95 protein-coding genes and 1 tRNA gene (2 of these 96 cut by a window edge) are annotated in these 115,343 nt (G+C 67.1%); 47 read left to right on the top strand and 49 right to left on the bottom strand.

All coding sequences use genetic code 11. The features are described 5' to 3' along the window. Positions 1-1,120 carry the 3' portion of a dicarboxylate/amino acid:cation symporter gene (locus ACIGJD_RS06325; protein ID WP_483688784.1) on the top strand. It extends 326 nt beyond the left edge of the window, so only the last 1,120 of its 1,446 coding nucleotides appear in the window; the start codon falls outside the window, past its left edge; the stop codon is at positions 1,118-1,120. Positions 1,121-1,201: 81 nt separating this feature from the next. Here ACIGJD_RS06325 and ACIGJD_RS06320 read toward each other — a convergent pair whose 3' ends face one another. Then, complete coding sequence (locus tag ACIGJD_RS06320; RefSeq protein WP_483688783.1) at positions 1,202-1,765, bottom strand: hypothetical protein; 564 nt, start codon at positions 1,763-1,765, stop codon at positions 1,202-1,204. A 193-nt stretch (positions 1,766-1,958) separates the two neighbouring features. Here ACIGJD_RS06320 and ACIGJD_RS06315 point away from each other — a divergent pair, with 193 nt between their 5' ends. The 6 genes from ACIGJD_RS06315 (at position 1,959) to ACIGJD_RS06290 (ending at position 9,012) form a co-directional block, all read left to right on the top strand. Beyond that, positions 1,959-2,636, top strand: coding sequence for a TetR/AcrR family transcriptional regulator (locus ACIGJD_RS06315; protein ID WP_483688782.1), 678 nt, complete (start codon positions 1,959-1,961; stop codon positions 2,634-2,636). Positions 2,637-2,654: 18 nt separating this feature from the next. After that, positions 2,655-5,177, top strand: a complete 2,523-nt coding sequence (locus tag ACIGJD_RS06310) for an MMPL family transporter (protein ID WP_483688781.1) — start codon at positions 2,655-2,657, stop codon at positions 5,175-5,177. A gap of 9 nt (positions 5,178-5,186) precedes the next feature. Next, a complete protein-coding gene (locus ACIGJD_RS06305) occupies positions 5,187-5,831 on the top strand; it encodes a Maf family protein (RefSeq protein WP_483688780.1) in 645 nt (214 codons plus the stop codon). Positions 5,832-5,961: 130 nt separating this feature from the next. Then, positions 5,962-7,773, top strand: coding sequence for an acetyl/propionyl/methylcrotonyl-CoA carboxylase subunit alpha (locus ACIGJD_RS06300; RefSeq protein ID WP_483688779.1), 1,812 nt, complete (start codon positions 5,962-5,964; stop codon positions 7,771-7,773). A gap of 17 nt (positions 7,774-7,790) precedes the next feature. Next, the gene (locus tag ACIGJD_RS06295; RefSeq protein ID WP_483688778.1) at positions 7,791-8,228 is read left to right on the top strand and encodes a YybH family protein; all 438 of its coding nucleotides are present in this window, start codon (positions 7,791-7,793) and stop codon (positions 8,226-8,228) included. Positions 8,229-8,280: 52 nt separating this feature from the next. Further along, entirely contained in the window at positions 8,281-9,012 is a 732-nt protein-coding gene (locus ACIGJD_RS06290) for a glutamine amidotransferase (protein ID WP_483688777.1), read from the top strand. A gap of 148 nt (positions 9,013-9,160) precedes the next feature. Here the strand turns inward: ACIGJD_RS06290 and ACIGJD_RS06285 are convergent, their stop codons facing one another. After that, the gene (locus ACIGJD_RS06285; protein WP_483688776.1) at positions 9,161-10,570 is read right to left on the bottom strand and encodes an MFS transporter; all 1,410 of its coding nucleotides are present in this window, start codon (positions 10,568-10,570) and stop codon (positions 9,161-9,163) included. Positions 10,571-10,848: 278 nt separating this feature from the next. On the opposite strand from ACIGJD_RS06285, the gene ACIGJD_RS06280 reads away from it, so the two are divergent. From ACIGJD_RS06280 to ACIGJD_RS06265, 4 genes are all read left to right on the top strand, one after another. Next, complete coding sequence (locus ACIGJD_RS06280) at positions 10,849-12,261, top strand: MFS transporter (protein WP_483688775.1); 1,413 nt, start codon at positions 10,849-10,851, stop codon at positions 12,259-12,261. A 1-nt stretch (position 12,262) separates the two neighbouring features. Next, on the top strand, positions 12,263-14,464 hold the full coding sequence (locus ACIGJD_RS06275) for a molybdopterin oxidoreductase family protein (RefSeq protein ID WP_483688774.1): 2,202 nt from the start codon (positions 12,263-12,265) through the stop codon (positions 14,462-14,464). Next, a complete protein-coding gene (locus ACIGJD_RS06270; RefSeq protein ID WP_483688773.1) occupies positions 14,461-16,017 on the top strand; it encodes an FAD-dependent oxidoreductase in 1,557 nt (518 codons plus the stop codon). Before ACIGJD_RS06275 ends, ACIGJD_RS06270 begins: the two co-directional genes overlap by 4 nt. Positions 16,018-16,218: 201 nt before the next feature. After that, complete coding sequence (locus ACIGJD_RS06265; RefSeq protein WP_483688772.1) at positions 16,219-17,676, top strand: aldehyde dehydrogenase family protein; 1,458 nt, start codon at positions 16,219-16,221, stop codon at positions 17,674-17,676. A 54-nt stretch (positions 17,677-17,730) separates the two neighbouring features. Here the strand turns inward: ACIGJD_RS06265 and ACIGJD_RS06260 are convergent, their stop codons facing one another. Next, positions 17,731-17,979: a hypothetical protein gene (locus ACIGJD_RS06260; RefSeq protein ID WP_483688771.1), complete on the bottom strand. Its 249-nt coding sequence runs from the start codon at positions 17,977-17,979 to the stop codon at positions 17,731-17,733. A gap of 126 nt (positions 17,980-18,105) precedes the next feature. Then, a complete protein-coding gene (locus ACIGJD_RS06255) occupies positions 18,106-19,521 on the bottom strand; it encodes an NAD(P)H-quinone dehydrogenase (RefSeq protein WP_483688770.1) in 1,416 nt (471 codons plus the stop codon). Positions 19,522-19,624: 103 nt separating this feature from the next. Here ACIGJD_RS06255 and ACIGJD_RS06250 point away from each other — a divergent pair, with 103 nt between their 5' ends. Continuing rightward, the gene (locus ACIGJD_RS06250; RefSeq protein ID WP_142130615.1) at positions 19,625-20,443 is read left to right on the top strand and encodes a purine-nucleoside phosphorylase; all 819 of its coding nucleotides are present in this window, start codon (positions 19,625-19,627) and stop codon (positions 20,441-20,443) included. 58 nt (positions 20,444-20,501) lie between these two features. Beyond that, a complete protein-coding gene (locus ACIGJD_RS06245; RefSeq protein WP_483688769.1) occupies positions 20,502-22,253 on the top strand; it encodes a phospho-sugar mutase in 1,752 nt (583 codons plus the stop codon). A gap of 72 nt (positions 22,254-22,325) precedes the next feature. Here the strand turns inward: ACIGJD_RS06245 and nirD are convergent, their stop codons facing one another. Then, a complete protein-coding gene (gene nirD, locus ACIGJD_RS06240; RefSeq protein WP_483688768.1) occupies positions 22,326-22,706 on the bottom strand; it encodes a nitrite reductase small subunit NirD in 381 nt (126 codons plus the stop codon). 259 nt (positions 22,707-22,965) lie between these two features. Here nirD and nirB point away from each other — a divergent pair, with 259 nt between their 5' ends. The 6 genes from nirB (at position 22,966) to ACIGJD_RS06210 (ending at position 30,045) form a co-directional block, all read left to right on the top strand. Further along, positions 22,966-25,608 (top strand): nitrite reductase large subunit NirB, encoded by a 2,643-nt coding sequence (gene nirB, locus ACIGJD_RS06235; RefSeq protein ID WP_483688767.1) that lies wholly within the window; start codon positions 22,966-22,968, stop codon positions 25,606-25,608. A gap of 2 nt (positions 25,609-25,610) precedes the next feature. Then, entirely contained in the window at positions 25,611-26,642 is a 1,032-nt protein-coding gene (gene cobA / locus ACIGJD_RS06230; protein WP_483688766.1) for a uroporphyrinogen-III C-methyltransferase, read from the top strand. A 14-nt stretch (positions 26,643-26,656) separates the two neighbouring features. Beyond that, positions 26,657-27,805 carry a uroporphyrinogen-III synthase gene (locus ACIGJD_RS06225; protein WP_483688765.1) on the top strand — a complete coding sequence of 383 codons (1,149 nt, stop codon included), beginning with the start codon at positions 26,657-26,659 and terminating at the stop codon, positions 27,803-27,805. 215 nt (positions 27,806-28,020) lie between these two features. Next, positions 28,021-28,890: an FAD-dependent oxidoreductase gene (locus ACIGJD_RS06220; protein ID WP_483688764.1), complete on the top strand. Its 870-nt coding sequence runs from the start codon at positions 28,021-28,023 to the stop codon at positions 28,888-28,890. Between the two features lie 118 nt (positions 28,891-29,008). After that, the gene (gene deoC / locus ACIGJD_RS06215; protein WP_483688763.1) at positions 29,009-29,728 is read left to right on the top strand and encodes a deoxyribose-phosphate aldolase; all 720 of its coding nucleotides are present in this window, start codon (positions 29,009-29,011) and stop codon (positions 29,726-29,728) included. Between the two features lie 53 nt (positions 29,729-29,781). Next, the gene (locus ACIGJD_RS06210) at positions 29,782-30,045 is read left to right on the top strand and encodes a hypothetical protein (RefSeq protein WP_286402907.1); all 264 of its coding nucleotides are present in this window, start codon (positions 29,782-29,784) and stop codon (positions 30,043-30,045) included. Positions 30,046-30,126: 81 nt separating this feature from the next. Here the strand turns inward: ACIGJD_RS06210 and ACIGJD_RS06205 are convergent, their stop codons facing one another. Together ACIGJD_RS06205 and mfd are read right to left on the bottom strand one after the other, a co-directional pair. Further along, entirely contained in the window at positions 30,127-30,939 is an 813-nt protein-coding gene (locus ACIGJD_RS06205; protein WP_483688762.1) for a metal-dependent hydrolase, read from the bottom strand. A 6-nt stretch (positions 30,940-30,945) separates the two neighbouring features. Continuing rightward, positions 30,946-34,671: a transcription-repair coupling factor gene (gene mfd, locus ACIGJD_RS06200; RefSeq protein ID WP_483688761.1), complete on the bottom strand. Its 3,726-nt coding sequence runs from the start codon at positions 34,669-34,671 to the stop codon at positions 30,946-30,948. A 237-nt stretch (positions 34,672-34,908) separates the two neighbouring features. Between mfd and ACIGJD_RS06195 the strand changes: the two genes are divergently transcribed. From ACIGJD_RS06195 to ACIGJD_RS06185, 3 genes are read left to right on the top strand one after another with little or no spacing between them, the layout of a single operon-like run. Continuing rightward, positions 34,909-36,429 (top strand): SDR family oxidoreductase, encoded by a 1,521-nt coding sequence (locus ACIGJD_RS06195; RefSeq protein ID WP_483688760.1) that lies wholly within the window; start codon positions 34,909-34,911, stop codon positions 36,427-36,429. 43 nt (positions 36,430-36,472) lie between these two features. Next, positions 36,473-36,970, top strand: a complete 498-nt coding sequence (locus tag ACIGJD_RS06190; RefSeq protein WP_142130626.1) for a DUF2505 domain-containing protein — start codon at positions 36,473-36,475, stop codon at positions 36,968-36,970. Between the two features lie 3 nt (positions 36,971-36,973). Further along, positions 36,974-37,195 carry an SCO4848 family membrane protein gene (locus ACIGJD_RS06185; protein WP_142130627.1) on the top strand — a complete coding sequence of 74 codons (222 nt, stop codon included), beginning with the start codon at positions 36,974-36,976 and terminating at the stop codon, positions 37,193-37,195. 74 nt (positions 37,196-37,269) lie between these two features. On the opposite strand, the gene sufU is transcribed toward ACIGJD_RS06185, so the two are convergent. From sufU to ACIGJD_RS06140, 9 genes are all read right to left on the bottom strand, one after another. Continuing rightward, positions 37,270-37,719, bottom strand: coding sequence for a Fe-S cluster assembly sulfur transfer protein SufU (sufU, locus tag ACIGJD_RS06180; RefSeq protein ID WP_142130628.1), 450 nt, complete (start codon positions 37,717-37,719; stop codon positions 37,270-37,272). A gap of 23 nt (positions 37,720-37,742) precedes the next feature. Further along, positions 37,743-39,068, bottom strand: a complete 1,326-nt coding sequence (locus ACIGJD_RS06175) for a SufS family cysteine desulfurase (RefSeq protein ID WP_483688759.1) — start codon at positions 39,066-39,068, stop codon at positions 37,743-37,745. A gap of 492 nt (positions 39,069-39,560) precedes the next feature. Further along, positions 39,561-42,155 (bottom strand): LuxR C-terminal-related transcriptional regulator, encoded by a 2,595-nt coding sequence (locus ACIGJD_RS06170; RefSeq protein ID WP_483688758.1) that lies wholly within the window; start codon positions 42,153-42,155, stop codon positions 39,561-39,563. Positions 42,156-42,207: 52 nt separating this feature from the next. Then, a complete protein-coding gene (locus ACIGJD_RS06165) occupies positions 42,208-44,943 on the bottom strand; it encodes a helix-turn-helix transcriptional regulator (protein ID WP_483688757.1) in 2,736 nt (911 codons plus the stop codon). Between the two features lie 109 nt (positions 44,944-45,052). Then, positions 45,053-45,658, bottom strand: a complete 606-nt coding sequence (gene pth / locus ACIGJD_RS06160) for an aminoacyl-tRNA hydrolase (protein WP_483688756.1) — start codon at positions 45,656-45,658, stop codon at positions 45,053-45,055. 137 nt (positions 45,659-45,795) lie between these two features. Continuing rightward, positions 45,796-46,416, bottom strand: a complete 621-nt coding sequence (locus ACIGJD_RS06155; RefSeq protein WP_483688755.1) for a 50S ribosomal protein L25/general stress protein Ctc — start codon at positions 46,414-46,416, stop codon at positions 45,796-45,798. Positions 46,417-46,715: 299 nt separating this feature from the next. Continuing rightward, positions 46,716-47,696 (bottom strand): ribose-phosphate diphosphokinase, encoded by a 981-nt coding sequence (locus ACIGJD_RS06150; RefSeq protein WP_159632494.1) that lies wholly within the window; start codon positions 47,694-47,696, stop codon positions 46,716-46,718. A gap of 2 nt (positions 47,697-47,698) precedes the next feature. Next, positions 47,699-49,177, bottom strand: a complete 1,479-nt coding sequence (glmU, locus tag ACIGJD_RS06145) for a bifunctional UDP-N-acetylglucosamine diphosphorylase/glucosamine-1-phosphate N-acetyltransferase GlmU (RefSeq protein WP_483688754.1) — start codon at positions 49,175-49,177, stop codon at positions 47,699-47,701. Positions 49,178-49,280: 103 nt separating this feature from the next. After that, positions 49,281-49,352, bottom strand: a tRNA-Gln gene (locus tag ACIGJD_RS06140). Between the two features lie 134 nt (positions 49,353-49,486). Between ACIGJD_RS06140 and ACIGJD_RS06135 the strand changes: the two genes are divergently transcribed. Further along, positions 49,487-50,113 carry a TetR/AcrR family transcriptional regulator gene (locus ACIGJD_RS06135; protein ID WP_483688753.1) on the top strand — a complete coding sequence of 209 codons (627 nt, stop codon included), beginning with the start codon at positions 49,487-49,489 and terminating at the stop codon, positions 50,111-50,113. A 108-nt stretch (positions 50,114-50,221) separates the two neighbouring features. Here ACIGJD_RS06135 and ACIGJD_RS06130 read toward each other — a convergent pair whose 3' ends face one another. The 5 genes from ACIGJD_RS06130 to ACIGJD_RS06110 all read right to left on the bottom strand — a co-directional run bounded on the left by ACIGJD_RS06130 (position 50,222) and on the right by ACIGJD_RS06110 (position 56,403). Further along, positions 50,222-52,054, bottom strand: a complete 1,833-nt coding sequence (locus ACIGJD_RS06130) for an ABC-F family ATP-binding cassette domain-containing protein (RefSeq protein ID WP_483688752.1) — start codon at positions 52,052-52,054, stop codon at positions 50,222-50,224. 33 nt (positions 52,055-52,087) lie between these two features. After that, positions 52,088-53,065, bottom strand: a complete 978-nt coding sequence (locus ACIGJD_RS06125; protein ID WP_483688751.1) for a 4-(cytidine 5'-diphospho)-2-C-methyl-D-erythritol kinase — start codon at positions 53,063-53,065, stop codon at positions 52,088-52,090. Next, the gene (gene rsmA, locus ACIGJD_RS06120; protein WP_483688750.1) at positions 53,062-53,934 is read right to left on the bottom strand and encodes a 16S rRNA (adenine(1518)-N(6)/adenine(1519)-N(6))-dimethyltransferase RsmA; all 873 of its coding nucleotides are present in this window, start codon (positions 53,932-53,934) and stop codon (positions 53,062-53,064) included. Before rsmA ends, ACIGJD_RS06125 begins: the two co-directional genes overlap by 4 nt. 109 nt (positions 53,935-54,043) lie before the next feature. Then, positions 54,044-55,240 (bottom strand): ubiquitin-like domain-containing protein, encoded by a 1,197-nt coding sequence (locus tag ACIGJD_RS06115; protein ID WP_483688749.1) that lies wholly within the window; start codon positions 55,238-55,240, stop codon positions 54,044-54,046. Positions 55,241-55,497: 257 nt separating this feature from the next. Beyond that, positions 55,498-56,403 (bottom strand): TatD family hydrolase, encoded by a 906-nt coding sequence (locus tag ACIGJD_RS06110; protein WP_483688748.1) that lies wholly within the window; start codon positions 56,401-56,403, stop codon positions 55,498-55,500. Positions 56,404-56,566: 163 nt separating this feature from the next. Between ACIGJD_RS06110 and ACIGJD_RS06105 the strand changes: the two genes are divergently transcribed. The 3 genes from ACIGJD_RS06105 to ACIGJD_RS06095 are packed head-to-tail and all read left to right on the top strand — an operon-like array spanning position 56,567 to position 61,710. Further along, the gene (locus ACIGJD_RS06105) at positions 56,567-57,664 is read left to right on the top strand and encodes an AAA family ATPase (protein WP_483688747.1); all 1,098 of its coding nucleotides are present in this window, start codon (positions 56,567-56,569) and stop codon (positions 57,662-57,664) included. A 9-nt stretch (positions 57,665-57,673) separates the two neighbouring features. Further along, positions 57,674-59,140 (top strand): DUF58 domain-containing protein, encoded by a 1,467-nt coding sequence (locus ACIGJD_RS06100; protein ID WP_483688746.1) that lies wholly within the window; start codon positions 57,674-57,676, stop codon positions 59,138-59,140. Continuing rightward, complete coding sequence (locus ACIGJD_RS06095) at positions 59,137-61,710, top strand: transglutaminase TgpA family protein (RefSeq protein WP_483688745.1); 2,574 nt, start codon at positions 59,137-59,139, stop codon at positions 61,708-61,710. Before ACIGJD_RS06100 ends, ACIGJD_RS06095 begins: the two co-directional genes overlap by 4 nt. A 73-nt stretch (positions 61,711-61,783) precedes the next feature. Here the strand turns inward: ACIGJD_RS06095 and ACIGJD_RS06090 are convergent, their stop codons facing one another. Together ACIGJD_RS06090 and rsmI are read right to left on the bottom strand one after the other, a co-directional pair. Next, positions 61,784-63,283, bottom strand: a complete 1,500-nt coding sequence (locus ACIGJD_RS06090; RefSeq protein ID WP_483688744.1) for an NAD-dependent succinate-semialdehyde dehydrogenase — start codon at positions 63,281-63,283, stop codon at positions 61,784-61,786. Positions 63,284-63,464: 181 nt separating this feature from the next. Continuing rightward, positions 63,465-64,340 carry a 16S rRNA (cytidine(1402)-2'-O)-methyltransferase gene (gene rsmI, locus ACIGJD_RS06085; RefSeq protein WP_483688743.1) on the bottom strand — a complete coding sequence of 292 codons (876 nt, stop codon included), beginning with the start codon at positions 64,338-64,340 and terminating at the stop codon, positions 63,465-63,467. Between the two features lie 45 nt (positions 64,341-64,385). Between rsmI and ACIGJD_RS06080 the strand changes: the two genes are divergently transcribed. Together ACIGJD_RS06080 and ACIGJD_RS06075 are read left to right on the top strand one after the other, a co-directional pair. Further along, positions 64,386-66,113 (top strand): dolichyl-phosphate-mannose--protein mannosyltransferase, encoded by a 1,728-nt coding sequence (locus ACIGJD_RS06080; protein ID WP_483688742.1) that lies wholly within the window; start codon positions 64,386-64,388, stop codon positions 66,111-66,113. Positions 66,114-66,180: 67 nt separating this feature from the next. Next, entirely contained in the window at positions 66,181-68,010 is a 1,830-nt protein-coding gene (locus ACIGJD_RS06075) for an AMP-dependent synthetase/ligase (protein WP_483688741.1), read from the top strand. Here ACIGJD_RS06075 and ACIGJD_RS06070 read toward each other — a convergent pair. Next, positions 68,001-69,356: a TIGR01906 family membrane protein gene (locus ACIGJD_RS06070; RefSeq protein ID WP_483688740.1), complete on the bottom strand. Its 1,356-nt coding sequence runs from the start codon at positions 69,354-69,356 to the stop codon at positions 68,001-68,003. The two genes, ACIGJD_RS06075 and ACIGJD_RS06070, sit on opposite strands and share 10 nt — an antisense overlap. A 124-nt stretch (positions 69,357-69,480) precedes the next feature. Then, the gene (locus tag ACIGJD_RS06065) at positions 69,481-70,473 is read right to left on the bottom strand and encodes a stage II sporulation protein M (RefSeq protein WP_483688739.1); all 993 of its coding nucleotides are present in this window, start codon (positions 70,471-70,473) and stop codon (positions 69,481-69,483) included. Positions 70,474-70,552: 79 nt separating this feature from the next. Between ACIGJD_RS06065 and ACIGJD_RS06060 the strand changes: the two genes are divergently transcribed. Further along, on the top strand, positions 70,553-71,353 hold the full coding sequence (locus tag ACIGJD_RS06060; protein ID WP_483688738.1) for an RDD family protein: 801 nt from the start codon (positions 70,553-70,555) through the stop codon (positions 71,351-71,353). A gap of 2 nt (positions 71,354-71,355) precedes the next feature. On the opposite strand, the gene ACIGJD_RS06055 is transcribed toward ACIGJD_RS06060, so the two are convergent. From ACIGJD_RS06055 to ACIGJD_RS06040, 4 genes are all read right to left on the bottom strand, one after another. After that, positions 71,356-72,594 (bottom strand): L,D-transpeptidase, encoded by a 1,239-nt coding sequence (locus ACIGJD_RS06055; RefSeq protein WP_483688737.1) that lies wholly within the window; start codon positions 72,592-72,594, stop codon positions 71,356-71,358. Between the two features lie 65 nt (positions 72,595-72,659). Beyond that, on the bottom strand, positions 72,660-74,126 hold the full coding sequence (gene ahcY, locus ACIGJD_RS06050) for an adenosylhomocysteinase (RefSeq protein ID WP_483688736.1): 1,467 nt from the start codon (positions 74,124-74,126) through the stop codon (positions 72,660-72,662). A gap of 90 nt (positions 74,127-74,216) precedes the next feature. Continuing rightward, positions 74,217-74,444: a Trm112 family protein gene (locus ACIGJD_RS06045; RefSeq protein WP_483688735.1), complete on the bottom strand. Its 228-nt coding sequence runs from the start codon at positions 74,442-74,444 to the stop codon at positions 74,217-74,219. Positions 74,445-74,523: 79 nt separating this feature from the next. Next, on the bottom strand, positions 74,524-74,910 hold the full coding sequence (locus ACIGJD_RS06040; RefSeq protein WP_483688734.1) for a DUF3499 domain-containing protein: 387 nt from the start codon (positions 74,908-74,910) through the stop codon (positions 74,524-74,526). Positions 74,911-75,029: 119 nt separating this feature from the next. Here ACIGJD_RS06040 and ACIGJD_RS06035 point away from each other — a divergent pair, with 119 nt between their 5' ends. After that, positions 75,030-75,542, top strand: a complete 513-nt coding sequence (locus ACIGJD_RS06035) for a metallopeptidase family protein (RefSeq protein WP_483688733.1) — start codon at positions 75,030-75,032, stop codon at positions 75,540-75,542. A 9-nt stretch (positions 75,543-75,551) separates the two neighbouring features. On the opposite strand, the gene ACIGJD_RS06030 is transcribed toward ACIGJD_RS06035, so the two are convergent. The 3 genes from ACIGJD_RS06030 to ACIGJD_RS06020 are packed head-to-tail and all read right to left on the bottom strand — an operon-like array spanning position 75,552 to position 81,188. After that, positions 75,552-77,258 carry a DUF5719 family protein gene (locus ACIGJD_RS06030; protein ID WP_483688732.1) on the bottom strand — a complete coding sequence of 569 codons (1,707 nt, stop codon included), beginning with the start codon at positions 77,256-77,258 and terminating at the stop codon, positions 75,552-75,554. Beyond that, positions 77,251-80,625: a glycosyltransferase family 2 protein gene (locus ACIGJD_RS06025; protein ID WP_483689438.1), complete on the bottom strand. Its 3,375-nt coding sequence runs from the start codon at positions 80,623-80,625 to the stop codon at positions 77,251-77,253. Before ACIGJD_RS06025 ends, ACIGJD_RS06030 begins: the two co-directional genes overlap by 8 nt. A 29-nt stretch (positions 80,626-80,654) precedes the next feature. Beyond that, the gene (locus tag ACIGJD_RS06020; RefSeq protein ID WP_142130657.1) at positions 80,655-81,188 is read right to left on the bottom strand and encodes a WhiB family transcriptional regulator; all 534 of its coding nucleotides are present in this window, start codon (positions 81,186-81,188) and stop codon (positions 80,655-80,657) included. 390 nt (positions 81,189-81,578) lie between these two features. Here ACIGJD_RS06020 and ACIGJD_RS06015 point away from each other — a divergent pair, with 390 nt between their 5' ends. Beyond that, positions 81,579-82,280, top strand: a complete 702-nt coding sequence (locus tag ACIGJD_RS06015; RefSeq protein ID WP_483688731.1) for a TIGR03089 family protein — start codon at positions 81,579-81,581, stop codon at positions 82,278-82,280. A 13-nt stretch (positions 82,281-82,293) separates the two neighbouring features. On the opposite strand, the gene ACIGJD_RS06010 is transcribed toward ACIGJD_RS06015, so the two are convergent. Continuing rightward, positions 82,294-82,854, bottom strand: coding sequence for a GtrA family protein (locus ACIGJD_RS06010; RefSeq protein ID WP_483688730.1), 561 nt, complete (start codon positions 82,852-82,854; stop codon positions 82,294-82,296). 223 nt (positions 82,855-83,077) lie between these two features. On the opposite strand from ACIGJD_RS06010, the gene ACIGJD_RS06005 reads away from it, so the two are divergent. The 4 genes from ACIGJD_RS06005 to manA are packed head-to-tail and all read left to right on the top strand — an operon-like array spanning position 83,078 to position 87,760. Then, a complete protein-coding gene (locus ACIGJD_RS06005) occupies positions 83,078-84,226 on the top strand; it encodes a 5-(carboxyamino)imidazole ribonucleotide synthase (protein ID WP_235009524.1) in 1,149 nt (382 codons plus the stop codon). Continuing rightward, entirely contained in the window at positions 84,223-84,804 is a 582-nt protein-coding gene (purE, locus tag ACIGJD_RS06000) for a 5-(carboxyamino)imidazole ribonucleotide mutase (RefSeq protein ID WP_142130661.1), read from the top strand. Before ACIGJD_RS06005 ends, purE begins: the two co-directional genes overlap by 4 nt. A 10-nt stretch (positions 84,805-84,814) precedes the next feature. After that, positions 84,815-86,464, top strand: a complete 1,650-nt coding sequence (locus ACIGJD_RS05995) for an LCP family protein (protein ID WP_483688729.1) — start codon at positions 84,815-84,817, stop codon at positions 86,462-86,464. 51 nt (positions 86,465-86,515) lie between these two features. Further along, entirely contained in the window at positions 86,516-87,760 is a 1,245-nt protein-coding gene (gene manA / locus ACIGJD_RS05990) for a mannose-6-phosphate isomerase, class I (protein WP_483688728.1), read from the top strand. A gap of 70 nt (positions 87,761-87,830) precedes the next feature. Here manA and ACIGJD_RS05985 read toward each other — a convergent pair whose 3' ends face one another. Both ACIGJD_RS05985 and glpX read right to left on the bottom strand, forming a co-directional pair. Beyond that, positions 87,831-88,886: a lipid II:glycine glycyltransferase FemX gene (locus ACIGJD_RS05985; protein ID WP_483688727.1), complete on the bottom strand. Its 1,056-nt coding sequence runs from the start codon at positions 88,884-88,886 to the stop codon at positions 87,831-87,833. A gap of 85 nt (positions 88,887-88,971) precedes the next feature. Continuing rightward, positions 88,972-89,994, bottom strand: a complete 1,023-nt coding sequence (gene glpX, locus ACIGJD_RS05980) for a class II fructose-bisphosphatase (RefSeq protein ID WP_200830737.1) — start codon at positions 89,992-89,994, stop codon at positions 88,972-88,974. 225 nt (positions 89,995-90,219) lie between these two features. On the opposite strand from glpX, the gene ACIGJD_RS05975 reads away from it, so the two are divergent. The 5 genes from ACIGJD_RS05975 (at position 90,220) to ACIGJD_RS05955 (ending at position 95,532) form a co-directional block, all read left to right on the top strand. Continuing rightward, positions 90,220-90,900 (top strand): DUF4245 domain-containing protein, encoded by a 681-nt coding sequence (locus tag ACIGJD_RS05975; protein WP_483689437.1) that lies wholly within the window; start codon positions 90,220-90,222, stop codon positions 90,898-90,900. A gap of 10 nt (positions 90,901-90,910) precedes the next feature. Next, positions 90,911-91,525: a carbonic anhydrase gene (locus ACIGJD_RS05970; RefSeq protein WP_142130667.1), complete on the top strand. Its 615-nt coding sequence runs from the start codon at positions 90,911-90,913 to the stop codon at positions 91,523-91,525. 87 nt (positions 91,526-91,612) lie between these two features. Then, on the top strand, positions 91,613-93,040 hold the full coding sequence (locus ACIGJD_RS05965) for a class II fumarate hydratase (RefSeq protein ID WP_483688726.1): 1,428 nt from the start codon (positions 91,613-91,615) through the stop codon (positions 93,038-93,040). A gap of 135 nt (positions 93,041-93,175) precedes the next feature. Further along, positions 93,176-93,850, top strand: coding sequence for a TetR/AcrR family transcriptional regulator (locus ACIGJD_RS05960; RefSeq protein WP_483688725.1), 675 nt, complete (start codon positions 93,176-93,178; stop codon positions 93,848-93,850). Then, positions 93,847-95,532, top strand: coding sequence for an MDR family MFS transporter (locus ACIGJD_RS05955; RefSeq protein WP_483688724.1), 1,686 nt, complete (start codon positions 93,847-93,849; stop codon positions 95,530-95,532). The genes ACIGJD_RS05960 and ACIGJD_RS05955 overlap by 4 nt, the downstream gene beginning before the upstream one ends. Positions 95,533-95,686: 154 nt before the next feature. On the opposite strand, the gene ACIGJD_RS05950 is transcribed toward ACIGJD_RS05955, so the two are convergent. Then, positions 95,687-96,157 carry an NUDIX hydrolase gene (locus tag ACIGJD_RS05950; RefSeq protein ID WP_286402824.1) on the bottom strand — a complete coding sequence of 157 codons (471 nt, stop codon included), beginning with the start codon at positions 96,155-96,157 and terminating at the stop codon, positions 95,687-95,689. 43 nt (positions 96,158-96,200) lie between these two features. Further along, on the bottom strand, positions 96,201-96,740 hold the full coding sequence (locus ACIGJD_RS05945) for a prepilin peptidase (protein ID WP_483688723.1): 540 nt from the start codon (positions 96,738-96,740) through the stop codon (positions 96,201-96,203). A gap of 60 nt (positions 96,741-96,800) precedes the next feature. Here ACIGJD_RS05945 and ACIGJD_RS05940 point away from each other — a divergent pair, with 60 nt between their 5' ends. Together ACIGJD_RS05940 and ACIGJD_RS05935 are read left to right on the top strand one after the other, a co-directional pair. Beyond that, complete coding sequence (locus ACIGJD_RS05940; protein ID WP_483688722.1) at positions 96,801-97,595, top strand: hypothetical protein; 795 nt, start codon at positions 96,801-96,803, stop codon at positions 97,593-97,595. A 42-nt stretch (positions 97,596-97,637) separates the two neighbouring features. Further along, complete coding sequence (locus ACIGJD_RS05935; protein ID WP_483688721.1) at positions 97,638-98,285, top strand: GNAT family N-acetyltransferase; 648 nt, start codon at positions 97,638-97,640, stop codon at positions 98,283-98,285. 228 nt (positions 98,286-98,513) lie between these two features. Here ACIGJD_RS05935 and phoH2 read toward each other — a convergent pair whose 3' ends face one another. Continuing rightward, positions 98,514-99,932, bottom strand: coding sequence for an RNA 5'-3' helicase PhoH2 (phoH2, locus tag ACIGJD_RS05930; RefSeq protein WP_483688720.1), 1,419 nt, complete (start codon positions 99,930-99,932; stop codon positions 98,514-98,516). A 239-nt stretch (positions 99,933-100,171) separates the two neighbouring features. Further along, positions 100,172-100,933, bottom strand: a complete 762-nt coding sequence (locus ACIGJD_RS05925; protein ID WP_272910836.1) for an isoprenyl transferase — start codon at positions 100,931-100,933, stop codon at positions 100,172-100,174. 148 nt (positions 100,934-101,081) lie between these two features. Between ACIGJD_RS05925 and trhA the strand changes: the two genes are divergently transcribed. Further along, complete coding sequence (gene trhA, locus ACIGJD_RS05920; RefSeq protein ID WP_483688719.1) at positions 101,082-101,825, top strand: PAQR family membrane homeostasis protein TrhA; 744 nt, start codon at positions 101,082-101,084, stop codon at positions 101,823-101,825. A gap of 25 nt (positions 101,826-101,850) precedes the next feature. Here the strand turns inward: trhA and ACIGJD_RS05915 are convergent, their stop codons facing one another. After that, the gene (locus ACIGJD_RS05915; RefSeq protein ID WP_483688718.1) at positions 101,851-102,204 is read right to left on the bottom strand and encodes a hypothetical protein; all 354 of its coding nucleotides are present in this window, start codon (positions 102,202-102,204) and stop codon (positions 101,851-101,853) included. A 94-nt stretch (positions 102,205-102,298) separates the two neighbouring features. Then, on the bottom strand, positions 102,299-103,204 hold the full coding sequence (gene mca / locus ACIGJD_RS05910; protein ID WP_483688717.1) for a mycothiol conjugate amidase Mca: 906 nt from the start codon (positions 103,202-103,204) through the stop codon (positions 102,299-102,301). 127 nt (positions 103,205-103,331) lie between these two features. Between mca and ACIGJD_RS05905 the strand changes: the two genes are divergently transcribed. Together ACIGJD_RS05905 and greA are read left to right on the top strand one after the other, a co-directional pair. Then, entirely contained in the window at positions 103,332-103,790 is a 459-nt protein-coding gene (locus tag ACIGJD_RS05905; protein WP_142130678.1) for a DUF4307 domain-containing protein, read from the top strand. Positions 103,791-103,941: 151 nt separating this feature from the next. Continuing rightward, positions 103,942-104,436 carry a transcription elongation factor GreA gene (gene greA, locus ACIGJD_RS05900; protein ID WP_483688716.1) on the top strand — a complete coding sequence of 165 codons (495 nt, stop codon included), beginning with the start codon at positions 103,942-103,944 and terminating at the stop codon, positions 104,434-104,436. A 138-nt stretch (positions 104,437-104,574) separates the two neighbouring features. On the opposite strand, the gene ACIGJD_RS05895 is transcribed toward greA, so the two are convergent. From ACIGJD_RS05895 to ACIGJD_RS05880, 4 genes are all read right to left on the bottom strand, one after another. Further along, complete coding sequence (locus tag ACIGJD_RS05895) at positions 104,575-105,204, bottom strand: rhomboid family intramembrane serine protease (RefSeq protein WP_483688715.1); 630 nt, start codon at positions 105,202-105,204, stop codon at positions 104,575-104,577. An 8-nt stretch (positions 105,205-105,212) separates the two neighbouring features. After that, complete coding sequence (ilvA, locus tag ACIGJD_RS05890) at positions 105,213-106,451, bottom strand: threonine ammonia-lyase (RefSeq protein WP_142130681.1); 1,239 nt, start codon at positions 106,449-106,451, stop codon at positions 105,213-105,215. A 3-nt stretch (positions 106,452-106,454) separates the two neighbouring features. Further along, positions 106,455-107,798 (bottom strand): AI-2E family transporter, encoded by a 1,344-nt coding sequence (locus tag ACIGJD_RS05885; protein ID WP_483688714.1) that lies wholly within the window; start codon positions 107,796-107,798, stop codon positions 106,455-106,457. A 66-nt stretch (positions 107,799-107,864) separates the two neighbouring features. Next, positions 107,865-108,830 (bottom strand): aldose 1-epimerase family protein, encoded by a 966-nt coding sequence (locus ACIGJD_RS05880; RefSeq protein WP_483688713.1) that lies wholly within the window; start codon positions 108,828-108,830, stop codon positions 107,865-107,867. A 102-nt stretch (positions 108,831-108,932) separates the two neighbouring features. Here ACIGJD_RS05880 and galT point away from each other — a divergent pair, with 102 nt between their 5' ends. Next, positions 108,933-110,090, top strand: coding sequence for a galactose-1-phosphate uridylyltransferase (gene galT / locus ACIGJD_RS05875; RefSeq protein ID WP_483688712.1), 1,158 nt, complete (start codon positions 108,933-108,935; stop codon positions 110,088-110,090). 2 nt (positions 110,091-110,092) lie between these two features. Next, positions 110,093-111,274, top strand: a complete 1,182-nt coding sequence (gene galK, locus ACIGJD_RS05870) for a galactokinase (RefSeq protein ID WP_483689436.1) — start codon at positions 110,093-110,095, stop codon at positions 111,272-111,274. A gap of 99 nt (positions 111,275-111,373) precedes the next feature. On the opposite strand, the gene ACIGJD_RS05865 is transcribed toward galK, so the two are convergent. From ACIGJD_RS05865 to ACIGJD_RS05850, 4 genes are all read right to left on the bottom strand, one after another. Further along, positions 111,374-112,303 carry a Bax inhibitor-1/YccA family membrane protein gene (locus tag ACIGJD_RS05865; protein ID WP_483688711.1) on the bottom strand — a complete coding sequence of 310 codons (930 nt, stop codon included), beginning with the start codon at positions 112,301-112,303 and terminating at the stop codon, positions 111,374-111,376. A gap of 146 nt (positions 112,304-112,449) precedes the next feature. Then, entirely contained in the window at positions 112,450-113,163 is a 714-nt protein-coding gene (locus ACIGJD_RS05860) for an ABC transporter ATP-binding protein (protein ID WP_142130685.1), read from the bottom strand. Continuing rightward, positions 113,150-114,121, bottom strand: coding sequence for an ABC transporter ATP-binding protein (locus ACIGJD_RS05855; protein WP_483688710.1), 972 nt, complete (start codon positions 114,119-114,121; stop codon positions 113,150-113,152). Before ACIGJD_RS05855 ends, ACIGJD_RS05860 begins: the two co-directional genes overlap by 14 nt. Then, positions 114,118-115,343: the 3' portion of a branched-chain amino acid ABC transporter permease gene (locus ACIGJD_RS05850; protein ID WP_483688709.1), read on the bottom strand. Its footprint extends 22 nt past the window's final position; the window shows 1,226 of its 1,248 coding nt (coding positions 23-1,248); the start codon falls outside the window, past its right edge — the gene reads right to left on this strand; it ends in the stop codon at positions 114,118-114,120. The genes ACIGJD_RS05855 and ACIGJD_RS05850 overlap by 4 nt, the downstream gene beginning before the upstream one ends.

The following is a 115,343-nucleotide window of genomic DNA, read 5'->3' as shown; positions in this document are numbered from 1 at the left end:
CACGTCCCTGATCGCCGTGCTGATCGGCATGGGTTTGGGCATCCTGCTGCAGCCCGGTGCCAACACCGGCATCAACGGGGACGCCAAGTACACCGGCAAGTCCGGTGACTGGTGGGCCTTCCTGGTGGGCCTCTTCCCCAAGAACTTCCTGGGCTTGGGTGCCAGCTCCACTGTGGGCGATTCCGGCGCCGTCACCACCTCCGTCAGCTTCAACGTCCTGCAGATCCTGGTCATCGCCATCGCCGTGGGCGTCGCCGCACTCAAGGTGGGCAAGGCCGCAGAGCCCTTCCTCAAGCTCAACGCCTCGGCCCTCGCCGTCATCCAGAAGGTCCTCTGGTGGATCATCCGCGTTGCGCCGCTGGGCACCATCGGCCTGATCGGCAACGCCGTCGCCGTCTACGGCTGGGACACCATCGGCTCGCTGGGCAAGTTCACCGTAGCCATCTACGCCGGCCTGGTCCTGGTGTTGTTCGTGGTCTACCCCGTCCTGGTGCGCAGCCACGGCCTTTCCATCAAGCAGTACTTCTCGGGTGTGTGGCCCGCCGTACAGCTGGCCTTCGTGTCCCGCTCCTCCGTGGGAACACTGCCGCTGACCCAGCGCGTCACTGAGCGCAGCCTGGGCGTGCCCCGCGCCTATGCTTCCTTCGCCGTGCCGCTGGGCGCCACCACCAAAATGGACGGTTGCGCAGCCATCTACCCGGCCGTATCCGCGATCTTCGTGGCCCAGTTCTTCGGCATCCACCTGGACTTCAGCCAGTACCTGCTGATCGCCCTTGTCTCGGTCCTGGGTTCCGCCGCCACCGCCGGCACCACCGGCGCCGTGGTGATGCTCACCCTGACGCTCTCCACGCTGGGGCTGCCGCTGGCCGGCGTCGGACTCCTGCTCGCCATCGACCCCATCCTGGACATGGGCCGCACCGCCGTGAACGTTGCAGGCCAGGCGCTGGTCCCCACCATCGTGGCCAAGCGCCAGGGCATCCTGGACGAGTCGCTGTACAACGCACCCCGCAACGGCACCCCCTTTGTTGAGGAAGAAGCAGGCAGCGACGCCCTGACTGACGCTACCGACGGCACCACCGCCGGCACCGCGCCCCGTGAACTGCAGGACGCGAAGGCATAACGGTCATTGGACATGGAAGAGCGTCCCGGGAGGTTTTCCCGGGACGCTCTTCTGCGTCAAGGACTCCTCAGCCCGCTGGACTCAGCGGCCGCCACCGCCGATCACGCCGTTCTGCACGGCCTTGGTCACCGCGTCGGCCTCGGCCTGCGTCAGCTTTCCGTCAGCAACAGCCTTGTCCAACCGGGTCTTAAGCGCCGCAGCGTGCTCGGACTGCTCCTCGCTACGGATCTCCTGGAGGGCAGCGGTAACCTTCGCTTCATCAATGCCCAGCGATGCGGCCAGGGACTTGGCGAGCGCAGCCTCACGCTCAGCAGGATCCGGCTTCTGGCCCTCGGCAGGCGGGGTAGTGGGCTTGTTGGCCTCACGGAAGGCCTTCAACGCGTCGGTTACTTTGGCCTCGTCCACACCGAGCTTGGCTGCCAGCGCGGACGCCTGCTCCATGCCGTGGCCTCCGCGGCCGCCATGCCTGCCCATTCCGTCCTGGGCAGTGGCGGTGCTTCCGTCAGCCGAAGCGCTGGAACTCGAGCTGGGCGTGGGAGTGGGCGTCGTGGTGGTGGCTGAGGCCATGCCGGCAACGCCGATTCCGGCACCGAGCGCCAGCGCGGCGGCTGACAGGCCCAGGGTCATCTTCTTCGTGCGTTTCATCTTTGTCTCCTGATTCGCCGTCGGGTAACGGCTGCTGGTGGAACGCCTCTTGGCGAGACACACCAAGCTTCACGGGCCAGGTTCAGGAGGGGCTGTTCGGAACCTTTCGTTCTCCTGTGAATCCATGAGGCCGCCGGAACCGGGTGAACCCGGAAGTTGCATACAGTGCAAAGTTGCACGTAGTGTAAGAGGCGTGACAAGCCCCCTTCCTTCTCCCGACGCTGAGCCGTCCACCCCGTCGCGCCGGGAACTGAACAAGGCAGCCACGCGCCAGGCCATCACGGACGCCGCGCTGGGACTCCTTCGTTCCAAAGGCCCGGGAAACTTCACGGTGGAGGACATCGCCGACGCCGCGGGCATTTCGCGCCGCACCTTCTTCAACTACTTCAGCAGCACCGACTCCGCTCTGGCGTCCATCGTCCACGGCTTCCTGGACAACGCCATCCAGCAACTCCGGCTCCGCCCGGCGGACGAGCCCATTCTGGAGTCGGCGCAGGCCGCTCTGGTGGCCCTGGCCGACCCCAAGGCCATAGCACCATTGGCCGAACTGTTTACGCTGACCCAGCAGAGCCCGCTGATGTCCCACACGGAACTCGAGGCGTGGGACCACTGCCGGGCGCAGGTGTTTACCGTCGCCCGTGAACGCCTGGCCGGTACCCCCGGCGGGCAGGACGAGCTGTATGTCCATGCACTGGCCGGCTCCATCATCTCCTGTGGCAAGGCCGCCATGGAGGTCTGGTTCAGCCGGCGCGGCCCGGACCTGTCGCCCGCATCGCTGGACGAGCTCCGCCGGCTGCTCATCGACGCCATGGCCCTGCTGGGCGCAGGCTTCAACACCACGGCTTTTCCATCCGCAACCCGTTCCTCCTGATCAGATCGGTTCTCCCGCATGGCACTCCTCCTCTACCGCCTCGGCAAGTTCTCCTACCGCCGGCGCTGGCTTGTCATCTCCCTGTGGCTTGCCGTGCTGGTAGCCGTCGGCGGCTCAGCCGCAGCCTTCCACGGCACCCTGTCCAACAACTTCCAGATTCCCGGGACCGAAACCCAGCGGATCGCGGACAAGCTCAAGCAGGAGCTGCCCTCGGCGTCCGGCGGAAGCGCCACCATCGTCTTCGAAGCGCCCGACGGCGGCTTCACGGACCAGAGCCGGGCAGCCGTGACAGACGCGCTGAAGAAGCTGCAGACCATCCCTGAGGTCAAAGGCACGGTGGATCCGTTCGCCACCCAGGCACAGGTGGACCAGGCCGGCAAGGCCATCACCGACGGCGAGCAGCAGCTCGCAGCCGGCCAGGCCCAGCTGGACGCCTCCCGCGCGCAGCTCGAGGCCGGCAAGGCCCAGCTGGCCGCGGCCGAGCAGCAGCTCACCGCGGCAGGAGCACCGGCAGCACTGATTGAGGCCCAGCTCGGCCAGCAGAAGGCGGCGCTGGCGGCGGGCCAGGCAAAGCTCGACGCCGGCACCCAGGAACTGGAGGCCAACAAGGCCAAGCTGGAACTTGGCAAGCGCCAGGCCCAAGCGGCCTCGGCCATCCGCTTCGTTTCCGAGGACAACAAAGCCGCCGTGGCACAGGTGCAGTTCAACACCTCCATCAACGGACTGGCCCCAACGGTCCGCAAGCAGGTGCAGCAGATCGCCCACGAAACCTCCTCGGCCGGCGTCACTGCGCTGGCAAGCAAGGAAATCACCGAGGACATCTCGGCCCTGTTCGGCACCGCGGAAATCGTGGGTATCGCCGTGGCAGCGCTGGTCCTCATCCTCATGCTGGGCACCCTGGTCGCCGCCGGGCTGCCGCTGCTGATGGCCATCATGGGCGTCGGTGTGGGCGTCGGCATCACGTTCGCACTCTCCGGCCTGTTCGACATGAGCTCCATCTCCCCCATGCTGGCCCTCATGCTGGGCCTGGCTGTGGGCATCGACTACTCACTGTTCATCGTCAACCGGCACCGGACCCAGCTCCTGGCCGGAATGGACCCTGAAGAGTCCGTGGCCCGGGCCAACGGCACGTCCGGCAATGCGGTGGTCTTCGCCGGACTCACCGTGATCATCGCCCTGGCCGCCCTGGTGGTCCCCGGACTGCCGTTCCTCACCGTCATGGGCCTCGCGGCGGCCGGAACCGTGGCAGTGGCCGTACTCGTCGCCATCACCCTGACCCCCGCCATGCTGTCCCTGATTGGGCGCCGCATCATCTCCAAGCGGGCCTGGGCCAAGTCGGAGGCGCACAACGCCGAGCCGGACCACGAAGCAGCGGACCTTGCCATCGACCGTGAACGCAGCACCCGCGGATGGGGCGGCCTGGTCACCAAGCACCCATGGGTGGCGCTCATTGCCGGCGTCCTCCTACTGGGCACCCTGGCCCTGCCCGCCACGCAGCTGCAGCTGGCCCTGCCCGACGGCGGCTCGGAGCCGGTGGAGTCCGAGGCGTACCAGGCCTACGACCTGACCGCCCGCAGCTTCGGCGAAGGCGTCACCGGCCCCATCGTGGCCGTGGGCGAGTTCCCCGCGAACCTGGACGCAGCCCAGGCGCAGAAGCTGCAGTACGACATCGCGGACAAGCTCCGTGCCGTGGACAACGTGGTGGCCGCCGTGCCGGTGGCCCTCAGCGAAGACCGCCGCACCGCCGTGTTCCAGGTCATCCCCAAGGAAGGCCCCGCCAGCGCCAGTACCGTCAAGGTGGTCTCCGAACTACGCGGGCTTAACGGCGAAATCAAGGCCGACTACGACGTCACCATGGGACTGACCGGGCAGACGGCCGGCAACGTGGACGTCTCCACCAAGCTTGGTGACGCCCTGCCGCCGTACCTGGCCATCGTCGTCGGACTTTCCCTGATCCTGCTGCTGCTGGTGTTCCGCTCCATCGTGGTCCCGTTGCTGGCCACGGGCGGCTTCCTGCTGTCCCTGTCTGCGGCCTTCGGCGCCGTGGTGGCTGTGTACCAGTGGGGATGGCTGGGCAATGTCTTCGACGTGGCCAACCCGGGCGCCGTGCTGAGCTTCCTGCCCATCATCCTGATCGGCGTCCTGTTCGGCCTGGCCATGGACTACCAGGTGTTCATCGCCTCCGGCATGCGCGAGGCCTACATGCACGGATCATCCGCCAAGGAAGCGGTCCGGGTGGGCTTCCGGCACGCAGCCGCCGTGGTGACCGCCGCCGCGATCATCATGGTCAGTGTGTTCTCCGGCTTCATCTTCAGCCACCTCACCATGGTCCGGCCGCTGGGCTTCGCGATGGCCTTCGGCGTCCTGTTCGACGCGTTCGTGGTCCGCATGACCATCGTTCCCGCCGTGATGTACCTGCTGGGCGCCAAGTCCTGGTGGCTGCCCCGCTGGCTGGACCGGATCCTGCCGGACGTGGACGTGGAGGGCGCCAAGCTCAACCGCGGCCAGGCCGCGCCGGTCTCCGGCGAGCTGGTCCACTAGGCTGAAGCCGTGCACCATCTGATCCTCGCCTCCCAGTCCCCCGCCCGCACCAAGCTCCTGGCCGAGGCCGGCATCCGGCACACCGTGCTGGTGTCCGACGTCGACGAGGCCGCCGTCCAGGAACGGTACGGCGTCACCGACCCGCACGACACCGCACTGCTGCTGGCCCGCGCCAAGGCCGAGGCCGTGGCGTCGCTGCCGGAGGCGGAGGGCGCGCTGGTGCTGGGCTGCGACTCCGTCTTTGAGTTCGACGGCGAGGCGCACGGCAAGCCCTACACCGCCGACGTCGCCCGCGATCGGATGCTCCGCATGAGCGGCAGGGCCGGCGTGCTGCACACGGGCCACTGGCTGGTGGACTGCAGGGACACGGACGACGACGGCAACGGCGGCCGCGGCTCGGGCGCCACGCTCGGGGCGGTCGCCTCCGCCGAGGTTTCCTTCCTGGACATGGAACCGGCCGAAATCGACGCCTACATCGCCACCGGCGAACCGCTGCACTGCGCGGGCTCCTTCACCATCGATGGCCTGGGCGGGGCCTTCATCCGGAAGGTCGACGGCGACCCCCACGCCGTCGTCGGCCTTTCCGTCTCCACCCTGCGCGGCCTGCTAGCTGCCGCCAATGTTCGCATCACGGATCTCTGGCCCCACCGGTAAAGCAGTCCGTTTTCCGCATCGCTTGTAGCTTCCCTACAAAGGAAGGCTGCTTTACACGCGGATTCCGCAAGTAATATCGGCGGAACCTCCAAAACCGCGCTAGGCTCCCTGAAGGAAAGAAGGAGACGCCTTGTCAGCAAATTTGGAGCAGTCCGCAGGAACCACGCAGCCGAGCCTCACAAAGGTGCTGATCGCCAACCGCGGCGAAATCGCCGTGCGCATCATCCGGGCGGCACGGGACGAGGGCCTCGCCTCCGTCGCTGTCTACGCTGATCCGGACCGCGACGCCCTGCACGTCCGGCTGGCTGACGAGGCCTACGCCCTGGGCGGCACCACCGCCGCAGAGTCCTACCTGGTGATGGACAAGATCATCGAGGCCGCGCGCCAGTCCGGCGCCGACGCCATCCACCCGGGCTATGGCTTCCTGGCCGAAAACGCCCAGTTCGCCGCCCGCGTGATCGAGGCCGGCATCACGTGGATCGGCCCCTCCCCTGAGGCCATCTCCGCCCTGGGCGACAAAGTCCAGGCCCGGCACATCGCCGAAAAGGTAGGCGCCCCGCTGGTGCCCGGAACGGCGGATCCCGTCGAGTCCGCGCAGGAGGTCCTGGACTTCGTGGACCAGCACGGCCTGCCCGTGGCCATCAAGGCTGCCTTTGGTGGCGGCGGGCGCGGTATCAAGGTGGCCCGTACCCGGGAGGAAATCCCCGAACTGTACGAATCCGCCGTCCGCGAGGCCACAGCCGCCTTCGGCCGCGGTGAGTGCTTCATCGAACGCTTCCTCGACGCTCCGCGCCACGTGGAAACCCAGTGCCTGGCCGACTCCCACGGCAACGTCGTGGTGGTCTCCACCCGCGACTGCTCCCTCCAGCGGCGCAACCAGAAACTCGTGGAGGAAGCCCCGGCCCCGTTCCTCACCGAGGACCAGAACCGCCGCCTGTACGAATCCTCCAAGGCCATCCTGAAGGAGGCCGGCTACCTGGGCGCAGGCACCTGCGAATTCCTGGTGGGCCAGGACGGCACCATCTCCTTCCTCGAGGTCAACACCCGCCTGCAGGTGGAGCACTGCGTCTCCGAGGAAGTCACCGGCATCGACCTGGTCCGCGAGCAGTTCCGGCTGGCCCGCGGCGAGGAACTGGGCTATGGCGACCCCGAGGTCCGTGGCCACTCCATCGAATTCCGCATCACCGGAGAGGACCCGGGCCGGAACTTCCTGCCCGCCCCCGGCACCCTCCGCGTCCTGAAGAACCCCACCGGCCCCGGTGTGCGCGTGGACTCCGGCGTGGAGCAGGGCGACGTCATCAGCGGCAACTTCGACTCCATGCTGTCCAAGCTCATCATCACCGGCGCCAGCCGGCCGCAGGCCCTGCAGCGTGCGCGCCGCGCCCTGGAAGAGATGGTGGTGGAGGGCATCCCCACCGTCATCCCGTTCGACCTTGCTGTCGTCTCGGACCCCGCCTTCGCACCCGCCGAAGGCCCGTTCAAGGTCCACACCCGGTGGATCGAAACCGAATTCAGCAACAACCTGCCGGCATGGACCCCGGACGGCACCGCTGACGGCGAAGGCTCCGCCGAGGATCGCCAGCGCGTGGTGGTGGAGGTGGGCGGCAAGCGCCTTGAGGTGGTGCTCCCCGCGTCCCTGGGCACGCCGGGAACCGCAGCTGCCGCCACCGGCAAGCCGGGCAAGTCCAAGAAGCGCTCCCGGTCCGCAGGGCCCGCTGCCGCCACCGGCAACGCCCTGACCTCCCCCATGCAGGGAACCATCGTCAAGGTGGCCGTGGCTCACGGCGACGTGGTGACCGAAGGCGACCTGGTGGTGGTCCTCGAGGCCATGAAGATGGAACAGCCCCTCACCGCACACCGTTCCGGCACCATCACGGGCCTGACGGCAACCGCCGGTGAGACGGTGTCCGCGGGCGCCATCATCGCCACCATCGAGGACTAGAAGGCGGTCCGGCAGCCATGCTCGCACCGAGTTTCCAGGAAGAAGTGGACCGCTACCATAAGGCGGTCCCCGAAATTACCCGGGGCAACCCGGCTCCGATCAAGGAACTGTACTCCCGGCTGGATGACGTCACCCTGGCCAATCCGTTCGGCGGGATCGCCCGCGGTTGGGCCCAGGTGGACGCCCGGCTGGACCAGGCGGCACGGCAGTTCCGCGACGGCGAGATGCTGGGCTTTGACACGGTTACCTCCTACACGGCACGCGACACCGCCTATCTGGTGGAGACCGAACACTTCCGCGCCCGGCTTGACGGGGCGGCGGCCACGGAGGAGTTCGCCCTCCGCGTGACCAGCATCTTCCGCCGCGAGGAGGGCTACTGGAAGCTGGTGCACCGCCACGCGGACCCGGCTGCCCGGCCGCAGTCCCGCCGTTCACTGACGCAACCGCCAGCCTGATCAGCAGGGCGCGGTGCTGGCAGCAGGGTGCAGCAGGATGCAGACTTAGCTCATGCTGCCTTTCCTGCTCCTGGCCTCCCGCGCGGAGGATGCCGCCGCGGAGGACGAGTACGCCGCGTACCTGAGGTACGGCGGGCTTGAGGAGCGGGAGCTGCTCCGGGTCCGACTCGAAGCCGCTCCCCTGCCGGCACTGGATCTTTCGAAGTACTCCGGGGTGATCGTGGGCGGCAGCCCGTTTACCTCCAGTGATCCGCCCGAGCACAAGAGCCCCGTGCAGCACCGGGTGGAGCAGGAGCTGGCCGTACTCCTGGACCGGCTGGTGGACCTCGACTTCCCGTTCCTCGGCGCCTGCTACGGCGTGGGCACGCTCGGGAGCCACCAGGGAGCCGTGATCGACCGGACCTACGGCGAGCCGCTGGGCGCGGTGGAGGTGGAGCTGACGGAGGAGGGACTGCAGGACCCCATTCTGCAGGGTTTGCCCGCTACCTTTACCGCATTTACCGGCCACAAGGAAGCCGTCAGCTCGCTGCCCCCGCACGCAGTGCTGCTGGCCCGGGCGGCCTCCTGCCCGGTCCACATGTTCCGCATCAAGACCAATCTCTACGCCACCCAGTTCCACCCCGAACTGGACGCCGACGGGCTGGTAACCCGGATCGACATCTACCGGCACGCCGGCTATTTCCCGCCCGAATCAGCGGAGGAACTCATGGCGGCGGCGCGGGAGTTCACTGTCACCGAGCCCATGACGGTGCTGAAGAACTTCGTGGCCCGCTACGCCCGCTGAACCCGCCAGCCCGAACCAGCCGCCCGGCGTCGTGCGCTCCCTCCCGGTTACCTGGCACAGAATGCACGATGCCCGGCGCGTTTCCTGCCATTGCAGGAATCGCGCCGGGCAATTCAGCCGCTAACCGGGCTGGAATGCACAGTGGCTGTCAGGCCACGTTGTTCTCGTAGTCCACGTCGCGGGTTTCGCGGGTGAGGAACAGTGCGATCAGGGTGAGCACTGCCATGGAGGTCAGGTACACACCGACCAGGACCGGGCTGCCCTTGGCAGCTTCCCACAGGGCCACGGCGATGAACGGCGCCACTGCTGCACCCAGAATGCTGGAGAAGTTGTAGCTGATGGCCGAGCCGGTGTACCGCACGTTGGTGGGGAACAATTCGGGCAGCAGCGCTCCCATCGGGCCGAAGGTCAGGCCCATGAGGGAGAAGCCGAGGATCAGCAGGCCCATGGTGCCCGCAAAGCCGCCGCTGAACAGCGGGACGAACAGCAGGCCGAACACGAAGATGCCTGCGGTGACGGCGATGAGCATCTTGCGGCGGCCGTACTTTTCGGCCAGGGGTCCGGAGACCAGGGTGAAGATGCCGAAGAAGACGACGCCGGCAATCAGCATCCAGAGGAAGTCGTTCCGGCTGTAGCCGAGGCCGGGAACGAACGCGGCGGCAGCGGCTTCGGACATGGGCTTTCCGGCCTTTTCGGCTGCGGCCTTGGCACCTTCCAGGGTTGGCTTGGTGCCGTAGGTGAGCGTGAACGTGGTCATCAGGTAGAAGAGAACGTACGTGGCCAGCATGATGAAGGTGCCCAGGATCAGCTGGCGCCAGCTGCTCTTGAAGACGCGGCCCAGCGGCAGCTTGGCCACCTCGTTGGACTCCACCACCTTGGTGAAGGCCGGGGTTTCGATCAGCTTGAGCCGGACATAGAGGCCCAGGATCACCATGACGGCGCTGAGCAGGAACGGCACGCGCCAACCCCATGCCGCAAAGGCCTCCGGCGTCAGGGTGTAGCTCGCCACCAGGAAGATGACGTTGGCGATGATGAAGCCAATCGGGGCGCCGAGCTGCGGGAAGGTGCCGTAGATGGCGCGCTTGTTGGCGGGGGCGTTCTCGGTGGCCAGCAGCGCGGCCCCGCTCCATTCGCCGCCGAGCGCCAGGCCCTGGGCGAAGCGCATGACCACCAGCAGGGCCGGCGCCAGGAACTCCCAGCCCGGAACCAGCGCGGTGGGGAGGCAACCGATAAGGAACGTGGCGATACCCATGGTCAGCAGCGAGGCCACCAGTGTGCCCTTGCGCCCGAACTTGTCACCGAAGTGCCCGAAGATGATGGAGCCGAGGGGGCGGGCGATGAACGCCACGCCAAACACGGCAAAGGAGCTCAGCAGCTGCGTGGTTTCGTTCGCGCTGGGGAAGAAGAGCTTCGGGAAGACGAGGACGGCGGCGGTGGCGTAGACGTAGAAGTCGTAAAACTCCACTGTGGTGCCGATCAGGCTGGCCACGATGACGCGGCCGCGGGAGTTCACCGGCTGCTGTGCACCTGGCAGCGCGGTGGTATCGGTGGAAGACATAGGTAAACGCTTTCGTGAGACCGGCCGGGCGCGGGCAGGACTGCCTCCCGGCTCAAGTAGTTAGAGTTCGATCTTACTTGTCCCAGTCCAGTCAATGGACGAAACGTCCAGCATGCGGACCTGTGTTGTGCGTCTCACGCTAAGCGCGTCCGCCCCCGCCTCACGCCGGCCGCCCGGGCCGGATAGGGAAAAGTCACAGCGCGTTTACAAACATCGACTGTCCGCGAAACGAGCCGTCCCTAGGTTTGAGGAAACCCCATCCCTGAAGGAGGTAAACCGTGACTGTTGACCGCACTGTCGAAACCGGCGTACAGCCCGGCCCTGCCCGCACCACAGACGCCCCTGCCCTTGAGTTCCGCCCCGGCCGCTGGATCGCCAACTGGGATGCGGAGAACAAGGAGCAGTGGGAAACCGCAGGCCGCGCCATCGCGCGGCGAAACCTGAACTGGTCCATTTTCGCCGAGTTCCTCGGCTTTGTGGTGTGGCAGCTCTGGTCCATCGTGGTGGTCCAGCTTCCCGCCGCCGGGTTCACGTTCTCCACGTCGGAGATCTTCTGGCTTATCTCCATGCCCAGCCTGGTGGGCGCCACGCTCCGCATCCCCTACACCTTCATGGTCCCCCGCTTCGGCGGCCGGAACTGGACAATCGTGTCCGCCCTGCTGCTCCTGGTCCCCTCCATCGGACTGGCCCTCTGCGTCTCCAATCCGGAAACCCCCTTCGGCGTCATGCTCCTGGTGGCGGCCCTGGCGGGGTTCGGCGGCGGCAACTTTGCCAGCTCGATGGCGAACATCACCTTCTTCTATCCGGCCCGTGAAAAGGGCTGGGCGCTGGGCCTGAACGCCGCGGGCGGAAACCTCGGTGCCGCCGTCGCGCAGCTTGCCGTTCCCATTGTGATCACCCTGCTGGCCGCAGGCACCGTGAACCTTCCCATGGCCGGATTGATGTGGGTCCCCCTCATCCTGCTGGCCGCGTTCGGCGCCTTCAAGTACATGAACAACCTCACCAGCGCCAAGGGCGACGTGGCCGGCTCCGTGGCCGCGCTCAAGGAACCACACCTGTGGATCATGGCGCTGCTGTACATCGGGACGTTTGGCTCCTTCATCGGCTTCGCCGGCGTGTTCCCCAAGCTGATCAAGGACTACTTCCCCGGGTTCTCCAGCATCGGCGTGGGAACAGTAGCCCTCTCGCTCGCTTTCCTGGGCCCCTTGGTGGGCTCGCTGGCCCGCCCCTACGGCGGCCGCATGGCGGACCGTATGGGCGGAGCCCGGATGACCGTTTCGGCGTTCGCCGCCATGGCCGTGATCACGCTGACCATGGTCTGGACCTTGCCGCTGAAGAACTTCCTGCTCTTCCTGGTCCTGTTCCTGATGCTCTTCACCGCCAGCGGCTTCGGCAACGGCGCCACGTACCGGATGATCCCGGTCATCTTCGCCACCTCCAGCCGGGCCGCACGCGAGGGAGCAAGCTCCGTGGCCACCCAGCGCCTGGCGTCTTCCGCCCTGGGACTGATCTCCGCGATCGGGGCCTACGGCGGGTTCGTCATACCCCAGGTCCTGAACGCCTCCAGCACCGCCACCGGCTCCTACACCCCCGCCTTCTACGGCTTCGTCGGAGCGTATGTCCTGATGCTGCTGGTCTGCTGGGCCTGCTACATCCGCAACGCCGGCCGGAACGCGATGGGACACATCTAGCATGGCCAACAGCGCCGACACGCACTGCCCCTACTGCGCCCTGCAGTGCGCCATGACGCTCACGTCCACCTCGGCCCTGGCCCCGGCTGACCAGCCGGGGCCAGGCGCCGGCACCGCACCGCAGCCGCCCCTCGGGGCAGCAGTGGAGGCGACCCCGCGGGACTTCCCCACCAACCGGGGCGGCCTGTGCCGCAAGGGCTGGACCTCCCCCACGCTCCTGAACCACGCGGGCCGGATCACCGAACCCCTGCTGAAGGGACCCGACGGCGTGCACCGCCCCATCGGCTGGGAGCAGGCCCTGGACCTCGCCGCCGCAGCTGTAAGGGACACCCGCGCCCGTCACGGAGCAGACGCCGTCGGCGTGTTCGGCGGCGGCGGGCTCACCAACGAGAAGGCCTACATGCTTGGCAAGTTCGCCCGGCTGGCCCTGGGCACCTCCCGGATCGACTACAACGGCAGGTTCTGCATGTCCTCCGCAGCCGCCGCCGGAATGCGCGCCTTCGGCGTGGACCGCGGCCTGCCCTTCCCCGTGGAAGCACTGGACACCGCCAGCACCATCCTGATGCTCGGTTCGAACGTTGCCGAGACCATGCCGCCGTTTGTTCAGCACCTCAAGGGAGCCCGTGATGCCGGCGGGCTGATCGTGGTGGACCCGCGCCGCTCGGCCACCGCGGCCTTCACCGCCGACGGCGGCGGCCTCCACCTCCAGCCCCTGCCGGGCACGGACCTCACCCTGCTGCTGGGCCTCTCCCACGTGGTGATCCACGAGAACCTGGTGGACAGCGCCTACGTCCGGGAGCGCACCTCCGGCTACAGCGCACTTGTCCGCAGCGTCAACGCTTTCTGGCCGGAACGCATCCAGTCGATCACCGGCGTCCCCGCGGAGCTGATCCGGCAGACGGCCCGCATGCTTGCGGCCGGAGCCCGGGCCGGCGGCAGCTACATCCTCACCGGCCGAGGCGTGGAACAGCATGTGGACGGCACCGACACCGCCACCGCCGCCATCAACCTCAGCCTCCTGCTGGGCCTGCCGGGCACTGCCCGCAGCGGGTACGGCACCCTCACCGGCCAGGGCAACGGGCAGGGCGGCCGCGAACACGGCCAAAAGGCGGACCAGCTCCCCGGCTACCGCAAGATCACCGATCCCGCCGCCCGCGCACACGTCGCCGCCGTCTGGGGCGTTCCCGAGGACCTGATCCCCGGCCCCGGCCTCCCCGCCGTCCAGCTGCTGAAATCACTGGGAAAGCCCGACGGCGTCCGGTGCCTCTTTGTCCACGCCTCCAACATCGCCGTGGCGGCCCCTGACGCCAACACCGTGATCCAGGGGCTCCGGAGCCTGGACTTCCTGGTGGTCAGTGACTTCTTCATGTCCGAGACCGCCGCGGAAGCCGACCTGGTCCTGCCCGTGCTCCAGTGGGCGGAAGAGGACGGCACGCTCACAAACCTCGAGGGACGCGTCCTGCGCCGCCGCCGAGCCGTCTCCCCGCCTGCGGGCGCCCGCAGCGAACTTTGGATCATGGCCCGCCTGGCCGAGCGGCTGGACGCTCCGTCCACGTACAGCGAGGACCCGGAAACCGTTTTCGAGGAGCTGCGGCGCGCCTCCGCCGGCGGCCCGGCCGACTACTCCGGCATCGACTACGCCATGCTGGACCGCGGCGAGGCCGCCTACTGGCCCTACCCGGCCGGCAGCACCGGAACGCCGCGCCTGTTCACGGACCGCTTTGCGCACCCCGATGGCAAGGCGGTCATGGCTCCGGTGGCGCCGAGCCGCCGTCGTACGCCGGATGCCAACCCCGGCCCCGCTGCCAAAGCCATGACCCTCATCACCGGCCGCCTCCTGGAGCACTACCAGTCCGGAGCCCAGACCCGCCGGGTGGCTGAACTCCTCGCCGCCCGGCCGGAGGCCACGGTGCAGCTCCACCCCGCGGCGGCCGACGCCATGGGCATCGGCGCCGGAACCCTGGTCTCCGTCTCGAATACCCGCGGTGAGGTGGTGTGCCGGGCCGAGCTCAGCAGCGCCATCCGCCCCGAGACGGTCTTCCTGCCGTTCCACTTTCCGGGTGCCGAAAGCGCCAACCGGCTGACCGAAGCGGCCACCGATCCCGTCTCCGGAATGCCCGAATTCAAGTTCAACACCGTGTGGGTCCGGCCAATGGCCGCACCTGACTCCGCCCGGATGCTGCAGACAACGGAGGCCTCATGAGCGAACAGATTGTCATCGTGGGATTCGGTCCCGTAGCGGCCAGGTTGGTGGACGAGCTCCTGCCCGCTGTGCGCGCAGGCCACGTCAGCCTCACCGTGGTGGGAGCGGAAGCCGAAGCCGCCTACAACCGGGTGCTCGTGGCCGATCTCGGCGTCGGCCGGACCACCCCTGGCGCGCTGGCCCTTGCCGATGCCGCCGAGCTGGCCGCGCAGGGCGTGGACGTCCGACTGGGCGTGCGGGTGAAGCGCGTGGACAGGGCGCGGCAGCAGGTCCTGCTCGCGGACGGAACTCCCCTGCACTACGACCGGCTGGTTTTCGCCACCGGATCCCGCCCGGTGATCCCCAACCTCACCGGCATCAACCCGGATCCCTCCACCCCTGTCCTTCCCGCGGGCGTTACGGCGTTGCGGGACCTGCGCGACGCCGGCGTGCTGCGGAAGGCGGTGGAGGGCGGCAAGCGGGTGGTGGTGCTGGGCGGCGGCGTGCTGGGCCTGGAAACGGCGCTGGCCGCGGCTGAGGAAGGTGCCACCGCCACGGTGGTCCACAACGGCCCGCACCCGCTGGGCCGCAGCATCGACCGCGGCGGCGGAACGGTCCTGGCCGCTGGCCTGCGGAGGCGCGGCGTCCGCATGGCGGGAAATGCCCGTTCCACGGGGGTTGAGCACAACGGGCCCGACGGCGGCTTCTCGGCTTTGCTGCTCCATGACGGGTCCGCGATTGACGGCGACCTCCTGGTCATCTCGTGCGGTGTCCGTCCCCGGACCGAGCTTGCCGAAGGCTGCGGGCTGCCCACCGGCACCGGCATCCTGGTGGACCACCGGTTGCGGGCGCACCACGAACCGCACATTTTTGCCATCGGCGACTGCGCCGAGGTCCGCTGCCCGGACCCTGGCTGCGCGCGCTGCCGCCATGCAAAGGGTCCCTCCGGCTTGGTGGGCCCGGGGTGGCGGCAGGCCGAGTGGCTTGCGGGCTACCTCACTTTGCTGGCCGAAGGAGCAGCCGCCGAAGCGGAGCTGCTGCCCGCCCTGCCGCCGGAGCAGCCCGGCGTCGTGGTCTTGAAGGCCCGTGGCATCAACATGGCCGTGGCCGGAGACAACTCCGCCGATCCCTGGGACGAGGAAGCCCTGACGGCGGGTGCTGCCGCTGGACGGCCGCGCCTGCAGGTCTCGCAGTGGGCCGATCCCGAGCATGGCCGCTACGTCAAAATGACCACGCGCGGAGGCGTCCTGGAAGGCCTGGTGGCAGTGGGCATGCCGCGCACGGCCGCCGAACTGGTGGGGCTCTTTGAACGCGGGGCTGAACTGCCCGCGGACCGGTCGCTGCTCCTCCGCCTGGATGGCCCGGACCAGCTGCCGGGAGCCTCTGCCGACCCCGCCGGAACGGTGTGCCGGTGCGCCGGGGTCAGCGGGACTGCCATCACCGAGGCCGTCTCGGCCGGCTGCGCCACCGTGGCGGACGTTTCCAAGGCCACCCGCGCGGGCACCGGCTGCGGTGGCTGCCACGAGGACATCAAGGGCCTCATCGAAGGGCACTTCTCCCCAGCTTTCCCCTAACCTCGCAAGCTCGGCCAGGGAACCCGGACGCCGTGGCCCCACCCAGCCTTCCCCTAACCCAAGGCGGTGGCGGCATGGGCGATGGTTGACGGCGCATGAACATGGCGGCGAAGGTAAAGGCACCACCAATGACTGGGCGGTGTTCCGGCATCCGCCCGCCCGTGACATCGAGTCGCGGCAGTTCACGACGAAAGGACACCGATGTCCCTCCTCGATTCCGCCCTTTGGGACGGCAACATCTACCTCAACGGCTGGCGCAAAGGCGGCGGCGGAACCGGAACCAGCGTTGAACCGGCCACCGGCGCCCAGCTGGGCAACTACGGGATCGCCTCCGTGGAGGATGCCCGGGAGGCTGCCGCCGCGGCGGCGAAGGCCCAAAAGGCCTGGGCCGCGCGCAACCCGGAGGAGCGCGCCGCCGTGCTGCGCCGCGCCGGGCAGCTTTGGGAGGAGCACGCCGCGGAGGTCCAGGACTGGATCGTCCGCGAATCCGGCGGCATCGCCCCCAAGGCAGCGCTGGAAACGCACATAGCCGCCAACGAATGCTACGACGCTTCAGCGCTGCCCTCGCTGCCGGCCGGGGACGTACTCACCTCGAACGAGAACCGCTGGTCCTTTGCCCGGCGCCGCCCTGTCGGCGTCGTCTCCGTGATCGCGCCGTTCAACTTCCCGCTGATCCTCTCCATCCGCGCCGTCGCCCCTGCCCTGGCTTTGGGGAACGCGGTGCTGCTCAAACCGGACCCCCGGACCGCTGTCTGCGGCGGCGTCACCCTCATGCGGATCTTCGAGGAGGCAGGCCTGCCGCCCGGGCTGCTGTCGCTGCTGCCCGGCGGCGCAGACATCGGTGCCGCCGTGGTGGAGGCACCGGAAGTGCGCGTCATCGCCTTCACGGGTTCGACGGCGGCCGGGCGGAAGATCGGCGAAACAGCCGGACGCCTGCTCAAGCGCGCCCACCTGGAGCTTGGCGGCAACAACGCGCTGATCGTGCTGCCGGGCGCAGACCTGGCCAAGGCTGCGTCGGCCGCCGCATTCGGATCGTTCATGCACCAGGGCCAGATCTGCATGGCAGCCGGCCGGCATATCGTGCACGAGGACATCTACGACGACTACGTTGCCGCGCTGTCCGAGAAGGCCGCCCACCTGCCGGTCGGTGACCCGAAGAGCGGCACCGTGGCGCTGGGACCGGTCATCGATGAGCGGCAGCTGCACCGTGTGGACGGCATAGTCCAGGAGGCGGTAAAGGGCGGCGCCCGGGTGGCAGCGGGCGGCACCCACGATGGGCGCTTCTACCAGCCCACGGTACTGGTGGACCTTAAGCAGGACAGTCCGGCCTGGAAAGATGAAATCTTTGGACCCGTGGCCCCGGTGACCAGCTTCTCCACCGTGGATGAAGCGGTGGCCTTGGCCAACGACAGCGAGTACGGCCTGTCCATCGGCATCCTGGGTGACGTCGGCATGGCCATGACCATTGCAGACCAGCTGGACTCCGGCAAGGTCCATATCAACGAGCAGACAGTCTCGGACGAGGCCAATTCCCCGTTCGGCGGCATGAAGGATTCGGGCAACGGCTCCCGGATCGGCGGCCACCACGCCAACATGGAGTCTTTCACCGAAATACAGTGGCTCACGATGCGCCCGGACATCGCCCCGTATCCGTTTTAAACACAGTTTCCCGCCAAGGGTTGCAAACCTCTTGGCGGGAAACCAGTGGGGCTGTTAGGCCGTTGCTCCTGAATCGAACTCCCCGCCGGCCACGGCCTCGGCGTACTTGGTGAGGTCCGGGCCCGGCTGGAAGTCCACGAACTGGCCCTTCAGCTTTTCAAACAGGAACTCGTACACCTGTTCCTTGCCGGATCCGGACAGCGATGAAGCCGCCTCCCGGACCGCTTCCTGCAGTGCCCGATCGGCATCCAGCAGGATCTTCTCCCGTGCCTGCTCGTTCCACTTGATGTCCTGAAGTTCCATGGGCCCCTCCTTGCGTCGACGGCTGGTACAGGAACGGCCGGGAACTTCATGGAAATTCCCGGCCGCGCCTGGTTCGAGTCTAGGCAGAGGGCCCCGAGGGGTCCAGCCCCGCGTTTGGCGGGAGCCTTACATATGGACGTGCAGGCGGCGGGCTGCCTCGGAGATGGAGCCGGTCAGCGACGGGTACACCGTGAAGGTGCTTGCGACGTCGTCCACGTGCAGTTTCTGCTTGACCGCGATGGAAATCGGGAAGATCAGTTCGGACGCGTTGGGTCCCACCACCACACCGCCGATCACGGTGCCGGAGCCCTTCCGCGCAAAGATCTTCACGAACCCGTCCTTGGCGTTGCGCATTTTGGCGCGGGCGTTGCTGCGCAGGGAGAGCTTGATGATGTCGGCCTGGTACTTGCCGGATTCGATCTCTGCCTCGGACACGCCGACGTTCGCGATTTCGGGCGAGGTGAAGATATTGGAGGCCACCTGGTGAAGCTTCAGCGGGGTGACGCCGTCGCCCATGAAGTGTGCCACCGCGATCCGGCCCTGCATGGCAGCCACCGAGGCCAGCGGCAGGACACCGGTGCAGTCGCCGGCGGCGTAGATGTTGGGGGCCGTGGTACGGGACACGCCGTCCACCTTGATGTGGCCGCTGTCGCTGACTGCCACTCCGGCCTCCTCCAGGCCGATGCCTGCAGTGTTCGGGATGGAACCCAGGCACAGCAGGCAGTGGCTGCCGGTCACCTTGGTGCCGTCCGAGAGCGTGACCACCACGCCCTCGTCCGTGCGTTCGACTGTCTGCGCCCGGGAGCGGGACAGGACCCGTACGCCGCGGCGTTCAAAGACTTCTTCCAGGACCACTGCGGCGTCCACGTCGGAGCCCGGCAGCACGCGGTCACGGCTGGAGACCAGGGTGACCTTGGAGCCCAGGCCGTTGTAGGCGGAGGCAAATTCGGCACCGGTCACGCCGGAGCCCACCACGATGAGTTCCTCGGGCAGTTCATCCAGGTTGTAGATCTGGGTCCAGTTCAGGATCCGTTCCCCGTCCGGGCGGGCCGTTTCCAGTTCGCGGGGGTGCGCACCTACGGCCAGCAGGACGGTGTCCGCTTCGATCGTCTCGGTGCCGTCCACGGTGAGGACCTCGATGGTGTGGCTGTCCAGGAGGCGGCCGGAACCAGCGATGATGCGGACACCCTGCTTTTCGAGGCCGTCGCGGATGTCCTGGGACTGCGTACGGGCCAGGGTGAGGAGGCGGTCGTTGATGTGCTTGAGGTCGGCGCGCATCACGGGGATAAAGTCGCCGCCGTCGACATCGAACTTCACACCCAGCTCGCCGGCCTCGGCGACGCGCGTCATCAGGTCCGCCGTGGCAATGAGCGTCTTGGAAGGAACCACGTCCGTCAGCACCGCGGAGCCACCCAGGCCCGCGCGTTCGACGATGGTGACCGTCGCTCCGAGCGAGGCGGCCACCATGGCGGCTTCGTATCCGCCGGGACCACCTCCCAGGATTGCGATCCGGGGGGAACTGAAATCTGGATGCGTAGTCACAGTCATCCATTCTCGCCCATTCACCGCCTGACCACCAAGAAAACAGGGCATCCTGGGGGCCGCAGTGACAGGGGTAACAGGGGCGGCAGGATAACTTGTACTGGTGAGTACAACAGACTTCCTGAACACGGACCCGTTCGCCGCCGCCCGCGCCGCCGCTGACTACATCGCCGAGGAGACAGGCGTGGACCGTCACGACACCGCGCTGGTCCTCGGCTCCGGGTGGGGCGAGGCCGCCGACCTGATCGGCGAGACCACCGCCACCCTGTCCGCCGAGGAAGTCCCTGGCTTCCACTCTCCCGCCGTCGAGGGCCACGTAGGCACCATCCGGTCCGTCCTGACCAAGGGCGGGAAGCGCGCCCTGGTCCTGGGTGCCCGCACCCACTACTACGAAGGCAAGGGCGTCCGCGCCGTGGTGCATGGCGTCCGGACCGCGGCAGCCGCAGGGTGCAGCACCCTTGTCCTCACCAACGGCTGCGGCGGCCTCAACGAGGCGTGGGCCCCCGGCACGCCGGTCCTGATCCGGGACCACATCAACCTCACCGCGGCTTCACCCCTGGAAGGGGCTACGTTCGTGGACCTGACGGACCTCTACTCACCCAGGATCCGCGGACTCGCCCGTGAAGTGGATCCCACCCTGGACGAAGGCGTCTACGCGCAGTTCCCCGGCCCGCACTACGAGACGCCGGCGGAAGTGCAGTACGCCAAGCGGATCGGGGCCGACCTGATCGGCATGTCCACGGCGTTGGAGGCCATCGCCGGCCGGCACGCCGGAATGGAGGTGTTCGGCATTTCGCTGGTCACCAACCTCGCCGCGGGCATCAGCCCCCAGCCGCTGAGCCACCAGGAAGTCCTTGAATCCGGCGAGGCTGCGGGGCCGCGCATCTCCAGGCTGCTGGCCGACATCATCGCGCGGCTCTAGCAGGACCACGCACCCCGGGTGCATCACGTGGGCGGGCAATGACGATAGCGTTATGCCCATGACGTCTTCCGATGCCGAACTCCGCCTGCTCACCGAAGCCCGCGAATGGGCTGCCCAGGACCCGGATCCCGCAACGAAGGCGTCGCTCCTTGAGCTGGTCCGCCTTACGGAGGATGGCGATCCCGCGGCCCGGCAGGAACTGGAAGACAGCTTCCGCGGCACGTTGCAGTTCGGCACCGCCGGCCTGCGCGCCGCCCTGGGCCCCGGGCCCAACCGGATGAACCGGGTGGTGGTGCGGCGCGCCGCCGCGGGGCTCGCCGCGTTCCTCGTGGATGCCGTAGCGAAGGCGGCGGCGGGCACCCGGCCGCGGGCCGTCGTCGGCTACGACGCGCGGCATAACTCCGACGTCTTTGCGGAGGAGACGGCGGCGGTCTTCACCGCGGCCGGCATCGAGACATTCCTGCTGCCGGCTGCCCTCCCCACTCCCCTGCTGGCCTACGCGGTCCGTGCCCTGGGCTGCGACGGCGGCGTCATGGTCACCGCCAGCCACAACCCGCCGCAGGACAACGGGTACAAGGTGTACCTGGGCCGGCATGCCGTGGCGGCGGATGGTGACGGAGCCCAGATTGTGGCCCCCTACGATGCCGAAATCGCCGCCCGCATCAGCGCGGTGGGACCGCTGGATTCAATAGCACTGGCTGGGGACGGCTGGACCGTCCTGGACGGCTCGCTCGCGGCCGGGTACGAACGGACGACGGCGGCACTCGCCATGGCGGAGCGCTTCCCGGCCCGGGACCTGAAGATCGTCCTGACCCCGCTGCACGGTGTGGGCGGCGGCACTGCGCTGGACGTGCTGAAGGCGGCAGGTTTCACGGATGTCACCGTGGTGGCCGAGCAGGCGGAACCGGACCCCGATTTTCCCACCGTCAGTTTTCCCAACCCGGAGGAACCGGGCGCGCTGGACCTCGCCCTCGAGGCGGCCGCGCGGCTGGATGCCGACCTGGTCATCGCCAACGACCCCGACGCCGACAGGGCAGCAGTGGCGGCGAAAGACCCTGACACCGGCGCCTGGCGGATGCTCCGCGGCGACGAAGTGGGGTCGCTGCTGGGCGCCCATATGGTGGCCCGGTTCGCGGACGGCGGCGCCGCCGGCGACGAGTCGGACGGCCGCGGCGTCTTCGCCAATTCGATTGTTTCCTCCCGGCTGCTGGCCCGCATCGCCAATGCTGCCGGCTTCGCGCACCAGGAAACACTGACCGGCTTCAAATGGATCTCCCGCGTTCCCGGCCTGGTCTACGGGTACGAAGAGGCACTGGGATACTGCGTGGCGCCGGACCTGGTGAAGGACAAGGACGGCATCTCCGCCGCGGTCTTGATCGCTGAACTCGCCGCCACCGCCAGAGCCGCAGGCAAGACCGTCTTCGACACCCTGGACGAGCTGTACCTCCAGCACGGCCTGCACGCCAGCGACCAGCTGAGCATCAGGGTGGCGGACCTGGGACTGCTGGACGCCATGATGAACCGCCTGCGGGTCTCGCCGCCGGAATCGTTCGGGCAGTCGGCGGTGGAGGTCTTCATCGACCTCGCGGAGGGCAGCGCCCAGCTGCCGCCCACCGAGGGCCTGCTCTACATCACCCGGAACCTGACCCGCGTGATCATCCGGCCCAGCGGCACGGAGCCCAAGCTCAAGTGCTACCTGGAGGTCATCCACCAGGTGGACACCGCCGCGGAACTGCCGGCCGCACGCCAGGCCGCCCGGGCCTCACTGGACGAGGTCCTGCACGACGTCAGCGAAGCGCTGGGGCTGTAGCAGGTCCTTAAGCACCAAAGGGGCGCCGGGCTTATTCAAAGCCCTGGCGCCCCTTTTTGTGGTGGAGAAGCCTTACAGCTCCACCTCGACGAAGCCGCCGGTGACCCGGGTGCTGTACGCTGCCAGCCGCAGGCCGGGGGTGCTGTAGCACTCGCCGGTTTCAAGATCGTAGACCTCCTTGTGCAGCGGGGAAGCAATGGTGGGCCGGGTGCCTTTGGAGCCCAGGATGCCGCGGGCCATCACGTGGGCCCCGGTGGCCGGATCCTGGTGCGCCACTGCAAAGACTTCGTCCGGCCCGGTACGGAAGAGCGCCACCTGGCGTCCACCAACCAAGGCAGCCTCCCCCCACGCCGGTTCCAGGTCGTCAATCGCGCAGACACGGCACCAGCCGGCCTCAAATCCGGCGAGGTCTGATTCGGCGGCGAGCGCCCCAAGTTCCAGTGTTGCCGTCATGTCCGGCTCCTTTCCCTGTGCCTGTTGTCCCTTGCAGCCGCTGCATCTGCGGCCGTGTCCCACGCTAGGGTCCGGGTGTTTCATGGCGGTGCGGTGCATGTGTCCGGCGCGTAAAAGAGACCTAACCCGGGTGGAAATGCCCCCGTGATGCAGAAGTTAAGTTGACGAAACAATTGGGAAACTGAGGCGAAACTGCCCCTTCCTAGGCTGGAGGCACAAGCTGCAGAGCACCGTCTGCGGCCCATGCGAAAGGCCCACAGTGACCGAACAGACTTCAAGCACAGAGACTCCGCGCCGCATCGTCGTCGCCGGCGGCGGCCCCGCGGCCCACCGTTTTGCGGACGCCATGCATGCCCGCGGCCTCGTTGGCTGGCAGGTCACGGTCCTCACCGAGGAAGCCCACCTCCCCTACGACCGGGTGGCGCTTTCCAAGGCCCTCACCGACACCGGCGTGGACCTCACCCTGGGCACCGCCTCCCTGTGGGAGCACGGCTCCATGGTCCTGAAGACGGGCGAGCGCGTGGTGAAGATTAACGCCACGGCAAAGACGGTGGAAACCGCTGCCGGCAACGCCTACGGGTACGACGAGTTGGTGGTGGCCACCGGTTCGGACGCGGTCCGCCTGCCCATTCCGGGCGCGCAGCACGCCCACGTCTACCGGACCCTCGATGATGTCTGGGCCATCAACAAGGCCATTGCGGAGCTCACCGAAAAGCTTGGCCGCAAAATCAACGCAGTGACCATCGGCGGCGGCCTCCTGGGCCTCGAGTCGGCCGCCGGCACCGAGCAGCTGGGCGCCACCCCCGTGGTCATCAACGGTGCCCCCTGGCTGATGAACACCCAGCTGGACGAGGGCGCGGGCCAGGCCCTTGGCCGCCTCATCGAGGCCAAGGGCTTCGAAGTGCACGGCGGCGTGTTCCCCAGCGAGATTTTGACGGACGACGACGGCCAGGTCACCGGCGTGCTGATGGCTGACGAACGCGTCATCCCGGCAGACCTGGTGATTGTCGCCGTGGGCGTAAAACCCCGCGACGAGCTCTTCCGCGCGGCCGAGGGTGAGGAGCAGCTCTTCAGCCTGGGCCCGCGCGGCGGCGTGGTGATCAATGACTACTGCGCCACCGAGATCCCCGGCATCTGGGCCATCGGCGAGGTGGCCAACTTCGGCGGCATGTGCCTGGGCCTGGTGGCCCCCGCCAACACCATGGCCGAAATCGTCGCGGACCGGCTGCACGGCGGCGACGCCACCTTCCCTGGCTTCGGCACGGCCACCAAGCTGAAGCTGTCCGGTGTGGACGTGGCCAGCTTCGGCGACGCCTTCGCCAGGACCGAGCACGCGCTCGAGATCGTCTACGCGGACCCGGCCCGGGGCGTGTACCAGAAGATCGTGACCACCGATGACGCCAAGACCCTGCTGGGCGGCATCTTCGTGGGCGACGCGTCCCCCTACATGAGCCTGCGCCCGCTCCTGGGCCGCGAGCTCCCCGCCGAGCCCGGCGCCTTCCTGAGCGCCGCGGGCGGCGGCGAAGCACCCGAAACCGAGCTTCCGGACGACGCGACCCTGTGCTCCTGCAACAACGTCACGGCAGGGACCATCCGGGAGGCCATCAACGGCTGCGGCGCCTGCGAGGGCAACGCCCCGGTCCAGGAACTCGGCGAACTCAAAGGCTGCACCCGCGCCGGAACCCAGTGCGGCTCCTGCGTGCCCATGCTCAAGAAGCTGCTCGAGACCGAACTCACCAAGTCCGGCGTCGAGGTCTCCAAGGCACTCTGCGAGCACATCGAGCTCTCCCGCCAGGAACTGTTCGACGCAATCCGCGTCCTGGAACTGACCTCCTTCGAGGAGATCATGGCCAAATACGGCACCGGCGCCGGCTGCGACATCTGCAAGCCCACCATCGCCAACATCCTGGCCAGCCAGAACAGCGCCTACGTCCTGGACGCCGGCCGCGGCACCCTGCAGGACACCAACGACCGCGCCCTTGCCAACATGCAGAAAGACGGCACCTACTCGGTGGTCCCCCGCATCGCCGGCGGCGAGATCACCCCCAAGAAGCTCGGCGTGATCGCCGCCGTCGCCGAAAAGTACGGCCTCTACACCAAGATCACCGGCGGCCAGCGGATCGACATGTTCGGCGCCCGGCTGGAGCAGCTCCCCGAAATCTGGAAGGAACTGGTGGACGCCGGCTTCGAATCCGGCCAGGCGTACGGCAAGAGCCTGCGCACGGTGAAGTCCTGCGTGGGCTCCACCTGGTGCCGCTTCGGCGTCCAGGACTCGGTTGCCATGGCCATCAAGCTCGAACTGCGCTACCGCGGCCTGCGCAGCCCGCACAAGCTCAAGATGGGCGTCTCCGGCTGTGCCCGCGAATGCGCCGAGGCCCGGGGCAAGGACGTCGGGGTAATCGCCACCGCTGACGGCTGGAACCTGTACGTCGGCGGCAACGGCGGCGCCACCCCGGCCCATGCCCAGCTCCTGGCCAAGGACCTGGACGACGAAACCCTCATCAAGTACATCGACCGCTACTTCATGTACTACATCCGCACCGCCGACCGCCTGCAGCGCACCGCCCGCTGGCAGGAAGAACTCGACGGCGGCATCAGGCACGTCGAGGACGTGGTGGTCAAGGACACCCTGGGCATCGCCGAGGACCTGGAGGCCGCCATCGCCAAGCACGTGGACACCTACGTTGACGAATGGGCAGACACCCTGAAGGACCCCGAACGGTTGCGCCGCTTCCGCTCCTTCGTCAATGCACCCGACCAGAAGGACGACTCCATCACCTTCGTCCCGGACGAGCGTGGCCAGATGCGCCCCGCCACCCCCGAGGAAAAGGGAAAGGTCCTGATCGGTGCCTCCATCCCCGTCCGCACGGCCACAAGCGGCACCACCGAAAACGAGGCATAACCATGCAGCTCAGCATCGACCTCGCCGGCCGGGACGTCCTGGTGGCCGGCTCCGCCACTGCAGCGCGGCAGGCGGTGCGCCGCTACGAAGCCGCGGGCGCCGTCGTGCATTGCCTGGAGACCCCGCCCAGCACCACCCCTACCCGGCTGCCGGAAGAGTTGTTCCTGGTGGCCGCCGTCGCGGACGGACAGCCCGGCTGGGGCACGTTCCTGGACCACTGCCGGGAAGCCGGCGTCCCCGTTGCCACGGAGCCTGCGGCAGGCCCCGCCGGCCACGTCACCCTGGTGGGCGGCGGTCCCGGCACCGGCGACCTGCTCACCGTCGCGGCCGTCAAGGCACTCCGGGACGCCGACGTCGTCTTTTATGACCGCCTGGCCCCGTACCAGGAGCTGCCGCTGCTGACGTCCGCCGAGCTTGTCGACGTCGGCAAGAGGCCGGGGCACCACAAGGTCAGCCAGGCGGACATCGAGAAGCTGATGGTGGAAAGCGCGCTGGCGGGCAACAACGTGGTGCGGCTCAAGGGCGGAGACCCCTATGTCTTCGGCCGCGGCGGCGAGGAGGTGGCTGCCTGTGTGGCCGCCGGCGTCAAGGTCCAGGTGGTATCCGGCGTCACCAGCGCCATTTCGGTGCCGGCCGCGGCGGGAATCCCGGTGACCCACCGTGAAGTCAGCCATCTGTTCACCGTGGTGTCCGGGCACGCCCCGCTGACCGAAAAGGAACACCAGCACCTGGCCGGCATGGGAGGGACCATCGTGGTGCTCATGGGCATCGGCACCCTCCACCAGTTGGCGGCAGGGCTCCGCCGCGCGGGAATGCGGCCGGACATGCCCATGGCGGTGGTGGAACGGGGCTACCGGCCCGGCCAGCGCACCACCATTGCGGACCTGGGCACCATCACCTCGGCCGCTGCCGCGTGCAGCAATCCCGCCGTGCTGGTCATCGGCGAGGTGGTGCGCGTGGCTGAAGCCAACCGCGGGCATTCCGGGACCGCCGCCGATTTGGACGTGCTGGCGGCGTCGCTGCTGGGATCGTGAAAGGATTGACCCCCATGACCGCACTTGCACCGGCCGAGACGCCCCAGGCTGAAGAAGCAACCGACGCAGCCGAGTCGCCGCTGGAGGGGTTCCGCATCGGCGTCACTTCGGACCGGCGGTCCCGCGACCTCATCGAGGCCCTGGAACGCCGCGGGGCCGAAGTCCTGCACGCGCCGGCGCTGAAGATCGCTCCCGTCCAGGAGGACATGCGCCTCATCGAGGACACCCGGGCCATCATCGCAGCCAAGCCGGACCTGTGCATCGCCACCACCGCCTACGGGATGCGCCGCTGGTGCGAGGCCGCGGACTCCTTTGGCATAGGCGACGACCTGCTGGAAACACTGGGGAACTGCCGCATGTTCGTCCGGGGACCCAAAGCCCGCGGTGCCGTGCGCGCGGCCGGACTTGCCGACGTCGGCATCAGCAGCGACGAAACCACCTCCACCTTGGTGGACATGCTGCTCGCCGAAGGCGTCCGCGGCAAAACCGTCGCCATGCAGCTGCACGGCTACACCGATGTCCGGCAGATCGAGCGGCTGCGGATGTCCGGCGCCACGGTCCTGACCGTCACGCCCTACCGCTGGGTGAAGCCCGAGGGCGAGGACCGGCTTCCCCGGCTGATCGAAGCCGCGTGCAGCGGCAACCTGGACGTCCTGACCTTTACCAGCGCCCCCGCAGTGGATGCCATGTGGAGCACCGCCCATGAGATGGGCCTCTACAAGCAGTTGGTGGAGAGCCTGAAACTGAACGTAACCACCGCCGTGGTGGGTCCCGTGACCGCACAGCCGCTCCTGGACGCCGGCATCACGCCGTTGATCCCGGAACGGTTCCGCATGGGCGCCCTCATCCGCCTGGTGTGCGAGCACCTTGCACTGAACCACGTCCGCCGGCTGGAGACCCGCTCCGGAAACATCGAGCTTCGCGGCCGCTGCCTCCGGATTGACGGACACCAGGTGGAACTGGCGCCCGCTCCCCTGCTGCTCCTGCGCGCCCTGCTCGGCGCCGGCGGTGCCGTCCTGTCCCGTGAATCGCTCTCCGACCTGCTGGAACTCCGGGGATCCGTGCACGCGCTGGACATGACGGTGAGCAGGCTGCGTTCGTCCCTGCCGGATGGCAGGCTCATCGAAACGGTGGTCAAGCGCGGGTACCGGATCCGCGTCTAAGCCCCATTTCGGGGGGGTGCCGCGGAGTGGAATGTGTCCTGCGGCTGCCGGATGAGAGATGGGTCACGGGTTGTGTTACCAGCCGGTAAATACTGGCGAACACAGGGCGCTGAAACAGCAACTGCGGGGAAACCTGCCGGAAAAAGCGCAAGCCTACGCTGGGTTCCATCACAGAGTTCCGGCCGCCGCGCGGCCGCCAGCGAAAGGGCCAGCACATGTCCGCTCCGGCACCCTCCCTGTCATCCTCCACCGCAACCCGCATCGTCATCGCCGGCGCCGGCCCGGCTGCCCAGGCCCTGGTGGCGCAGCTGGACAAGGCCAGGTTCACCGGCACCATCACCGTGCTGAGCAACCGCGACGACGCCCCCGGGGAACTGCTGGAGCTGGCCATGCTCCCCCAGGTCTCCGTCCGGTTCGGCCAGCCGGCCAGCCACATCGACGCTGCCAACCGCACGGTGGCCACCGCTGACGGCATGGAATTCGCCTACGACCAGCTGGTGATTGCCACCGGATCAGCCCCCGTGAGCGGCCCGGTGGACGGTGCCGCGCAGTGCCTGAGCTATGCCACCATCGACGACGCACCGCTTGTCGCGAAGGGCGTGCAGAAGATAGCCCGGGAGCTGGGCCGGCGCCCGGTGGGGATCCTGGTGGGCACCGGCGCTGCCGCCGGACAGGCCGAGGCGGTCCTGCGGGCCAAGGGTGTACGTCCCATCCGCACCACCGCCCGGCCGGCCGCCGTCATCCCCGCCGTCGTCTCCGGTCCGGCCTCCAGCATGCCCGCGTCCGCGGTGGTCTTCGAAGACGGCAGCAGCATGACCGGAGACCTGGTCGTTTTGGCCGAGGAACGCGTCTCCCGGGACGGGCTGGCCGCCAGCGCAGGCCTGCAAACGGCAGCAGGGGGTGGCATCGTGATCACCCGGGACTACCGCACCTCGGTGCCGGGGATCTGGGCTATCGGGGATGCGGCAGCGTTCGACGGCGTGCGGCTGGGACTGCTGGTGGCAGCCGCTTCGGCGGCGGGCGCCTGCGCAACCCAGCTGCTGTCGGCAGCTTCGGCAGCGCCCGGCCTGCAGGCGGCTGCCTGACAGGGGTGCCTGACGGGTTGCCTGCATGGTGGTGCCTGCTTTGGGTGCGTGCCGCTGTGACAAGATGGGTTCCGAAACCGAGTCAATGCCGGCCGCCAGGCCCTTCGAGAGGACCATCATGAGCAACGAAGCCACCGTGCACGCAGGCAGCGCTGGAGCGGCCGAAACCGCGAACATCGCCTCCTACATCGACCACACGCTGCTCAAGCCCGAAGCGTCGGAAGCTGACGTGCTGAAGGTCTGTGCAGAGGCTGCCGAGTACAAATTCAAGTCGGTATGCGTGAACCCGATCTGGGTCAAGACGGTCACCAAGGCGCTCAAGGGCTCGGGCGTCCTCACCTGCTCCGTGGTGGGCTTCCCCCTGGGGGCCACCCCCACGGACGTGAAATCGTTCGAAGCCCGCGGCGCGGTGCTGGACGGCGCCGATGAGGTGGACATGGTGATCAACATCGCCGCCGCGCGGGCAAACGACAAGGGCGCCCTGACGGACGACATTGCGGGTGTGGCCGAGACCGTACACGCGGGCGGGGCCATCCTGAAAGTCATCATCGAAACTGCCCTCCTAACGGACGAGCAAAAGGTGCTGGCCTGCCAGGCGGCGGTGGAAGGCGGGGCAGACTTCGTGAAGACCTCCACCGGCTTCAACGGCGGCGGCGCCACCGTGGAGGACGTGGCCCTGATGCGCCGGACCGTAGGCCCCGATCTGGGGGTCAAGGCATCCGGTGGCGTACGGTCCCTCGCTGACGCGCAGGCTATGATTGCAGCAGGTGCAACACGAATTGGTGCCAGTTCCGGAATCGCCATTGTCAAGGGTGAACAGGGTTCAGCCGCGTACTGACCGGAATCCGGAAACCGCCACAGACCAAGCCCCGCGGGGCCGAGGAGGAACACATGTCCAGCCAGATCAACCCGTCCAGCCGGGACACGGCGTCCAACCAGGAACATGTCCGTACCCCGCAGAACGAGAACAAGCTCGCGGGCAGCGTCATCCTCTTCGTTATCTGCTTCGCCCTGTTCCTGGGTGCCATCTACTCGCTGTCCTTCCTGAGCCTGGGCAACCCGTGGCCGATGGCCGTCTGCCTGGTCCTCTTTGCCCTGGCCTTCTGGCTGCCGCAGACCATTTTCGGCCGCTCCGACTCGGCTGGCGAGCACTAGGCTTCACTGCCCCACCGCCAACTCAGCAACGGACCCCGGACGCATCGTCCGGGGTCCGCTTTCGTATCTACTGTTCCGCAGCTAGAACCAGAGCCTGATCCAGGCCCCCGCCGCGGCGGCCACGCGGCCCCAGTGGTGCTGGGCGATGGCCCAGCCGGCCATGGTCATGCCCACCATCGCGTAGGCGCTGACCGGAATCAGCACCAGCCACTCCCGCTTGGAACCGGCGCGGCCCAGCAGTGGTACGGACAGGGCCCCGTTGGCCCTCCACACGTTCCGCAACAGCGGCATGCGTCGCAGCATTTTGGGTGGCCGGACCACCAGGGGCCAGAGCAGCGGCACTCCCCCAGTGGTGATGAGGTCTCCCACGATGTGCACCACCACCCCGATGAGCATCGATGTGGGCAACCATGTCCACTGCTCCGGCGCGTAAACGGTGACCAGGCCTGCCATGACCAACGCGAAGATCCAGTTCGAGATGAAGCCGCTCTTGGGAAAAAGCTTTAGCGCCTTCGCCGCGATGTTGATCAGGAACATGCACAGCAGGCCGGCACCGACGGATAAGCGGCCCCAGCCTGTGTCCATGTGGACCTGGGATGCCAGGCCGGCCAGGAACACGAACGCCGCCGCGCCCAGGATGGAGTGCGTGCCCTGCCGGTGGCCGCCGCTGGCGTTTTCAATACCGCGCGCAATCGCGTTTGAAAGCGGCGGCAGCGCATGCGCCACCGTGCTTGAGCGGTGGTCCCAGTCGCAGATCAGGGCGGTGCCGGCAGTGGCCATGCCGCCGATGAGGATCCCGGTGGGATCAAGCGGGTACCAGCCCAGGGTGTAGGGGCCCGTGGACGCAACAGCTACCCACGCCGCGGCTCCCGACGCGGCGTGGTGTCCTCCCATCAAGTGCTAACTCACCGCCAGTGGGGCGTCGGAGAAGATGTTCCGGATCACGCCGTTGGCCCACTCCAGGATTTCGGCGTCCTGCAGGTCCCGGCCCCCAATCCGCGCCGTCTTGGGCTTGGGAATGAGCACCGCGTCCAGCGCAGGCTTGGTCTGGGACCCCGGGTACATCCGGTTCAGGCGCATGGTCTTGGACTCCGGCAGCGTGGCCGGGGAGAACTTGATGAAGTTCCCCTGGAGCGCAACGTCGGACAGTCCGGCTTCGCGGGCGGCAACGCGGAACCGTGCCACGGCCACCAGGTTCTGCGCCGGCAGCGGAAGGTCGCCGTAGCGGTCCACGAGTTCGGCCTGGACCTCGTCGATGGCCTCGTTGGTGAGGGCCGCCGCGAGCTTGCGGTACGCCTCCAGCCGGAGGCGCTCCCCTGGCACGTAGTCGTGCGGCAGGTGCGCGTTGACGGGCAGTTCGATTTTCATTTCGGCGGCCTTCTCTTCGGCTTCGCCGCGGAAGTCCGCGACGGCCTCGCCCACCAGGCGGATGTACAGGTCGAAGCCCACCCCCTGGATGTGGCCGGACTGTTCGCCGCCCAGCAGGTTGCCGGCGCCGCGGATCTCCAGGTCCTTCATGGCCAACTGCATGCCGGCGCCCAGTTCGTTGTGGGCCGCAACCGCTTTAAGCCGCTCCAGGGCCACTTCACCCAGCGGCTTTTCTGAGGGGTACAGGAAGTACGCATACGCACGTTCCCGGCCCCGGCCCACACGCCCGCGAAGCTGGTGCAGCTGGGACAGGCCGTACTTGTCCGCGCCGTCCACGATCAGGGTGTTGGCATTGGAAATGTCCAGGCCGGTCTCGATGATGGTGGTGCACACCAGCACGTCGAAGCGCCGCTCCCAGAAGTCGACGATGATCTGCTCCAGGCGGCTCTCGGACATCTTGCCGTGTGCCACCTCCACCCGGGCTTCGGGCACCAGTTCGCGGATCTTCGCCGCGGTCCGCTCAATGGTGGACACCCGGTTGTGGACCAGGAACACCTGGCCTTCGCGCATCAGCTCGCGGCGGATGGCGGCGGAGGTCTGCTTGTCCGTGTACGGTCCCACGTAGGTCAGCACCGGGTGCCGCTCCTCCGGCGGAGTGGCCAGGGTGGAGGTTTCCCGGATGCCCGTGAGGGACATTTCCAGGGTGCGGGGAATCGGGGTGGCACTCATGGCCAGGACGTCCACGTTGGTGCGCATCTTTTTCAGCGCTTCCTTGTGCTCAACGCCGAAGCGCTGTTCCTCGTCCACGATCACCAGGCCCAGGTCCTTGAACTCGAAGTCCTTGGACAACAGCCGGTGTGTGCCGATCACAATGTCCACGGCGCCGCTCTTGACGCCTTCGGCGGTTTCCTTTGACTCCTTGGCGGACTGGAACCGCGACAGCGGCTTCACCCGCAGAGGGAAGCCGGAGAACCGTTCGGTGAAGGTTTCGTAGTGCTGCTGGGCCAGCAGCGTGGTGGGCACCAGCACGGCCACCTGCTTGCCGTCCTGTACAGCCTTGAACGCGGCCCGCACCGCGATCTCGGTCTTGCCGTAGCCCACATCGCCGGACACCAGCCGGTCCATGGGGATCTCCCGTTCCATGTCCGCCTTGACCTCGTTGATGGTGGTCAGCTGGTCCGGCGTCTCCACGTAGGGGAACGCTTCCTCCAGCTCGCGCTGCCATGGAGTGTCCGGGCCAAAGGCGTGGCCGCGGGACGCCATACGGGCCGAGTACAGCCGGATCAGCTCCCCGGCGATCTCCTTGACGGCCTTGCGGGCCTTGGATTTGGTGCTGGCCCAGTCCGCGCCGCCCATCTTGCTCAGGACCGGGGTGTCGCCGCCCACGTAGCGGGTCACCTGGTCCAGCTGGTCCGTGGGAACAAACAGCCGGTCGCCTGGGGCGCCCCGCTTGGCCGGCGCATACTCCAGCACCAGGTACTCGCGCACGCCGTCACCGCCGCCGGCAACCTTGCGCTGGATGAGTTCCACGAACCGGCCGATGCCGTGCTGTTCGTGCACCACATGGTCCCCCGCCACCAATTGAAGGGGGTCGACGGCATTGCGCCGCTTGGAGGGCATCCGCCGCATGTCCTTGGTGGACCCGGCGGAGGTTCGGCCCAGCAGGTCGGCTTCGGTGAGCAGGCCCAGTTTGAGCCCATCCAGGACAAAGCCACGGCCGACGGCGGCAGTGGTCACCTCGATGATGCCCGGCTGGGGTTCGTGGTCCAGGCTGTCCACCCGGGCGCAGGGAATGTCGTTTTCGTGGAACAGCTCCGCCAGGCGCTGCGCGGGGCCGGGGCCTTCGGTGGCCACGACGATCCGCCACTGGTCGCGCACGTGCGATCCGATGAAGTCCATCATCTCGGCGACATCGCCCTGGTATCCGCGGGGCTCCCGGGCGTGCAGGTTCAGCACGTCGATTTCGGGCAGCAATTCCGCATCCTGCGCCAGGGAGGTAATGGACCACCAGGACACCCCGTGCGCCAGGGATGACGAGCGGGTTTCGGCCAGCGAGCGGAAGCTGGCGGAATGCAGCGCCGCACTGGCCTGGGAGCTGAGGTCCAAAGGTGCCGCCCCGCCGTCGGACGCCGTGGACCACGCCGCCTCAAGGAACTCCTCGTTGGTGGCCGCGAGGTCGTGGGCGCGGGTGCGCACCTTTTCCGGTTCGATCACCACGGCGATGGAATCGGCCGGCAGCTGGTCCACGAACGGCACCATGGCATCCACCAGCACCGGGGCCAGGGATTCCATGCCTTCCACGGCGATGCCGCCGGCGATCTTCTCCAGCATGTCCGCGGCGGCCGGAAGCTGGGACTTGAGGGTGGCGGCGCGAGACATCACCGACGGGGTAATCAGGATTTCGCGGCAGGGCGGGGCGTGCAGTTCGGTGGGGTGGTGGATGCCCGGGGCGGACAGCGAGCGCTGGTCGGCCACGGCGAACCAGCGCATCTGGTCCACCTCGTCGCCAAAGAACTCCACCCGGATGGGGTGGTCCTCCGTGGGCGGGAAGACGTCGATGATGCCGCCACGGACGGCGAACTCGCCCCGGTGCGTCACCATGTCCACCCGCGCATAGGCAGCGTCGGCGAGGCTCTTCACCACGTCGGTGAACGGAACGTCCTGGCCCACCTTCAGCGTGACCGGAACCAGGTCGCCCAGCCCGGCCACCACCGGCTGGACCACGGCGCGGACGGGAGCGACGACGACGCGCAGCCGGCCCGCCGTCGAACTTTCCGGATGTGCCAGCCGGCGCAGCACGGAGAGCCGGCGGCCCACGGTGTCGGAGCGGGGCGAAAGCCGCTCGTGCGGGAGGGTCTCCCAGCTGGGGAACTCAGCCACCGCATCCGCCGGAAGGTAGGCGCGCAGGGCGGCGGAGAGGTCTTCGGCCTCGCGGCCGGTTGCCGTCACCGCCAGCACCACACCCGGCTCTGCGTCCTCGGCGGCAGCCGCCAGCCCGTCCGCCATCTCCGCCAGCAGCACAGGGCGCAGGCCGGCCGGAGCGCTGATCTGGTAATCCTGGCCGCGGACGGCAAAGCCCCGGGCAGCCTCGGCCCGGACGCGGGTGAACGTGGAGTCCGGCTCGAGCGCGCGGCGCAGTCCGTCCAGCGAAGGGGTGGTGCTGGAGGTGCCGGCGCGGGATTTGGCTGCGCCGGAATTACCTGCGCTGGAGGTGCCCGTGCTGGATGTGCCGGCGGCGGACTGGCCGGGAAGACTCATGGCGGAAGCTCCTGTGGTGTTCATCAAAGACAAGCAGGCAACGCGAAAACCCGAAATTCGCTGGGAATCCCGGGTACTCCCAGCCTACCGCGCAGGAACGACATGGCAGCGCGGCACCCATCTGCGGCCGGAATGGACCTAGGCTGGCAAGGTCGAGCGATTTCCGCAGCCTTTTCCGCAGCGCAGCCGTCCGTAGGGGCGGCCGCTGCGAATTCCAAGGGACGAACAGGAGCCAGCATGACCGCAATGAGTGCCCAGGCAGCACCAAAGCAAGCAACACCAAAGACCGTCCTTGTCACCGGCGCCACCGGCTACATCGGCGGCCGGCTGGTGCCCAGGCTGCTCGAAGCCGGCCACACAGTGAAGGTGCTGGTCCGCTCCCCCGACAAGATCGCCGGCGTCCCCTGGCGCGACAAGGTGGAGGTGGTGCAAAGCAGCCTCGACGACGGCGACGCCCTCCGGGAAGCGCTGGCCGGCGTCGACGTCCTCTACTACCTGGTCCACTCCATGGCGGCGGGGGCCGGGTTCGAAGCGAAGGAAAAGGCCATGGCCGGGACCGCCGCCGACGCCGCAGCCGCCGCAGGGGTAAGCCGTATCGTCTACCTGGGCGGGCTGCACCCCCAGGGCGTGGAGCTTTCCACCCATATGCGGTCGCGGGAAGCAGTGGGCAAGGTCTTCCTGGACAGCCCGGTGGACGCCATCGTGTTCCAGGCCGGCGTGGTCATCGGATCCGGCTCCGCCTCCTTCGAGATGATCCGCCACCTCTCCGAAACCCTGCCGCTGATGCCGGCGCCCAGCTGGGTGCGCAACAGGATCGAAGCCATCGCCGTGCGGGACGTGCTGTATTACCTTGTGGCCGCTGCCGCCCTTCAGGGCCCGATCAACCGGACCTTCGACATCGGATGCCGGCAGGTGCTGACCTACGCCAGGATGATGCAGGAGTACTCTGCGGAAGCAGGCCTGCCCTACCGGGTGGTGCTGGCGCTGCCCATCCCCGCGCCCAAGCTGGCAGGCATCTGGGTGGCACTGACCACCCCCATCCCGTGGTCCATGGCGGTGCCCCTGGTGCAGTCGCTGCAGCATGATGCGGTGTCCAACGAGCACGACATCGACCAGTACATTCCCCAGCCCGACGGCGGCCTGACCCCGTACCGGACGGCGGTGGCCCTGGCGCTGGGCAAGGAGCGGGACGGCCAGGTGGAGACCACGTGGGCCAATGCCGGCGCGGACTCCGATCCCCTTCCCAGCGACCCCGAGTGGGCAGGGCACAAGGTTTACATCGACGAACGGACGTTCCACGGGGATGTGGACCCGGCACACGTCTGGACCATCATCGAGGGCATCGGTGGCCGCAACGGCTGGTATTCCCTGCCGTTGGCGTGGCAGGTCCGCGGCTGGCTGGACAAACTGACCGGTGGCGCAGGGCTGCTCCGGGGACGCCGGCACCCGCACACGCTGGCCGCCGGAGAAGTGGTGGACTGGTGGCGGGTGGAGCGGATCGAACACGGCAGGCTGCTGCGGCTGCGGGCAGAGATGCGCGCACCGGGACGGGCCTGGCTGGAGCTGTCCGTGGAGCCCGACGGCGGCGGCAGCCGCTACCGGCAGCGCGCCATTTTCTTCCCCAAGGGACTGAGCGGACGGCTCTACTGGCTTGCCGTGCTTCCCTTCCACAGCCTGATCTTTCCGGCCATGGCGCGGAACATCACCACCGCGGCGCAGAAACTGGCCGATGCGGACCGCGCGGAGCTGACCCCGTAGGATGTTGGAGGCTTAAACCATTCCCCACGTCCCAGGAGGACCCATGGCGCTGAGCGCAACCACCACCCTTCCGCACTCCGTTGACAGCGTTGCCGCTGTGCTGGTGAACGAGGATTTCCAGCGCCACGTCAGCCAGCTCGTGGGCGGCAGCCTGGAGTCCTTCACCCTGGACGGTGACATTGCGGGGGCTTTCAACACCACGTCGGTGCGCACGCTGCCCACCACCCGGCTGCCCGAGATCGCCCGCAAGTTTGTTGGCGAGCACCTCAAGGTTACCCAGGTGGAAAACTGGGAAGCCCCCGCCGCGGACGGCTCACGCCAGAGCAACATCTCGCTGAAAATCGCCGGCGCCCCGGTGGATGTCACCGCCGTCCAGCGGCTGGTTGCCGACGCCGGTGGAACCCGCGTGGAGCTTGAGGGCGCCGTGAAGTCTTCCGTGCCGTTCCTGGGAGGGAAGATCGCCGATGCCGCCGAGCCGATGGTGGCCAAGGCACTGAACCTGCAGGCCGCACAGGCGCAGGCCTGGCTGGAAAGCCACTAGCCCATGCAGCTCCCCGTCTTCGCCGCGCTGGTCCTCATCGTCGCCGGCGTCTGGTCGCTGGTGGTCTGGCCGCAGTTCCTGCGCCGCGTCATGAAGGACCCCCGGGCCCGTGACGCAGCCGGCAAGGCAACAAAGTTCCTGACCGTCCATGTGGTGCTGGTGTCCATCTCCATGGTGCTGGGCCTTGCCACGGCAGTGATCGGCGTGCTCGGCCTGCTGGGCTGAACCAGGCGTTCTGTACACGAAACAGCCCGGGCTTTCCTCCTGCGGGAAAAAGCCCGGGCTGTTTGCTGTCCGGCTTAGGCTGCCTGGTTGAGCGCGTCCTCGGCGGCAACCCAGGAGATCATGGCGCACTTGACCCGGGCGGCGTAGCGGGCCACTCCTTCGAAGGCGGCGGCGTCCCCCAGCAGCTCAGGGTCGGCGTGGACTTTGCCCCGGGAGCGCAGTACCTCCCGGAAGCTGTCGATGACCTCATGCAGTTCGGCAATGGTCATGCCCTCGGCGAGGTCGGTGAGGACCGAAGCGGAGGCCATGGAAATGGAGCAGCCGGCCCCGTCCCAGGCCACCTGGGCCACCTTGCCGTCCTGTACGGCAAGCCGGAGGGTCACTTCGTCTCCACAAACAGGGTTGAGCTGGTGTGACTGGCCGGTGGAGCTGCCCTGCGGTGCGTCGGTGGCGGCGAGCCCGCTGCCGTGGCGGGCCTTGGAATGGTCCAGGATGATCTGCTGATACAGCTGGTCAAGGCTCATGGTGTCATCTTTCGTTTTCTGCGCTAGGCGCGGAAGTAGGCCCGGACGCCGGCAACGGCTTCCAGGAAGCGGTCCACGTCGTCAGTGGTGTTGTACAGGTAGGCACTGGCACGGGTGGTGGCGGTCAGTCCGAGCCGGCGGTGCAGCGGCTGCGCGCAGTGGTGTCCCACACGGACGGCGATCCCCTTGGAGTCCAGGAATTGCCCAACGTCGTGCGCGTGGACACCCTCGACGTCGAACGCGGCAAGGCCGATCCGTTCCTTCCCGGCAGCCGGACCAAGGACCCTGATTCCGGGAATCTCCTCCAGCCCTGCCACCATGCGCTGGCCCAGTTCGGCCTCCCACCGGTGGATCCGGTCAAGCCCGGTCTCAGTAAGGTAGTTCGCGGCGGCTGCAAGGGCCACCGCCTGGGAAATCCTCTGGGTGCCGGCTTCGAAGCGCTGGGGCGCCGGAAGGTACTCTGCCCGTTCCATGGTGACCGTGGTGATCATGGATCCGCCGGTCAGGAACGGCGGCAGGATGTCCAGCAGCTCCTGCCGCCCGTAGAGCACGCCGATCCCCGTGGGGGCCAGCATCTTGTGGCCGGAGAAGACCGCAAAGTCCACGTCAAGATCCTTGACGTCCAGGGGCAGGTGCGGAGCGGACTGGCAGGCGTCCAGGACTACCAGGGCACCAGCGGCGTGGCCGAGCGCGGTCAGTTCCTGCACCGGGTTAATGATTCCCAGGACATTGGAGGCGTGGGTGAAGGCCAGGACCTTGGTTCGTGGGCCGATGATTTCCGCGGCCTGGTCCATGCGGAGGCTCCCCTGCTCGTCAATGGGGATGTAGCGCAGCGTGGCTCCGGTACGGAACGCCAGTTCCTGCCACGGAATCAGGTTGGCGTGGTGCTCCATTTCGGTTACCACGATCTCGTCACCAGGCTTCAGTGCCAGTCCCTTGAGCCCCTGGTCGCCGCGCCCCTGGGCCGCCCACAACCCGGCATTGGAGAGTGAGTAGGACAGGAGGTTCAGTCCTTCTGTGGCGTTGGACGTCCAAATGGTTTCCGCGTAGTCCGCGCCGATGAAGTCGGCAATGGTTTGCCGAGCGTCCTCGAACACTTCGGTGGCCTCCACGGCAAGGTGGTGGGCGCCACGGTGAACAGCGGCGTTCCGCTGCTCGTAGAATTCCTGTTCGGCCTCGATGACGCTTACGGGGTTTTGCGACGTGGCGCCCGAGTCGAGGTAGACCAGGGGCTGGCCGTTGACCAGTTGGTTGAGGACCGGGAAGTCGTTGCGGATGCGCAGCACCTCGGCGTTATCCATGACAGGTACGGCACGTTCCAGTGTGGCTGGCGTTGATACTACGGCCAAAACGAACTCCTTGGGCTGCCAATGTCTGACACCCAATTGTCCCACACACGGCTGTGGCGGCCGCCCGGGAGGGGCAGCCGCCACCGCTGTCCCGGGCTTCAGCCGAGGGAGCAGAGGGCCGGCGACGGCTGGGGGGAGAGTCTCGGTCTCAGAAGACTCTGACGTCGCCGGCCCCGTCTGTGCCCGGTCCGTTGTGGACCGGAAATCGAAAGGGCTCAATGTCCTGTTCTGCTGCTCCGCGGCCTCCAGCCTGCCGCTTTGCTTTGCCTCCTTAAGTAAATCCCGCGGCGCCAGTCCGTACACGAGTAGGTTGTACTCGAATCCCGACGGCCGCACTACCGGGGCGCCGCCCAGCCACCTGTGAGCGGATGGTGCCTCCACGCTCCCGCGCAGTACGCGGGGCGGGCAAGACGGCAGGGCAGGACAACCGGGAGATGAGTCCGACGACGGCCCGGCGGCAGGGCGCCGGATGGCGGCTGGGGCGGGGCCGGGCTACTTTGGCAGCGCCGACTCCAGCTCATCGCGGCTGCGGACCCCGAGCTTGACGTAGGTGCGGTACAGGTGGCCTTCCACTGTCCGGACCGAAACCATCAGCCGCTGCGCGATCTCCCTGTCGGTGAGGCCCTGCACGGCGAGCTCGACGATGTCCTGTTCCCTGCGGGTGAGGCGGACTGTAGGCGCCGCAGCGATGAACCGTCCTTCCCGGAACCTCTCGCCCAGCTCGTGGTCGCACTTCTCGCGCTGGGCAACGGCCTGCCGGGACCGGCGGCGTTCCCCGGCCTGCTCCAGGACGGTGCTGGCACGGGCGTAGGCCTCGCGGGCCAGATTGACAAAGCCTGCCTCCTCCAGCGAGGCAGCCGTTGCCATAAGGGTGTCGCCGTCGGCGTTTTCCCAAGCGGAGGCCAGGGTCAGCAGCGCTTCCGCCCACCGGCCCTCCACACCGCGCGCCGCTGCCTGCACCATGGGAACCACGGAGGGGTCCCCGAGGTCCCAGCACATGGCCAGGATTTCAAGGAGGTTTCCTGTGCGCGCGGAGGCCTCCGTGGTGGTCATCAACGTTTGCAGGGCAGCCAGGCCCTTCCCGTCCCGGGCCAGGTATTCAGCAGCCGCCGCGACGTAGGCTTGCGCCAGGAGGTCATGGGCGGGCCAGCCGGCGTCAGCATCCTTGTGGTCCTGTTCCAGGCGCTTGGCCTGCTCCGCATCGCCGAGCCGGGCCGCCGCATAGAACCCAAGGGCCGTGCCAAAGCGGTACAGCTGCAGCGGGTCATTAAGCCTCAGAGCTTCCACTGCGGGCAGCAGGACCTGGTAGGCGCGCTCCATCCTCCCCTGCCGCAGCAGCGAGTAGCCCTGGAGCACCTGGAGGCTCCCGTTGAAGGTGTCGGCGCCGGGGGCATGCCCGGCGGCGTAGTGGTTGATTTCCCGCTCTGCAGACTCCCATTCACCCATGGCAAGGTAATCGGAAACGAGCCGCCCCAAGACGAATTCGGGAAAGAAAAACAGGCTGCCTTCAAGGGGCGGAAGTTCCGAGGCTGCCAGCAGGGCGGCCTCCAACCCCTGAACGGGCCGTCCCGCCGATGCGAGTGCATGGGCCAGGAGACCCTCAGCCAGCGCACGGACGGGTTCTCCACCGGTGTCTGCCGGAGGCCCCTTCCGGATCGCGTCCACTTGGTCGTTCAGAGCCTGAAAATCCACCTCCGCGCCAAGCTGGAGCAGGTGAAGGAGTTCCGCCTGCCAGTTCCTCCCGTTGTTGCCCGTATCCCCGCGGTTCTTTTCGACGTCTTCCGCCACCACCGCCAGCGGGTGGCCAATGGCCTGGTGCGCCGAGACCCGGAGCAGCAGAACGGCCGCACCCTGCGGGTCTTCGGCCAGCGGGAGCCAACATTCATCAAGGAGTGCAGCGGCTTCCTGGTAAGCCCCTTCGTTGTACAGCGCACGCGCCTGGACCGCCTGGGCCAGGGGAACCAGCGCAGGCTCGTGGACCCGGGCCGCGATGGTCCGTGCGCTGTGGTTGTGGAACCGAATCAGGGCCTCCCGGGCCGCCGCCAGCATCTCGTCATCAGCGACCCGGACCCCACACTCCAGGGCCCACTCCACGGACCGCAACCGGCCCTCCCCCTGCAACAGGGTGGGGTCCTGGTGCGCCTTCACCTTTTCCCGCAGTTGAAGGCTGCGGGAGACCGAGACGGTATGCCTGATGGCACCGGCGAAGAGCCCGTTCCATATGGACAGTTCAGCCGGAATACCGGGTGCTTCAACGATCATCTGCTGGTCCAGCAGGGAGCGGACCACGGCTGCACCGCTGATATCTTCGATGACTTTCCTGCCCACCGGTCCGGCAAGGGCAATGAGCTTCAGCGCTTCCTGTTCCTCGAGCCGCCGCCGAAGGTGGTCTTTGGCAACAACCGCTGCGAGCCGTGCCCCGTCGCTCGGCAAGGAGCCCAGGAGCATCCAAATTCCGTTGCGTTTGACCAGGACACCGGCTTCAGCGGAGTCATGGAGCAGGGCATCGAGGATCCGGGGGTTGCCGCCCGACGCGTTCCAAATGGCGTCCACCGTGGCACCGGGGACGGTCCCGTCCAGGGCATGGGCCAGGACCTCTTCGATTTGTTCACGGTTGAGGGGACGGAGGTCGACCCGTTCGGCAAGGCCGTCATACCAGAGCTGGTCCAGCGGCTGCGGCAGGCCCGGCCGGGGCCTGGCCGCGGCCACCACTGTGGCCCATCCTGCCGAAATCACCTCAGCCAGGACGCCGGCAGAAGCGTCATCCAACTGGTGGGCGTCGTCCACCGCGATGAGGACGGAACCCGTGTTGCCGGCCTTCAGTTTCTCGAAGTATGCCCACATGGAACGGAGCACGGCGACGGGCGAGACAGACTCCTCAGCGGTGAGCTCGCCCGTGTAAGGGGTCAGGACCCCGAACGGCACGGCGGCCAGGGCCGAACTGGCGTGGATCCGCACAACGTTCATGGATCCGGCGAGGCGCTCCGTCACGGCATCGGTCACGGCCGATTTTCCGATGCCGGGGCCTGCCATGATGAAAACGGCGTGGTGGGCGCCGTTCCGCAGGATGGCGCAGATACGCTCCACCGGCTCCCGGCGTCCGGTCAGGAGCCGGTGCGTGGCCGCTTGCTTGTGGCCATTAGACGAGTCCAGTCAGATCACCCCTTGAAGTCACGCCAAGCTTGGTGAAGACCTGGTACAGGTGGCCTTCCACGGTGCGGACCGACACGCCCATTTCCATGGCGATGTCACGGTTTGAAGCGCCCCGGCCGGCCATCCTGGCGATCTGCCGTTCCCGGCTGGTCAGCAAGGGGCTTCCACTGCTGGGCACGATGGGCAGGTTGGACACGGTAGCGGCCAGGATGTCCAGCCGCGCCTGGGCGGTCCTGGCCGAGAGCGCGTTCCCGTCCTGGCGCGCAAAATCCACGGCCAGTGCCATGCACCGGGCCTCAACGGCGTCAAGTTCGAGCGTGGCAGCAAGTTCACCGCCGGCAAGGAGTGCCTTGGCGTCCTTTGTCCTGCTTCCGACGGCGATCAGCCGTGAGACGTCGGCCAGCGGGCCCTGCCGGTGGCCGGCAATCTCCTCCAACAGCCGGAAGTCCGCGTCGCTGCCATTGACAGTTGCGGCCAGCAGGTAGATGCCGGCAACGGTAGCCCGGCCCGCCTCCAGGTTCCGGCGGGCTCCCTGCTTCAGGCCTGCCACCGCCTCCGGGTCGCCCAGCCAGCGCCCGGCCACGAGCGCGCAGAAATCAATGACGCATTCCGCGGCGAACCCGGCCCTGCCGGAGGTCCTCTGGAGCTTGGTGAGGTACTTACGGGCAAATCCTGCATTGCCGGTCTGGGCATAGGCGAGGGCTGTGGCGGCGTAGCCGGTGCGCAGCGCGGTTTGCACCGGCTGCAGCTCCAACTGGGCAGTGGCGGAAATCAACGGCTCCAGGGCAGCCTCGCCGCGGCCGGAGAAGGCATAGGCCACGCCGGCAGCCAGTTCAGTTGCGGCACTTCGGAAGGGGAGCCGGTGGAGCTGTCCTGCGCTGAAGGGAGTGAGGAGATCAATGCAGCGCCGCCATTGGCCCGCCAGCAGCAGGACGAAGAATGCCTCCTTGGTGTAGCGCTCACGAAGGCCGACAATGTGCGAGGCATCGGTGAGCTGGCCACCGAGTTGGCGCATGAGGCCCAGGGCGTCCATCTCGCGGCCCGTGAAGGCGAGGGCGGTCATCAGGATGATGGCCGACTGAAGCCGGTATCCCGTGTCGGGGTTGGCAGCAGGATCGGCTGCCCGCTCAAGTGCCGGGATCATGGCGGAAAAGTTACCGGCGTGGGCCTGGTACTCGAATTCGCTCAGCGCCACCCGGTTGACTGCAATGACGGCAGGTGCAGGCCAGGAAGAATCCTGGGCTGCCGGTTCCAGGCGTTCGCGGGCGGAGGCGAGGAGTTCCGGCACTTTACCCGCCTGTTCCGGAATGGAGAGCATGACTCTGGCTTTGGCTGCGACTATCTGGGCGTATTCCTCGGGGTCCAGTGCGTCGAGTTCGGGCTGTGAGATGTCGTCCAGGGCTGCGAGGGCCTGGACTGGCATGTCCAGCTGGAGGTATGCCGATGCCTTTTGGCGCTGCGCCGGCGCCCACCCTGCGTCGGTCCTCCTCAGCATGTCCGCGTAGGTCAAGGCAAAGCGGGGGTCGAAGAGCTGGACCGCGGCCTGGGCGGCCGCAAGCGCCAGCCCCGGGCTGAGCTCGGCCTCGCACTCGTGGGTCCAGGCGGCGAAGGACATCAGTTCTTCGACCGTCATGGACGCCGGATCCGGCTCCGCGCCGCCCAGCATCACGTGTCGAAGCTCCCGCCGCCGCGAGATGCTCAGCCAGGTCCGGACCACATCGCCGATGTATTTCTCCCGCAGGGACACCCATCGGTATTCGGACTCGTCGATTTCCAGCAGCCCGCCGTCTTCCATGTCCGCAATGACATCTGCACCGTAAATCGTGGTGAGGCGGGACAACTCCACCCTGCGGGCACAGGAGAGCATCTCGATGACTTCACGCGTCTGGGGGGTTTCGCGCGACCAGCGGGACCGGACGATGTCGTCCAGGCTGGCTGCCCCGTCAAGCACCACTTTGTCCCGGAGGGTCCAGACGGAGTCCGACAGGACCAGGTTTCCGGAGAGCTGCTGTTCGGTGACCAGTGCCTTGAGCAGCAGGGGGTTGCCGCCGACCATCTGGTGGTAGGTGCTGACCAGGGAGGAAGCGACGCGGTGCCCCAGAAGTGACAGCAGGACTTGCCGGGTCTGCAGTTCGTTGAGGTTGCTGAGCCGCACCTCGGTCAGATTCCGGTCCGTCAGGAGCCAGTGGAAGTCTGCGGGCAGATCACTGGAGTTGGGGGCCACTGCAACTATTTTGGCCGTACCGGTAAGCAGGACGTTAAGCAGCACCCCGGCACTCATATCGTCGATGCTGGCAGAGGTGTCCAGGGTAATGATGCAAGGCCTGCCGGCGGCATCGCTGCGGATCAGGGAGGTGATGCCCCGCAGGATGGCTGTGGGCGAACCCATGTAGGCCTGCGGCAGCCGGGCCAGCAGGAAGGAGAGGCAGCCGTACGGGGCGCTGGAGCCCGACGGACCGTTGCGCAGTTGCAGCGACCATATATCGGGGCCGAGGTCTGCTACTGCCGCGCGGGCCAGGGAGGATTTCCCCACGCCGCGGGCCCCGGTGATGACCACGCCGAGAGAGTTTTCGCTGGTCAGGGCGGTGCGGACGGCGTCGAGGTTGGCGCTGCGTGCAGGCACGGACCATTGCTGGTTCTCCGGCGCTGCGGAGGGTGGCGTGGGCAGCCTGTCACCTTGAGGTGTTGACCCACGTCCCCAGCTGAGTGGCTCGATTGACATGAACTTATCCCCTACATCCTGCAATAGCGGGATGTAGCCCCTTTGCTCCCCCGCATAGGAAGAAGAGTACCCTCTGCCACAGACAAGGAAATAGGGTCGAAGGGAACTTTTACGATTCCGGCTGGCGTGACCCGGACTTTGCGGGGTGGAACCTTTGCTGGGCGGCGGTGAGTCCGTCACGGAGCAGGGACTCCACGGCGTCGGCGGCGTCATCCAGCAGGAACGGCAGTTCCTTCTGTTCCGTGGTGCCGAAATCCCGCAAAACGTAGTCGGCGGTGTCCATTCGGCCGGGGGGCCTTCCCACCCCCACACGGACCCGCAGGTAGTCCTTGGTGCTGAGCGCCTTGGAGATGTCCCGCAGGCCGTTGTGGCCGCCTTCCCCGCCGCCGAGTTTGAGTTTGACCGTGTTGAAGGGAATGTCGATCTCATCATGGACGGCCACCACATGATCGGCGGGAATGCCGTAGAAGTTGGCCAGGGCGGAGACGGGGCCGCCGGAGACATTCATGTAGCTCAACGGCTTCGCCAGGACAACGCGGGGACCGCCGATGCCCAGCCGGCCTTCCAGAACCTGGGCGCGGGCCTTGTGCGTCTTAAAGCCGGCCCCAATGCGGCCGGCAAGTTCGTCAAGCACCATCTGGCCCACATTGTGCCGGTTGCCTTGGTACTGGGCGCCGGGGTTGCCGAGGCCAACAATCAGCCAGGTGTCTGTCATGGAATCAATCCTATGGGGGCGGCTTGGGCGGGAAAGACAGCGTGCGGACCGGGACTGTCCGCCCGGGTACGGCGCTGGCCTGACATGGCAGTGGCCGGGCCCCTGGGGGTCCGGCCACTGCTGAAACTGCGGAGTGGTTACTCGGCCGCGGCTTCTTCGGCTGCGGGAGCTTCCTCTGCTTCGCCCTCGGGGGCGGCTTCGGTTTCTTCTTCCTCGGCCACGACAGTGGCTTCGGAGATGTTCACGACAAGCGTCTCGGCGTCGGTCAGCAGGGTGACGTTCTTGGGAAGTGCAAGATCCGATGCGAGGATGTGCTCGCCGGCTGCACGGCCTTCGATGCTCACGCTGACGGTCTCGGGCAGGTGCGTTGCCTCGGCCTCGACGGACACGGCCGTCAGCTCCAGGTTGTGGACGGTGCCGGGAGCGGTTTCGCCTTCAACGTGGACCGGGACGTCAACCGTGACCTTCTCGCCCTGGCGGACGGTCAGGAGGTCGATGTGCTCGATGATCTGCTTTACCGGATCGCGCTGGACGTCCTTGACCAGGGCCAGGTGGCCTTCGCCGTTGATGTCCAGGGACAGCAGGGCGTTGGGGGTGCGGACGGCCAGGGTGGTGGCCTTCGCCGGCAGGGTGACGTGGATGGGCTCTGCGCCGTGGCCGTAGATGACGGCAGGAATCTGGTTGTTCATGCGGGCGCGGCGGGCGTAGCCCTTACCGAATTCGGTGCGCAGTTCTGCTGCGAGCTTCTGCTCAGACATGGAAATCTCCTTGAAGACTAAACGGTGTTCAGCAAGGGCGGAGGTCTGGTGTGACCTTCAACGCCGGGCGGCCGGATGGCGGCCCTTCAAGAAGGCAGTCCCTGTGTAGGGACCAGCAGACCCAGTCGATAACGGAGGCTATGCCCTCCCTCGCCAAGGTTTCGCATAACAGCCTACCAGCGCCGGGACCGTTTCCTTAAATTCCCATGCCCCTGAGCCCGCAGACCCGCCCAGGTAACACTTCCCGCGTGGGCCCGGAACCCGCCGGCTCCTGCCGGCGGGTTCCGTCAAGTACGGTCTTACGCCTTGCCGTCGAAAAGGCTGGTGACCGATCCGTCGTCGAACACTTCGCGGATGGCGCGGGCGATCAGCGGCGCAATGGAAAGCACCGTCAGCTGCGGGAAGCGCTGGGACGAACCCAGCGGCAGTGTGTTGGTTACCACCACTTCACGGGCACCGGACTCGGAGAGGCGCCGGGCTGCGGGGTCCGAGAAGACGGCGTGGGTGGCCGCGATGATGACATCCTTGGCACCGGCGTTCTTCAGGACAGTGACGGCGCCGGAGATGGTTCCGCCGGTGTCGATCATGTCGTCGATCAGGACACAGGTTCGCCCCTCGATCTGGCCCACCACAGTCTTGGAGACAGCCTGGTTGGGAACAGTAAGGTCGCGGCTCTTGTGGACGAAGGCCAAAGGTGCGCCGCCCAGGCGTTCGGCCCACTGTTCAGCCACGCGGACACGGCCGGTGTCCGGCGATACGACGGTGATGTTGTCCGAGCCCACCCGGGTCCGGATGTAGTCGGCCAGCAGCGGAATGGCCATCAGGTGGTCGACGGGGCCGTCGAAGAAGCCCTGGATCTGGGAGGTGTGCAGGTCCACGCTCATGATGCGGTCCGCGCCGGCGGTCTTGTAGAGGTCTGCCACCAGCCGGGCAGAAATCGGCTCGCGGCCGCGGCCCTTCTTGTCCTGGCGGGCATAGGGGTAGAACGGCGAAACCACGGTGATCCGCTTGGCGGAGGCCCGCTTCAGCGAATCGATCATGATCAGCTGTTCCATGAGGTGGTTGTTCAGCGGGGCGGGGTGCGCCTGGATCACGAAGGCATCGGTGCCGCGGACGCTTTCACCGGCACGGACGTAGATCTCGCCGTTCGCGAAGTCGTAGGCATCCAGCGGGAGGAGTTCGGTGCCGAGCTCCTTGGCGATTTCCCGGGCGAGCTCCGGATGGGCCCGCCCGGAGGCAAGCACCAACTTCTTCTCGCCGTGCGCCGTAATTTCGCTCATTGTTACTTGCCCTCTTCTGTAGATGCCGGGGTACTTGAGGAGTCGTTGGTGGCCGCCTGGGCCAGTTCGGCGGAGCGGGTTCCCGGGCGGTGCGCGGGAACCCAGCCTTCGGCGTTGCGCTGGGCAGCGACGCTCAGCGCAAGCGCTCCGGCCGGAACGTCTTTGCGGATCACTGCGCCGGCGCCGCTATAGGCGCCGTCCCCCACGGTGACCGGGGCAACAAAAACGGTGTTGGAGCCCGTGCGGACGCCCGAGCCGATCACCGTGCGGTGCTTCTTCTCGCCGTCGTAGTTGGCCGTGATGTTGCCACAGCCAATGTTGGTGTCCTCGCCGATTTCGGCGTCGCCCGCGTAGCCCAGGTGGGACAGCTTGGAACCGCGGCCGATGGTGACGTTCTTGGTTTCGTAGAAGGCGCCGATCTTGCCCTTTTCCCCCAGCACCGTGCCGGGGCGAAGGTACGTGAAGGGACCGACGGCGGCGCGCGGGCCGATCACCGAACCGGAACCATGGGTGCGGGCCACCGTGGCGCCCTCCCCTATGGTGACGTCGGTCAGGGTGGTGTCGGGGCCCACGACGGCGTCCCTCGCCACGGTGGTGGTGCCGTGCAGTTGGGTGTTCGGCAGGAGGCGGACGTCCTCTTCCAGGGTGACGGAGGAGTCGATCCAGGTGGTGGCCGGGTCAACCACGGTGACGCCGGCGCGCATCCAGGCTTCCACGGTGCGGCGGTTCAGTTCGGTGCCGAGAGCGGCGAGCTGGACGCGGTCGTTGGCGCCCTCCACCTGCCAGCGGTCGGCGGTGACGACGGCGGCGACGCGGCCGCCTGCCTCACGCGCCAGTCCCAGCACGTCGGTGAGGTATTTCTCGCCCTGGGCGTTGTCGGTGGTGACCTTGCCCAGCGCATCGCGCAGCACCGCGGCATCGAAGGCATAGATGCCGGAGTTGACTTCCCGGATCAGTTTTTCGGCCTCGGAGGAGTCCTTGTGTTCGCGGATGCCGGTGACCGAACCGTCTTCGCCGCGGAGGATGCGGCCGTAGCCCGTGGCATCGTCCAGGACTGCCGTGAGGACGGTGACGGCGTTGCCTTCGAACTCATGTGTGGCGACGAGCTCGGTCAGCAGTTCCCCGGACAGCAGGGGCACATCGCCGTATGTGACCACGACGGTTCCGTCCAGGGCCTGCCCGGCGTCCAGCGCCTCGAGTGCGGCTTCAACGGCGCGGCCGGTGCCCGGGACGTCATCCTGGTCCACGATGAGGGCCTGCGGGTCGAGGGCGGCAACATGGCCTTCCACCAGGTCGCGTTCGTGGCGTACCACGATGGCAAGCCGCTGCGGATTGATGCTGCGGGCGGCACGGAGGGCGTGGCCCACCATGGAGAGACCGCCGATTTCGTGCAGGATCTTGGGAGTACGCGATTTCATCCGGGTGCCGGCGCCTGCGGCCAGAACGATTACAGCGGCCGGACCGGCATTCTCGGGGATCACGTACGGGCTCTCCTTGCTTGTTTGTGCTGGCGCTTTGCGGTGTCCCGCAGCCCAGGCCGCCGGGCACCGGGTGCCATCCTCATGATCGCTCCTTGCGCAGCAGTTCCGCCCATAGGATTCGAACCTATACTCCACGGCTCCAAAGGCCGGGGTGCTGCCGTTACACCAGAGCGGACCGTGCCGAAGACCCAAGGCCCGGGCACAAGTCCCTATTTTGCCACGGGTTCAGGGCGCCGCGCGACACGGCCCTTTCCCGCCCCTGCCGGTCGGGCCGAATCCGGCGGGTCGGCAGTGAGGCATGATGGGAAGGTGAGCAACAACCTTCCGCGCATGCGGATGACGGGCCGGCAGCGCCGAAGCCAGCTGATCGACGTCGGCCGCGGCCTTTTCGCCGTCCGCGGCCTGGACGGGACCACCATCGAAGAGATCGCCGCCTGCGCAGGCGTGTCCAAACCGGTCATCTACGAGCACTTCGGTTCCAAGGAAGGGCTGTACACAGAGGTGGTGGACCGCGAGTTCCACCTCCTCCTGGACTCGATCAACGCGGCGCTCACCGAGGAAGCCAAGCCCCGCGTCCTCGTCGAACGCGCGGCACTCGCCCTGCTCACCTACATCGAGGAACGCACCGAAGGGTTCCGCATCCTCATGCGCGACGCTCCCCCGTCCCAGCCCGAAGGCGCCTTCTCCACCCTGCTCTCCCACGTCACCGCCCGCGTGGAACACATCCTCTCCGACGAGTTCTCCCGCCGCGGCCTAAGCGGCGACGACGGCGCCATGTACGCTCAGATGCTCGTCGGCATGGTGGCCATGACCGGCCAATGGTGGCAGGACAGCCGCCAGCCCGACAAGAACACCGTCGCCGCGCACCTGGTCAACCTCGCCTGGAACGGCCTGACCGGCCTCCGCAAGGACCCTGAGCTGCAGTCTGAACCCTAAGCCTCGCCGTGGTTGCGTGCGCGGGGAAGGGGGTCATCCTCTGCATGCTGGCTCGTTCCTCGCCTCTGACGCATGCTGCCGGATAACCCCCTTCCCCGCTCGTGAAACTCAGTCGCCCAGGAGCTCTGAGGACTCCAGCCACTCCATTTCCAGGGCGTCCTTTTCGTCGGTGAGGTCCTTGAGCTGTTTGTTCTGGGCGGCGAGGGCGTCGAAATCGCCGGCCTCGGTGGTCTTCACCATCTGGTCGTGGAGCTTCTTTTCCTCTTGATCCAGCTTCTTGAGCTGCCGCTCGATCCTGTTGAGGGCCTTGCGGGCCTCGCGCTTTTCGGCCTCGGAGGGGCCGGACGCCGGGGCCGCGGCTGTGCCTTGCGGGCCTCCGCTGGTGGCCGGGTTTCCGCCGCCGGTGACGGTTGAACCGGCCAGGGCGGCTTCGCGCAGCTCAAGGTACTGGTCCACGCCGCCGGGCAGGCCGCGGAGCTTGCCGTCGCCCAGCAGTGCCATTTGGTGGTCGGTGACGCGTTCCAGCAGGTAGCGGTCGTGGCTGACCACCACCAGGGTCCCGGGCCAGCCGTCCAGGACGTCCTCGACGGCGGCGAGGGTGTCGGTGTCCAGGTCGTTGGTGGGCTCGTCGAGCATCAGCACGTTGGGTTCGCCTACCAGCAGCCGCAGCAGCTGCAGGCGGCGCCGCTCACCGCCGGAAAGGTCCTTCACGGGCGTCCACTGCTTCTGGTTGGTGAACCCGAGCTGCTCCACCAACTGGCCGGCCGTGAATTCCCTGCCACCGACGTTGAAGGAACGCTTTTCCCGCTCAATGACCTCGATGACGCGCAGGTTCGCGACGTCGTCGAGCTCCTTGACCTCCTGTGTGAGGACTGCGGTGACCACCGTCTTTCCCCTCTTCAGCCTGCCGGCGTCGGGGGCGATCTCGCCGTTGAGCAGCTTCAGGAGGGTGGTCTTTCCGGCGCCGTTGACGCCCACCAGACCCAGCCGCTCTCCAGGTGCCAGGCGGAGGGTGATGTTGTCGAAGAGCTTCCGGCCGCCGTCGCCGCCCTGGAAGTTCAGGGAGACGTTTTCCAGGTCAAGGACGTCCTTGCCCTGGCGCGCTGTGGCCATCTTGCTCAAGGCCATGGAGTCGCGGGGCGCGGGGACATCCTCAATGAGGGCGTTGGCCGCCTCGATCCGGAACTTCGGCTTTGACGTCCGTGCCGGGGCGCCGCGGCGCAGCCAGGCGAGCTCCTTCTTGACCAGCTGTTGGCGCTTGCTTTCCACCACGGAAGCCATCCGGTCCCGCTCCGCGCGGGCCAGGACATACGCGGCGTAACCGCCCTCGAAGGGGTCCACGATCCCGTCATGGACTTCCCACGTTTTGGTACAGACTTCGTCGAGGAACCAACGGTCGTGGGTGACCACCAGGAAGGCACCCTGGTTGGCCCGCCAGCGTGTCTTCAAGTGCCGGGCAAGCCAGGCCACGCCCTCGACGTCGAGGTGGTTGGTGGGCTCGTCCAGCATGATGACGTCGTGGTCCTCAATAAGCAGTTTGGCGAGCGCCACCCGGCGCTTCTGCCCGCCCGAGAGGGCGTGGACATTGGCATGCCAGTCGACGTCGGACACCAGGCCGCCCATGATCTCCCGGATCCGGGGGTTGCGTGCCCATTCGTAGTCCGCCTGGTCCCCCACAATCGCGGCACCCACCGTCAGGTCGCCGTCGAGCACGTCGCTCTGGTCCAGGTAGCCCACGTTGACGTCGCCGCGCTTGGTAACCCGGCCGGAGTCGGGGGTGGAGCGCAGGGCCAGGAGCCGCATCAGGGTGGACTTGCCGTCGCCGTTGCGGCCCACCATGCCGATCCGGTCGCCCTCCTCCAGCCCCAGGGTGATGCCGTCCAGAACGGTGCGGGTTGCGTAGGAAACCGTGAGGTTCTCGCCGCCAAGAAGGTGTGCCAAAGGGAACTGCTTTCTGCTGCCGGACTGTAAGTGTTAAAGGAGGGTGTCGGAGATGATGCGCGCGCCGGGGACCGGACCGTGGACGGGGATCGCTCTCAGGCCGTGGCGCCGCAGGTCCTCCGCCAGCGCCTCGGCGGCCACGGAGTCATCTGCCAGGAGCGCCACGGTGGGGCCGGATCCGGAGACCATGCCGGCGATGGCGCCATGGGATTCACCGATTCCCAGCGTATCGCGCAGCGCGGGCGAGAGTTCAATGGACGCCCTTTGCAGGTCGTTGACCAGCACGCGGCTTAGGGATTCGGCGTCGCCGCCCCGCAGGGCCGCCAGGATCTGCGGGTCCACGCCGGTGGGTTCGCCGGCTTCGATCCCTTCGACCGCGCGCAGCCGGTCCAGCGTGCGGTACACCTCCGGGGTGGAGAGGCCGTAGTCGGCCACTACCAGCACCCAGTGGGTCTGCGCCTTGGCCAGGGCCGGGGACAGTTCATCGCCCAGGCCAAGGCCGACGGCGGTTCCGCCCAGGAGCGAGAAGGGGACGTCGGCGCCCAGTTCCGCTGCAAGGTGGGCCAGTTCCTCGCGCGACAGCCCGCTGTTCCAGAGCGCATCGCAGGCAAGGAGCGTGGCGGCGGCGTCGGCGGATCCGCCGCCCATGCCGCCGGCCACCGGAACCCGCTTGGTGATTTCCAGGTGCACGCCGGTGGCGTATTCGGACACGTCAGCCATGATGGCGGCGGCCTTGTAGGCCAGGTTGTTGCTGTCCAGGGGGATGTCGACGGCGTCGAGGTCCAAGGTGCTTTCGGGGCTGAGGCTGATGGTGATCCCGGGGGCGGCGGTGCTGGTGGCGGCTACTTCCTCATACAGGGACACCGCGAGATAGACGCTGGCCACCGAGTGGTAGCCGTCCGGCCGGAGCGGCCCCACTGCCAGGGAGACGTTGACCTTGCCCGGCGCCTTGACCCGGACGGTCCTGGCGGCGAACCGCCCCCTGCCTGGCCTCTCAAGTCCCGCGCTCACGGACGGTTTTCCCTGGCTTCGGCAATCCGGGCGAACGCCGCGATGTCGATGACCTCTCCGCGTGCCGTGGGGTCCACGCCGGCGGCGAGCAGGCAGCGCTCGGCTTCCGGCGCTCCCCCGGCCCAGCCGGCGAGGGCGGCCCGGAGGGTCTTGCGGCGTTGCGCGAATGCGGCATCCACCACGGCAAACACCTGTTCACGGGTGGCGGTAGTAGCCGGCGGCTCGCGCCGGGTGAAGGCCACCAGCCCGGAGTGGATCTTCGGTGCCGGCCAGAACACGTTCATGCCGATCACCCCGGCTTTGCGCATCTGGCTGTACCAGGCGGCCTTAACGGAGGGAACTCCGTAGGTCTTGGAGCCGGGGCCGGCCGCCAGCCGGTCGGCCACCTCGTCCTGCACCATCACCAGGCCGTGCCGCAGGCTGGGGAAGTGCTGGAGGAGGTGCAGCACCACGGGAACGGCGACGTTGTATGGCAGGTTGGCAACGAGTGCGGTGGGTTCCACCGGCAGCTCGGTGACCTTCATGGCATCGGCGTGCACCAGGTGGAATGCGTTGGCGGCCTGGGGGCGCCACTCCTTCACGGTGTCGGGAAGTTTGGCGGCAAGGACAGGATCGATTTCGACGGCGACAACCGCCGCTGCTGCGTCCAGCAGTCCCAGCGTGAGCGACCCCAGCCCCGGGCCCACCTCGAGGACTGTCTCATCCGGCCCCACTCCCGCCGCGGCAACAATCCGGCGGATGGTGTTGCCGTCGATCACAAAGTTCTGGCCGAGCGTCTTGGTTGGCCTGACCCCGATTTCCTCTGCCATCCGGCGTATGTCGGAGGCGCCGAACAATGGTGCGGGCACGGCGGGAGTCGGTTCAGTCACCTAGGTATCCTATCCCGCGCGGCCCTCTGGCTTTGCCCGGTTAACGGCAGTGGCCGGCCCCGGAGCACCCGGGGCCGGCCACACTTCTGCCTGCCTGATGATCAGTGGATCAGCGGCTGGCCGCCCAGCCGCAACCCCACGGCGACAGGCCGCGCTGCGCGTAGACACGGTTGGCGATGTCGATCTGCTGTGCCTTGGTGGCCAGGCTGGCGTTGGGAGCGTAGGCACCGCCGCCGGCGCCGATCCAGGTCTGGATATCGAACTGCAGGCCGCCGTAGTAGCCGTTGCCGCTGTTGATGCTCCAGTTTCCAGTGGACTCACACTGGGCGATCTTGTCCCACATGGCCTCGTTCATCATGGCCGGTGCTGCCGCGCCGGTGTTGGCGGCCGCAGCGGCGGGGGCCGGTGCAGCCTGGGGTGCAGGCTTGGCCTTGGTGCCGACGGTGACCTTTTCGGTGACCGGCTGGACAGCCACGTTCTCGGATACCAGCGTGCGGGAAGCTTCCCGTCCGTCCACGAGCACCAGCTTGAAGGTGCGCTCGAGCTTTCCGGCGGAGCCGGCCTGCGTGACTTCCTTCTCGCCCTTGAGCATGTCCGCGTTTTCGGAGGTAACCGTTTCGAAGGGCACGTCTTCACTGGTGACGGCGGTCTGGCTGGTGTCCACGCGGGAGACCTTGATGACCATGTTGTTCACCACGTTGGCGTTGGCCGGCTGCGAGGTGCGGTCATTGGGGCCGAGAGTGACCCCGGAATCCTCAAGGACCTTGCCCACGGTCGGCGCGGTGGTCGTGGCGGTATTCACCTTGCCGTCGGCGACGATGCTGACGGTCTTGGGGGTGGAGATGGAGACGTAGGAGCCGGCCAGCGAGAGGGTGGCATCCTTGGGCGCGGAGACGGACGAGGCACTGGCCACGCCGAGCTCGGTCACCAGGTCTTCGACGTCCTGCGCCGTGGTGTTCACGGTCTTCTCGGCCCCGTCCAGGCTGACTTTGACCTCTTTGGCCTGGTTGATGTTGATGACGGTACCGTTCTGGACGGTCGCGTCGAGGGAAGGCGACACCCGGTCGCCGGGCTTCAGGTCAAGGTTTGCACTCTTGACCACCTGTGCCACTGTTCCGCCAAAGGACTGCACGGACGATGCTTTGCCGTCCACGTTGAGCGTGATTGTTTTGTTATTGCCCACGAAGGCTACGAGGCCTGCGACCAGGCCGCAAAGCACCAGCAGCTGGGCGCCAACCTTGATAAAGCTGAACTTGCCGTCCGATGTAAAGAACTTGATCACGATTGCCCGTAACTCTCGGTCCATCCGGGCACGGGGAAACGCGCAGAAAAATGCCCGGAACAAGCCTGCAAAGGACAGTCCGGGCACCGATGCGCCGCCACACTCCGGGCAACGGCATGGCTGGCTTTTGGACAGGCCGGTCCGGCTGCGAAAGGAGTGAAATTACCCGTTGGCCTTCCCCGACCCCGGCTAATAGTTTCCCACTGTAACCGTAGCGTTATAAAGCAACCAACATTTTTGCATACCAGGTATGTGTCAGGGAGGTGCTGGCGGTGCGCCCGTCAGGCCCAGGATCCGTATGCCCGCACGGTATTTTCGCTGATAGCGGTACAGAGGCCGGCAAGATCGGAGCCTGTCAATTCTGCCATGGCGCGCACCGTATACGGGACCATGTAGCTGGCGTTCGGCCGCCCCCGGTGCGGATGCGGGGTCAGGAACGGGGCGTCGGTTTCCACCATGATGAGTTCGCGCTCCGCCACGGCGAGCGCGGCACGGAGATTGGCCGCGTTCTTGAACGTCAGCGTGCCGGCGAAGGACATCCACCACCCCTGGTTGTTGCAGGTTTTGGCCAGCTCCTCATCGCCTGAGAAGCAGTGGAACACTACCCGTTCCGGCGCTCCCTCTTCCTGCAGCACCCGCACCACGTCGCTGTGCGCATCCCGGTCGTGGATCTGCAGGGTGAGGTCCAACCGCTTGGCGATGTCGATGTGCCGGCGGAACGAGTATTCCTGGTCCCGAAGCCCCTCCCCTTCCGTCCGGTAGAAGTCCAGTCCCGTTTCGCCAATGGCCCGGATCCGCGGATGCGCGGCCAGGCGTTCGATTTCGGCAAGGGCGTCTTCGAGCCCACCGTCGGCGGCATACTGCGGAGCGTCGTTGGGATGCAGGGCCACAGCACCAAGGAGCCGGGGGTCCTGGTCCACAGCTTGGACAGTGAACCGCGAGGACTCCAGGTCGCAGCCCACCTGCACGGCGCCCTGGACGCCCACGGACGCCGCCGCATCGAGCGCAGCCTTGATCCCCACAGGCGCCTTTCCTTCCGGGAAGTCCAGGTGGGTGTGGTTGTCCATGACCGGAACGGGCAGGGGCTCCGGCGCCGGGGGGAAATCCTTGCGGCGTCCGGCTTCCGGGTCCGTAGTTCCGTCCACGGCAGGCAGCCGGTAGGCGGCAGGAATCGACGAATTGCACATCCACCCAGCCTAGCTGCGGCGGGCACCCCCATATTTGCCGGAACTCTCTGTCAGCCGCGGCAGTTGTGTTAGTAGTCTGGAACGAACACACGCGCACGCCCACCGAGGGGCGAAGGCAGGCTTGCTGTCCCGTCCAGGTGAAATCCGGGCTGAAAGGTTGCCGATGGAACCGCACCGACGCACTGCCGACAATGCAAGCGCATCGAACCTCGACCTGGCCGACGTGCCTGATTCCGTCAGCCGCCTGAACGGGCACCGGCCGCCGGCCATGGACCCGGCATCCTTCCACGACGCGGCGCAGCGCATCCTGACCACCGTCAATACGGTTATCGACGGCAAGTCCGAGGCCGCCAAACTGGCGCTCACCGTGCTCCTGGCGCAGGGGCACCTGCTGGTGGAGGACGTGCCCGGCGTCGGCAAAACGCTGCTGGCAAAGACCCTCGCCCGGACCATCGACTGCACCGTCAGCCGCATCCAGTTCACGCCCGACTTGCTGCCCTCGGACGTCACCGGGGTGTCCATCTACAACCAGGCCTCGAGGCTCTTTGAATTCCGGCCGGGCGCGGTGTTCGCAAACATCGTCATCGGCGACGAAATAAACCGCGCCTCCGCCAAGACGCAGTCCGCCCTCCTGGAGTGCATGGAGGAGCACCAGGTCACCGTGGACGGCAACACCTACAAGCTCGATGAGCCGTTCATGGTGGTGGCCACCCAGAACCCCATCGAGATGGAGGGGACGTATCCCCTGCCCGAGGCCCAGCGGGACCGGTTCATGGCCCGCATTTCCATGGGGTACCCGGACAAGGACGCGGAGATCGAGATGCTGGAAACCCACCAGGCGGTCTCGCCCCTGGCCCACGTCTCCCCCGTGGTCACCGCCTCCGATGTTGCGGCCATGACCGCCACCGTCCAGCAGGTCTATGTCTCCGAACCGGTGAAGGAATACACGGTGTCTTTGGGCAGGACCACCAGGGAAAGCCCGCTGCTGCGGCTGGGCGCCAGCCCCCGGTCCCTGCTGCAGCTGCTGCGTGCCGCCAAGGCCACGGCCGCGCTGGACGGACGCGACTTTGTTCTGCCGGACGACGTGGGGGACGTGGCCGAAGCCGTCCTGGCACACCGCATCATCCTGGACCGGAAGGCCGTCGGCGCCGGCGAAACGCCGCACAGCGTCCTGCGTGGCATCCTGTCCCGGCTGCCCGTTCCACAGGCCCAGCCCGGCCAAACGGGCCGGGCTGCTGCCGCCGGCAGCAGGAACCTCTAGGACACCAGCATGGCCCTGCTGGACAAGCTTCCGCGGCACCTGTTCACCAGGCGCGGCTGGGGCATGCTCGCGGCCGGGGCCTTCACGCTGGCCGCGGCCCAGGTCATGGGGCGCCGCGACCTTCTGACGCTGGCGTTGCTCCTGCTGGTGCTTCCACTTGTCTGCCTTGCGGGCGTCCGGCTGGTCAAACCCCGGTTCCGGGTCTACCGCGAGTTCAACCCCTCCCCAGTGGAGACCTCGGCCCCGGCAATGGTCCACCTTGCCGTCGCCCGGTCGGGCCCTGGGAGCGGCCGGGTGGCCATGGAGGAGCGGCTGCCGGCACAGTTTGGCCACGCACCGGCTTTCCGGTTCCCGTCCCGTTCCGCCAGCGGCCGCACCAGCCGCTACGAGTACCACCTCACGTCACGGCACCGCGGCCAGTTTCGAATCGGGCCGGTCACCGCGGAGTTCACCGACCCCTTCGGACTCGCGCTGCACCGCCAGGCCATTGACGACGGCGACATCCTCACCGTGACGCCTGCCGCCGTCGTCCTTCCTGCCACCCTGCTGGCCGGGGCGCGCGGCAACGATGGCGTCACCGCCACCCGCGTCCGGGCGAACCCCAGCGATGACGATGTCATGACCCGCGAATACCGGCATGGCGACCCGATGCGCAGGGTCCACTGGGCCGCTACCGCCAGGCACGGGGCCCTGATGGTCCGGCAGGAGGAATCCGTCACCACTCCGGAAGCCACCATCATCCTTGACCACCGTTCCGGCGCGTTCGCCGGCGGCACCGGAACGGCAATGCCCGGCCTTCCCGGCCAGGACGGGCATGCACTGGCCACCAGCGGGACCTTCGAGTGGGCCGTTGTTGCCGCCATGTCCATCAGCGCACACCTTGCAGAACGGAACTACAGCCTGCGGCTGCTGGACACCGGAGGAAACCCGGCATTCCTCCACTCGCCGTCTTCCCCTGAACCGGGGGCGGAAGAATTCAGCGGGACCTCCGGCCTGCAGTCCATTGCCGAAAGCCTGGCCGCAATCCACCTGTCCGGAACAGCCCACCTGCGGCGGGACGGCATGCTCCGGGACATTGCCGGCAGGAACCCGGAGCCGGGGGTGGCGCCAGGTATCCGGACATCGGCAGGCAATGAGCAGGAACCGGCAGCATTCGATGACCACCTGATGGACAAGCTCTCCGCGCACCGGATGCGGGGACCCCTGATCGCAGTGCTGGGACGCACCACCGCCCAGGAGGCCGCCGCCCTGGCCCCTGCTGCCGCGTACGCCACCAATGCGATCGCCTTGGTGGCGGTGGAACGGCCCGCGGAATACCAGGAAGTCCTGGAAGTGCTGCGGCAGGGCGGGTGGCGGGCGGTGGCCGTGGCGCCAAAGGCACAGCTTGCTGCCGTGTGGAACCAGTTCGACCAGGAGCTAGCCCTGCCAACGCCTCCGGCACCCGAGGCACGGCGCGGAGCGGGGGTGGCCAGGTGACCATGGCACCGGCGCGGGCAACAGGCACCGGGCACCAGGTGCAGCCCCCGCCCGAATCAACCACGGGCCGGACACGGCCGGGCGTCTATCCCTGGGCCATGGCAGCAGCCATCGCAGTCGCTGCCTGCGGCGCGGCCCTGTCCCTGAACGGCGTGCTCCGCGGCTGGAACTGGTTCTGGCCGGCAATGACCACCGTACTAGTGGTGGCGTTCGCCTTGGCCGCGCTGCGTTCCCTCCGTGCCCAGCCTCTGCTGGTCACGGCGGGTGGATTCGTGGCACTGGCGGCCGTCCTGACGCTGACGTTCTTCCGCAGCTCCAGTCTCCTCTGGGTGGTCCCCACCGGCGCCACCCTTCCCGAGCTGGACCGGCTTATGCGGCGGGCCAGCCAGACGGTGCTGTCGGAAACCGCGCCGGTGGCGCCCAATGCCGGGATCGTGATGGTGGTTTGTGCCGTGCTGGGCCTGGCAGTCATCCTGGTCGACGCGCTCGCCGTTCCCCTGGGCATGCCGGCGGCCTCCGGAACGGGGCTGCTGGCCTTGCTGGTGGTGCCGGCCATGATCAAACCCCAAAGCGTAGGGGTTTGGAGCTTTGTTGCCACGGCAGCGGGATACCTGCTCATCCTCGGCTGCAGCCAGTGGTTTGCCCCGGACGGCAGGTTGCAGGGCCCTTCCGCGCGCAGCCCGGGCCTGGTGCGGCGTGCCGCACTTACGGGGGCCGTGGCACTGGCGGCCACACTGGTGCTGCCCCTGGCCATTCCGGGCTTCGACAGCGGCACTTTCCCTCAGGGCTCGAGGATCAATCCCTGGGGCTCTGCCACCGGCCTCAACCCGATGATCACGCTGGGCAACAGTCTTCGCGCCCCCGACGGCAGCGGCAGGATCACCTATGCCACGAACTCGTCCACTCCGCTGTACCTGAGGTCCGTCACAGTGGACAATTTCGACGGCGATTCATGGGGCCCGGACGACCGCGACGCATCCCGGGTGCCTCTTGATGGCAGGATCGATCCCGGCTACGCGGTCCTGGCCGACGAGCAGGTGCGGCTGGTCACTGCCATCGACGCCGGATCCTTCACCAGCCCCTATTTGCCGGTCCCCTATGCGCCCGAAACCGTCCGCGGCCTGGGAGGCCAGTGGACCTGGGATCCCGCCACGCTGAGCATCAAGGGCACCGACACCACAACCCGGCGGCAGGAATATCTGGTGACCTCGGCGGTGCCCAAGCTTTCGTCGGCGCTCCTGGCCCAGTCCACGGGGCCCGCACGGGGCATCCCGGATGTCTTCACCCGGATTCCGGGCAACGTCCCTGGAATCGTCAAAACCACGGCGCAGACGGTGGCCGGAGCGGCGGGAACACCCTTCCAGAAGGCCATGGCCATCCAGAAGTACCTCCGCTCGTCCGAGTTCACCTACTCGCTGCAGGCTCCGGTGCAGGGCGGGTACGACGGCAATGGCCTCTCCGTCCTGGCGGACTTCCTGCAGCAAAAGAGCGGCTACTGCATCCACTACGCCTCGGCGATGGCGGTGATGGCCAGGCTGGAAGGAATTCCCAGCAGGATCGCTGTGGGTTATGCCCCCGGAAGGTTGACCGGGGCCACGGTAACGGTGGCCGGCCAGGGTGCCCTCCCGGAGTACGAGGCAGACGCCCGTGATGCGCACGCATGGCCGGAACTGTACTTCCAGGGCCTGGGGTGGGTGCCCTTCGAACCGACGCCCTCGCGTGGCGTGGTCCCGGACTACGCCACTGAGACGTCAGTGCCGTCGGCCCCGGACTCCCCGGGCAATAACGACGGGCTCGTCCCCGATACCGCCCCGGTGCCGACGCCCACGTCCAGCGCCACGGCGCCGGCTGTTCCCGGCGCCGGGAGCAGCAGCACCGGCGGCGGCCCCGAACTGATGCCCTGGCTCATCGGCGCGGCCGGCGTTGCGGCCCTGGTGCTCCTGGCGGCCACTCCCCATCTGGTCCGCGCGGGCATGCGATCGCGCAGGCTGCGGCCAAAGCGCCCCGAACAGGCTGTGCCGCTGGCGTGGAATGAGATCCGGGACCTTGGCACCGATTACGGCCTGCCCGCTGCCGCCAGTGAAACGCCCCGGACGTATTCGGCGCGCTTCAGGGAAACGCTGCTGGGCGAGCCGGGCGGCGTGGACCAGGACGCGCACGCTGCCATTGCGTCTCTCACGTCGGCGTTCGAGCACCACCGGTACGGCCGGCCCGATGGAGATAGGTCCCAAAGCGCCGGCAGCGTCCAGGGGACCAGTCCTCGGATCGACACCGCGCACGCGGATATCGCTACCGGCATTGCGGCTGTGGAAGCGTCACTGCGGGCCAACGCCACGCTGCCCCGGCGCCTGGCCGCGGGGTGGCTTCCCCCGTCAGTGACCCGGCGGCTGGGTCTGCTGCTCAGGAAGCCGTTCAGCGCGGCGGGCAGGGCCCTGGGGGCTGTGAGGCACCCGGCGGCACGTGTCCGGTCGCGGCGCGGCACTTCAGCCGGGCCCGGCCCTTCAGCCATGACCGTCGCTGCCGGAAGGCCGGACACGCACGACGGCGGCCGCAGGCCAGGCGGGCGCTGACGCAAAGTGCCGCCCGGGAAAGCTCCCGGACGGCACTTTGCTGGTTAGCCTGCGGTTGCGGGCGCGCCGGATGCTAGCCCGCGTAGGGGTCGGCGATGCCGATGTACTGGGTGTAGAGGTATTCCTCGATGCCTTCCAGGCCGCCTTCACGTCCCAGGCCCGACTGCTTGACACCGCCGAAGGGTGCGGCCGCATTGGAGATGACACCGGCGTTCAGGCCGAGCATGCCCGTTTCAAGCTTTTCACCCATCCGGATGCCGCGGTTGATGTCCTTGGTGAACACGTAGGCCACCAGGCCGTATTCGGTGTTGTTGGCCAGCCGCACGGCCTCGTCCTCGCTGCTGAAGGTGATGATCGGGGCAACGGGGCCGAAGATTTCCTCGGAAAGGATGCGGCTTCCCTCGGAAACACCGGACAGGATGGTGGGCTGGTAGAAGTAGCCGGGACCCTCCACCGCTGCACCGCCCAGGACTGCCTTCGCACCGGAGGCGAGGGCGTCGGACACCAGTTCGTGGACCTTGTCACGGCTCTTGCCGTCGATCAGCGGGCCCACCTTGGACTCGGGCTCGGTTCCGCGGGCGGTGGTCATTTCCTTCATCTTCGCGGCGAATTTCTCGGCGAATTCGCCGGCCACCGACTCGTGGACAATGAAGCGGTTCGCGGCCGTGCAGGCCTCGCCCATGTTCCGCAGCTTGGCTGCCATGGCGCCGGTGACGGCGGCGTCCAGGTCGGCGTCCTCGAACACCAGGAACGGGGCGTTGCCGCCGAGCTCCATTGAGGTCCGCAGAACGTTTTCGGACGCATCGGCCAGCAGTCGGCGTCCCACTTCGGTGGAGCCGGTGAAGGACAGCTTGCGCAGGCGGGAGTCCTTGATCAGGGGCCCGGTGGTGGCTCCGGCCGTGGAGGTGGGGATGACGTTGAGGACACCGGCGGGCAGGCCCGCTTCCTGCATGACGGCGGCGAACAGCTGGGATGTCAGCGGCGTCAGGTTTGCCGACTTCAGCACCATGGTGCAGCCTGCAGCAACGGCGGGGGCGATCTTGCGGGTGGCCATGGCCAGCGGGAAGTTCCATGGGGTGATCAGCAGGCAGGGGCCTACCGGCTTCTTGGTGACCAGGAGGCGGGACTTGCCGTCGGGCGAGACGGAGTAGCGGCCAAAGGCCCGGACTGCTTCTTCGGAGAACCAGCGCAGGAACTCGGCGCCGTAGGTCACTTCGCCGCGGGCTTCGGCCAGCGGCTTGCCCATTTCCAGGGTCATCAGGAGGGCGAAGTCTTCTGCCCGCTCGGTCACCATGTCGAAGGCACGGCGGAGGATTTCGCCGCGTTCCCGGGGCGGCACCTTCGCCCAGGATTCCTGGGCAGCGGCGGCGGCGTCGAGGGCGGCGGCACCGTCCTCGGGGCCGGCGTCGGCAATGCTCAGCAGCACCTTCCCGGTGGCGGGATCCTCGACGTCGAACGTCTTGCCTGAGGCGGCGTCGCGCCACTCACCGTTGATGAGCAGCCCGGTGGGAACGGAGGCCAAAAGCCGGGTTTCGCGCTCGGCGGTAACGGCCGGCTGTGCAGTGACAGTCACGATGACTCCCTCGTCAGTAGGGTTGTGGCAGCCCGCCGCCGCGGTTCGGAGTGACCGGGATCATGGGGCTGATTAACTGCCAGACTACTGCGGGGCACCGCCACGGTCTACGCCGTTGCGCACTGCGGAATCGAAGCTTTGCTGTGCAGCTGCACAGGAACCCAACGTGCCCCCGCGGACGCTACCGGGCGGCGAGCACAGCCGAATAAAGTTCCCGCTTGCTGACGCGGGCATCATCGGCGACGGCGGCTACGGCCTCCTTCAGCCGGATGCCCTGGTTCACCAGTTCATTGACTGCCGCCACGTGGTCCTCCGGGGTGCCGGCTGGCTGTTCGGGGGCACCGCCGAGCACCACGGCGATCTCGCCGCGCACTTCATTCTCCTCAGCCCAGGTGAGGAGTTCGCCCACCGTGCCGCGGATGACTTCCTCATAGGTCTTGGTCAGTTCCCGGCAGACGGCGATGGGACGGTCCGGGCCGAACCGTTCGCGCAGGGCCCGCAGCATGGCTTCCAGGCGGTGCGGGGCTTCGAAGAAGACCATGGTTCGCCGCTCCCCCGCCAGGTCGGCGAGGCGTGAGGCCCTCTCGCCGGCTTTGCGCGGAAGGAACCCTTCAAAGCAAAACCGGTCCGTCGGCAGGCCGGACAGCGCCAGTGCCGTGAGCACGGCCGAGGGGCCCGGGACCGCTGTGACGGTAAGCCCCGCCGCAATGGCGCCCTCCACCAGCCGGAACCCGGGATCCGAAACCGCAGGCATCCCGGCGTCGGTCACCATGAGGAGCGTGCTGCCGGCACGCACCTGGTCAAGGAGTTCGGCCGTCCGGGTGGCCTCGTTGTGCTCGTGGTAGCTGATGACGCGGCCGGCCACGGTAACGCCCAGGCTCTGGACCAGGCGGTGGAGCCGCCGGGTGTCCTCGGCGGCCACGATGTCTGCCGTGCCCAGCAGTTCCACGAGCCGCGCGGAGGCGTCGCCGGTGTTCCCGATGGGGGTGGCGGCGAGGACGATCCGCCCCGCCGTCGAAGGGGCTGGCTCGGGAAGGGGGCTGGGGTTCGGGTCCACCCACCAAGCCTACTGCTGCCGGGTCTTCCAGCCGCAAAAGGTAGCATGGGGCTCGTGACGCAGACCTCGACGCGGCCCGCCGGGGCCGGGAACCCCAGCGCGGCGGCATCCCCTCCAGCAACAGGCGCCACAGCGGTGCAGCCTGGCGGTAAGGAAGCCCGGTCCTGGATCAGCCGGCCGGATGAGGCGTTCACCGTCGAGGCGCTCCGGGCCAGGCTGATCGGTGCCGGCACGTCGTGGCGGGACTACCCGCCGTCGCTGCGGCTCTGGTTTTTCCTGGTCCCCGTCCTGACGGCAGTCATTGGCGGCCTCCTCCGGTTCGTCCGCCTCGAGGTGCCGCACAAGCTGGTGTTCGACGAGACGTACTACGTCAAGGATGCGTACTCCTACCTCATCAGCGGCTACGAGCGCAGCTGGCCGGACAAAGCCAACGATTCCTTCAATACCGGCAACCCGGACGTCCTGCTGAACACCCCCGAATATGTGGTCCATCCGCCAGTAGGCAAATGGATGATCGCGGCGGGCATGTGGCTGTTCGGGCCGGAAAACCCGTTCGGCTGGCGCTTCGCCGCAGCCCTCACCGGCACCCTGACCGTGCTGCTGGTCTCCCTGATCGCACTGAAACTGTTCCGCTCGCTTCCGCTGGCCGGCGCCGCCGGGCTGCTCCTCGCCGTCGACGGCCATCATCTGGTGATGTCCCGGACCTCGCTGCTGGACATCTTCCTCACGTTCTGGATCCTTGCCGCCTTCGGCGCCCTGCTGATGGACCGCGACGACGGGCGCCGCCGCCTGGCCGTAAGGCTGGCCCGTTCCGCTGCCGCGAACGGCGGGCAGCCCCCCGCGGGCGCGCTGCTGTCCGGACCATGGCTGGGCGTGCGCTGGTGGCGGGTCGCCGCGGGCATCTGCATGGGCCTGGCGGTGGGAACCAAGTGGTCCGGCCTTTTCTTCCTCGCCGGCTTCGGCATCCTCACCGTCTTGTGGGACCTCAACGCGCGCCGGGTGGCGGGTATCCGCGGCTGGATCAGCGGCGGCGTGATCCGGGACGGGATCCCGGCGTTCCTCGGCATGGTCCCCGTGGCGGGGATCGTCTATTCCGCCACCTGGACGGGCTGGTTCCTTTCCGACAACGCCTACTTCCGCCACTGGGCGGAAAGCAACCCGTCGGCCGAATGGGGCTGGCTCCCCGACTCGGTCCGTTCCCTGGTCCACTACCACCTGGAAGCGTACAAGTTCCACCAGGGCCTCAGTGCCGAGCACCCGTACCAGGCAAGCGCCTGGAGCTGGCTGGTGATGGGACGGCCCACATCGTTCTTCTATGAATCCCCGCCCCAGGGCACTCCGGGCTGTGATGTGGAAAAGTGCACGTCCGCCATCCTGTCCGTGGGAAACCCGCTGATTTGGTGGTCGGCGGCCATCTCGTTGGTGGTCCTGCTTTTCTGGTGGGCCGGGCGCCGGGACTGGCGGGCCGGTGCCGTGCTGGCCGGCGTCGGCGCGGGCTACCTCCCGTGGTTCATGTACCCGGAGCGGACCATGTTCTACTTCTACGCGGTGTCTTTCGAGCCGTTCCTGGTCCTGGCCCTGGTGTATTGCCTCGGGTTGGTCCTGGGCAGGGCCTCGGACCCGCCCTGGCGCCGCCGCTCCGGCCTGTACCTGGTGGTCCTGTTCCTTGTGGCAGCAGTCCTGTTGTCGGCGTTTTTCTACCCGATCTGGACTGCCGAAGTGGTCCCCTACGTCGACTGGAAGGTCCGGATGTGGATGCCGTCCTGGATCTAGGGCAGGATGTCAAAGGAGACCTGAAGGAGCCGCTGCCGCGGCGTGGCAGCGGAAACGGAGACCTGCTGTGAGAGAAGCAAGCACGGAACTGCTGGTTGAAATGGACGCCGCCAGCAACGTGACCGACCTGCTGCTGGAGCAGCACGCCGCCAATCCCACCCGCGCCCTGTACCGGCGGAAGGGGCCGAATGGCTGGGTGGATGTTCCCGTGCAGAAATTCCTCCAGGACGTCAGCGCCCTTGCCAAAGGACTTATCGCGGGCGGCCTGGAACCCGGCGACCCCGTGGCCGTGATGTCCCGTACCTCCTATGAGTGGACCCTGGTGGACTTTGCCATCTGGTTTGCCGGCGGCGTTACCGTCCCCATCTATGAAACGTCCTCAGCGAGCCAGGTGGAGTGGATCATCCGGGACGCCGGGGTCCGGCGGGTCTTCGCAGGCGAACGTGCCATGGTGCAGTTGATCACCGGCGTGGTGGCGGGCTCTGCCGAGCTCAGCGACCGCCTGGTCAACGTGGTGCGGATGGATTACGACGGCGAGGCACCGGACCTTGCCAGCCTCGCCGCTGCGGGCACCGGAGTCAGCGACGCTGAACTGGAGCGGCAGCGCAGCCATGCAGGCCTGGCCGACCTCGCCTCGCTGGTGTACACGTCCGGGACTACGGGCAAACCCAAAGGGTGCGAGATCACGCACGCGAACTTCGCCCTGGTGGCCAAGAACATCGTTGCGTTCCTGCCGGAGATCCTGCAGAAGGACGTGGCGCGCACTTTGATGTTCCTGCCGCTGGCCCATGTCCTGGCCCGGGCGGTCCAGGTGGTCTGCGTTACCTCAGGCGCAACGGTGGCCCACAGCCCGGGGGCGGCGCAGCTCCTCGAAGACCTTGGCACTTTCCGGCCAACGTTCCTTCTGGTGGTGCCGCGCATCTTCGAAAAAGTCCGGGCAACGGCCGCGCACAGGGCGGCGGTGGCAGGCAAGGGACGCCTGTTCGATGCCGCATCAGCTGCCGCCATTGCCTACTCCCAGGAACAGGACCGGCAAAGCCGTGGGGAGGGCCCCGGTCCCGGGCTGCTGAGCCGGGCCCGGCACGCTTTGTATGACCGGCTGGTCTACCCAAGGCTGCGCCAGGCGTTCGGGGGCGAGGTGGAGTACACCGTCTCCGGTGCCAGTCCCCTTGCTTCCGAGGACGCGCACTTCTTCCGGGGTGTGGGCATTCCCGTCCTCGAAGGCTACGGGCTGACCGAGACCACCGCACCGTGCACGGTCAACACACCCTCCCGCACCAGGGTGGGAACGGTGGGCATCCCCATCCCCGGCACCACCATCCGCGTGGCCGAAGACGGCGAAATCCTGGTCAAGGGAATCGGTGTCTTCAGGGGATACCACGGCAACCCGGCGGCGGACGCCGAAGCGTTCGTGGACGGCTTCTTCCGCACCGGCGACCTTGGCGAGCTGGACAAGGACGGTTTCCTCACGGTCACGGGCCGAAAGAAGGACCTCCTGGTCACCGCCGGCGGCAAGAACGTGGCCCCCGGGCCGCTGGAAGAGACGATCCGGGCCCACCAACTCGTGGCCCATGCCGTAGTGGTGGGCGACGGCAAGCCGTTCGTCTCAGCCCTCCTGACCCTGGACCCGGAAGGTGTTGCCGACTGGCGCGCCGAGCGGGGCCTGCCCCCGCTCCCCCTCAGTGAAGCCGCCAACGATCCCCAGGTCCTGGCTGCCCTTCAGGAAGCCGTGGACCTGGCGAACAAGATGGTGTCGAAGGCGGAGTCGGTGCGCACGTTCCGGCTGCTGGACGCGGAGTTCAGCGTGGAGTCCGGGCACCTGACGCCCTCGCTGAAACTGAAGCGGTCCGCCGTCGTCAGGGAGTTCCAGGCGGAGATCGCCAAGATCTACGGCTGAGCCGCTTTTTCCTGCTCCGGCGTTTCCTGGTCCGCCTTTTCCCGCCCGGCCTTCGCCGGCTCTTGCGCGTGTACAACACCACGACGGCGGCGGGTGGGCCAGGTGAGCACCAGCGTCACGATGGATGCCAGGAGCACCATTGCCGCGATGGCGATGCCGGCATCCATCCAGAACTGGCTGGGGAACAGCCGGATGAGGGTGTCGTCCAGGCTGAAGGTCCAGGACCCGTCGGCGAAGAAGATCCGGTGGAACTCGGTGAAGAACTGCTGCCAGCCCAGGGCCGCCAGTGTACCGAGGCCCAGGATCAGGACGAGCGTGATGATGGATCCGGCGAAGAGTCCGCGCCTGATCCCGCCGGTGCTGCGTTTGCGCAGGTACAGGATGGCGATCAGGGCAAGGAGGAGCAGCGCAACGCCGGCGCCGAAGGTGGACAGGATGACCACCTTCACGTCCGCCATGTGGCTGACTTCGCCGTCCTTGAAGAGCTTTTCGCCGCCGCGGTTAACCAGGTCACCCAGATACCGCGGGCCCGCCCAGTTGCTGAGGTAGTCCACGGCGTAGGAGCCATAGGTCATCCGGTCATCCGTGTTGAAGCCGTAGCCATCGCCCGGGAAGCCAGGCCGGTTGTATTCCACCCAGAGGAAGAGGGGGCTGGTCACGGCCCGGACGGCCAGGATCAGGAGGATGAAGGGATAGATGATGGCGAGCAGGACCTGCATGACACGCGGCGCCACCGGTTTGGCATTGGCGGCGCTTTCACGCTGGGCGTTGCGGCGCTCCACCTCCTCTTCCGGGGGGCGTACGTGCAGTGCTGACGTGGGGAGGGGTTCCTTGAAGACCGGAGAATCGCTGTCGTTCCCCTCATCCGCGGAGGATCCTGGCATGGACGATCCAGCTGTTGACGCTCCGGCTGCCGGACGCCGCGCGTCGGGACGTGCGGAGGCCGGAGTCCCAAGGGCAGAAGATCCGACGGCGGCTTCCGCAGCCTTGCGGTCGGCCCTGGTTACAGGCTGTGCGGCATTGCGCGTGGCCCGGGGGGCCTCCCGGTCGGTTTCATCGCCGGCTGCTCCCCTGTCCGGCCCCTCCCCGGCTGTGTTCCGGTCGGAGGCGTCGCCGCCAATCCTGGCCCCGGTTTTGTCCCCGCTGGTCTTATCGGCGTTCGACTCGTCTGCATCCGACTTGTCTGCATCCGGCTGGTCTGCATTGGGCTTGTCCCCGTCGGACGTGTCCCCGTCCGCGGGCGTCAGCCAGGAGAACGCGGGCTCGTCGGAATCCCCGGACGTGTCCAGGAAAGGCTCCGGCTGCGGCGCAGCGCTTTTGGCGCGGGCCGGTGTTTCGTCATTCACAGCAGCGTCACTTCCGTTGGGTTCCGCACCGGTCCCGGTTCGCCGGCGCGCTTCATTCTGCAGACGAGCCTACCGTCCGGAACTTCCGCTGGGCGAGGAACCACCCCGGCAGGATTACAACGATTCAGGCAGCGATTTCCGAGTAGCCGGCATCTTCCCGGCGGATGTCCCCGCGCTCCCCCGCCAGGAACGCCCGCCTGCCCCACACCAGGACATACACCCAGTACGCGGCGAGAACCGCCGCGCCAATGCCGATCCTGGCCCACACGGGCAGCGGACTGGGGGTGACGAACCCTTCAACCAGCCCCGAGACGAACAGAACGAGGACCAGTCCCAGGGCCACCGTGACCAGTGAGCGGCCTTCCTCGGCTACAGCGCGGCCGCGGGTGCGGGGGCCGGGTGACACCATGGCCCAAAAGATCCGCAGGCCCGCGGCGCAGGCAATAAAGACAGCGGTGAGCTCCATCAGTCCGTGGGGCAGGATGTAGCTGAAAAACACATCGGACTTGCCGGCCGACGCGAAGATCCCGGCCGCGACGCCCACCCCCTGCGCGTTGCTGAACAGGATCATCGGCACCCATACGCCGGTAATGCCCAATGCCACCGCCTGGGCACAGATCCACGCGTTGTTTGTCCATACGGCACCGGCGAAGGACGCTGCCGGGTTTTCCGAGTAGTAGTTGATGAAGTCCCGGTTCACATACTGGGCTGCCGCGGTCTCTGACGCCACGGCCCGAAGGGCTTCAGGGGATGTGCCGATCCATACGGCGTAGGCCGCCGCGATGAGGACGAATGCTGCGCCGCAGGCCAGGGTAAGCCAGGCCAACCGGTACAGCGCGGCCGGAAGGGCCACCACGAAAAACCGTGCCAGGTCCGCCATCACGTTGGACCGGGCGCCGGTAAAGCGGGTCCGGGCCAGGGCCAGCGTGGCGGAGAGGGACGCGGAGAGTCCGCTTTCCGGGGCCACGGACCGGACCAGCGACAGGTGCCCGGACGTGGACTGGTACAGCGCCAGCAATTCGTCGGCTTCGGCGCCGGTCAGCCTGCCTTTGCCGGCAAGCTCCTGCAACCGCGCCCAATTGTCCGCATTGACGGCGGCGAAGGCATCCATGTCCACCGCTACAGCCTAGCGCCCGGCATTAGACTTTGACCGTCCGCACCAACCGAACATCAGCTGCGAAGGGCAGGGCCGCAGGGTGGGTCCAATCATTACCGGAGAGGCCGTCGTACTCGAACTTCGGCCCGCCAGCTTCGCCGCGCGCGCCCTGGGCCTGGTCATCGACGTCGTGGTCCATGTCGTCCTGCTCGTGCTGATCATGATTGGCCTGTCGGCCGCCGGACGGGACCTCGATCCGGCGGCGGCACGCGCCCTTGGCCTCGCCGCCGTCGTATTCTGCCTGGTGGTGGTGCCGGTGACTGTGGAGACCCTGAGCAGGGGGCGGTCCCCGGGCAAGCTGGCTACAGGTTTGCGCGTGGTCCGGGAGGATGGCGGCGCCATCCGGTTCCGGCACGCCGTGATCCGTGGCCTGACCGGTTTTTTGGAGATCTACCTGACGTTCGGCGGCCTTGCCCTTGCCGTGGCGCTCTTCAACGACAAGTCCCGCCGGCTGGGCGACCTGATGGCCGGTACCTACGCCGTGCGGAGCCGGGTGCCCGCTGAGCAGGCCATCCGGGTTTTCGTCCCGCCGTACCTGCAGTCCTGGGCTGCGGCCGCGGACATTGGCCGCGTCCCTGACGCCACAGCGCGCAGGGCCGCCCAGTTCATCCGCCAGGCGGGCCGGATGGCTCCGCTGTCCAGGGCAGGCATGGCCGCGTCGATCGCGTCCGAACTGTCCGCCCACGTAGCCCCTGCCCCGCCGCCGGGAACGGGCCCGGACGACTTTCTGGCCGCCGTCGTAGCTGAACGTCGGAACCGGGAGTTCACCAGGCTGTCGCAATCACGCCGCCGGTACACCGAGACAGGACAGCGGCTGCAGCGGCTGCCGTTCGGCAACTGACCTTAGTTGTCGTATTCGCTCCACGGGATGTTCCAGTCGCCGAAGCCGTCCGTGTGCGCCGCGTAGTCACCTTCGGTATTGATGATCTGGACCACGTCCCCGGTTCCCATGTTGTCGAAGACCCAGGCCGCTCCGTCCGGCAGGAAGCCTATGCAGCCGTGGGACACGTTGGTGTTGCCGATGTACGGATACGCGGACTCCAGCGCCTGGTGGATGTAGGCCCCGCTGAGAGTGAGGCGGATGGTGTATTCGACGTCCGCCTCACCGTAATAGGCCGGGTCGTCGGGCTTCAGGCCGATGCTCGCCGCCCGGAAGTGGTCAAAGCGGTTCTTCTCCATCAGCACCGCAAATCCCTTGGCCGAGGGGAACCGCTTGTCCCCCATGCTGACGGGCAGGGTCTTCACAGGCTGGTCATTGATGCTCAGCGTGAACGTATGCGCAGTGGCGTCCGCGATGGCCACCTTCTTGTCCCCGATGTTGACGTTCACTTTTTTATTGAAGTTGGCGATCTGGCCGTTCCCAAGGTCAACGCCGAAGAGCTGCATGTCCATGGTGATGGTGGAGTTGGCGGCCCAGAAGTTCTCGGGGCGGTACCGGACCATGGTGTCGCTGTACCAGTGGAAAGCCCCGGCCTGCCCTGCCGTGGTGGTGATCTTGATGGCCTTTTCCACAGCGGCGCGGTTGGTCACCGGCTCGCTGAAGATGATCTGCAGGGGCTGGCCCACACCCACCTTCATCCCGTTCAGGGGGTAGATGGCGGCGTCGGCCTCGTGCGAGCTGGACACGGTATTGAAGGACTGGGTGGTGCTTGTTTCGCGTCCTGCCGAGTCCTTGACCACGTAGGTGTAGCTGTACTCGGTATTGAACTCAAGCTGCCCGGTGGCGGACCACGCCGTACCGCTGGGGTCGATGCTGCCGTCGATGGTCTTCCCGGCCGTGCTGGCGAGGGTGACGCGCTGGATGATCCCGTTGCCCACTTTCAGGGAAACCGGTGCGGCCGGGTTCACCTGCTTGGCGCCGTTGGCGGGCACAGCATCGAGGGCCACCGGCGGTACAACGGGGGCCGCGATCCCCGGGGATGTCCGCAGTGCGGAGCCCGCTTCCGATTCCAGGGGTCCGCCGGCAAGGCCCGGAGCGACGGCGGCGAAAACCCCGCCCACGGCAGCCAGGACACAGACGGCAACCACGGCAAGGATTTTCTTGGTGTTCCCCCGGCGACGGGGCTTTACATCAGGCTCCATGTTTTTGATCCTACGTGCAGAAAATAACGGCCCGGGCGCTTGTCCAGCGCCCGGGCCCTTACGTCTCAGTAACGATAGTGCTCGGGCTTGTACGGCCCGGCGACGTCGATGTCCAGGTATTCCGCCTGGTCCTTGGTCAGCTCCGTGAGTTCAACGCCCAAGGCAGCCAAGTGCAGCCGCGCTACCTTTTCATCCAGGACCTTCGGCAGGACGTAGACCTTGTTTTCGTACTCGTGCTGATCCCGCTTGGTCCACAGTTCGATCTGCGCAATGGTCTGGTTGGCAAACGAGTTGCTCATGACGAACGACGGGTGGCCCGTGGCGTTGCCCAGGTTGAGCAGCCGGCCCTCGGACAGGACGATGATGGAGCGCTCCGCGTCGGTTCCTTCGTCGAAGACCCATTCGTGGACCTGCGGCTTGATTTCAACCTTCTTGATCCCCGGGATGCGGGACAGGCCGGCGATATCGATCTCGTTGTCGAAGTGGCCGATGTTCCCCACGATGGCCTTGTTCTTCATGGCAGCCATGTGCTCGGCCAGGATGACGTCCTTGTTGCCGGTGGTGGTGATGAAGATGTCGCCCTGGGCCAGGACCGACTCCAGCTTGGCCACCTGGTAGCCGTCCATCGCCGCCTGGAGCGCGCAGATGGGATCGATCTCGGTCACGATGACGCGCGAACCCTGACCGCGCAGGGCTTCCGCCGCGCCCTTGCCGACATCGCCGTAACCACAGACCACGGCCACCTTGCCGCCCATGAGCACATCGGTGGCACGGTTAATGCCGTCGGGCAGGGAGTGGCGGATGCCGTACTTGTTGTCGAACTTGCTCTTGGTCACGGAATCGTTGACGTTGATGGCAGGGAAGAGCAGCTTGCCCTGGTCCGCCAACTGGTACAGGCGGTGCACACCCGTGGTGGTTTCCTCGCTGACGCCCTTGATGGTGGCTGCAGTCCTGGTCCACTTCTGCGGGTCGGCGGCAAGGGAGCGCCGGAGCACGTCGAGGAAGATGCCGTACTCTTCGGAATCCTCGGGGTCGGCGGAGGGAACGTTGCCCACAGCCTCGAACTCGACGCCCTTGTGGACCAGCATGGTGGCGTCGCCGCCGTCGTCCAGGATCATGTTGGGGCCTAGCTCGGGGTTGGACGCGGCACCGGGCCAGGTGAGGATCTGCTCGGCGGTCCACCAGTATTCTTCGAGGGTCTCGCCCTTCCATGCGAACACCGGTACGCCCTGCGGGTCCTCGACGGTGCCGTTGCCCACCACCACGGCCGCCGCGGCCTCGTCCTGGGTGGAGAAGATGTTGCAGGACGCCCAGCGGACCTCGGCGCCCAGCGCGGTGAGGGTCTCGATCAGCACAGCGGTCTGCACCGTCATGTGCAGGGAACCGGCGATCCGGGCGCCCTTGAGCGGCTGCGAGGGGCCGAACTCCTCACGGAGGGACATCAGGCCGGGCATTTCGTGCTCCGCAAGGCGGATCTGGTGGCGGCCGGCTTCCGCCAGGGAAATATCGGCAACCTTGTATTCAAAAGTCATGGGTGGTCCTTTGCTTGGTCCGGGTCCTGGTCCAGTCCCCGTTCTGCTGTTTCTCTGAGAGCCAGTGCAGGTGAAGCGGATGCAGGTGGATTACTGCCCTGCTGCAGCGGGATCGTGCTGGTCCGAACCTGCCGAGGCTGCTGCGGCGAGCAGTTCCGGAGGCAGCAGCAAAGGGATCCCGTCCTCGATGGCGTACCGGTTCTTCACGCCCGTGTCCCCGGCGGCAGTGGCCACCAGTTCCTCCCCCTCCTGGACCAGGGGCGAGCCGGTCACGGGGCAACGCAGGACGGACAACAGCTCGGGGCTGATCTTTGGCATTTGTTCATGCTCCCTGGCGGGCGCGCTCGCGCCGGTAGCGGAAAAGATGTGCAGGTTCCAGCGTACCGCCAGATGCGGGTCAGGAAGGTTCGCGAAGGATCCGCAGGTGGCCCCGGCGTGCCCCTTCAGTGCCTGCCGGAGCTTCCAGTGCCGAATGGTGGCCGCGCTGGGCGGGCGGCTGCGCCTCCGGAGGCAGGGCTGCGGCGTCGCGCACTGCATTTGCCAAGGCAAGCAGGTCATCGGGCCCGGGCTGCTGCGGAGTGGAGGGCATTGCCAAGCGGAGTACTTCCCAGCCGCGGGGAACGGTCAACGAATCAGCATGCTGCTCGCAAAGGTCGTAGCAGTGCGGTTCGGCGTAGGTGGCCAACGGCCCCAGGACCGCCGTGGAATCTGCATAAACGTACGTCAGGGTGGCTACCGCCGACTGGCGGCAGGCAGACCTTGAACACTGACGGATAGCTCCCACGACATCACAGACTACCCCTTCACTGCCCAAAAGCTGCGCATTGCGGGTCCAAGCAGACGCGCCCCGGGCAGCCGGGAGGATGTATCGCGTAAATCCTCCCCCGGGTTTACAGTCGATGTATGCAGTCATCGAACCATGAATCAGATTTTTCGGTCCGGTTGGCTGACCCGGATGCCCCAGCGGCAACGGGCGTGGGAACCGCCGGCAGGAGCTTCTTCAGGCGGCGCCGGAACCGCCACGGGCGCGGCCTTCGGGGCGAGGTGATGTTGCCGACGCATCCGGGCTACCGGACTCGCGGCGACCGCTTCGACGACATGGTGCTGGATTCCGCCCAGCGGTTGCACGACATCTGGGGCAAAACGCTCGACGGCGTCAGGTTCGGTGTGGATGAGATCCCGCCGGACCTGGAGCAGCTTGCCGCCCACGCCACCCCTGCACCCATGGGTGCCTATACCCCCGCCACGGGAGAGGACGGGCCCACGATCACTGTGTACCGGCGGGTGGTGGAGCAGGCATGCTCCAGCGTGGAAGAGCTTCAGGACCTGGTCCACGACGTGGTCGTGGAGCACACGGCGGAAATGCTGGGTGTCGCGCCGGAGACGCTGGACCCGGTGTACCGCCGCCGCTACTGAACGCGCAGCCTAGTAGCCCAGGGCGACCGGGACCGTTTCCTGGCCGGCAGCGGCAGCAAGGAAAGCCAGGGACGAGACGTCGTTGCGTCCGTCCTGGCCCACCAGTACCGCCCCGTAGGCGGCGTCGCCGGAGGCGGAAACCACATAGCCCACGACGTCCACCCCTTCAGCCTGCTCCGGGATGCCGATGGTCGCGGTCGTTCCGCCCGCGATGTCAGCGGTGGCGGCTGCCCGGACCTTTCCATCGGCAGTAATGGGCGCATACGTGATGTTGGCCCTGGTTTCCAGCGCCCCGAACACCAACTGGCGTTGGCCGCCCTTGGGGACCGGAACCACGTGCTGGCTGCCAAGCCGCACGGCCGAAGGCGCCCAGGCCACATCCGAGGGCTGTCCTGCCTGCAGTCCGCGGCCCATGCGTGCGGCAGCAACAAAGGAGACGTCGGATGAGGCCGCCACCGTGTACTGGCCGGCTGGTACACCGGCCAGGGAGACCTCGGTAGTGGCCCCGGCTTTCGCCGTGATGACGCCGCCGGAGGGAAGGGCATGCTGGCCGTCCCGTCCATAGAGCTTAATTTCCACGACTGCATCGGCGGCGCCGGGAACTGTCAGCTCAAGGGCCGGGCCGGCGTCCTTGTAGGCGGCCTGGGCAGTCAGGGCAGCAATCCCCGCAGGATCCTGGATATCCACGCCCGTCATCACCTGGCGGACAGCAGGGGCGGTCCCTGGGCTGATGAAATCCACGCCGCCCGGAGTGAGGCCCCGCAGCACGCTCTGTTGGATGGAGGCGGCTACCGGGCCACCGGCGCTGCGGACGTGCACACTGAGGCTCGGCTCGTTGGGTGCCAGACCGGCCAGGACCACGCTGCGGGTACTGCCGGGGGCAACCAGCAGTCCGCGGCTGCCCGGCGCCTGGACCTGACCGCCGGAACCAAAAAGTTCAAGGCTCACTGTGGCGGGGGTACTGGAGGCGTTGGTCAGTGCCAGCACTGAGGTTCGGCCGACGGTGGTGCTGGCGCCTGCCAGCCATTGGTCGTTGGAAGGTTGCGCGCAGGTGGCAGCTGCACTGCCCTGCAGGTCACCATCCTTGGCGGTGTACTTCATGGCGGCGGCGGCCGAGGCATTCTGGTTGGCCACGGCCTTGGCGGTGAGGACGCTTACCTGGTCCACCACACGGTCGGCTGCCACTCCGGCAAGAAGCTCCTGGGGTGCGGCGGCCGTAGGTGCCGGACCGGGGTCCTTGGAGATCTCGAGGGCGCCCGCCCCGTCCAGGCGCGCGAGCCGGCTTCCAGGAAGCACACCTCCGGCGCTGAGCACGGCGGCGCTGACCTTCGTTGCCGCAGTGGCGGACTCGGGCCGGAACTGGGCGTCGGTGCCGGCGTCGGTACCCGCCAGCAGCCGCGCAGGGCCGGGGCAGACGCCAAGACTGGCTCCTGCCGGGACGGCGGCTTCCGTGGGCGGCACTGTCCGGCTGGATGCGGGCCCGGCCATCAGCGACCCTCCGGCTACCAGTGCTCCGCCACCGGCAAGGATGAGGACGCCTGCGGCGACTCCTGCCACAGAGGCTGCCCGCCCCTTGCCACCTGGCACACGGGTGGCGCCGCGCCCGGACATTTTCCTGTCTTTGCCGGACCCCGTTTGGCCCGCTTCACCGGCCGGGGACTGCTTTTCTCCCTCGGCGGAAGGATCGCCGGCGGCCGGCGGGGTGTGCTCATGCATGTTGGTGTTCCTTACGCAGGGAGCCCTCGTCACGCGAGATACCGGTCCGCGGGCGCCGGGCCGGCATGGGAATTGCCAGGATGACAGTCAGCCCGATCACCGTGATCTGGGCCGCGGCAGCCCAGAACGACCACGGGTTCTCGTATCGGACCGTCAGCTGGCCGGCAGATGCCGGAAGCGTAAAGGCCTGGGACCAGCCGTCCGTTGTGGAGGTCAGCTTCCGGCCGTCGAGCCAGGCGCTCCACCCGGGGTCGGCCCGCTCTGCAAGGACCACCAGCCGGCCTTCCGGCCCAGCAGGGACGGCGGCGTCTACGTCATCGGTTCCGGAGGCGACCAAAGCGGTGGCCGCGCCGCGCGGATCCACGATGCGGACGCGATGGGCCACGTCAGCAGCCTGCAGAACCGGCTGGTTCAGGGGGCTGATGCGCCAGAGCCAGCCCACGTCGGTCTGTCCCACGGCGACAAGCCCTGGGACGGCATCCATCCGGCTGGCGGAGAGCTGGGCTGCGGTGTCCGCGGCGCGGAGCACCACGAACCCAACCCCGAGCTGTTCCAGGTCGGCACGTGGATCCACGCCCTGGCCCGCAACAAGGGTGGCCACCACGCGGCGGACAGCCGCAGTGACGTCGTCGTCGCCACGCACCTCCTCGGCACCCGGCGCACCGATGATGTTCCGCGCAGAGGCGATGGCGGAGAGACTGTCCAGCGTGGTGCCTGCACCCCGCATCAGCGACGCGTTGAAGGTGCCGTCTTCCGCGGTGCTGAGCAGGAGGGTCCGGGTCTGTTCAGGCCCGGTCCCCCGGTCAACGGCAGTGGCGGGCAGGGAGCGTGCGTTGGAGGCTTCCACCAGGCGCGGCATGCCCAGGGCACCCGCGTTCCCGGAATCCGTTGGCGCAGGGGCAACCGCGCTTCCCTGGGATGCGGTGGCTTGGGGCGCGCCAGTCATTGCCGGACGCAAAAGGTTCTGCGCCGACCAGGCAGCCATCCCGGCCAGCGGTCCGGCCAGCACCACTACCAGGCCCAGCGCCAGCCCTGCGCGCGCTGCCCTTCCGGTCTTCGCCGCGGTGCCCGATGCCCGGTCCGCTGCGGAGAGGAGTTGCTCGGACCCAAGGAGTGCAGCCGCAAGGAGGGCAAAGGACGCGGCGGACACCGCCGGACCCGGGAAAGGCGTTACCAGGACGCCGGCGTTAAAACCTGTGGCGACGTGGCTGCTGAACCAACCGGCGGCCAGGGCGACGAGCGCCACAATCCAGAAGGATCGGGCAACCCGGGCCCGGCGTCCTGCGCTGAAGAGTCCCACGATGGCAAGGACCAGCACCGGCCCCGCGATGAGCAGTGCGAGCAGGATGGCCCAGGGCACGGTCCCGCCGGTGAAGGCGGCCAGTCCCTGGAGGCCGGCTGTGGGGTCGAATGACAGGGGCTGGCCCAGGACCTGCTGCCACAGCGGGGCGGCGTCGAATCCCAGGGGCAGCCCGGGATCGGCCAAAATAGCACGCGGCCTGTCGAGTGTGGACAGCGCGAACGGGATGAACAGGGCGGCAGCGGGCAGCAACGCCCACCACACGGTGCGCCCCCGCCGCCCCAGCAGCAGGCCGCAAAGCACGATGGCCACGGCAGCCGGGATCAGCAGGGAGGGTGCCGCAGCGGTAGTGACCGCCAGGGCCAGGCCCGCGGCTGCCGCCGCGGTCCAGGACGGGATGCCGTTGATGCCTGCCTTGGCCGGTGCCTGTTCGCTGTAGTTGCGTGCAGGTGATGTGCCGGCTTCGAACCGCCCGTGGCCAACAGCGGAACCCGTAGCCCGCAGCAGGCCCAGCACCACCAGCGGCAGCATGATGTGCGCAACCAGCGCACCCACCCGGCCCTGGTTAAGTGCGGCCTGGAGCGCGGGGGCCGCTGCCCAAAAGAGCGCAGCCACCAGGCGGAGCCGCCTGCGAACCGTCAGCCCGCCTGCCGCGAACCATGCGGTCAGGCCGGACAGCGGGGCACCGAGCAGGAGCAGCCACGCCATGGCGGAGTTGGCATCGCCGCCGCCCACGACGCCAATGATCCACAGCACGTAGTCGAAGGGATCGCCGCGGCCGGGAAGGCCCGCTCCCAGGCTTATCCACCAGTTGGAGGCGTTGTGCCAGATATCCCCCAGGCCCGCGGAGACAGGAATCAGGGCGCCGCCGGAGACCGCTCCCGCCCGGAACAGTCCTGCGAGTGCAAGGAGCGAGGCCACGGATGCGATGATGACGGCGGCCAGGGCACCGTTGCCCACCCAGCCGCGTTTTGTGGTGGCCAGGGCGGCGAAGTCATCTGCGGCGTCACCGGTTGGTTGGTGCGAAAACGGATCCTGTACGAGGTGGTCGGCACCGGACCCGTCGGATCCCAGCGCCTCCATCAGCGACCGGCGGTGACTCCACACCTCGCGGCGCGGAGTCTGCAGCTTGCGGATGACTGACCGGCGGATCCGGCGTGTCCGCCTGGCTGCGCGGCGCGCTTTGGCCACGGCGCCGGGCCTGCCCAGTGCGGCGCACGTGGCGAAAAGCTGGGAAATCCCGTGGCCCGGGTCCTTGACGACGATACTCAGGACCAGCTTGAAGAGGCTGCCCAGCAAGGCACCTATGCCGTGGACAGGCACCATCCAGAGCGGGCTGTGCTTCAGGCGCAGGTGAACCTGGGCCTTGCGCGCCGCCGAGGGGTTTCCAAGGGCATGTGGACGGTGCGCCACGTGGAGCATCCGGGCTGCCGGGACCACCACCACACGGTGGCCTGCAAGGCGGTTCCGCCAGCAGAAGTCAACGTCGTCTCCGCTGCCCGGAAGGGCGGGGTCGAAGCCGCCCAGTTGGTCCCAGACGTCCCGGCGCACCAGCATGCCCGCGGAATTGACGGCAAAGGTATCGGTACGGCCGTCGTACTGGCCCTGGTCCATTTCATCGGCGTCGATCAGGGTCAGACGTTCGGCCCATAGGCTGGTGGAAAGACCTACATCGATGAGTCTTCGCGGGGAATGCCAGTCCAGTTGCTTGCAGCCGGCAACGGTGACTGAGGGCGCACGCTCCACGGCGCCCAGGAGTTCGGCAAGGGCTTCGGGCGCGGGCGCGGCGTCGTCGTGCAGCAGCCAGATCCACTCGGTCCTGCCACCGTCGCCGCCCCCGTGCACGGGAACCAGCTCCGCGAGCGCAGCGGAAACGGCGGCGCCCATGCCGCCCTTGCTTCGGGGGTAGCTGAGAACGCCGGCTTCACCCAAAGCCTCCCGCAGGAGGCGGGAGGAGTCGTCAGTGGACCCCGTGTCCACACCCACGGCACGGTCAACGGGCCGGGTTTGGGACGCCAGGGCTGAAAGGGTTCTGGGCAGATAAGCACTGCCGTTGTGGGCAACCACAACGGCAGTGACATGCACATCCTGAAGAATTAGATTGCTCGCTTCCTAAGCCGCCGGCGCTCACGCTCGGAAAGGCCTCCCCAGATGCCGAACCGTTCGTCATTGGCCAGCGCGTACTCCAGGCACTGCGACCGTACGTTGCAGGCCCCGCAGACCTTCTTGGCATCGCGGGTGGAGCCGCCCTTCTCGGGGAAGAAGGCTTCCGGATCCGTTTGGGCGCACAAAGCGTCCGTCTGCCAGCCCAGCTCGCCCTCGTCGTCGAAATCCTGCTGCAGCGGCAGCCCGATCCACACCGGCTGGGTGGTACCGGCCGCAGCCAGCTCCATGGGCGGATCGAGGTCGTCTTCCGGCTCCGCGCCGCCGTCAAGGAGGGCCTCGTGCGCCGCGAGGAACGCTGTTGCCTGGTCCTCGAGGACGCTGGTGGAATTCCTGTTATACCGGTCCGCAGCATCAGGATCAGCGGGATCCACGTACCAATCGCTCGGCACCCCCCGCGCACGGTACTTTGCCGTTGCCTGACCGGCCACGACGGCATCTTCCTGGATACGCTCTGCTTGCCCCACGGCGACCCTCCTGATGGTTCAGCCACTGCCTGGATACACGGACACTCGGTTGTGTGCCGGTATTTACGCAATTGCTTTAGTTACCTAATTACACGTGTGTAACTAGGGTGAGTCAAGCCGTTGCCGGGATAATAGACAGTGGAAGCCGGGAAATTCGCGCACGCCACGCCCGGGTTTTCCCGCCACCCGGGCGTGGCGGACAGGTCCGGCGCGGATTTTGCGCCACGAAAGCCGCTTATCCCTTGTGCTGGCGGGAAAAATACCCCCTCCGCCCCGAAATAGCAAGCACGCTTAGCAATGAGGGTGATTAACATCACCCTCAATTCGCCTGCCGCCACCTTGGTCGCTGCAGGTGGGCACTCGGGATCCGGACAGTGGCAGGATGAACGCATGACATCAATCCCCGCACTCGAACTCACGGCAGGCCTCCGCTCCGGCAACTCCACAGCACCACGCCTGACCTGGTACGGGCCTGACTCGGAGCGGGTGGAATTGTCGGGCCGGGTCCTGGATAACTGGGTTGCCAAGACGAGCAACCTGCTGCAGGACGAACTGGATGCGGAACCCGGCATGCGGCTCCGGCTCGCACTTCCGGCCCACTGGAAGGCGCTGGTCTGGGCACTGGCCGGATGGCAACTGGGACTGGAAACAGTGCTCGACGACGGCCAGGCGGACTTCCTTGCCACTGACAATCCCGCCGGGTCCGACGGACAGTACGACGCCGTCGTCGCCGTTGCCCTGCCGGCCCTCGCCATGCGCTGGGGCGGTGACCTTCCTGGCGGTTGCCTGGATTATGCCGCCGAAGTGCGGTCACACGGGGACGTGTTCATGCCGCACGCCGATCCTGATCCGTCATCCCGCGCTGTGCTGACCAGCCAGGGGCGAAGTGTCCTGCACCAGGATCTGATCACCGGTTTTGCCGTGCCGCACTCCGAAGGCGCCAGGCTGCACGTTCCGGCCGATGCCGGACTTGAAGCAGTACTGGCCAATGCACTGGGAGCCTGGCAGCAGGGCGGCTCAGTGGTGTTGACCCATCCCGATGTGGCGCTCACGGACAAACTTTTGGCCGACGAACGTATCCACGGAAGCTAGCACCCGCAGGCCCTTAGGCCTGCGGGCCGCCGTCGGCCGGCGTTGGTGCCGGGCGTTCCGCGGCACCCGCGGGCTCCTTGTGGGGGTGCGCTTCGATGATTTCGTGGTCGTGGGAGAACTCCGGTTCCTGGTCCAGTTCCTGGTTGAACACCAGGAAGCGGTAGGCGAAGAAGCGCACAACCGTGGCAACCAGGATGCCAACCACGCCCGCGAGGAACAGCAGGTTCTTGTCGTCGATGCCCATGCCGTACTTGGCCAGGGCGGTAAACCCGGTGGAGATGCCAATGCCGATGCCGTTGATGATCACGAACATGACGAACTCGCGGAGCACGTTGGCCTGGCGCCTGTGGCGGAAGGTCCAGAAGCGGTTTGCCACCCATGAGAAGATCGTTGCCACGGTGGCCCCCACGAAGCGTGCCTTCGCCTCGCTGTCAGACATGGGGCCGTGCATCAGGTAATAGGTCAGGCCGTTATCAATGACGAACGCCACACCGCCCACCGCACCAAACTTGGCCACCTCGCGCCAGAAAAGTGAGGCGAGCCCCCGGATACGATCTGCAAGTGCGCTAAACATGACCCTCCATGGCCGTGACGAACTGTGGGCCACTCGGCCAAAGGTCCATTTTAGCCCCAAAGGCTTAAAGCGGCCCCCCGAATGCAGAAGCGGGGTGCCCCTGCCACCGAAAATGTCCATCCCCCGCCGGGCCGCAAAAGCGTCGATCGGCGCCGTCTTCGGTAGGCTGGCACATGTGACTTTTCCAGTGATAGGCGTGGTTGGCGGCGGCCAGCTCGCGCGAATGATGGCCCCTGCCGCTACAGCCCTCGGCTTTGAACTCCGCGTCCTCGCCGAGGGTGAGGACGTGTCCGCAGTATCGGCAGTACCCACCACGCCGGTGGGCGACTACAAGGATCTGCAGACCCTCCTGGACTTTGCCAAGGGCCTGGACGTGATGACGTTCGACCACGAGCACGTGCCCACGGACCACCTCCGTGCCCTGCAGGAGGCCGGAGTCAACGTCCAGCCCGGACCGGACGCTTTGGTCCACGCCCAGGACAAGCTGGTCATGCGTGCCGCCATCGACCGGCTGGAACTGCCCAACCCCGCTTGGGCATCGGTGGCCGACGTGGACGCGCTGGTGCGCTTCGGCGAGGAGATCGGCTGGCCCGTTGTCCTGAAGACCCCGCGCGGCGGATATGACGGCAAAGGCGTCCGGATCGTTGGCTCGCCGGAGGAGGCCGCCGAGGCGGCCGACTGGTTCGCCGCCATGAGTCCCCTCCTGGCCGAAGCCAAGGTGGAATTCACCCGCGAGCTGTCCGCCCTCGTGGCCCGTACTCCCGACGGCGAAGCCCGTGCCTGGCCGGTGGTCCACACCATCCAGGTAGACGGTGTCTGCGACGAGGTGATTGCTCCCGCGCTGGATATCCCGCTGGAGGTGGCGGCCGCCGCGGAAGACGCCGCCCTGCGCATCGCCGCCGAACTGGACGCAACCGGCGTCCTTGCCGTGGAACTCTTCGAAACGCCGGGCTCCGGAGCGGGGTTCCTGATCAACGAACTGGCCATGCGGCCGCACAACACCGGCCACTGGACCCAGGACGGCTCCATCACCAGCCAGTTCGAACAGCACCTCCGCGCCGTCCTGAACCTGCCGCTGGGGGCAACTGACGCGCTGGCTCCCGTGACGGTGATGAAGAACTTCCTGGGCGGGGAGAACCAGGACCTGTACTCCGCCTACCCCATGGCCCTCGCCGCCGAACCCGCCGCGAAAGTCCACTGCTACGGCAAATCCGTACGGCCGGGACGTAAGATCGGCCACGTCAACCTGGTGGGAAGTTCCACCGCGGAGGTGGACTCGGTCCGCCGCCGGGCCACAGCCGTGGCCGGCATCATCCGTGACGGACGGGTTTCCACCGAAGAACCTGCAGCGATTTTCGAGGAGAAGGCATGAGCGCCGAAGCCACCCCCGCCGCATCCGGCACCAGTCCCCTGGTGGGCCTGGTCATGGGCTCCGACTCGGACTGGCCGGTCATGGAGGCTGCGGCGGACGCCCTGGCCGAATTCGGCATCCCGTTCGAAGCGGACGTGGTCTCAGCCCACCGGATGCCCACGGAAATGATCCGGTACGGGCAGACGGCGCACGAACGCGGCCTGCGGGTGATCATCGCCGGCGCCGGGGGTGCTGCCCACCTCCCCGGCATGCTCGCCAGCGTCACGCCGCTTCCCGTCATCGGCGTCCCGGTCCCCCTGAAGACCCTTGACGGTATGGACTCCCTGCTGTCCATCGTCCAGATGCCGGCCGGGGTGCCGGTGGCCACGGTCTCCATCGCCGGTGCGCGGAACGCCGGGCTCCTGGCCGTACGGATGCTCGCGTCGGGCACCGACGAGCTCGCCGCTTCCCTGCGCGCTGACCTCCTCGACTTCGCCGCCGACCTCAACGCCGTCGCCTCCCGCAAGGGCGCAAACCTGCGGCAAAAGGTAAGCGAAGTCTTCCCGGACGGCTCCGGCGCCCTTCGGGGCAGCCGTTAGGGCGGCGGGCATGGCCAGCAGCAGCAGCATGGTCAATACCGGGGCCGGGGCATCCTTGACAGACCCCGTCCGCTACCCGGTCAGCGCCTCCTCCCCGGTCCGTACAAAGCGCGCCTTCGTACTGGTGCTGCTGACGCTCCTGGTACCGGGCAGCGCGCAGCTGGTGGCGGGCGACCGGAAGCTGGGACGGACCGCCCTGCGCGTCACGCTCTGTGTGTGGGCCGTTCTGCTGCTGGCAGTGGTCCTGCTGCTGCTGGACCGAAGCATGGTCATCAGCATCGTGACCAACCCGGTCACGTCACTGGTGCTGGTGGTCCTGCTGGCTGCGCTGGCCCTCGGCTGGGCATTGCTGTTCCTCAACACCCTGAGGCTCATCCGCCCCGTCCTGCTGGCACCGAAGGCGCGCCCCGCCGTCGGCGTCGCCCTGGTGGTTGCCCTGGTCCTGGGCAGCGGGTCCATGGGGTACGCCGCCTACCTGCTGAATGTGGGCCGCAATGCCATCGGCAACATCTTTTCGTCCGGCCCGGCGATAAAACCCGTGGACGGACGCTATAACTTCCTCATGATGGGCGGCGACGCGGGAGATGACCGCACCGGCCGCCGCCCGGACAGCCTCTCCGTGCTCAGCGTGGACGCCGAGACCGGCCAGACCGCCATCATTTCGGTCCCCCGCAACTTCCAGAACGCGCAGTTCAGCGAGGGCTCCCCCATGCGCGCCCTCTACCCCGACGGCTACAACTGCGGCGACGAGTGCCTCATCAACGCCATCAACACAGAGGTCACCAACGAGCACGCCAACCTCTACCCAGGCGTGGCGGACCCAGGCGCGCAGGCAACCATGGAAGCCGTCTCCGGAACGCTCGGCATGCAGATCCAGTCCTACGTCCTGGTTGACATGCAGGGCTTCTCCACGCTGATCAATGCCATGGGCGGCATCCGGATCAAGGCCGGCGGGTGGGTTCCCATGAGCGGCTACTTCGACGAAACCACCAAGACCCACGGGATGCCCCTCGGCTGGATCCCCGCCGGGGACCAGACACTCAACGGGGACCAGGCACTCTGGTACGGACGCTCGCGCGAATACGTCGATGACTACTCCCGCATCCAGCGCCAGCAGTGCGTGCAGCAGGCCATGCTGAAACAGCTCGATCCCACTACCCTGCTGTCCAAGTTCGAGGACATTGCCAGCGCGGGAACCAAGGTGGTGGAGTCCAACGTCTCTTCCGCCCAGCTGGGCAGCTTCCTGGACCTCGCCATCAAGGCCCGGGGCAAGGACGTCAAGCGGCTCACCATCGGCCCGCCGGACTTTGACCCGTCCTTCTCCACGAACCCGGACTTCGACCAGATCCACGAGAGGGTGGACCAGCTGCTGGCCCAGGCATCCGCCAAGGGTGCACAGTCTGCAGGAATTCCCGACGACGGCACGGCAGTTCCAGGGGCAGGCGCCGGCCATGTCCAGGCGGCAGGGCCGGTCCCCGCCACCCTGCCCACGGGCGGCAACGCTGCCCAGCAGCCCTCGCCGTCGGACTTCACCCCAGTGACCACCACGCCCGACGGCGAGCCGATCACCGAGGAGATGCTCACCCAGCTCAAGCTCGAAGGGAACGAAGAGGCCATCCGCCAGCTCGTGGCCACCAATGGACAGTGCCGCCCGCTCTAGCGACCACGGCCGCCCAGTCATCAACGCCCATCCACAAGGAACGGAACGGTTTTGTACGAGATTGAGAACGTCCTCCGGGACTACGCCTGGGGTTCGACGACGGCCATCGCCTCGCTGCTGGGCCGTCCGGAGTCGGGGGGCCCGGAAGCCGAACTGTGGATCGGCGCCCACCCCGACTCGCCCTCGGTGGCGCACGTGCCGGAGGACGGCACCCGGAGCCCGCTCGATGCGCTGATCTCGTCGGACCCGGAACATTTCCTGGGCGCGGAGTCCGTCTCCGCGTTCGGCCCCCGGCTGCCGTTCCTGGCCAAGATCCTTGCGGCCGCGCAGCCGCTCTCCCTCCAGGTCCATCCGAGCCTGGAGCAGGCGCGGGAAGGGTTCGCCCGGGAAAACGCCGCCGGCATGGATGCCCATGCCCCGAACCGGAACTACAAGGACGACAACCACAAGCCGGAGATGATCTTCGCGCTTACCCCGTTCGAGGCGCTGTGCGGGTTCCGGCCTGCCGCCGAAACCCGGGAGGTCTTCCAGTACATCGCCCATGCCTTCCCCGAGGGAACCTCCTCCCCCGCGCTGGTCCAGGCCCTGATTGACGATCTCACCGCCCCTGACGAAGGCGCAGGACTGCGCCGGGCCTTCGAGCGGCTGATCACCGGCGGCCAAGGCGTGGCGGAGGACACTGCCCTGGTGGTCGAAGCCCTGCTGTCGCGCGCTTCGCTCGTGCCGTACCAGGCCGAACTGGGCACCGTGATCAGCCTCAACGAAAAGTACCCGGGCGACCCCGGCGTGCTGATCTCGCTGCTGCTGAACCGGATCTCGCTGAAGCCCGGCGAAGCGGTCTACCTTCCCGCCGGGAACGTGCATGCATACCTGCACGGGCTGGGCGTGGAGGTCATGGCCTCTTCGGACAACGTCCTGCGCGGCGGCCTGACGCCCAAGCACGTGGATGTCCCGGAACTTTTGAACACCATCGATTTCCACCCCGTGGCCGTGCCCATGCTGGACGCCGGGAAGACGGTGATGGACCAGGAACTGTTCCGTCCGCCGTTCAAGGAGTTCCAGCTGCAGCGCATCGAGCTGGGGCCGGACGCAGGGCCTGTTCCGCTGGCCCAGTCCGGCGCTGCGGTGGTCATTGTGGTGGCCGGCGAGGTGTACCTTGACTCACCCAAGGGCGACCTGCAGCTGTCCAGGGGACGGAGCGCGTTCATCGCGGCCGCGGAAGCCCCCATCAACGTCCACCGGGTGGCCGGAAGCGCGGAACCGGCGCTGGCCTTCGCGGTGACCACCGGACTCTAGCCCCAGCAACAAGAAGGGCGACGCCGGCACTCAAAGGCGGGTGCCGACGTCGCCCTTTTTCCTGGTTCAGTCAGTTGCCAGGGCGCAGTTTACGGACCAGGGGCAGGACCCGCCCGGCTGCGTCCTTCACCAGCCGGCGCCCCTGCTGGAGGCCCTTCCGCGCCAGCGGCATGGCCTTGGCGTATGCAGGGTAGAAGGGCGACAGCGGCTTTTCCCACGTGCCCAGCAGCATGTTCTCGTGCCGGGCGAACTGCTTCTTAAAGTCGGAGATGCCGTCGTTGAGCAGGCCGTTGAAGTCGTACCGGCTGCAGCCGTCCTCGCGCATGGACTGCAGGGCCGCCCACTTTACGCCGTAGTTGACGCGCTGCTTCTGTCCCTCGGCGGAGACGCCGCCGTAAAGCTCGAAGGCGGTGGTGCCGCTGCGCGACAGCCACGTGAACGCCAGCAGCTGCTCGCCGTCGAACGCGCCGATGATGGGCGAGGCGTCACCGAGGTTGTGGAAGATGTCGCGGTAGTACTGGTCCTCGTGGATGCCGAAGCCCGCCCGCTCGGCGGTCTGGTGGTAGATGGCCAGGACCTGTTCCAGCTCGGAATCGTTCTTCACCTTGCGGAACTCCACGTCACTGCGCATCGCCTTGCGGATGTTGGCCCGGGTGGACTTGGACATCTCCGCCATCAGCTCGTCGTCGGTCCGGGTGAGGTCAAGGATGAGCGTGCGCGGGATGAGCACCGTGTTGGTGGACTCCCGGAGTCCGGCAGCGGCCACCGCGCCGGCGAAAGCGGAGTCCCGGTCCCAGTCAGGTTCGATGCTGAGGGCCACGCCCCGGTGCCGGAGGGCGGCGTGTTCGGCCAGCCGGTTGAGGACCACCTGGGTGTGCTCAACGGAGCACATGGGGCCGCGCGGAATGTAGACCAGTGCACGGAAGGGGAAGGGAAGGCTGCGGACCAGCAGCTGGGCGGCACCGATGGTTTCGTCCCCGGCCTTGACCAGGACCCGGTCCACGGACCAGCCGTGTGCCGCCTTGGTTTCGCCCCAGCCCCACAGCTGCTGCGGATGCCCCTGGAACCGGTCAACGTGCTCGTCCCAAAGGGCGCGGTCAGTACAGGGCACAACAGCAGGAATCATGGCTTAAACCCTATACCAACGCATTAACGCCAAAGCCCCGGGTGCGCACGCGGCGCCCCGGGGCCTTGGAGTCCTGCACTGGCCGTCAGTTCTTGCGGGCGTAGCCTTCCCACTTGCTGGCCTGGTGCTCACCCTCCACGAAGCGGATGGTGCCGGACTTGGAGCGCATCACGATGGACTGGGTCAGGACCTTGTCCTTGGAGTAGCGGACGCCCTTGAGCAGGTCGCCGTCGGTAATGCCGGTGGCGGCAAAGTAGCAGTTGTCACTGGAGACGAGGTCGTTGGTGGACAGCACGCGCTCCAGGTCGTGGCCGGCGTCGATGGCCTTCTGCTTCTCTTCGTCGCTGGTGGGCCAGAGGCGGCCCTGGATGACGCCGCCCAGGGACTTGATGGCGCAGGCGGCCACGATGCCCTCGGGGGTCCCGCCGATGCCCATGAGCGCGTCCACGCCGGTTCCGGAGCGGGCCGCGGCGATGGCGCCGGCAACGTCGCCGTCCATGATGAATTTGGTCCGTGCACCGGCTTCGCGGATTTCCTCCACCAGCGGGCGGTGGCGGTCGCGGTCAAGGATCATGACGTTGAGCTGGTTGACCTTGACGCCCTTGGCCTTGGCGATCAGGTGCAGGTTCTGCTTGACCGGCAGGCGCAGGTCCACCATGTCCGCGGCTTCGGGGCCGGTGACCAGCTTCTCCATGTAGAACACGGCGGAGGGATCGAACATGGAGCCACGCTCGGCCACAGCCAGGACGGCCAGCGCGTTGTTGATGCCCAGGGCGGTCAGGCGGGTTCCGTCGATGGGGTCAACAGCCACGTCCACCTCGGGGCCGGTGCCGTCGCCAACACGCTCCCCGTTGAACAGCATGGGGGCTTCGTCCTTTTCGCCTTCACCGATCACCACGACGCCGTTGAAGTGGACGGTCTGCAGGAAGGAACGCATGGCGTCGACGGCTGCGCCGTCGGCGGTGTTCTTGTCGCCGAAGCCAACCCAGTGGCCGCCGGCAATGGCGGCAGCCTCGGTGACGCGGACAAGTTCAAGGGCAAGGTTGCGGTCCGGCTCGTCGTGGCCCACCGCAAGGGACGGTGAAATCGTGGAGTACTTCTGGGTCATGGACGCTGGTGACACGTGAACCTCTTCTTCGAGTGGCGATCATTGAACCCGCCCGCCGGTGCAGCAGAACGGTGATTCCTCTGCTATCGATCATAGTCGCGGCGCCGTGCCGCGGGCGGCCCATGACGCAACCGCGCAATGTACCCCACCGCTGCCGGCAGCCCCCGGTCAGGGCCCGAATGGAAGTCCGGCTCCGGGATGGGCGACTATAGAGGGGTGAACGACATGCACGAAGCCACCAGTCCCAGCTCCGGCGAGGCACAGCCCGAAGGCCGCCCCGCCGCTGCCGGCAGCAGTGCCGAAACCCCGTTTAAGCCCGTCATTCCGGCGGCCGCCGCCAAGCGGGCCAACGCCTCGGTGATCGGCATGATCATCGCCCTGGTGCTCAGCATTGCTGCGTTCCTGCCTGTTGTCCTCATGAATCCCCAGCCCAAGGGCGAAAGCTTCCGGCCGGACGTCGATGTTGCGTCCGTGGCACGGAATGCCGCAGATGTGGCCGGATTCACACCGGTTGCACCGGACACCGGCAACGCGTTCCGCGCGAACTATGCCCGGTGGGAGGCAGGGACGGGCAACGGCGTGCCCACGTGGGAGGTTGGCTACGTAACCCCCAAGACGTCCTTCATCGGCCTGGTCCAGACCACCAGGGCCAACCCCACCTGGCTCCTCCAGCAGACCAAGAACGCCCCCGTCACCGGGACCCGGAACGCCGGTGGCCAGGAATGGGAACTGCGGGACACCGGCAAGGGCGAAAAATCGATGATCCTGAACTACAAGGGCAGCACCGTCGTGCTCTCCGGCGCCGCGGAACTGGACGAATTCGCGGCCCTGGCCGCCGCCGTCGTGGCCTCCCTTGACGCCAACCCGGCCGTCACAGTTTCCCCGTCCGCCACCGCCGCACCTTAATGTAGTAAGCATGGCTACTAACCTGACCCCTGCACTGGCATGGCGCCGCCTGCGCGAAGGCAATGAACGTTTCGTAAACGGCGAGTCCAGCCATCCGAACCAGAACGCTTCACGGCGCTCCTCGCTGGTGGAGACCCAGAACCCCTTCGCGGTGATCTTTGGCTGCTCCGATTCCCGGCTTGCGGCTGAGATCATTTTCGACGTCGGCCTGGGCGACGTCTTCGTTGTCCGCACAGCTGGTCAGGTAATTGACGACGCCGTCCTCGGCTCCCTGGAATACAGCGTGGCCGTGCTGGGGGTGCCGCTGATCGTGGTGCTTGGGCACGACAGCTGCGGTGCCGTCACGGCCACCAGGGACGCCGTTGAGACCGGCGAGATGCCGGCGGGGTTCATCCGGGACCTCGTGGAACGCATCACCCCCTCCGTCCTCACCTCCCTGCGGAACAACCAGACCGAGGTCAACGACATGGTGGTGGAGAACGTCAAGCAGATGTCGCAGCGCCTCGCGGACAGCTCGCGTGTGATTTCCACCGCAATCGAGGAAGGCCGCACCGCTGTCATCGGCCTCTCCTACCGCCTGGCGGAGGGCCGCGCCGACCTTGTTTCCGGAATCGGCGAGCTCTAGAAGCAGCCTGCCGGCGGCCCAGCGGGCCGCCGGCAAAGCACCCTTAACGGTTTTCGATGGGGCGCCCAGTCGCCATAAGCTAGCCCCATGACTTCCACTGAAGAGTTCCGCATTGAACATGACACGATGGGCGAAGTCCGCGTCCCCGTGAACGCACTGTACCGCGCGCAGACGCAGCGGGCAGTGGAGAACTTCCCCATTTCCGGCAAAACCCTGGAACGCACCCACATCGAGGCGCTGGCCCGGGTCAAGAAGGCAGCTGCCCAGGCCAACGCAGAACTGGGCGTGCTCGACGGAGAGCTGGCCAAGGCGATTGCAGACGCTGCCGATGAGGTGGCCGCCGGCAAGTACGACGGCGACTTCCCCATCGACGTCTTCCAGACCGGCTCCGGCACCTCCTCGAACATGAACACCAACGAGGTCATCGCCGAGCTCGCCACGCGTGCGCTGAAGGCCGCCGGCAGCGACAAGGTGGTCCACCCGAACGACCACGTCAACGCCTCGCAGTCCTCCAACGACGTGTTCCCCACCTCGGTCCACGTGGCTGCCACCTCCGCGCTGATCAACGACCTCATCCCCGCCCTGGGCTACCTGGCAGAGTCGCTGGAACGCAAGGCTGCTGAGTTCAAGGACGTCGTCAAGTCCGGCCGCACCCACCTCATGGACGCTACCCCGGTGACCCTCGGCCAGGAGTTCGGCGGCTACGCGGCACAGGTCCGCTACGGTATCGAGCGCATCAACGCCTCGCTCCCCCGCGTTGCCGAGGTTCCGCTGGGCGGCACCGCCGTGGGCACCGGCATCAACACCCCCGCCGGTTTCCCGGAGCGCGTCATCGAACTGCTCGCCACGGACACCGGCCTGCCGCTGACCGAGGCCCGCGACCACTTCGAGGCCCAGGCCAACCGCGACGGCCTGATCGAGGCGTCCAGCCAACTGCGCAACATCGCCATCTCCTTCATGAAGATCAACAACGATCTGCGCTGGATGGGTTCGGGCCCCAACACGGGCCTGGGCGAGATCGCCCTCCCGGACCTGCAGCCCGGCTCCTCGATCATGCCCGGCAAGGTCAACCCGGTCATCTGCGAGGCCTCCATCATGGTGGCGGCCCAGGTCATCGGCAACGACACCGCCATCGCCTGGTCGGGCACCAACGGCGCCTTCGAGCTCAACGTCGGCATCCCGGTCATGGCTGCCAACCTGCTCGAATCCATTCGCCTGCTGGCCAACACCAGCCGCGTCATGGCGGACAAGATGATCGACGGCATCACGGCCAACGTGGAGCGCGCCCGCTTCCTGGCCGAGGCCTCCCCCTCGATCGTGACCCCGCTGAACAAGTACATCGGCTACGAAAACGCCGCCAAGATCGCCAAGACCGCCGTCAAGGAGGGCCTGACCATCCGCCAGGCCACCGAGAAGCTGGGCTTCGTCGGTGAGGGCGAGGGCAAGGTTTCCGAAGCCGACCTGGACAAGGCCCTGGACGTCACCACCATGACGGCCCCGGCCCACAAGGCCTGACGCCCGCGGCGCCAACCGCTGAATGCCCGACGGCGGCGGGCCACCTTTCGCGCGAAAGGTGGCCGGCCGCCGTCGTACTTTAATCTCGAAGCACCAAAGTTGCACTAAGTAGCTTTGGGTGCAAAAATTTACTCCGTGTCCGATAGTGCAACTTCCACAGATTCCGGCCTACGCGAGCGCAAACGCGCCGCTACCCGCGCCGCCATCACCTCGACTGCCCGGGCCCTGACCGCGGAACGCGGGCTCAACGGGTACACCGTGGAGGAAGTCTGCGAGGCCGCGGGCATTTCACGCCGGACCTTTTTCAACTACTTCCCCACGAAGGAAGATGCCATCATCGGCCACGCGGATGATGACGTTCCGGCGGACGCCGTTGAGGATTTCGTGGCGGGGGGAGCCGGCTCACCCGCAGGCGACATCTCGCCCACCCTGTTCCGCGATTTGGTGAGACTCTCGCTCCGCCTGGCCGAGGACATGGCCGCCTCGGAGGAAGAGACGCGGCAGCTCATCGGGGTGGTCCGTAAGGAACCCCAGCTCATCCTCCGGATCATCGGCGTGACGGAGCAGCGGGAGGCCCAGTTCGCCCGGGATGTTGCCCGCCGTGAAGGCGTCGCCCCGGACCACCCCGTGGTGCAGATGGCCGTGGTCCTGCTCAGCACCATCGCGCGCAAGAGCAGCATGGCGTACTTCGCGGACGGCAACACCCGAAGCTACCGGGACCTGCTCCTGGAAAACCTTTCCGCAGCCAGCCTGCTCTTCTCCCAGCCCTTCGATATTCCGGACCCCGTCTCCGCAAAAGGACAATCATGAGTACCGCCACCACCAAGGCGCCGGCAGGGCCCCTGCTGTTGACGCAAAAACGCATCTGGATCATCTTCTCCGCGCTGATCGCCGGAATGCTGCTGTCCAGCCTGGACCAGACCATCGTTTCAACCGCGATGCCAACCATTGTGGGCAAGCTGGGCGGCGTGGAGCACCAGGCCTGGATCACCACGGCCTACCTGCTGGCCACCACCATCGTGATGCCCATCTACGGGAAGTTCGGTGACATCCTTGGCCGCCGAAACCTCTTCCTGGTGGCCATCGCCCTGTTCACGCTCGCGTCGGTGGGCTGCGCCCTGGCCACGGATTTTTGGGGCTTCGTCATTTTCCGCGCCGTCCAGGGCCTGGGCGGCGGCGGTCTCATGATCCTGTCCCAGGCGATCATCGCGGACATCGTCCCCGCCAAGGAGCGGGGCAAGTACATGGGCCCGCTGGGCGCCATCTTCGGCCTCTCCGCCGTGGCCGGGCCGCTCCTGGGCGGCTTCTTCGTGGACCACCTGACCTGGGAATGGGCCTTCTACATCAACATCCCGGTTGGCCTCGCGGCATTCGCCATCGCTTGGTTCGCCCTTACTCTGCCCAACAAGAAGGCCGAAAAGCGGATCGACGTCCTGGGCGTCGTCCTGCTGTCCGCCGCCACCACCTGCCTGATCTTCTTAACCGACTTCGGCGGCAAGAAGGACGAAGGCTGGGATTCCCCGCTCACCTGGGCCTTTGGCGCCGGCCTGCTGTTGTCCGCCGCCGCGTTCGTGCTGGTGGAGCGCCGTGCGGAGGATCCCATCATCCCGCTGAGCCTGTTCCGCAACCGGATCTTCATCAACGCCACCGCCATCGGCTTCACGCTCGGCCTTGGCATGTTCTCCGCCATCGCCTTCGTCCCCACCTTCCTGCAGATGTCCTCGGGCACGTCGGCAGCCGAATCGGGCCTGCTGATGCTTCCGATGATGGCGGGCCTCATGGGTACCTCCATCTACTCGGGCATCCGGATCTCCAAGACCGGCAAGTACAAGATGTTCCCCATCCTGGGCGCGGTCTTCACCATGGCGGCCATGCTGTGGATGACCACCCTCGCCGCGAGTACCCCCATCTGGGTGATCTGCCTGCAGCTGTTCGTCTTCGGCGCCGGCCTGGGCCTGATCATGCAGGTTGTGGTGCTGGTGGTCCAGAACTCCGTCCCGGCAGACCAGATCGGCACCGCCACCAGTACCAACAACTACTTCCGCGAGGTCGGGGCCGCCATGGGTGTGGCCGTGTTCGGTTCCATCTTCACCACCCGACTCTCGGAATCCCTTACCAGCGCCTTCACGGGGGCAGGAGCCTCAGCAGAGCAGGCCGGGCAGTCCACCCGGACCCTGGACCCGCAGGCGCTGAACCAGCTGCCGGAACAGCTGCGCAACGCGATCGTGAACGCCTACGCCGATTCCCTGGCACCGGTGTTCTGGTACCTGCTCCCCTTCATCGCCGTGGCACTGCTCCTGGCCATCACGCTGAAGCAGATCCCGTTGTCGGACACCGCCGGTATGGTGGCACGCGGCGAGGCGGTGGGCGGAGAGGAAGCCGAGCGGCTCGCCGCCGGGCTTCCCGGCGCCGCTGCCGGCACCGACGGCGCTGGGCGTGACGGGGACATCGTCAAGGACGACGACGGCGAGCTGGTTTCCCAGGGCCGCTGACCGCCGTCGGACGCTTGGCCTGGCCGCTGCCGGGCCGGCTGCCGGGGCTTGCCGCCTGCTACTGGCAGGCAAGAGACCAACAGGGTCGCCGCAATCTTGGGGGTTGCGGCGCCCCTGTTTTCTTTCTGTGCCCGTGCCGCCCGCACAGGAGGGGTTATGGCTCGAAGTGGACGGCCCCGGAGGGGGCCAGGGCCTGGCGGATGCTGGTGAGGTGCCCCGGCATGAGTTCGGGAAGTTCATCGAGGCTGAACCAGCCAACGGCCAGCGATTCGTCGTCATTGACCCTGGCCTCGCCGGAGACGTAACGGCACAGGAACACGACGTCCAGGAACTCACACACGTCGCCATTGGGGTAGGTGACCGGGCCCACTGCGCCCACGGACACCACGCGTTCGGCTTCCGCCACCACCGCCGTTTCCTCAAAAATCTCCCGGACCAGGCCCCGCGCGGGCTGCTCCCCCGGATCCAGCATCCCGCTGACGAGCGCCCACTGCCGGTTGTCCGCCCGTTGGGCCAGCAGGATCCGGCCGGCATCATCCACCACCACACCCCTGACCCCGGGAACCCAGAGGGGATCGTTGCCGATCTTCTTGCGCAGCTTCAGGACGTATTCGGGTGCAGGCATAACCACAGCCTATCCAACAGGTCCTTGAGGCACTGCAGAGCGCTCAGGTGGGCAGCAGCATGGCGGCTGCGGCCCCGGCGAGCATGAACGGGCCGAACGGGATGGACGACTTCAGGGTTCCCCGCCGGGCCGCCAGCAGCGCCAGGGACCACAGGCCGCCGAGGAGGAAGGCCAGGAACGTTCCGGCGAACAGGTGGCCCCAGCTCAGGTAACCCAGGTACATGCCCAGCACTCCTGCGAGTTTGACGTCGCCGAACCCCATGCCGGGCGGATAGATGAACCGGAGGACGAAATAGAACAGCCACAGCACTCCTGCCCCGGCCACCACGCGGAGGGCAGGGACGGCCAGGACCCCGCCGGTGTTCCCCGCGTCCGGGCCGGCCCAGGTTGCCGCGGCTGCTGCCAGCAGGAGTGCCCCGGCCACTCCGTAGGACGGGAAGACGATCCTGTTGGGCAGGAGGTGGTGCCGGACATCGATGATCGTGAGCCGGACGGCCATCACCGCAAAGTACAGGCAGGCCGCCAGGACCAGCCAGAAGGCCAGCGGGGTGTGCTGCCAGAGGTCGCCGAGTCGTCCGATCACTCCTCGGATGCTACTGGATCCACCCGTTCCGGCCGTAGCGCCCCCGCGTAAAATGTGGATATGTCCACCTGGGACTCCCGCCGCCGCCCGGATCCGGGCCCTCCAGCCGCCCCCGCGGACCTGGCCGGCATGTTCCGGAACCTGTGCCGTTCATCCCCTTGGAAGTGGCAGTCGCTGAGGTTTGAGTACTGGGACCAGGCCTTTGAGTCGGCACCGGCTCCCGGCGCGCCTTTTGTCCGTGCCTGGTTGCGGCGGCCCGGGGCGCTCCGGCTGGAAAGCCCGGAAGGCCTGGTCCTGCACAGCACCACGGGCATCAACGATTCCAAGGCCGATTTCTATGTGAGGGCCACCCGAAAATCCTGGCTCCTGCCTCCCCACCTGGTCACCCCGGTCTACGACGACGGCGGCCTGGTGCGCCGCCGTCCCGAAGCTGCCTACGGCGAACCCGGGTTCGGCAACGGCCGTTTTGCGGCTGCGCTGGACCCCGTGGAGCTCGCCGGCAGCGCCCCTGTACCCATCGAGTTTCCGGGCAGCGACGCGCTGGATATCCGTGAGGTCCGCCTGGCCGACCACGAAGGCCGGGCCGCCCTTCAAGCGGTTGTGGCGCCCAACGCCGCGTACCGCCCCGCTGATCCGGCCGCTCCCCTGTGCCTTCCGGGCATTTCCCGGCTCCGCGTGGACGTGGGCACCGGTGTATGCGTCGCCAGCACATCCCTTGAGGCGGGCACAGAGGAATACGGCCATTGGATCCGGATCCTTGCCGTGGACGAATATATGCTCGACGACCTGTTCCTGGCCCAGTCCATGAACCTCACCGACGTCCGCAAACACATCAGCTGGGACATTCCCGCCTGAGCGTGACAGGTCCTCCTGGCCCCGGTCGGCTAGGCTTCGCGGATGACGACGATGAGCTCCATCTGGCCCTTGTTCGACCTCACCCTGACCACGCCGCGGCTGGAGCTCCGTCCCATCACCGACCAGGACATCCCGGCAGCCGTCGACGCCGCCCGCAGCGGGATCCACGACGCCGCCAGGAACCCTTTCAGCACGCCATGGACAGAACTGCCCGACGACGAGCTTGGCCCCAACATGGCCCGCTGGTACTGGCGCTGCCGGGCCGAATGCACTGCGGAGAGCTGGACCCTGCTTCTGGGTATCTGGCACGACGGCCAGTTCATCGGCTGCCAGGACGTGGGCGCCAAGGACTTCGGTGCACTCAAGACGGTCAGCACCGGCTCCTGGCTCAAGCAGTCCGTCCAGGGCCGGGGCCTGGGCAAGGAGATGCGTGCCGCCGTCGTCCTCTGGGCCTTCGACTGGCTTGGCGCAGAAGTCGCCGAATCGGAGGCCGCCGCCTGGAACGAAGCCTCCCTCGGCGTCTCCCGCTCCCTCGGCTACGAACTTAACGGCACCAGCCGCAAAGCCTGGGGCACCAAGGTAGAGACACTCCAGCACGTCCGCCTCACCCCCGAAACCTTCAACCGCCCGGACTGGGAGCTGCAGGTCGAGGGCCACAAGGCCGCGGCGAAGTTCCTCAGCGTGCGTTGAGTGCCTGTCCGTGGCTGGGTACGCCGGGTTGCGGTCCTTCTCCGTCGCTTAGACACAGCGCATAGGGCCACCTCCGGTCGCTGGGCGACCTACGGCGGCCGATGCGCCGCGATGCGCTCCTACGAGAAGGGCCGCAACCCGGCTTGGGCGTGGGGCAGCCTTCCGGCAGCGTGCGTCAAAGGCGAGGAACGAGCCAGCACACAGAGGAAGGGTGCCCTACGCACCCAGTCAGCCTTCGAGCAGTTCCGTGACGAGGGCTGCGATCGGCGAGCGTTCGGAGCGGGTGAGGGTTACGTGGCCGAAGAGCGGGTGTCCTTTCAGGGTTTCGACGACGGCGGCGATCCCGTCGTGCCGGCCGACGCGGAGGTTGTCCCGCTGGGCGACGTCGTGGGTGAGGACGATTTTCGAGTTCTGTCCGATGCGGCTCATGACCGTGAGGAGGACGTTCTTTTCGAGGGACTGGGCCTCATCGACGATCACGAAGGCGTCGTGGAGGGAGCGTCCGCGGATGTGGGTGAGGGGCATGACTTCGAGCATGCCGCGGTCCATGACCTCCTCCACCACTTCCTGGCTGACCAATGCGCCCAGGGTGTCGAAGACTGCCTGCGCCCAGGGGTTCATCTTTTCGGACTCGGAGCCCGGCAGGTAGCCGAGTTCCTGGCCGCCAACGGCGTAAAGGGGCCGGAAGACGATCACTTTGCGGTGTTCGCGGCGCTCCAGAACCGCCTCGAGTCCTGCACAGAGGGCCAGTGCGGACTTGCCGGTGCCCGCCCGTCCACCGATGGAGACGATGCCGACCGCGGGATCCATGAGCATGTCGATGGCCAGCCGCTGCTCGGCGGACCGGCCGTGGAGGCCGAACACGTCGCGGTCGCCCTTGACCAGGCGCACCTGCTTGTCGGCACCTACCCGGCCGAGTGCCGAGCCGCGGTTGGAGAGCAGCACCAGCCCGGTGTTGACGGGAAGTTCGGCCGCGGCGGGGATGAAGACGGGTTCGTGCCCGTACAGTGTTGAGATCTCCTGCTCGTCGGCTTCGATTTCCGCGACGCCCGTCCAGCCGGAGTCCTTGACCAGCTCGTTGCGGTACTCGTCGGCGGTGAGCCCCATGGCGGAGGCTTTGACCCGCATGGGCAGGTCTTTGGAGACGACCGTGACGTCGCGTCCTTCGTTGGCCAGGTTCTTGGCCACGGCGAGGATGCGGCTGTCGTTGTCGCCACTACGGAAGCCCAGCGGCAGGACCTCTGCGGAGATGTGGTTGAGCTCCACCATGAGCGTGCCGCCCTCATCGCCGATGGGCAGGGGCTGGTTCAGGCCGCCATGCTTGACCCGGAGATCGTCCAAGAGCCGCAGGGCCTTCCGCGCGAAGTAGCCCAGCTCGGGGTCGTGCCGCTTGGCTTCGAGTTCGGTGATGACGACGACGGGGACAACCACCTCGTGTTCGGCGAACCGCAGGAGAGCGCGGGGATCGGAGAGCAGGACGGAGGTGTCGATGACGAAGGTGTGGATGTCGGCTTCCCTTCCGGAGACAGCAAAACCGGCCACAGCATCAGTTGCCGCGCCGGTTTCAAAGGTGGTTCGCTCATCGCGAGAGGTAGCTTTCCCGCCCTGTCCAACCAGGACCTCGGGCAGTTGTTCAGAAGTAGCCACATCGACTCCAGCCCCGGGCGCAAGCCCGGAATTGTTATTGGTGAGGCGGCTCGGCCACGAGGCCGGATCCGGCCTCCCATACAACCGGTGCGATGTTTCGCTCCATGTACTGGCCTCCCCGATCAGCCGGCGGTTTTGCCTGCTGATGGATATAACGTAAATCCACAGCGGGTCATTTCCGCAACTATTTGGCGGCGATTTCTCCGGCGGATGTATGAACTCGTGGTGAACCGGGGGTTTCAGGCACCAAAGCGGCGTTGCCGGCCCGCGTAGTCGCGCAGGGCGCGGAGGAAATCCACCTTGCGGAAGGCCGGCCACAGGGCCTCGCAGAAGTAAAACTCGCTGTAGGCGCTCTGCCACATGAGGAAGCCCGAAAGCCGCTGCTCCCCCGACGTCCTGATCACCAGGTCGGGGTCCGGCTGGCCGCGCGTGTAAAGGAAGCGTGAAATGTCATCGACGCACAAGTCATCGGCAAGTTTGGAGATGTCCATGCCCTTGGCGACGGCGTCATGCAGCAGTTCCCTAACGGCGTCCACGATCTCCCGGCGGCCACCGTACCCCACCGCCACGTTGACGTGGATTTTCTCCCGGACGGGCGTCCTGGCCGTGAGCTTGTTGAGCCGTTCGGCCAGGTAGTCGGGAAGCAGTTCAGGAGCACCCATGGCATGGACGGAAATGTTGGCGTCCTCGTCCAGCCGGTCCAGCGTGTTGGCGATGATGCCCATCAGGAGGTCGAGTTCCTCGCTGGAGCGGTTCATGTTGTCCGTGGACAGCATGTACAGCGTCACCACTTTCACGCCGAGTTCCTGGCACCAGCCGAGGAATTCGTGGATCTTGTCAGCGCCGGCCTGGTGGCCCTGGCTGGTGGGTGCATTGAACTGTTTGGCCCAGCGGCGGTTGCCGTCCACCATGACACCAATGTGCCGGGGAATGCGGTCCCGCGGAAGGTCCTTGAGCAGTCGGCGCTCGTAATAGCCATAGAGGAACCCGGGCAACTCCACGCGTCCACTCACCTGACTTTCCTGCCGTACGTACATCCACATCCTAGGCTACCGCCCGCGGAACCCCGGGACCTGCAGCACGGGGCAACAGTCCTTCCAACCTTGTTACCCATGAGTAACTTACCCAGCCGTAAGTTATTCTGGTGGCATGAACAGCGACTCCCCCACGGCCTCCCCGGCACCCCGGCCGGAGGACCGGAACGCCGGCGCGGAACCGGAATCCAGCGCGATGGATGATGCCGCCGTCCGCCTGGCGGAACTGCTGATGATCAAACCGAAGTGGCGGGGCTGGATTCACACGGTCACGGCGCCGCTGGCCCTGGCTGCCGGCATCATCCTGGTGGCCCTTGCCCCCACCACGGACCGCAGGATTACCTCGGCCGTCTACGCCGTTACCGGCGTCCTGCTGTTCGGAGTCAGCGCCGTTTACCACCGCGGCAATTGGTCCCCGCGGGTGAAACTCGTCCTGAAACGGCTGGACCACACCAACATCATGCTGGTGATCGCCGGCACCTACACACCGCTGGCATGGACACTCCTGGAACGCCAGCAGGCAGTGGTGCTCCTATGGGTGATCTGGACCGGCGCCATCCTCGGCGTGCTGTTCCGGCTGCTGTGGACTGACGCGCCCCGCTGGCTCTACGTGCCCATCTACATCGCGCTGGGCTGCGGCGCCCTCTTCTACCTGCCGCAGTTCTTCCAGGCAAGCGTCCCCGCGGCGGTGCTGATCTGCGTGGGCGGTGTCCTCTACATCACTGGCGCTGTTTTCTACGCCCTGAAGAAGCCCAATTTCAGCTACTACCACTTCGGCTTCCACGAACTGTTCCACGCATTCACGGTGTTCGCCTTCGCCGCCCACTTCGTGGCGATCGCACTGGCGGTCCTCTCCTAGGGACTGCTCGACCCCGGGGGCACGCCTACTCGCGCGGCCGCGAAAGCCCGTCCGCCGGGCCGTTTCCGTTGGAATCCGGCGCAGAAGGGTTCGCAGCCGGGTGCGTGCCGTCGTCGAGCCCGTCCTGGGCGTCCGCGGCCTCAACATCCGCCGTAGCTGCCGCAGCCATGCGCTCTTCCTCCACCTGGGCGCGGTAGCGCACCCTGCGGATCCGCCGCACCATGTCCACGATGAGCAGGGCGGTTGCCACCACAAAGAAGGCCGTCATGATGAACCCCAGCAAGCCCGGCGTCACCTGGTCCTCGGAGATGCCGTCCCGAAGCGTAGGGGTGGGCATGGGGGTCGGTGTGGTGGCCAGGGTGAGGAGCAGAGAATGCACGGTGGATACCTTCTGGTGGAACGGATGCAGCAGGCAGCGGACGGAAGCGGCCGCCAAGCCTATCTTCTACGCGGGATAGAAATAACCTGCCTGTCTATCTTAGCCCTGTAAACAGGTCCTTCTCGGGGAGCTCCGAGTGCACCCGCGAGTGGATCAGGGAATAGTCCTCCCACGGCCAGACGCGGCGCTGCATCTCCGGCGAAACGGCGAAGAAGAACCCGAGGGGGTCCACTTGGGTGCGGTGGGAGCGCAGCGCGTCGTCCCGCGTTTCGAAGAAGTCGCCGCAATCAATCTGCGTAGTGGTGGGGTGCGCCGCAGGCGGCGGGGTGTGCCCCTCGGCGTCGGACTCTAGCCAGGCCGCCAGGCGTTCAGCATAGGGCGACTGCAGCCCGGCTTCTTCCAAGGCAAAGTGCAGCGCCCGGAACCGCTCGGGGCTGAAGGCGCGGTCATAGTAGAGCTTGCTGGGTTCCCACACTTCCCCCGCGTCCGGATAGCGGCTGGGATCGCCGGCGGCCTCGAACGCTTCAACAGCTACTTTGTGCGCCATGATGTGGTCCGGGTGCGGGTACCCGCCGTTCTCGTCATAGCTGAGGATGACGTGCGGCTTGAAGGAACGGACCAGCCGGACCAAAGGCGCTGCCGCCTGGCGCAGAGGCAGGGTGGCGAAGGAGCCTGCGGGAAGCGGCGGGAGCGGGTCGCCTTCTGGAAGGCCCGAATCGACAAAGCCAAGCCACCTCTGGCGGATGCCCAGGATGGCAGCGGCCCGCTGCATCTCGAGGCGGCGGGCGCCGGCCATGTCACGCTTGGGATGCGGTTCGCCTTCGACGGCGGGGTTTTGGATGTCGCCCCGGGACCCGTCCGTGCAGGTTGCCACCAGGACGTCCACGCCGGCGGCAGCGTACATCGCCATGGTCGCAGCGCCCTTACTCGATTCGTCATCCGGGTGGGCGTGGACCGCGAGCAGCCGGAGCGGCATCTGGGAGTTGCTGGACGCTGTCATGGAAAGGACGGCTCCTAATTCTTCTTCTGCGGCTGGTGGCAGCTTACGGATGATGATCGCGGGGCATATGCCTCACGGCAGTTACAGCCACCGCCAGGCAGCGGCGGAAGGGCACTAAACTGGTCTGGTGACTTCCCCGGACCAGCCGGCCCAACCCGCGCCCGCAGACTCTAGCCTAGCCAATCGCTATGGTGCTAAAAAGCGCCGGCTCTCCCCCAAAGCTGCCCGCGCTGCGATCGCCGCCGCAATGGCCGTGGGAATCGGATTCCTGGCCTGGGTCACCACCTCCAACTCGCTTTCCGGCGTGACGTACAAGGACGTGGGCTACAGCACCACCGATGCCACGCTCGCCGAGGTCGACTTCCAGGTCACGCGTGAACCGGGGAACCCGGTCAAGTGCGCCGTGAAGGCCCTTGATTCCAAGTTTGCCGTGGTGGGTTGGAAAGTGGTGGACATTCCGCCAACAGCGGCGGATGGAACTCCCGACGGCGGCAGGACAGTGGCCCAGCGCGTCACCTTGCGCACGGAGTCGGCGTCCGTGTCCGGCGTGGTGGACAGCTGCTGGATCCCCGGCGCAGAGTCCTAACGCATGTGATCTGCGACGCTTCCCTGTTGGGTTATCTCCAGGGGATTGACTACAATGGAGAGATACCTTTACCCCGCTGAGCTGGTTACTGTTCCACAAGTGGCCACCGTGGCGGGGTCTTTTGCATGTAGGACCACTAGAGGAGAAGTCCGTGTCTACCACCAACAGCGCATCTGCAGCCTGGCTGACCCAGGAAGCTTTTGACCGCCTGAAGGCAGAGCTGGACCACCTTTCCGGCGCAGGCCGGGCGGAGATCGTCCAGAAGATTGAAGCAGCGCGGCAAGAGGGGGACCTCAAGGAAAACGGGGGCTACCACGCGGCCAAGGAGGAGCAGGGCAAGATCGAAGCCCGCATCCGCCAGCTGACGGTGCTGCTCCGGGATGCCCATGTGGGTGAAGCGCCTGCCGATGACGGCATCGTGGAGCCCGGCATGATCGTGGTCGCCAGGATCGCCGGTGACGAGGAGACCTTCCTGCTGGGGTCGCGCGAAATCGCCGGCGACTCGGACCTGGATGTCTTCAGCGAGAAGTCGCCCCTGGGTTCAGCCATCCTGGGCCACAAGGAGGGCGAGACCCTCAGCTACACCGCGCCCAACGGCAAGGACATCAAGGTGGAGATCCTCTCCGCCAAGCCTTACACGGGCTAGCCCTGAACCCTGCTCCGCACAGGACGTGCGGCAAAGCAGGACGCCTTTCACAGCAAAAGAGCGGCGGCCGTCCCCATCGGGACGGCCGCCGCTCTTCCTTAAGTACTTATGGGTGCAGGCCGGCGGCGGGACCTGCCATCAGAATCCCCGCGCAATTGCAGGGGTGCGCGGACGAAGCAGGAGGGCTGCAAGCACCCCTCCGGCCGCACCGCCAAGATGTGCCTGCCAGCTGATGTAGCCGGCGACGAACGGCAGGGCGCCGAGCAGAATGCTCCCGTAGCCCAGGAAGAGAACCACGGCGAGGAGGATCTGCCGCCAGCTGCGGTTGAAGAACCCGCGCACCAGCAGGAAAGCGAAAAGGCCGAACACCAGGCCGGAAGCACCCACCGTGACACCGTTCCCGATGAGCCAAACAGTCAGGCCGCTGCCCAGCCAGCTGAAAGCCAGGGCGGTGAGGAAGACCCGCAGCCCGGAGAGGAACACCAGGAAGCCGAAGATCATCAGGGGCAGGCTGTTGGACAGGAGATGGTTCAGGTTTGCGTGCAGGAGCGGGAAGGTAAAGATGTCCAGCAGCCCGTCAGGGCTCCTGGGGCGCAGGCCGAACGTCCGGGTGAGGGCGCCCATCATCAGTGTGTTGACCACTTCGATGGCGAACAGCAGGACCAGGAAACCACCCAGCACCACCAGTCCGCCCTTCGCGCGGGACGCGATAGTCTGCCGCTCGAGGCTTCGGCCGTTCCCCGTAAATCCGCTACCCAGTCCGGCCATGGCCGCTCCTAATGCACCACGATCGGCTGGAAGCCCTCGGCACGCAAAGCGCTGAGGACCTGCTCCCCGTGCTGGTGGCCCTTGGTCTCCAGGTTCACAGTGATGGAGACGTCGCCCATGCTGATGGAGCCCCCCACCCTGGTGTGGTCAAGGCCGGTCACGTTGGCGTCGTTTTCGGCGATGATTCGGGCGATGGTCGCCAGCGAGCCGGGCCGGTCGTCAAGCATCATGCGGACCGTCATGTACCGGCCTGCGGCGGAAAGGCCGCGCTGGATGACCTTGAGCATCAGCATGGGGTCGATATTGCCGCCGGAGAGCACAGCCACCGTGGTGCCCGGGTTCTCGATCTTGCCGTCCATGAGGGCGGCGACCCCCACTGCACCCGCAGGTTCCACAACCATCTTGGCCCGTTCCAACAGGAAGATCAGGGCGCGGGCCAGGGAGTCCTCGCTGACCGTGACCACATCGTCCACCAGTTCCCGGATGATGCTGAAGGGCAGCTGTCCCGGCCGCCCGACGGCGATGCCGTCCGCCATGGTGGACACCTTCTTGAGCGGCACCAGCGCATCCGCGGCCAGCGAGGGCGGGTAGGCCGCAGCGTTCTCCGCCTGGACGCCGATGATCCGGATGTCCCGGCCAAGTTCGCGGGCGCGGGCCTTGATGGCCACGGCGACTCCTGCCAGGAGGCCTCCGCCGCCTACGCCCATGAGGACGGTGTCCACGTGCGGGACCTGCTCCAAAATCTCCAGGCCCACGGTCCCCTGTCCCGCCACCACGTCCACGTTGTCGAACGGATGCACGAAGACCATGCCGGTTTCGTTGCTGTAGCGCTGGGCCTCGGCGAGCGCCTCGTCCACGTTGTGCCCGTGCAGGATGACTTCGGCTCCGTGGCTCCGGGTGGCGGCGAGCTTGGGCAGCGCGACGCCCAGGGGCATGTAGATCCTGGCCTTGATGCCGAGGCTCTTTGCAGCGACTGCGACGCCCTGGGCATGGTTGCCGGCAGATGCCGCCACCACGCCGCGCTTCTTTTCGTCAGGAGAGAGCCGGGCCATCCGGACATAGGCACCACGGACCTTGAACGAGCCGGCGCGCTGCAGGTTTTCGCATTTAAAGTAGACGTCGCCGCCTACCATGCCGCCGAGGGCCCGCGATGACTCCACGGGAGTGCGCGCGATAATCCCGTCAAGCAGCTTCTGCGCCTCAAGGACATCGTCCAGTGTGACGGGAAGGGTTTCAAGGATCTTCACGGACTACTCTCCTCTGGGTTCTGCCCCGGCGCCCTCCGCGGAGGAGGTGCGGGCATCACGGTGTTCGGCTGCAGTGCCGGCCGCCGCGTCCCTTCCGGCGTCGGATGCAGAAGGCGGTTCAACATCCTGGATGGTGTTGTCTCCGCCTGCTCCGGCTGTGATGGGCTTCCCGGCAATTACCGGCACCTGTTCATGTTCCCACGTTCTGGCGGCGATGTAGCGAACGGCCGAGTTTGCTACGGCCAGGATGGGCACGGAGAACAGGGCGCCGGGGATACCGGCAAGGTAGGAGCCGGCGGCAACGCTGAGGATTACGGCCACCGGGTGGAGCGATACCGCCTTGCCCATCACCAGTGGCTGCAGGATGTGGCCCTCAAGCTGCTGAACCAGGAGGACGATTGCCAACATAATAAGGGCGTTGACGGGGCCGTTGGCCACCAGTGCCAGGAGGACAGCGACGACGCCGGTCACCAGGGCACCCACCACCGGGATGAACGAGCCAAGGAACACCAGAACACCGAGGGGCAGCGCAAGCGGGACGCCGATGATGGCTGCACCCACGCCGATGCCGAGGGCGTCGACTGCCGCGACGAACATCTGGATGCGCGCGTAGCTGACCATGGAGGCCCAACCCTTATGGCCTGCGCCGAACGTGGCGGCCCTGGCCTTGCGCGGAAGCATCCGGACCAGGAACGCCCAGATCCGGTCCCCTTCCAGGAGGAAGAAGATGAGGATGAACAGCGACAGGAGCATTCCGGCAGCGAAATGGCCGGCGGTGCTGCCGACGGAGAGAGCCCCGCTGACGATGCTGCTGCTGTTGTTCTGCACCGCATCGGTGGCTTCCTTGATGTACTGGTCGATCTGGTCTGCGGTGAGGTGCAGCGGACCTGCGGACAGCCAGTCCTGGACCTGCCGGACGCCTTCGAGTGCCTGCGAATAGAGCTCACTGAAGCCGACAGCCAGCTGCCGCCCCACCAGGGCCAGCGCCCCGACAATGACGCCGATGAAACCAAGGATGGTTACCGCTACGGCCAGACCCGCCGGAAGTCCCCGCTTCTTCAGCCAGGCTGTCACCGGGCTGAGGAGCCCGGCGAGGAGGGCGGCCACCATGATGGGGATGATCAGGAGGGTGATATGGCTGAGCAGCCACACCAGCGTCCCGGCCATCAGGAGGATCAGGCCCAGGCGCCACGACCACGAGGCCGCGATGCGGATTCCGTAGGGAATGTCCCTGTCCAGTTCACGGTCAGCCAGGACCCGCAGGGGCGCAGCCCCGGCGGCTGCCGCCGGGGCCGGATTGGCAGGCGCTGGATGGGCAAGGGTAACGTCGTCCTCTTTAGGCGTCATATCCCCATACTTCCCCAGCAGCGGCCCAATGCAAACTAAAGGCGGGGCAAACCACCGGCCGGCAAACTACCGGCCCGCCCCGCCCGGCCTGTAGTCGATACCCCATTCCATGCTGAAGGACTCCCCCGGGGGCAGCCATCGAAGGCCGTCACCGGAGTTGAAGGCATTGGCCGGCCCCGTCATGGGCTCCACGGCCACCGCACGGGTCCTGCCCGGGTACAGCGTACTCACATAGACGTGGACGTAACTGCAGGCTTCATCCTGCCAGAGCGACACCGCGCTGCCGTCGGCTGCAGCCAGGGTATGCCGGGCCTTTCCATCCTCATAGTGCAGGTCCGTCAAGGCAACGTCCACGGCAATGTCCGCAACGTGCCGGCCGGAACGGAAGTCAACGTCCCCGTCCACGGGGGCCGAACCACGCGGGATCAAACGCTCATCTGCCACCAGCCGGGTATCGGCGGCAACGGTCAACCGCAGTTCCTCCACCGGGGCGTCGCCAAGGCGCAGGTAGGGGTGCGCGCCCAGCACGAAGGGTGCAGCCGCAGCAGAATCGTTGGTGAGGGTTTGCCGGACGTGCAATCCCAGGTCTCCCGAAAGCTGGTACTCCACGCGGTGCCGTACCAGGAACGGGTAGCCGTGCTGCGGGAAGGCGGCTGCCTCCAGTGCGACGGCGTGCGGGGACTCCCCCACCAGGGCGTAACCGGTGTTGCGGAGCAGGCCGTGGCTGGCGTTGTTGCGGGACACCTCGGTGATGTCCAGCTGCTGCTTCCTGCCGTCCAGGAGCCACTGCCCGTCCTCCACCCTGTTGGCCCACGGCGCCAGCGTTATGCCGGCACCGCCGGGGGCGATCTCATCATCGCCGTAGGTCTCGGTCAGCAGGACCTTTCCCCGGCTAAAGGAGCGGAGCCCGGCGGCGAGTTCGGTGACTACGGCCACGGCATCGCCGCGCCGCAGCTCGTATTGCCGCCCGGTAGCGCAAGGCCGGGCGGCTGCGGAAAATGCGGTGATTCCCTGTTCGGAAGAGGCTGTCATGGGCATTACCGTACAACGGCCGGCCCGGGTCCTCGCATATGGCGCACTGTTACTTTTTGTTGCTAACTATTCATTCTTGATCGTTTGTGCGAGACTTTTTGCATGACAGGGATTACCAGCACCACGCTCTCCGACGGCCGGGAGCTGATGTACTTCGACGACGCCGGCACCACCACCCCGCGCGCCGAACACCTCACCACCGACCACCGGGGGCTGCCGCCACGTGGTGAACCGGGCGAGGTCCGCTTCGATGCATTGACGGACGAATGGGTGGCCATCGCCGCGCACCGCCAGACCCGCACCCACCTGCCGCCGGCAGACCAGTGCCCCATTTGTCCCACCACCCCCGCCAACGCTTCGGAAATTCCTGCCGACGATTACGACGTCGTGGTCTTCGAAAACCGGTTCCCCTCCCTGGGACCGGCCCTGGGACCGGTACCCGAGGGCGCCGCATGGGGAACCAAAGGCCCTGCCTACGGCCGCTGCGAAGTGGTGTCCTTCACCCCGGAACACACCGGGTCCTTCAGCGGCCTGACCCCCCAGCGCTCCCGCACCGTGATCGAGGCGTGGTCACAGCGTACCGCTGCCCTCAGCGCTTTGGACGGCATCAAGCAGGTCTTCCCGTTCGAAAACCGCGGGGCTGATATCGGCGTGACGCTGCACCACCCCCATGGCCAGATCTACGCCTACCCGTACGTCACGCCGCGCGCAGGGGTCTTGGGTGCCGCCGCCAGGAAGTACTACGACGCCAAAGACGGCAGGGACACCCTGACCGGCTCACTGCTGCGCGCCGAACGGGAAGACGGCAGCCGGATGGTGCTTGAGGGCAAGCACTTCAGTGCCTACGTGCCTTTCGCAGCCCGCTGGCCGCTGGAAATCCACCTCGTACCGCACCGCCATGTCCCCGACCTTGCCGCACTGGGCGGGGAGGAAAAAGATGAGCTGGCACACGTCTACCTGGACCTGCTCAAGCGGGTGGATGCGCTGTACCCCACACCCACGCCCTACATCTCCGCCTGGCACCAGGCGCCGCTGGATGACGTCCTTCGGCCGGCCGGCTACCTCCACCTCCAGCTGACCTCCCCGCGCCGGGCCGCCGATAAGCTGAAGTACCTGGCCGGGTCGGAAGCAGCCATGGGTGCCTTCATCAACGACACCACCCCCGAAAATGTGGCGGAACGCCTGCGCACTGTGGTGGTCCCGCCGTCGTCCACGCGTGCTGCCGCCATGGCCGCCACCCCGGAAGGAGCCTCCGCGTGAGCATGCAGGAACAAGGCCAGGCCGGCACCGCGCCTGACGCCCGGGTAGACCTCAGCGCCCGCTTCGAGCAGGAGTTCGGCAGCGCGCCCGACGGCGTATGGCAGGCCCCGGGGCGGGTGAACCTCATCGGCGAACATACCGACTACAACGAGGGCTTTGTCCTGCCCTTCGCCATCGACCGCGCGGCCCGCGTTGCCGTCGCCGTCCGCCAGGACTCCACCGTGCGGCTGCTCTCAACCTACGGTGACCAGGGCGTAGTCAGCACCACCACCGATTCACTGCAGCCCGGCACAGCAAAGGGCTGGACCAAGTACCCCCTGGGCGTCATGTGGGCACTCCGGGAGCGGGGCATCGACGTCCCCGGACTGGACCTGCTCCTGGACTCCAACGTGCCGCTCGGTGCCGGCCTTTCGTCGTCGCACGCCATCGAATGCGCGGTCATCACGGCACTGAACGATCTCACCGGGGCCGGCCTGTCTGCCCAGGACATGGTGCTGGCCACCCAGCGGGCGGAAAACGACTTCGTCGGTGCGCCCACGGGCATCATGGACCAGTCCGCATCGCTGCGCGGTTCAGAGGGCCACGCGGTCTTCCTGGACTGCCGGGACCAGACGGCAAGCCTGGTTCCCTTCGAAACCCAGCCCGCGGGCCTGGTGCTCCTGGTGATCGACACCAAGGTGTCGCACGCGCACTCCGATGGAGGCTACGCCTCACGGCGGGCCTCCTGCGAGCTGGGCGCCGAGGTGCTGGGCGTCAAGGCCCTGCGGGACGTTGAGGTGGCCGACCTTGAGGAGGCCAGCGGCCTGCTGGACGAGGAGACCTTCCGGCGGGTGCGGCACGTGGTCACCGAGAATGACCGGGTGCTCCAGACCGTGGAGCTGCTGGGTGGCCCCGGCCCCAGCGCCATCGGCCCCCTGCTGGATGCCAGCCACGCCTCCATGCGCGACGATTTTGAAATCTCGTGCCCCGAACTGGACCTGGCCGTGGACACCTCCCGGGCCAATGGGGCCATCGGCGCGCGCATGACGGGCGGCGGGTTCGGCGGAGCAGCCATCGCGCTGACCCCGGTGGACGCGGAACAAAAGGTGCGTGACGCCGTCGTGAAAGCTTTCGCTGGCGCCGGCTTTGCGGCACCGGAGATCTTTACCGTCTCCCCTGCCGCCGGAGCGAGGCGGATCTCCTAGCCAGGTGGCGTAGGCGCAACGCCCTTAACGGCCGTGGGCCCCACCAATTGGTGGGGCCCACGGTTGCTTAACGTACGACGGCGGAAGCTGCCTGGGTGCCTAGTCGTCGCCGCGGAGGATGGCCAGCAGGCGGATGATCTCCACGTACAGCCAAACCAGCGTGACGGTGAGGCCAAAGGCAGCGGTCCAGGAGAAGCGCTGCGGAGCGCCGCTGCGGACGCCCGCCTCGATGCTCGTGAAGTCCATGATCAGCGAGAAGGCAGCAAGGCCAATGGCCAGCAGGCCGATGAAGACGCCCAGCGGGATGCCGAAGATTTCAACACTGGTGCGCAGGCCGAACGGGCTCTGCACGGCGCCTGTCCACATCATGACCATGTTGATCAGCGCGAACACGGCGTAGCCGATAACGGCGATCATGAAGAACCGCATGGCGCGTGGCGTGGCCCGGACCTTGCCGCTCTTGAAGAGGACCAGGGTCACGGCGAAGACGGACAGCGTGCCGATCACGGCCTGGAGGCCCACGCCGGGGAACATGCCGTCGAGGATCCGGGTCAGGCCGCCAAGGAACAGGCCTTCGAGGGCTGCGTAGGCCAGGATCAGCGCCGGCGACGGCTGCTTCTTGAAGGTGTTCACCAGAGCCAGTACAAAACCGCCCAGGGCACCGACGATCATCAGCAGGGAGGCCAGGCCTTGTGCCACCACAAGGGTGACTGCGGCGCCGGCAATCACGGCTGCAAGGCAGGCAGCGGTCTTCATGATGACGTCGTCGAACGTCATGCGGCCGGTGTCTGCGGGACCGGCGGACGGCTGGGCGTACATCTGCCGCAGCTGTTCGTCGGTCATGTTCTGGGACTGCGTGCCCCAGCCCTGGCCATAGGGAGCCTGGCCGTGCGGCTGCTGGCCGTAAGGAGCCTGCCCGTACGGCTGCTGGCCGTAGGGAGCGCCATAAGGAGCCTGCGGGACAGGCGGTGCCTGGGTGGCTCCACGGAAACTCTTTCCGTTGAAGATCGGGTTGCCGCCAAGTGCCATTGCGGTGTTCCTCCATGTGGGTGTGGGTGATGGTTTGGTTACGCTACCAATTCCCACGTGGCGGCGGCCTGGAAAGTTCCCCAGGGGCCCGGTTGCAACCGAACCGTGACCGTGCGTCCTGAACGCACCGGGCCCCTGCAGCGGAACTATCCGACGCCCAGGTAGGCCTCCTTGACGGAAGGATCCTCCAGCAGCTCCTTCCCGGTGCCGCTGCGGGTGATCTCCCCGGTTTCCAGCACAAAGGCGCGATGTGCGCCTGCCAGGGCCTGGTTGGCGTTCTGCTCCACCATCAGCACCGTGGTGCCCTGGTTGTTGATTTCCTTGATGATCTTGAAAATCTGGCGGATGAACTGCGGTGCAAGCCCCATGGACGGCTCGTCCAGCAGCAGCAGCTTCGGGTTGGACATCAGGGCCCGTCCGATGGCCAGCATCTGCTGCTCACCGCCGGACATCGTGCCGCCGAACTGCTTCTCCCGCTCCTTCAGCCGGGGAAACAGGTCGAAGACGCGGTCCAGGTCCTTGGCAACGCCGCTTCTGTCCTTGCGTCCGAAGGTTCCCATGTCCAGGTTCTCCATCACGGTCATGCCCGGGAAGATGCCGCGCCCCTCCGGGGCCTGCGAAATCCCGTGGACCACCCGGATGTGGGCCTTCATCTTGGTGATGTCCTGCCCGGCGAAGGTGATCTTGCCTTCCGTGCAGTTCAGCAGCCCGGAAATGGTCCGCATGGTGGTGGTCTTGCCTGCGCCGTTGGCACCGATCAGCGCCACCACTTCACCTTCCTCTACGGTGAAGGAAATGTCCCGCAGTGCCTGGATGCGGCCATAGTGGACGGATACCCCCTCAAGTTCAAGCAACGTCATCTTCGGGCTCTCCTAGGTAGGCGGCAATAACGCGGGGATCCTCGCGGATCTCGCGCGGCAGTCCGTCCGCGATCTTCTTCCCAAACTCCAGCACCACAATCCGGTCCGTCACGCCCATCACCAGCTTCATGTCGTGCTCAATCAGCAGCACGGTGTAGCCCTCGTCCCTGATGGTGCGGATCAGTGCCATCAGCTCCTCTTTCTCAGCCGGGTTGAACCCTGCAGCAGGCTCGTCAAGGCAGAGCACCTTTGGGTCGGTGGCCAGTGCCCGTGCAATTTCGAGCCGGCGCTGGTAGCCGTACGGGAGTTGCCGGGACAGGACATGCGCATGGCTGCCGATGCCCACGAAGTCCAGCAGGGCCATGCCGCGTTCGATGGCCGACTTTTCCTCCCGGGTGTGGGTGGGAAGGCGCAGCAGTGCTCCACCGACGCTGGTGCGGTGCCGCGCGTCCAGGCCCACCACCACGTTCTCCAAGGCGGTCATTTCGCCGAACAGGCGGATGTTCTGGAACGTGCGCGACAGGCCCAGGCGGGTGATCTTGTGCTGCTTAATGCCGTTCAGGACCTGGCCCTCCAGTACCACTTTCCCGCTGGTGGGCTTGTAGACGCCGGTCATCGCGTTGAAGCAGGTGGTCTTGCCTGCGCCGTTGGGTCCAATGAGCCCCAGGATCTCGCCGCGCTTGATGTTGAAGCTGACGTTGTCCAGCGCCACGAGGCCACCGAACTTGATGGTCAGGTTCTGCACCTCGACGATGTTGTCGCCCACTTTGACCGCGATATCGCGGTCCGGAGCCACCTTTTCGGCCAGTTCCTGGTCCACCCCGGCCTCGGCCAGGGCATCCATGTCCAGTTCCGGCGCGACAGGGGCCGCGGGGCTTTCCTGGGATGCGGCGGCGGCCTCGTGTGCCGGCTGCTCTTCCACGCTGCTGGAGCCGCTGTGCCTTTCCTCGGAGCTCATGCCTCCGCTCCTCTCTGCCCGGCGGCGCGGGTATCAGGGCCCGCCGCCGGAGTGTCCGTGTCTTTGGGTTCCGTGGCGTCGCGGCTGGTGATCTTGTTCAAGGCCGTCCGGCCATAGGCGAGCAACCGCTGCCGGGCCGGGAGCAGTCCCTGGGAACGGAAGATCATGATCAGCACCAGCGCAATGCCGAAGATCAGGTATTTGTACTCGGCGATGGCCGTGAACCTGAGCGGGATATAGCTGACCAATGCTCCGCCAAGGATGGCCCCCACCTTGTTGCCCGCACCGCCGAGGACGACGGCGGCGAGGAACAGGATGGACGTGGTGACATCGAACTTCTGGTTGTTAACGAACCCCACCTGGCCGGCAAACAGCGCACCGGAAAGGCCACCGACGGCAGCACCGATGGCGAAGGCCCACACCTTGTATTTGAAGGTGGGAACACCCATGATTTCGGCTGCATCCTCATCCTCACGGATGGCGATCCAGGCGCGGCCCACACGGCTGCGTTCCAGGTTGCCCACCAGCAGGGTGACGATGATGATGATGGTCAGGGTCAGCCAGTACCAGGGCACACCGTTTGAGTTGGAGAAGATCGGCTGGCCGTCAGCCCCGTCGCCGGGCGGGTGGCCCACGTTCTGGAAGCCCACCTGGCCCTTCATGGCCGGGATGATGGTGGCCAGGATGCGGATGATCTCGCCGAAGCCGAGCGTCACGATGGCGAGATAGTCGCCCCTGAGCCGGAGGGTGGGCACGCCCAGCATGACGCCGAAGAACATGGTGACCGCCATGGCCACAGGGAGCGTCCACAGATACGGGATGTGCAGGTAGGGCGAATCCGGGCTGGTCAGCATGGCGGCAACGTACGAACCCACCGCGAAGAAGGCGACGTATCCCAGGTCCAGCAGGCCGGCGTACCCCACCACGATGTTCAGCCCGACCGCGATCAGCGCAAAGCGTGCCATGTCGAAGCAGGCCAGGGCGAAGTTGTTGCCCGGTTCGGTGGTGATGATGGGCGGATTGATCAGCGGGAGCAGGTAGGCCAGGACCACCACGACCACCAGGAATGCCCACTGCTGCTGGCGGGACAAGGCCTGCCACCGGTCAGAGAAGTAGCCGGACTTCCGTTTCCCCTGCTGCCGGAGCGCGCTCCTGCCCGGGGCTTTCGACGAGGCTTCGCGGTCCTCTGCAGCCTGTTCGGCAGCCGCTGTCCGCAGCGGCG

The sequence above is a fragment of the Arthrobacter sp. E1SS-5 genome (genome assembly GCF_057073715.1).
The sequence above is the reverse complement of the archived record's forward strand: the minus strand, read 5'-3'. Positions and strand labels throughout refer to the sequence as shown.

Bases quoted from the DNA above. Each gene is read 5' to 3' on its own strand.
- ACIGJD_RS06320 (WP_483688783.1), bottom strand. From the start codon at position 1,765: ATGAAACGCACGAAGAAGATGACCCTGGGCCTGTCAGCCGCCGCGCTG.
- ACIGJD_RS06310 (WP_483688781.1), top strand. From the start codon at position 2,655: ATGGCACTCCTCCTCTACCGCCTCGGCAAGTTCTCCTACCGCCGGCGC.
- ACIGJD_RS06295 (WP_483688778.1), top strand. From the start codon at position 7,791: ATGCTCGCACCGAGTTTCCAGGAAGAAGTGGACCGCTACCATAAGGCG.
- ACIGJD_RS06290 (WP_483688777.1), top strand. From the start codon at position 8,281: ATGCTGCCTTTCCTGCTCCTGGCCTCCCGCGCGGAGGATGCCGCCGCG.
- ACIGJD_RS06285 (WP_483688776.1), bottom strand. From the start codon at position 10,570: ATGTCTTCCACCGATACCACCGCGCTGCCAGGTGCACAGCAGCCGGTG.
- ACIGJD_RS06275 (WP_483688774.1), top strand. From the start codon at position 12,263: ATGGCCAACAGCGCCGACACGCACTGCCCCTACTGCGCCCTGCAGTGC.
- ACIGJD_RS06270 (WP_483688773.1), top strand. From the start codon at position 14,461: ATGAGCGAACAGATTGTCATCGTGGGATTCGGTCCCGTAGCGGCCAGG.
- ACIGJD_RS06265 (WP_483688772.1), top strand. From the start codon at position 16,219: ATGTCCCTCCTCGATTCCGCCCTTTGGGACGGCAACATCTACCTCAAC.
- ACIGJD_RS06260 (WP_483688771.1), bottom strand. From the start codon at position 17,979: ATGGAACTTCAGGACATCAAGTGGAACGAGCAGGCACGGGAGAAGATC.
- ACIGJD_RS06245 (WP_483688769.1), top strand. From the start codon at position 20,502: ATGACGTCTTCCGATGCCGAACTCCGCCTGCTCACCGAAGCCCGCGAA.
- nirD (WP_483688768.1), bottom strand. From the start codon at position 22,706: ATGACGGCAACACTGGAACTTGGGGCGCTCGCCGCCGAATCAGACCTC.
- cobA (WP_483688766.1), top strand. From the start codon at position 25,611: ATGCAGCTCAGCATCGACCTCGCCGGCCGGGACGTCCTGGTGGCCGGC.
- ACIGJD_RS06225 (WP_483688765.1), top strand. From the start codon at position 26,657: ATGACCGCACTTGCACCGGCCGAGACGCCCCAGGCTGAAGAAGCAACC.
- ACIGJD_RS06220 (WP_483688764.1), top strand. From the start codon at position 28,021: ATGTCCGCTCCGGCACCCTCCCTGTCATCCTCCACCGCAACCCGCATC.
- deoC (WP_483688763.1), top strand. From the start codon at position 29,009: ATGAGCAACGAAGCCACCGTGCACGCAGGCAGCGCTGGAGCGGCCGAA.
- ACIGJD_RS06210 (WP_286402907.1), top strand. From the start codon at position 29,782: ATGTCCAGCCAGATCAACCCGTCCAGCCGGGACACGGCGTCCAACCAG.
- ACIGJD_RS06205 (WP_483688762.1), bottom strand. From the start codon at position 30,939: ATGGGAGGACACCACGCCGCGTCGGGAGCCGCGGCGTGGGTAGCTGTT.
- mfd (WP_483688761.1), bottom strand. From the start codon at position 34,671: ATGAGTCTTCCCGGCCAGTCCGCCGCCGGCACATCCAGCACGGGCACC.
- ACIGJD_RS06195 (WP_483688760.1), top strand. From the start codon at position 34,909: ATGACCGCAATGAGTGCCCAGGCAGCACCAAAGCAAGCAACACCAAAG.
- ACIGJD_RS06190 (WP_142130626.1), top strand. From the start codon at position 36,473: ATGGCGCTGAGCGCAACCACCACCCTTCCGCACTCCGTTGACAGCGTT.
- ACIGJD_RS06185 (WP_142130627.1), top strand. From the start codon at position 36,974: ATGCAGCTCCCCGTCTTCGCCGCGCTGGTCCTCATCGTCGCCGGCGTC.
- sufU (WP_142130628.1), bottom strand. From the start codon at position 37,719: ATGAGCCTTGACCAGCTGTATCAGCAGATCATCCTGGACCATTCCAAG.
- ACIGJD_RS06165 (WP_483688757.1), bottom strand. From the start codon at position 44,943: ATGTCAATCGAGCCACTCAGCTGGGGACGTGGGTCAACACCTCAAGGT.
- pth (WP_483688756.1), bottom strand. From the start codon at position 45,658: ATGACAGACACCTGGCTGATTGTTGGCCTCGGCAACCCCGGCGCCCAG.
- ACIGJD_RS06155 (WP_483688755.1), bottom strand. From the start codon at position 46,416: ATGTCTGAGCAGAAGCTCGCAGCAGAACTGCGCACCGAATTCGGTAAG.
- ACIGJD_RS06150 (WP_159632494.1), bottom strand. From the start codon at position 47,696: ATGAGCGAAATTACGGCGCACGGCGAGAAGAAGTTGGTGCTTGCCTCC.
- ACIGJD_RS06115 (WP_483688749.1), bottom strand. From the start codon at position 55,240: ATGGACCGAGAGTTACGGGCAATCGTGATCAAGTTCTTTACATCGGAC.
- ACIGJD_RS06110 (WP_483688748.1), bottom strand. From the start codon at position 56,403: ATGTGCAATTCGTCGATTCCTGCCGCCTACCGGCTGCCTGCCGTGGAC.
- ACIGJD_RS06105 (WP_483688747.1), top strand. From the start codon at position 56,567: ATGGAACCGCACCGACGCACTGCCGACAATGCAAGCGCATCGAACCTC.
- ACIGJD_RS06100 (WP_483688746.1), top strand. From the start codon at position 57,674: ATGGCCCTGCTGGACAAGCTTCCGCGGCACCTGTTCACCAGGCGCGGC.
- ACIGJD_RS06080 (WP_483688742.1), top strand. From the start codon at position 64,386: ATGGGGCTCGTGACGCAGACCTCGACGCGGCCCGCCGGGGCCGGGAAC.
- ACIGJD_RS06055 (WP_483688737.1), bottom strand. From the start codon at position 72,594: ATGGAGCCTGATGTAAAGCCCCGTCGCCGGGGGAACACCAAGAAAATC.
- ahcY (WP_483688736.1), bottom strand. From the start codon at position 74,126: ATGACTTTTGAATACAAGGTTGCCGATATTTCCCTGGCGGAAGCCGGC.
- ACIGJD_RS06045 (WP_483688735.1), bottom strand. From the start codon at position 74,444: ATGCCAAAGATCAGCCCCGAGCTGTTGTCCGTCCTGCGTTGCCCCGTG.
- ACIGJD_RS06035 (WP_483688733.1), top strand. From the start codon at position 75,030: ATGCAGTCATCGAACCATGAATCAGATTTTTCGGTCCGGTTGGCTGAC.
- ACIGJD_RS06030 (WP_483688732.1), bottom strand. From the start codon at position 77,258: ATGCATGAGCACACCCCGCCGGCCGCCGGCGATCCTTCCGCCGAGGGA.
- ACIGJD_RS06015 (WP_483688731.1), top strand. From the start codon at position 81,579: ATGACATCAATCCCCGCACTCGAACTCACGGCAGGCCTCCGCTCCGGC.
- ACIGJD_RS06010 (WP_483688730.1), bottom strand. From the start codon at position 82,854: ATGTTTAGCGCACTTGCAGATCGTATCCGGGGGCTCGCCTCACTTTTC.
- ACIGJD_RS06005 (WP_235009524.1), top strand. From the start codon at position 83,078: ATGATGGCCCCTGCCGCTACAGCCCTCGGCTTTGAACTCCGCGTCCTC.
- purE (WP_142130661.1), top strand. From the start codon at position 84,223: ATGAGCGCCGAAGCCACCCCCGCCGCATCCGGCACCAGTCCCCTGGTG.
- ACIGJD_RS05995 (WP_483688729.1), top strand. From the start codon at position 84,815: ATGGCCAGCAGCAGCAGCATGGTCAATACCGGGGCCGGGGCATCCTTG.
- ACIGJD_RS05985 (WP_483688727.1), bottom strand. From the start codon at position 88,886: ATGATTCCTGCTGTTGTGCCCTGTACTGACCGCGCCCTTTGGGACGAG.
- glpX (WP_200830737.1), bottom strand. From the start codon at position 89,994: ATGACCCAGAAGTACTCCACGATTTCACCGTCCCTTGCGGTGGGCCAC.
- ACIGJD_RS05975 (WP_483689437.1), top strand. From the start codon at position 90,220: ATGCACGAAGCCACCAGTCCCAGCTCCGGCGAGGCACAGCCCGAAGGC.
- ACIGJD_RS05970 (WP_142130667.1), top strand. From the start codon at position 90,911: ATGGCTACTAACCTGACCCCTGCACTGGCATGGCGCCGCCTGCGCGAA.
- ACIGJD_RS05965 (WP_483688726.1), top strand. From the start codon at position 91,613: ATGACTTCCACTGAAGAGTTCCGCATTGAACATGACACGATGGGCGAA.
- ACIGJD_RS05955 (WP_483688724.1), top strand. From the start codon at position 93,847: ATGAGTACCGCCACCACCAAGGCGCCGGCAGGGCCCCTGCTGTTGACG.
- ACIGJD_RS05950 (WP_286402824.1), bottom strand. From the start codon at position 96,157: ATGCCTGCACCCGAATACGTCCTGAAGCTGCGCAAGAAGATCGGCAAC.
- ACIGJD_RS05940 (WP_483688722.1), top strand. From the start codon at position 96,801: ATGTCCACCTGGGACTCCCGCCGCCGCCCGGATCCGGGCCCTCCAGCC.
- ACIGJD_RS05935 (WP_483688721.1), top strand. From the start codon at position 97,638: ATGACGACGATGAGCTCCATCTGGCCCTTGTTCGACCTCACCCTGACC.
- trhA (WP_483688719.1), top strand. From the start codon at position 101,082: ATGAACAGCGACTCCCCCACGGCCTCCCCGGCACCCCGGCCGGAGGAC.
- mca (WP_483688717.1), bottom strand. From the start codon at position 103,204: ATGACAGCGTCCAGCAACTCCCAGATGCCGCTCCGGCTGCTCGCGGTC.
- ACIGJD_RS05895 (WP_483688715.1), bottom strand. From the start codon at position 105,204: ATGGCCGGACTGGGTAGCGGATTTACGGGGAACGGCCGAAGCCTCGAG.
- ACIGJD_RS05885 (WP_483688714.1), bottom strand. From the start codon at position 107,798: ATGACGCCTAAAGAGGACGACGTTACCCTTGCCCATCCAGCGCCTGCC.
- ACIGJD_RS05880 (WP_483688713.1), bottom strand. From the start codon at position 108,830: ATGACAGCCTCTTCCGAACAGGGAATCACCGCATTTTCCGCAGCCGCC.
- galT (WP_483688712.1), top strand. From the start codon at position 108,933: ATGACAGGGATTACCAGCACCACGCTCTCCGACGGCCGGGAGCTGATG.
- galK (WP_483689436.1), top strand. From the start codon at position 110,093: ATGCAGGAACAAGGCCAGGCCGGCACCGCGCCTGACGCCCGGGTAGAC.
- ACIGJD_RS05865 (WP_483688711.1), bottom strand. From the start codon at position 112,303: ATGGCACTTGGCGGCAACCCGATCTTCAACGGAAAGAGTTTCCGTGGA.
- ACIGJD_RS05860 (WP_142130685.1), bottom strand. From the start codon at position 113,163: ATGACGTTGCTTGAACTTGAGGGGGTATCCGTCCACTATGGCCGCATC.
- ACIGJD_RS05855 (WP_483688710.1), bottom strand. From the start codon at position 114,121: ATGAGCTCCGAGGAAAGGCACAGCGGCTCCAGCAGCGTGGAAGAGCAG.